The sequence below is a fragment of the Streptomyces griseofuscus genome, from assembly GCF_014673495.1.
In the GTDB taxonomy this organism is placed as follows: domain Bacteria; phylum Actinomycetota; class Actinomycetes; order Streptomycetales; family Streptomycetaceae; genus Streptomyces; species Streptomyces murinus.
Map to the genome: position 1 here is coordinate 3254763 of NZ_CP051006.1, position 115343 is coordinate 3370105.

Here is a 115343-nt window from a genome sequence, read left to right on the forward strand (position 1 = left end):
CAGCTGCTGCCCGTAGTCCACCGTCTCCGAGTCCTTGGGCTCGGTGACGGTGAAGTTCGCGCCCCAGTCGGAGAAGCGGAGCGTGCCCGCGTTGCCCGCGCGGGTGAGGGCGAGGGGGTAGGGGGTGCCCTTGAGGGAGACGTCGAGGGTGCCGCCGGAGCCGTGGTCGCCCGTGATGCGGACGGTCGGGGTACTCGCCAGGGTGTGCCGTCCGTCGGTCGCCAGCGAGCCGTGCAGTGTCAGCAGACCCGAGAGGAGGACGTCCTTGTCCGTGAAGCCGCTGAACTTCTTGTACGCGGGGTCCCCCTGCGGCACCTTCACATACTTCCCGTCGAGCTTGGCCGCCGCCCCGCTCCCGTCACCGCCCTTGCCGTCCGGCTGCGCCCAGAAGGCCGCGTCGGCCTTCAGATACAGCTGGGCGCCGACCCGCAGCAGCTTGAACGTGTCGGCGCCCGAGGTCACCGAGCCGGTCCCGCCATCGTCCTTGAGGCGCATGTCGAGCCGGTACGTACGGCCGCTGGTCACCACGGTGCCGGACAGCCGGACCGCCGAGGCACCCTGCGCCGCGGACCGCGTGCGCGCCTGGATCTTGTCGGCGGACAGCTTGCCGACCCCGTTCGTGCCCGCGTCCGGATCGCCGCCGCCGCATCCGGTCAGCACCGCCGCGCCCGTCACGGCCAGCGCGCACAGCGCGGTCACCGGGCGGGTACGGCCGAGGGGAATCGCAGTCACAGGTGAGGTCGCCTTTCCGACGGTTCCTTCAGCGGCGTACCGCAGCGTACCGGTGCCCGGGGCGCCCGGCGGAGCCAGTCCGTCCGGACCCCCCACCAGGGCGTATCCGAGCGGTACGGGCTAGCCTGAAGCGCAACCGTGCGGGCAAATCCGAGCAATTCACCGACAAAAGCAATCCCGGCCGCAAACCACTTCGCGCAGACCCTCGATGTAAACCTCGTACGCACGTTCCCTGACAAGGAAGCAGAACCATGGCAGCCGGCGCCCCCCGGATCTTCGTCTCGCACCTCGCCGGGGTCCCCGTCTTCGATCCGAACGGCGACCAGGTGGGGCGGGTACGCGATCTCGTCGTGATGCTGCGGGTGGGCAAGCGGCCCCCGCGGGTGCTCGGCCTCGTGGTCGAACTGTCCACCCGGCGCCGCATCTTCCTGCCCATGACCCGGATCAGCGGTATCGAGTCCGGCCAGGTCATCAGCACCGGTGTGATGAACGTGCGCCGCTTCGAGCAGCGGCCCACCGAGCGGCTGGTCTTCGGCGAACTGCTGGACCGGCGGGTCACCCTGGTGGAGACCGGCGAGGAGGCCACCGTCCTCGACATGTCCGTGCAGCAGCTGCCCGCGCGCCGGGACTGGGAGATCGACCGCGTCTTCGTCCGCAAGGGCCGCAAGGGCAGCGCGTTCCGCAGGGTCAAGGGCGAGACGATGACCGTGGATTGGTCCGGCGTCTCCGGGTTCTCCCTGGAGGAGCACGGACAGGGCGCCGAGAACCTGCTCGCCACCTTCGAACAGCTGCGCCCCGCCGACCTCGCCAATGTGCTGCACCACCTCTCCCCCAAGCGGCGCGCCGAGGTCGCCGCCGCCCTGGACGACGACCGGCTCGCCGACGTCCTGGAGGAGCTGCCGGAGGACGACCAGATCGAGATCCTCGGCAAGCTCCAGGAGGAGCGCGCCGCCGACGTCCTGGAGGCCATGGACCCGGACGACGCGGCCGACCTGCTCTCCGAGCTGCCCGAGGAGGACAAGGAGCGGCTGCTGAGCCTGATGCAGCCCGGCGACGCGGCCGACATGCGGCGCCTGATGTCGTACGAGGAGCACACGGCCGGCGGTCTGATGACCACCGAGCCGATCGTGCTGCGTCCGGACGCCACCGTCGCCGACGCGCTCGCCCGCGTCCGCAACCCCGACCTCTCCCCCGCGCTCGCCGCCCAGGTCTACGTCTGCCGTCCGCCGGACGAGACCCCGACCGGCAAGTACCTGGGCACGGCCCACTTCCAGCGGCTGCTGCGCGACCCCCCGTACACCCTGGTCAGCTCACTCCTGGACGACGATCTCCAGCCGCTGTCCCCGGACGCCTCGCTGCCGGTGATCGCCGGGTTCTTCGCCACCTACGACATGGTGGCCGCGCCCGTGGTGGACGAGGCCGGGTCGCTGCTGGGCGCGGTGACCGTCGACGACGTACTGGACCACATGCTGCCCGACGACTGGCGTGAGACCGAGTTCCATCTGGAGGAGAGCCCCGAGGGCGAGAAGGGGGCCGGCCATGCCTCCTGAGCGCGAACGGGACCGCACGCCCGCCGGTGCCACGGCCGCCGGCCGCCCGCGCACGCCCCGGCTCGACCAACCGCGCACGCCCCGGCGCCGGTTCCTGCCCGAGTGGGACCCGGAGGCCTTCGGGCGGCTGTCGGAGCGGATCGCCCGGTTCCTCGGCACGGGACGCTTCATCGTCTGGATGACGATCGTCATCATCCTCTGGGTGCTGTGGAACGTGGTCGTGCCCCGGCATCTGCGGTTCGACGAGTACCCGTTCATCTTCCTGACCCTGGCGCTGTCCCTCCAGGCGTCCTACGCCGCCCCGCTGATCCTGCTCGCGCAGAACCGGCAGGACGACCGGGACCGGGTCAACCTGGAGCAGGACCGCAAGCAGAACGAGCGGTCGATCGCCGACACCGAGTACCTGACCCGGGAGATCGCCGCGCTGCGCATCGGTCTCGGCGAAGTCGCCACCCGCGACTGGATCCGGGCCGAGCTCCAGGACATGCTCAAGGAGATGGAGGAGCGGCGCGGTCACGGCGGCCCGGTCGTATTCCCGGCGGAACGGACGGAACGCCCGCCGGGACGTGACGCAGAAGACCGCTGAGGGGCTACCCGGAGGGCCCTCGGCGCGCCGTACCATCGTCCTTATGGCTACGGAAGACGCGGTGCGCGAGGCACTGGCGACGGTGAACGACCCCGAGATCAACCGCCCCATCACCGAACTGGGGATGGTCAAATCGGTGGAGATCGGGGAGGACGGCGCGGTCGCGGTCACCGTGTACCTGACGGTCTCCGGCTGCCCCATGCGCGACACCATCACCCAGCGGGTCACCGAGGCGGTCTCCCGCGTCGAGGGCGTCACCGGTGTGGACGTCACGCTCGATGTGATGAGCGACGAGCAGCGCAAGGAGCTGGCGGCGGCCCTGCGCGGCGGCCAGGCCGAGCGCGAGGTCCCGTTCGCCAAGCCGGGCAACCTCACCCGGGTCTACGCGGTCGCCTCCGGCAAGGGCGGCGTCGGCAAGTCCTCGGTCACGGTGAACCTCGCGGCGGCGATGGCGGCCGACGGCCTCAAGGTGGGCGTCGTGGACGCCGACATCTACGGCCACTCGGTGCCGCGCATGCTGGGCGCGGAGGGGCGGCCCACCCAGGTCGAGAACATGATCATGCCGCCGTCGGCGAACGGCGTGAAGGTCATCTCCATCGGCATGTTCACGCCGGGCAACGCGCCGGTGGTCTGGCGCGGCCCGATGCTGCACCGCGCCCTTCAGCAGTTCCTGGCCGATGTGTACTGGGGCGACCTGGACGTCCTGCTGCTCGACCTGCCGCCGGGCACCGGCGACATCGCGATCTCCGTGGCCCAGCTGGTCCCGAACGCCGAGATCCTGGTCGTCACGACCCCGCAGCAGGCGGCCGCCGAGGTGGCCGAGCGCGCGGGTTCCATCGCGGTGCAGACCCACCAGAAGATCGTCGGCGTGGTCGAGAACATGTCCGGCCTGCCCTGCCCGCACTGCGGTGAGATGGTCGACGTCTTCGGCACCGGCGGCGGTCAGCTGGTCGCCGACGGGCTCACCCGTACGACGGGCACGAGCGTCCCGGTCCTCGGCTCCATCCCCATCGACGTCCGGCTGCGCGAGGGCGGCGACGAGGGCAGGCCGGTCGTCCTGACCGACCCCGACTCCCCGGCCGGCAACGCCCTGCGCTCCATCGCGGGCAAGCTGGGCGGCCGCCAGCGCGGCCTGTCGGGCATGTCGTTGGGGCTGACTCCGAAGAACAAGTTCTGAGCCGTACGGCACTGGAAGGGGGCGCCGACAGCACCCGGCGCCCCTGGGGTCACACGTACGCGGAGATGTCCTTCACCGCGGCGAACCCGAGCCCGTACGCGCTCATCCCCCGCCCGTACGCGCCGAGATGCACCCCCGCCTCCGTGGACCCGGCCAGCACCCAGCCGAACTCCGATTCCCGGTAGCGGAAGGACGAGGCCACCCCGTCCACCGGCAGCGAGAGCCTGGACCACTCCGGCCCGTCGAGATCGTCGGCCAGTTCCCAGGCCGCCTCGGTCTGCTGCTCCAGCCACTCGTCGCGCAGGGCGTGATCCATCTGCCCGGGCCAGGTGAAGGACAGCAGCCCCACGCCCGCGAGCCATGCCGCCGACGACACGGACGTCGCCTCCAGCAGCCCCGAACCGTCGGCCACCCGCCGGGACGGATGCGCCGCGACGGTCACCACGGCCGCGAACTTCTCCCGGGGCTCCGCGGAGACACCCTCGTGCAGCACGGACGGCGTGTCACCGTGCCCGATCGATCCGTGCTCCACGGCGCCGTCGGACGCCATGCCGACCTGCATCAGCCAACGCGGCCCCGTGAACGCCTCGTCGAGCCCGTACCAGGGGAAGGGCGCCCGCAGGTAACCGTCGACCGTGCCGCGATCGGCGGCGAGGCCCTGTCCGCCCTCCGTGGCCGGCGCCGTCGCGCCCACCCGACTCGTCGTCTCCATCTGCCCGGACGCCTCCTCGCGCTCGTCGGACCGAAGCGACGGCCCGCCCCCCTTCGGGCGTACTCGTCCGGTCCGCACAACAACTCGGCAGCATATCCACACCGCTGAGAGCCGCCGGGCAGGCACCTGTCACCGGGGTCCCCCGAACGACCTGTTCAGGCCGTTCGGGACGGGCGCGCGCCATGACGTGCGTCACGTGCGCGTGTCGACAGGTCAGGCGGGGCGGGTGCGGCTCAGGTGGCGTCGAAGTCGAACGGCGGCCGGTCGTCCTTCTCGGACTCCTCGGGCTTCTTCGTCATGTCGATCTTCCCGCCGGTGGACGGCGTGGCCGCGGCGGAGCCGGAGGAGGACGACGAGGAGGCCGAGGACGAGGACCCGGTGTCACGGCCGTTCACCGCGTCGGTGAGTTCGGCCATCTCCTTCTTCAGGTCGAAGCCGTTGCGGATCTCCTGGAGCCCCAGCTCGTCATTGCCGAGCTGCTTGCGCAGAAGCGTCTTGGGGTTCAGGTCCTCGAAGTCGAAGTCCTTGAACTCGGGCCCCAGCTCACTGCGGATGTCCTGCTTCGCGCTCTCCGAGAACTCGCGGATCTTCCGGATCGTCCGGGTGATGTCCTGGATGACCTTGGGGAGCTTGTCCGGACCGAACACGAGCACCGCGATGACGATGATCGTCAGTAGCTCCATTGGCCCTATGTCATTGAACACCTGACGCTCCTTGCGATGTCCTCGGTCGCTCAACGGTACCCGGCGTTCTGGTCCGACCGGTACCGTCCCGAGGTGAGACTTGTGTCAGTTCTGGCCCGCGGTGCCCAGGACGACTGAGACCTCCCGCTCGGTCCCGCCGCGTTCGACCGTCAGCCGCAGCCGGTCACCGGGTTCGCGCGCGCGGATCCTGACGATCAGCTCCACCCCGGTGTGCACCGGCTCACCGTCCACCTCGGTGATCAGATCACCCGCTCTGAGTCCGGCCCGCTCGGCCGGTCCGCCCTTGACGACGGCGGGGCCGCCGTCCGGGGCCCGGCTGTCGACGCGGGCGCCGTCGCCGGAGTAGCCCATGTCGAGATCGACGCCGATGACCGGGTGGGTGGCACGGCCGTCGTCGATCAGTTCCTCGGCGACGCGCTTGGCCTGGTTGACCGGTATGGCGAAGCCGAGTCCGATGGATCCTGCCTGGCCGCTCTCGGTCTCCGAGCCGCTGTCGGCGGAGCGGATGGCGGAGTTGATGCCGATGACATGGGCCCGGGAGTCCAGCAGCGGTCCGCCGGAGTTGCCCGGGTTGATCGGCGCGTCGGTCTGGAGGGCGTCCACGTACGACACATCGCTGCCGTCGCTCTTCTCGCCGCCCGCGGTGATGGGCCGCTCCTTGGCGCTGATGATGCCGGCGGTGACGGTGTTGGCCAGGTCGAAGGGAGCGCCGATGGCGACGACGGGGTCGCCGACCCGGACGTCGTCGGAGTCGCCGAGGGTCAGCGGGGTGAGCCCGTGCACGCCGCTGACCTGGACCACGGCGAGGTCGTAGCCGCTGTCCCGGCCGACGACGGTGGCCTTGACGGAGGTCCCGTCGCTGAACGTCGCGGATATCTTGCCGCCGGACGCGGCGGGCGCGACGACATGGTTGTTGGTGAGGATGTGGCCGCGGTCGTCCAGTACGAAGCCGGTGCCGGTGCCCTCCTCGTCGGTGCCGGCGACATGCAGGGTGACGACGCTGGGCAGAGCGCGGGCGGCGATCCCGGCCACGCTGTCCGGGGCGCGCCCGGCGGGCACGCCCTTGGCCTGCGGCAGGGTCACCTCGCCCTCGATCCCTTCGCGCTCGACATAGCCGCCGACGAGTCCGCCGATCCCGGCCGCGACCAGGACGAGGGCGAGCGTCCAGCCGAGCGCGGCACGCCGTCGCCGGGGCCGCCGTCCCCCGTGCACCGCAACGGCCCCGGGCTGCTGGAGCGGCGCCGCGGCCCAGGGGTCGTAGCGCCCCCAGGGGCCGGCCTGGGGCTGCCGGGCGGGCAGGGGCGCGGGCGCCGGGGGTGCGGCGGGCATGGTGGGCGGGGTGGCTGCGGTGAGCGGCGCCGGTGCGGCGGGTGCCGGTGCGGGCGCCGGGGGTACGGCGGCGCCCGCCACCGGCGGGGTCATGACCGTGCCCTGCGCCGGTGTGGCCACCGGGTGCTGGACCGGTGGGGCGGGGGCCCAGGGGCCCGGTTCGCCGTAGGGCGGGGTGCTGTAGGGATCCGGTTCGTGCAGCGGGCTGGGGCGCTCCGGCCTGGCCAGTTCGAAGTCGCCGTCCGGTATCGGTCCGGCCCCCGCCGCTCCCGCCGGCTCCACCCCCTGCGGAACGCCGTTCCCCTCGTCCATGCTCTCCCCAAGCTGACCCGCGGCCCCGCGCTTTCGCGGCGGCCCGGAACCTCGACTGCCTGCCCGGATTCAACCAGGTCGCGGGCCCCGGCGCAGGGCCCGTCACGGCACCGGGGTCAGGGCGTTCGGCGGGGCGTCGCCGGAGCCGCCAGGGGCGACGCCGACGGGGTGGAGGACGCCGAGGAGCGGATGGGGTTGTGCGGGGCCGGATCGGGGCCGCTGTCGGACAGCATGCCCGGCACCATGGGCGCCGTGGACCACTTGCCCAGCTGAAGGTCCAGGGCCTTGTCCAGCGGGCGTATCAGGGGGGTCACGGCATTCACGCCCGTCATCAGCGGTCCCGTGGTCCGGCCTCCGGTGTCCTGGGACTGCCCGGCCGCGATGTCCGACGCGCCCGGCACCAGGGGCGCGGTCACGGCGGCCGTCGGCGGTGCCGTACGCCCCAGTGGTGCCCCGCCGCCCAGGGCCGCGAGCGGGCCCTGCCGACGGCGCTGGGCATCGGCGGAAGTGGTGGCGCCGGTGCCGGTGCCCGTGGTGCGGGCCGGGATCACATTGCTGCCGGAGCCCCGGGCGTCCGCGGCCGGGTAGCCGGGGATGGCGGTGGTCACGCCGCCGAGGGCGACCGCGGCCAGCGACACCGCGCCGGCGGCGGCGAAGGCGAAGCGCAGCCCGCGGGAGGCGGAGCGGCCGTCCTCCGGGCGGCCGACGGGATGCACGCGGAAGCCGCCCTCGCCGAACGGGCCGCCGAAGCCGGTCTCCTCGTGGAAACCGGTCCGCTCGGGGCCGGAACCCTGCGGGCGGGCCGGGACATAGCCGAAGGAGAAGCCGCGGCGCAGGCCGAAGGTGCCCGGGTCGCCGGGGGCCCGGGTCTCGGGGTCATGGCCGAACAGACCGCCGGGCGGGGTGTCGGCGTCGCCGTCACCGCCCCCGGGGAGGCCCTGGAGGCGGGCCAGCAGGCTCGCTGAGGGCGGGGGTGGGGCCGCGGTCGCGAACACGCTCTTCAGCGCGCGCTGGGCGTCCGCCTCCGCCTTGCAGCGGGCGCAGGTGGCCAGGTGGGCGAGGACGCGTTCCCGCGTGTCATGACCGAGCTCTCCGTCCACCAGGGCGGAGAGCCGGTCTCCCAGATGCTGCTCGGCGAGGTACGCCTCGACCGGTTTCTGCCGTGATCCGCTCACGCCGTCGCGCCCCCTCCCCCCAGTGCGGGGACCCGGGTCATGAAGGAGCGTCGCTCGGCCGCGCGGGCCTCCGGGGAACGGTGCGCGAGCGCCTTGCGGAGCTGGGAGCGGCCGCGGTGGATACGGGAGCGGACGGTGCCGAGCTTCACGCCGAGGGTCGCGGCGATCTCCTCGTACGACAGCCCCTCGATGTCGCACAGGACGACGGCGGCGCGGAACTCGGGCGCCAGGGTGTCCAGGGCCTGCTGGACGTCGGCGTCGAAGTGCGCGTCGTTGAAGAGCTGCTGCGGGGTGGGTTCGCGGCTGGCCAGGCGCTCGGCCGCGTCCTCGCCGAGGGCGTCGAAGCGGATGCGCTGCTTGCGCCGGACCATGTCCAGGAACAGGTTCGTGGTGATGCGGTGCAGCCAGCCCTCGAAGGTGCCCGGCGAGTACGTCGACAGGGAGCGGAAGACGCGGACGAAGACTTCCTGGGTGAGATCCTCGGCGTCGTGCTGGTTGCCGGTGAGGCGGTAGGCCAGGCGGTAGACGCGGGCACTGTGGGTGCTGACGATCTCGTCCCAGGTGGGCGGAGTCCACGCCTGCCCGTCCGCGTCACTGGTGAAGGTCGCGGTCTGGGTTTCGCGCCCGGCGGTTCCGGGTGCGTGGCTGTCAGCAGCGGTGTCGGTCACGGATTTCGGCCTACCCGCCGATCCGAGGAAGCGCCGTAGCACTCCACCCCGGTCCTCGGGCGCGGCCGCACCTCCCCTGTCGGCTCTGGTGGTGTCCAGTGGAGCCCCTACCATAGCCACCTCGCCCGTTAGCTCCGGATAAGCGTTTTTACGAGAATTTGATACTTGCTGGTGCGGCTCGTGCCGCTGCGTCAGCAGTTGTGCGGTGCCCTGCTCCACCTCTCGCCCCCCCGAAGCGTCCCCCACCACTGTCTCTTCCCTATAAACGCCCGGTCCCATCTGCGGGTTCCCGACGCCAACGGATACAGTCACGCCGAGGCATCCATGGGGACGACAGGAGAGGGTCATTACCGGCAACCGGCAGACGAGCTCGGCTTTCGCCGACGCCTTTGCCGCCGAGGACGAAGCACTGCTGTGGGCCCGCGACCGCGCCCTCGACGCAGGACTGCGCTCGGTGTCGCCCGGCACGGGTTCCGCGCTGCGCCTGCTCGCCGCCTCCGTGGACGCGAAGGCGGTCGCGGAGATCGGCACGGGCTGTGGGGTGTCCGGAATCCATCTGCTGCACGGCATGCGCCCGGACGGCGTGCTGACCACGGTCGATCCGGAGCCGGAGCACCAGCAGTTCGCCCGGCAGGCGTTCCGTGCCTGCGGCTTCGCCAGCAACCGGGCCCGCTTCATCCCCGGCCGTGCCCTGGAGGTGCTGCCCCGGCTCGCGGACGCGGGCTACGACCTGGTGTTCTGCGACGGGGACCGGCAGGAGTACCCGGACTATCTCGCCGAGTCGCTGCGGCTGCTGCGGGCCGGCGGCCTGGTGGTCTTCGAGGGCGTCTTCGCGAGCGGCCGCACCGTCGACTCGGGACCGCAGCCCTCGGAGGTGCTGCGGCTGCGGGAGCTGCTGCGCACGGTGCGCGAGAGCCAGGAGCTGGTCCCCTCGCTGCTGCCGGTCGGCGACGGACTGCTGTGCGCCGTCAAGCGGTGACGGCGGTGCGGGGCGGCGCCCCGGCGGGCGCGCGCTGCCCGGGAACGCGGCTGCCCCGGCACCGCGTACGATGCCGGGGCAGCCGCAAGGACTGACTCGTGCGCGCGTCAGACGACGACCTTCTTGAGCGCGTCGCCGAGCGCCTCGGCCTCGTCAGGGGTCAGCTCGACGACGAGTCGACCGCCGCCTTCGAGCGGAACGCGCATGACGATGCCCCGCCCCTCCTTGGTCACCTCGAGCGGACCATCGCCCGTCCGCGGCTTCATGGCCGCCATGCTCGTTCCCCTTCCTGAAACCAGCTCATCGTCTACCGATGGCACCCGGCGGGCACCCGCGGGACCGAACCGGACACGCGACACCGGCATCGAACAGATTGCTTCTAAGCCATTATCCCGCATCTCAGGACCCGATGACCAACATCGGTCGGCATCGCTTGGGCAACGCGCGCGAGCAAAACCACTCAATTCGGGGATGTGGCTGCGATACTGCGCCACCGCACGGACGGCCTTCGGCCACCCGGGGCCCGGTTTTCTTTGACGCAGCTCACACCCGCCGTCGGGCCCTTGGCCGGTGATCTCCGCCATGCTGTGATCGGACAGGGGCGTACCGAGCGGTACGTCACCACCGCGAACCGGAGGGGATGCGCCATGGCCGACACCGTGCTCTACGAGGTGAGCGACGGGCTCGCGACGATCACGCTGAACCGCCCCGAGGCGATGAACGCGCTGAACGTGGCGACCAAGGTCGCGCTGCGGGAGGCGGCCGAGGAAGCGGCCCGTGACACGGCCGTACGGGCGATCCTGCTGACCGCCGCCGGGGATCGGGCGTTCTGTGTGGGCCAGGACCTCAAGGAGCACATCGGGCTGCTGGCGCAGGACCGGGAGACCGGGTCCGCGCAGACGATGCGCACGGTCGGCGAGCATTACAACCCGATCGTGCGGGCGCTGGCGGGGGCGGCCAAGCCGGTGGTCGCCGCGGTGAACGGCGTCGCGGCGGGGGCGGGCTTCGGGTTCGCGCTCGCGGCGGACTACCGGATCGTCGCCGACACCGCGTCCTTCAACAGCTCCTTCGTGGGTGTCGCGCTGACCGGGGACTCCGGGATCTCCTGGACCCTGCCGCGGGTGGTCGGGCCGAGCCGCGCGCAGGACCTGCTGCTGTTCCCGCGCAGCGTCGGCGCGCAGGACGCGCTGGAGCTGGGGATCGCCAACCGGGTGGTGCCCGCGGCCGAGCTGCGCGCCGAGGCCGAGAAGGTGGCGCGCAAGCTCGCCTCGGGGCCGACGGTCGCCTACGCGGCGATCAAGGAGGCGGTGGCCTTCGGGCTGACGCACTCCCTGGAGGAGACGCTCCGAAAGGAGGACGAACTCCAGACGCGGGCCGGGCAGTCCGAGGACCACCTGATCGCGGTGCAGGCGTTCGTGAACAAGGAGAAGCCCAAGTACCTGGGGCGGTGACGCGCCCCTGGTCGCTGGTCGTCAGCCGCCGGTCCTCAGCCGCTGTTCCTCGCCACGCACGTCTCCAGGTGGTCGTTCACCAGACCGCACGCCTGCATCAGGGCGTACGCCGTGGTCGGGCCGACGAACTTCAGGCCCCGCTTCTTCAACTCCTTGGACAGGGCGGTGGATTGCGGGGTCACCGCCGGTACGTCCGCCAGCGTCTTGGGGGCCGGGCGGCCGGCCGGGTCGGGGGCGTGGGACCAGATCAGCTCGTCCAGGTCGCCGGCCGCCCAGCCGGCGAGGACACGGGCGTTGGCGAGGGTGGCGTCGATCTTGGCGCGGTTGCGGATGATGCCCGGGTCGGCCAGCAGGCGCTCGCGGTCCTCGTCGGTGAAGGCGGCCACCTTCTCGATGCGGAAGCCCGCGAAGGCGGTGCGGAAGCCCGGCCGGCGGCGCAGGATGGTGATCCAGGACAGGCCGGACTGGAACGCCTCCAGGCAGAGTCGCTCGAAGAGGGCGTCGTCGCCGTGGACCGGGCGGCCCCACTCCTCGTCGTGGTACGCCACGTAGTCGTCGGTGGACAGGGCCCAGGGGCAGCGCGGCGCGCCGTCGGGGCCCACGATGGCGGCGGTCACTGCTGGTCCTCCGGGTGCCGGGACTTGTCCAGGGTGGGGCGGGTGGCGGCGGCGCGGGCGCCGGCCAGTGCGGACTCCAGGCCCGCGATCCGGGCGTCGCGCTCGGCGAGTTCGGCGCCGAGGCGACCGAGGGCGTCGTCGACGTCGGACATGCGGTAGCCGCGCACGGCGAGCGGGAAGCGCAGGCTCTCCACGTCCTCGCGGCCCACCGGCCGGTCGGCGGGCAGCGGGTCCTGGAGCCGCTCCGGAGCGGCCTCGGGCAGCGGGCCGCTCTCATTGCCGCCGCCCACCACGGCGAGGGTCACCGCGGCGACCACGACGGCCAGTGCGATGACCAGGAACAGGAACATCACCATCGTCTGGAGGCCCCCAGCTCGGGTGCCGGCACGGTGCCGGACGTGGAATCTGTCAGCTCCGATCGTGCCATGCGCGTGTGACAGTTAGGGTCACTGGCGGTCGCAGTGCCGGACGTACGAGGAAGAGGTCACAGCGGATGCTCAGGCTGGGCAGGCGGGAATTCGGACCGCACGATCGAGTGATCATGGCGATCGTGAACCGGACCCCCGACTCCTTCTACGACAGCGGGGCGACGTTCCGCGACGAGCCGGCCCTGGCGCGGGTCGAACAGGCGGTGGCCGAGGGCGCCGCGATCATCGACATCGGCGGGGTGAAGGCGGGCCCCGGCGAGGAGGTCTCCGCAGAGGAGGAGGCGCGGCGCACGGTCGGATTCGTGGCCGAGGTGCGGCGCCGGTTCCCGGACGTGGTGATCAGCGTGGACACCTGGCGGGCCGAGGTCGGCGAGGCGGTGTGCGCGGCGGGCGCCGATCTGCTGAACGACGCGTGGGGCGGCGCGGACCCGGGCCTCGCGGAGGTCGCGGCGCGCCACCGGGTGGGGCTGGTGTGCACCCACGCGGGCGGCGCCAAGCCGCGCACCCGCCCGCACCGGGTGACGTACGACGACGTCATGGCGGACGTCCTGGAGGTGACCGTGGGCCTCGCGGAGCGCGCGGTGGCGCTCGGGGTGCCCCGGGAGTCGGTGCTGATCGATCCCGGGCACGACTTCGGCAAGAACACCCGGCACAGCCTGGAGGCGACGCGGCGCCTGGACGAGATGGTCGCGGCGGGCTGGCCGGTGCTGGTGTCGCTGTCCAACAAGGACTTCGTCGGGGAGACGCTGGACCGGCCGGTCAAGGAGCGGCTGATCGGCACACTGGCGACGACGGCGGTGTCCTCCTGGCTCGGGGCGATGGTCTACCGGGTCCATGAGGTCGCCGAGACCCGCCAGGTGCTCGACATGGTCTCCGCCATCGCGGGCCACCGCCCCCCTGCGGTGGCCCGGCGCGGTCTGGCCTGAGGGAACCGGTTACCCCCTAGGGCCTCTCGTTTGGGTCATGCCGGGCTGATCCAAACGAAAGACCCTAGCGGGCGGCCTCCTTGGAGACCAGGGCCACCGCCTCGTCCACGTCGTCCGTGACGTGGAAGAGCAGGAGGTCCTTCTCCGTGGCCTTGCCGGTGGCCACCAGGGTGTTCTTGAGCCAGTCGACCAGGCCGCCCCAGTACTCGCTGCCGAAGAGGACGATCGGGAAGCGGGTGACCTTCTGGGTCTGCACCAGGGTCAGCGCCTCGAAGAGCTCGTCCAGGGTGCCGAGGCCGCCGGGCAGCACCACGAACCCTTGGGCATACTTCACAAACATCATTTTCCGGACAAAGAAGTACCGGAAGTTCAGCCCGATGTCGACGTAGGGGTTCAGCCCCTGCTCGAAGGGCAGCTCGATGCCGAGCCCGACCGAGACGCCGCCCGCCTCGCACGCGCCCTTGTTGGCGGCCTCCATCGCGCCGGGACCGCCGCCGGTGATCACCGCCCAGCCGGCCCCCGCGAGACCGCGCCCGAGCCGTACCCCGGCGTCGTACTCCGGCGAGTCCACAGGGGTGCGGGCCGAGCCGAACACGCTGATCGCGGGCGGGAGTTCGGCGAGTGTGCCGAAGCCCTCGATGAACTCCGACTGGATGCGCAGCACCCGCCAGGGATCGGTGTGCACCCAGTCGGAGGGGCCGCCCGCGTCCAGCAGCCGCTGGTCGGTGGTGCTCGGCGTCACCTGGTCCCGCCGCCGCAGGACCGGACCGAGCCGCTGCTCGTCCGGCGGCTGCTTCTTACCCTCGGGGTTCCCGGTAGGCATATGCGCTCCCTCCGCTTGCCGGTGGTTCGCCATCAGCCTAGATCTACACGGGTTAAGCAGGGGGGACATATGCGTGTCCGCCAGGCGTGCGCCACCCGCGACCGGGTCACGCGGTGAGCCAGTTCACCAGCCGCTCCTCGGCCTTGAGGATCTTGGCCGTCTCCACCCGTTCGTCGCGCTTGTGCGCCAGGTGCGGGTTGCCGGGGCCGTAGTTGACCGCGGGGATGCCGAGCGCGGCGAAGCGGGAGACGTCCGTCCAGCCGTACTTGGGGCGCGGGATGCCGCCGACCGCCTCGATGAAGGCCGCCGCGGCCGGGTGGGAGAGGCCGGGCAGCGCGCCGCCGCTGTGGTCGTCGACCACGAACTCGGCCACCCCGCAGTCCGCGAACACCTCGCGGACGTGCGCGATCGCCTCCTCCTCGGTGCGGTCGGGGGCGTAGCGGAAGTTGACGGTGACCACGCACTCGTCGGGGATGACATTGCCCGCGACCCCGCCGCCGATGCGCACGGCGTTCAGGCCCTCGCGGTACTCCAGGCCGTCGATCACCGGGTAGCGGGGCTCGTAGGCCGCCAGGCGGGCCAGGATCGGCGCGGCCGCGTGGATGGCGTTGGCGCCCATCCAGGAGCGCGCGGAGTGCGCCCGCTCGCCCTCGGTGCGCAGCAGCATCCGCAGGGTGCCCTGGCAGCCGCCCTCGACCTCGCCGTCGGAGGGCTCCAGGAGCACCGCGAAGTCGCCCGCCAGCCACTCCGGACGGGCCTCGGCGACATGGCGCAGGCCGTTGAGGTGGGCCGCGACCTCCTCGTTGTCGTAGAACACGAAGGTCAGATCGCGGTTGGGGGCCGGGACGGTGGCCGCGATGCGCAGCTGGACCGCCACGCCCGACTTCATGTCGCAGGTGCCGCAGCCCCACAGCACGCCGTCCTCGTCCAGTCGCGAGGGCACGTTGTCCGCGATCGGCACGGTGTCGATGTGCCCGGCCAGGACGACCCGCTCGGCGCGGCCCAGGTTCGTACGGGCGATCACGTTGTTGCCGTAGCGGTCCACCGTCAGGTGCGGCAGGGCGCGCAGCGCGGTCTCGATGGCGTCCGCGAGCGGCTTCTCGGTGCCGCTCTCGGAGGCGAAGTCCACGAGCCGCGCGGTCAGCGTGGCGGCGTCCAGCGTGAGGTCAAGCGAGGTGTCGGCCATGGCTTTGACCCTAGCGCGCCACCCCGGGACACCCCGTTCGCGCGCGCGGTGACGGACCGCTGCCGAGCGGTGGCGGTCGCTCCGCTACCTTGTACGCGTGTCACAGCCGTCCCCCACCCGTCGCAAGCGCCGCGGCCGCCTTCTCCGGTTCTCCGCGGCCCTGTTGGTCCTGTGCGGTGTCGCCGCCTACCTCGTGGTGCAGTACGTCACCGGAGGCGGTGGTTCACACGGCTGCAAGGTGGTCTCGGCCACCGGCGCCGGGACGTCGTACGAGTTCACGCCCGAGCAGGCGGCGAACGCGGCGACGATCGCCGCGGTCGGCACCGGCCGGAACATGCCCGAGCGGGCCGTGACGATCGCGCTCGCCACCGCGCTCCAGGAGTCGGGGCTGCGCAACATCGAGCACGGCGACCGGGATTCGCTCGGCCTGTTCCAGCAGCGGCCCTCGCAGGGCTGGGGCAGTGCGCAGCAGATCATGGACCCCACGTACGCGGCCGGGATCTTCTACGCCCATCTGGCGAAGGTGCCCGACTACTCGGATCTGCCGCTCACCGTGGCCGCGCAGAAGGTGCAGCGCAGCGGCTACCCGGAGGCGTACGCCAAGCACGAGCCGGACGCCGAGCTGCTGTCGGCCGCGCTGACCGGGCAGGCGGCGGCCACGCTGACCTGTGACGGGCGCTTCGACCCGGCGGCCCAGGCGATCGGCCCGGACGCGGTACGGGCCGCGCTGGTACGGGACTTCGGACGGGACGCGCTCCAGGAGACCGGTGCGGAGGTGGGCGGGGCCCCGGTGCCCTCGCCGTCCCCCTCGCCGAGCGTGACGGCGACGGCGAGCGGGCGGACGGTGACCGTGCCGGTGCCGCTCGGCACGCGGACGGACGCGAGCGGGCGCGACGAGCGGGAGCGGGGGTGGCAGCTCGCGCACTGGGCGGTCGCCAACTCCTCGGCGCTGCACATCCAGCGGGTGACGTACGCGGGGCGGGTGTGGACCGCCGGGAGCGACGGCGGCGCGTGGCAGCAGGTGCGCTCGCAGGGCGCCGCGGGGGCGGAGAAGTCCGTGGGCGTTGTCCGGATCGTGACCGGACAGTAGTACGGGTCATCGCGCCGAGGGGTGGCGTCGGCGTTTCACACGCGGCCAAACGGGCGAGTCGAGAAACTCGCCCGGGAGCCCTTGCGGCTCAAGGGGCGGAAGGATTCTGCTGGGCGTTCTCGCGGACGCCCTTTGCCCGTTTTTATCCACACCTGATAATGCGATGCGTTATCGGTTCTTTACCTGGGGCGTCCGCAACCTTCGGGGGCTTCGAGCGGTAGTCATGGCGTCCGGGCCCGGTGCCGGGTCCGGACGACAGAGATCGTTCTTCTCCCGTCGAATGGAGCATCATGTCCCTCCCCCTGACCCGCCGGATCGCCCGTGCCGCGCTGCTTGTCGCAGCGGGAGCGGCCGCCGGGGTCGGTGCGGCCGGCTCCGCCGGTGCGGCCACGAACCTGCCGGCCACCGCGAACCTGAGCGGTCTGACCGCGCTGGACGCGGCGCACGTCGGCGACACCGCCGACGGTGCCGCGGAGCACGTCACCTCGCTGGCGGGCGACGCGGGCGGCAACGCCGTGAAGACGGCCGTGCCGGCCGCGGGCAAGACGGCCGGCGGTGCCGTGAAGAAGACCGCCCCGGCGGCCCAGCAGGCCGCGGGCGGCGTCGCCGGCGCCGCGGGCAACGCCCTGGGCGACGCGGCCGCCGGCGCCACGAAGGGCGGCCTGCCGACCGCCAACCTGCCGATGCAGGGCCTGCCCCTCACCTGAGCCGGGACCGACCGGTGAACGGGGTCCAGGGGACATTCCCCTGGACCCCGTTCGGCGTTCTCGGGGGCGGCGCGGGGCGGAACCTACAGCCGCGCGACCGCCGCCGCGATCCGTTCGTCCGTCGCGGTCAGGGCCACGCGGACGAAGGTGTCGCCCGCCGGGCCGTAGAAGTCGCCGGGGGCGACCAGGACGCCCAGGTCGGCCAGGTGGGCGACGGTGGTCCAGCAGGGCTCGTCGCGGGTGGCCCACAGGTAGAGGCTGGCCTCGCTGTGCTCGATGCGGAAGCCGTGGGACAACAGGGCCGAGCGCAGCGCCTCGCGGCGGGCGGCGTAGCGGGCCCGCTGCTCATGGACATGGGCGTCGTCGCCCAGCGCGGCCACCACGGCGGCCTGGGTCGGCGCGGAGGTCATCATGCCGCCGTGCTTGCGGATCTCCAGGAGCGGGCCCAGGACGGCCGGGTCGCCCGCGATGAAGGCGGCGCGGTAGCCGGCCAGGTTGGAGCGCTTGGAGAGCGAGTGGACGGCCACGATGCCGTCGTAGGAGCCGCCGTTGACGTCCGGGTGCAGCACCGAGACCGGGTCGGCCTCCCAGCCCAGCTCCAGGTAGCACTCGTCGGAGACGACCAGGACGCCGTGGGCGCGGGCCCAGGCGACGATCTCCGTCAGCTCGTCCTTGCCCAGCACCTGGCCCGTCGGGTTGGACGGGGAGTTCAGCCAGAGCAGCTTCAGACCGGCCGGGTCGAGGTCGCGCGGGTCGTCGTACGTCTCGTACCCGGCGCGGGCGAGCCGCGCGCCGACCTCGTACGTCGGGTAGGCGAGGCGCGGGTAGGCCACCCGGTCGCCGGGGCCGAGGCCCAGCTGGGTCGGCAGCCAGGCCACCAGCTCCTTGGAGCCGACGACCGGCAGCACATGCCGGTGGGTGACCTCGCGGGCGCCCAGCCGACGCTCCAGCCAGCCGCAGATCGCGTCCCGCAGCGCGGGCGTGCCCCAGACGGTCGGATAGCCCGGTGAGTCGGCTGCGTCGATCAGGGCCTTCTGGACCAGCTCGGGGACCGGGTCGACCGGGGTGCCGACGGAGAGGTCGACGATGCCGTCCGGATGGGCCGCGGCCGTCTTCTTGTACGGCTCCAGCTTGTCCCAGGGAAAAGTGGGAAGCCGGTCGGAGACTGCGGACACGATCAGTGGCTCACTTTCGTCTGGTGCGGCAAACGCCTCGGTCCCGTGCGGCGGTGATCAGGGCGATCGGGGCCGTACGGGACCGAGGCGGCGCGTTCGCGGGCCGCTTGGGCGCTAAACGGTCACTCGCCCTGCGGCGGCAGCGCGGCGACGAAGGGGTGGTCGCGCTCGATCAGCCCCAGCTTGCTGGCGCCGCCGGGCGAGCCCAGCTCGTCGAAGAACTCGACGTTCGCCTTGTAGTAGTCCTTCCACTCCTCGGGAGTGTCGTCCTCGTAGAAGATCGCCTCGACCGGGCAGACCGGCTCACAGGCACCACAGTCGACGCATTCGTCCGGGTGGATGTACAAGGACCGCTGGCCCTCGTAGATGCAGTCGACCGGGCACTCCTCGATGCACGCCTTGTCCTTGACGTCGACACAAGGCTGCGCGATGACGTAGGTCACGCTGTCGTTCCTCCTCGATAGGGCGCTGGCGGGCCTCCTCAGGCTCCGCCGCCTGGCGCGCGGGAGCGCGGCGTCGTCGATGCCCGCCCCTAGTATCTCCGTTCCGGAGCATGATCCGAACAGGAGGGGTGAACTGACCGGTGGAAATCTCGGCACAAGGGCGCCTGGAAGTCCGAATCACCCCCGCCGACGTGGGGAAACGCGTCTCCGTGCGGCGGTTGAGCGAACCCGGTGCGGCGCGGGAGAAGTTCACCGACACGGTGGGCGTTCTCACATCTTGGGATCATGGCGTGCTCATGATCACACAGCGGGACGGGGCGAGTGTCCGGTTTCCGGAAAGCTCGCTCGTCGCGGGAAAGATCGTACCGGCCGCCCCGGCGCGCCGCAGGGGTCCGGCGGCGGGCTACGAGGAGCTGGCGCGGGTCACCTCGCGCGGCTGGCGCCCGGTGGAGAGCGAGCGGCTCGGCGAGTGGGAGCTGAGGGCGGCTGGGGGATACACACGGCGCGCCAACAGCGTGCTGCCGCTGGGTGATCCCGGGTGTCCGCTCGACGCGGCGCTGGCGGCCGTACGACGCTGGTACGGCGAGCGCGGGCTGCCCGCCTATGTGCAGACCGCGACGGGCGCCGAGGGCACGCAGGAGCTGCTCGGCGCGGAGCTGGAGCGGCGCGGCTGGGTGCGGGAGGTGAGCGCCGAGGTGTGGATCGGTGCGCTGGCCCCGCTCGCGGACCGGCCCGCGGGCGCGGACGTGGTCCTCGCCCGGGAGGCGGACGAGGCGTGGCTCGCGCGATACCAGCGCAAGGGGGTGAGCGAGGTGGCCCTGCGAGTGCTCTCGGCAGGTCCCTCGGTGTGGTTCGCCACCGTGCCGGGCGAGCCGGGCGGGGCCCCGGCGGCGATCGGCCGGTGTGTCGTGGACGGGCGCTGGGCCGGTTTCGCCGCCGTCGAGGTGGACCCCGGCAGGCGGCGGCAGGGCCTGGCCACCGACGTGATGGCCGCGCTGGCCCGCCGGGCGCTGGCCGAGGGCGCCTCGGCCGGCTGGCTCCAGGTGGAGAGCGACAACGCGCCCGCACGGGCCCTGTACACGGGCCTGGGCTTCTCCCGGCACCACGCCTACCACCACTTCCGGGAGCCGCGGGAACAGCCCGCACACGGCCCGTCGTAGACATTCCCCCGGCTCCCGGAAGGGCGAGAATCCACCATGTCCCACCCGTATCTGCCGCCCCCGTACCCGCCCCCGCCCGAGCGGTCCGCCGAGGTGCGGGCGCGGTTCGCCGAGGAGGCCCGGTCACCGCGGCCGGACCTGGCGGCGCTGTGCCTGCTGATCGGCGCGGAGACGGACGGCTCGCTGGACGAGGCCGGGATCGACTCCGCGCAGGCGGAGCTGGACCGGCTCGCGGGCGAGCTGCCCTACCGGCCCGGCGGTCCGCGCGCCTGGGCCGAGGCGGTACGGCGGCTGCTCGGCGGCCGCTACGAGTTCCACGGCACGCCCGGCGACTACCAGCGCCTGGAGTCCTCGCTGCTGCACGAGGTGCTGCGGCGCCGGCGCGGGCTGCCGATCCTGCTGTCGGTGGTGTGGCTCGAGGTGGCCCGGCGGGCCGGGGCCCCGGTGTACGGGGTCGCGCTGCCGGGGCACTTCGTGGTCGGGTTCGGGGCGCCCGGGGAGCAGGTGCTGGCCGACCCGTTCGAGGGCGGGCGGGTGCTCACCGGGCCGGACGCCGAGCTGCTGGTGGCCGGCGCGACCGGGGGCCCGCTCGACCCCGGGATGCTGGAGCCGGCGCCCCCGCTGGAGGTCGTCCAGCGCATCCTGAACAACATCCGCGCGTGGGCCGCGGCCCGCCCCGAGCGCTCGGACGTGGCGCTGCGCGCGGTGGAGCTGTCGCTGCTGATCCCGGCCCACCCGGCGCGGCTGCGCTACGAGCGCGGGCAACTGCTGGTGCAGCGCGGCCAGTTCACGGCCGGTGCGGACGAACTGGACGCGTACGCCGAGCTGATCGAGGTGGTCGACGAACCGGCCGCCGAACGGGTGCGGCACCAGGCCCGGACCGCCCGGTCCAAGCTCAACTGAACTGCCGTACCGGCGGCTTCCGGCCCCTCGTACCGGCTGCTTCTACAGCCAGCCCTTCTCCCGCGCGGCGCGCACCGCCTCCGCCCGGTTGCGGACGGCGAGCTTCTGGATGGCGGTGGAGAGGTAGTTGCGGACCGTGCCCTGGGACAGGTGCAGGGCCTTGGCCAGTTCGGCGTTGGTGGAGCCGTCGGCCGCGGCGCGCAGCACCTCCCGCTCGCGTTCGGTGAGCGGGTTCGCGCCCTCGGCGAGCGCGGCGGCGGCCAGCGTGGGGTCGATGACCCGCTCCCCGGCGAGCACCTTGCGTACGGCGGCGGCGAGCTGGGCGGCGGGCGCGTCCTTGACGAGGAAGGCGTCGGCGCCCGCCTCCATGGCGCTGCGCAGATAGCCGGGCCGCCCGAAGGTGGTCAGCACCACCAACTTGACCCGGGGGAAGTCCCGGTGGACCCGGGCCGCGGCCTCGATGCCGGTGCAGCCCGGCATCTCGATGTCCAGCAGCGCCACGTCCACGTCGTGCGCCGCGACCGCGCCGAGCACCTCGTCCCCGCGCGCGACCTGCGCGACGACCTCGATGTCGTCCTCCAGTCCGAGCAGCGCGGCCAGCGCCTCGCGGACCATGGACTGGTCCTCGGCCAGCAGGACCCTGATGGTGCTCGTCATGCCCCGGATCCTACGTCGCCCACGGGGGCCAGGGGCACGCGGGCGACCAGCCGGAAGCCGTGCTTGACCCGGCCCGCCTCCAGCGTTCCGCCGGCCTTCTCCAGGCGTTCGGTCAGCCCGGTCAGACCGTTGCCGAAGCCGCCGTTGCCGGTGCCCGATCCGTCGTCCTCGACGGCGAGTTCGAGCATCGGGCCGTCCAGCGTCTGGCGGTGGGTGAGCCGTACGGCGCACCGGTCGGCGCCGCTGTGCCGCACCACGTTGGTGACCGCCTCGCGCAGTGCCCAGGCGAGCGCCGACTCGGCCTCCTCGGGCACCCCGGCGAGGTCGGGTTCGGGCGGCAGTTCGGCGATGACGCCCGCGGCCGTGAGGGCCACCTGGGTGCCGGCCAGCTCGACGGCGAGCCGGGGGCGCCGGTAGCCGGTGACGGCCTCCCGGACGTCCACCAGGGCCTGGCGGCTGACCTGTTCGATGTCGCTGACCTGCTGGGCCGCCTTGTCGGGGTGCTCGGGCAGCATCCGCCCGGCCAGCTCGCTCTTGAGCGTGATCAGGGAGAGCGAGTGGCCCAGCAGATCGTGCAGGTCGCGGGCGAGGCGCAGTCGCTCCTCGTTGGCGGCGAGCTGGGCGACGGTGGCCCGGGCCTTGCGCAACTCGATCGTGGTGCGCACCAGTTGGCCCACGCCGACCATCGCGAACCCGATGAGCACGACCGTCAGCATGTTGTCGTCGACCGAGTAGACGCCCCAGCGCAGTCCGACCAGGTACATCACGATCGCGGAGCCGGGGATCGCCCAGTACGCCAGGCGCAGCGGCAGGGTCGCCCCGCAGGCCACCGAGAGGTAGACGAACAGTCCGCTCCACTGGGTGCCCAGGCCGTAGGTCAGGGCGGGCGCGAGCACCAGGAGGGTGCCGAGCAGCAGGGCCACGGTCCGCGGCGCGAAGGGCTTGCCCATCTGCCGGAAGACCAGGGTGAGATAGGCGCACACGAAGACGGTGAGGCCGATCGTCCCCGCCACGGTGCCGGCCGTGGTGTGCCGGCCGCCGGTCAGGTCCTGGATGGGAGAGCTGAGGAAGACCAGCCAGACGGCGATCCACAGCGCCTTCACCAGCAGCTCGCGCCGCCCCTGTACGCCCTGTCCGATCCGGACCTGTGTCTCCGGCCGGCCCCCGGCCGCCTTCGGGCCTTCCGTCATGGTGCTCACGCCTTCAGCGTGTCCTTCCGGTACAGCCAGGCCGCGCCGCCCGCGAAGAGGACGAAGTACACGGCGAGGACGGCGATGTCCGTGGTGTGCGGGGCCCGGCTCTCCTCGATGGCCCGGCCCAGCGCGGCGTACGCGTGGGTGGGCAGCCACTTGGCGATGTCCTGGAGGAACCGCGGGAACGTGGTCGTGGGCATCCACAGACCGCCGAGGATCGACAGACCGAAGTACACGATCATGGTGATGGGGCGGACCGCGTCACCGGAGGCGAGGTAGCCGATGGCCACGCCGAGCGCGGCGAAGACCAGGCTGCCGGCCCAGATGATCCCGGTGAGCGCGAGCCACTGCCAGGCGTCCAGCCGTACGTCCTTGACCGCCGCGGCGACCAGGAAGACCACCACGATGGACGGCAGGCTCACCACGGCGGCGCTGGCGGTCTTGGCGAGGACGTAGCCGCGCCCGGGCAGCGGGGTCAGCCGCAGCTGCCGTACCCAGCCGCTCTCGCGCTCCTTGGCGATGCGCTCGCTGTTGCCCATCAGCACGGCGGTCAGCGCGCCGAAGGAGGCCATGGACACCATCATGTACGTGGCCACGGTCAGCCCGGTGCCGTCGATCTTGGCGTTGCCGGCGTTGCCCGCGATGATCAGGAAGAGGACCGCCGGGTAGAGCACCGAGAAGAACAGGAACTTCTTGTTGCGCAGGGCGCGGGTCAGTTCCAGCTTGATCAGAGCCCGCGTACCAAATGTATTCAGCATGACTGCTTGGCCTCCTCGGCCTCCGTGATGGCGACGAACGCCTGCTCCAGGCCGAGGCCGGCGACCTCGAGGTTGCGGGGGTAGAGGCCGAGGCCGTACAGGGCGTGCACGGTGGCGTCGGCGTCGGAGGACTGGATGCGCACGGTCTGCCCGGACACGTCGATGCCGGTCAGGAAGGGCAGGGCGCGCAGGGCGGCCGCGTCGACGGCGCCCTCCAGGTCGAAGGCGATCCGGCGGGCGCCGGCGCGGGCCTTGATCTCGGCGGCGGTGCCGTCGGCGAGGAGGCGGCCGCGGTGCAGCACCAGGACCCGGTCGGCGATGGCGTCGGCCTCTTCGAGGTAGTGCGTGGCGAACAGGACGGTGCGGCCCTGGTCGGCCTGCTCGCGCATGGTGGCCCAGAAGGCCTGGCGGGCGGAGACGTCCATGCCGGTGGTCGGCTCGTCCAGGATGATCAGATCGCTGTCGCCGGCGGTGGCGAGCGCGAAGCGGACGCGCTGGGCCTGGCCGCCGGAGAGCTTGTTGACCTTGCGGTCGGCGATCTGCGCGATGCCGGCGCGGGCCATCACATCGGCGGCCTTGTAGGGCCGCGGGTGCAGGGAGCAGGACAGCTTGACCAGCTCGGCCACCGTGACGTCGTCCATCAGGCCGCCGCTCTGCAACATGGCCCCGACCCGCCCGGCCACGATCGCCTCGCGCGGGCCGGTGCCGAACACGGACACCGTGCCGGCGTCGGGCTGCTTGAGGCCGAGGAGCAGATCGAGGGTGGTGGACTTGCCCGCGCCGTTCGGGCCGAGCAGGGCCACGGTCTCCCCCGGGTGCAGCCGGAGCGAGAGCCCGTCGACGGCCCGTACCGTCCCGTACGTCTTGGTCACCTGGTCGAACCCGACCACCTCGGTGGTGGAGGCGGCCGGTACCGCTGTCGTTGTCATGTCGTCCATGGTGCCGGTGCGGGGCGGGTGCCCGGCAGTGTCGGGGGTCCTGGGTGGCGGATGACAGATGTCATACCCCGCAGGACCCTCAAGGGGCGCCCGGCAGACCTGCCGGGCGCCCCTCAAGAGCCGTGTCGGCGCCCCTCAGTTGGGGTGCGTGCTGATCACCGCGACCCGGTTGGTCGTGCTGGTCAGCGCCTGGCGCATGGCCAGATAGACGTCCTGGGGGGTGACCGGCGTCTTCTTGCCGTTGCCCCGGGTGATCAGGACGCCGTCGAAGGTCTGCCCGTAGAGCTCCTTCAGGGCCGGGTAGTTCGGCTTGTCGGTCAGCTTGCCGTTGACCGCGGCCACGCCGAGGAACTTCCACAGCGACTTCTGCGGGCTGAACATGACCGTCTGCCCCGTGTCGGCGCGCACGGTCACCGGCGCCGACATGGCCGGCTCCGCGAACTCCTTCATCTCGCGGCTGACCTCGGCGTCGGAGACCGCGGGCTGCCGGTTGGCGGTGGGCACGGTGATCACCGAGGAGTCACCGGTCTCCACCTCCGCGCGGTACGCCTGCTCGATCGCCTGGGTCGAGCGGGCCGCGTCGATGGCCGTACCCGCCTTGCCGTGCACGGCGACGGCCTTGCCGGCCTGGAAGGTGATGCCGCCGTCGACCACCGCGCCCGAGCCGGAGCCGCCGCCCGCCTGCTGGAGCGCCGCCTGGAGCTTCTCCTCGTCCACCGGCATGACCGGGTCGACCACGCGGTGCTGCCCGAAGAGCGTGCCGACCACGGAGACCGGGTTGTAGTCGCTCTTGGCGGCCGCGCTCGCGGTGGCCTGGAAGTCGAACTGGAGACCGGCGTTGGCCGGGGTGAGCATGACCGTACGGCCGCCCACGGAGAGCTTCAGCGGCTTGGCGACCCGGTTGCCGAACACGTCGTCCAGCTTCTTGACCGCGTCGTCACGGGTGCCGCCGCCGATGTCGACGCCGAGCACGGTGGTGCCCTTGGGCACATCGGTGTGGTTCATCAGCAGCCCGGCGCCGTAGACACCGCCCGCGATCGCGACCAGGCCGACGCAGAGCAGGACCAGCTTGCTGCGGCCCTTCTTCTTCGGCTTGGCCGCCGCCTTGGGCGCCGCCGCGGCCGGCTCGGGCTTCGGCGCCACCGCAGCGGCCGGGCCACCGGGACCACCGGCCGGAGCCCCGAGGCCGCCGGGACCACCGGTGCCGAACGGACCGCCGTTGCCGCCCGGGACCACCGGGATACCGCTGGTGACGGTGTGTCCGGAGACGTTGTCCGGGGCCCGGTAGCCGGGCGTGCCCGGTTCGGGGGCCGGCTTCTGCGGGGTGAGGATCGCGGTGTCGTCGCTGAGCCCGCCCCCGGGGCCGAGCCCGGCGCCCGGCACCCCGGCCGGTCCTTCGAGGTCGGCGATGTCCGTGAGGGCGCTGCGCCCGGCACCCTGATGCCCGTAGGGGCCCTCGGCGCCCGGCCGCAGCGGGCTGTCGCCGGTGACCGGACCGCCGGTCGGCCCTGCGGGCCCCTGCGGGCCGCCCCGGCCGCCCTGGCCGCCGGCGCCGTTCGCGCCGCCCGCGCCCGCGGTGCCGAAGGGGTCCTGGCCGCCCGCCGGGCCGTTCTCCGAGAAGTACGGCAGCTCGTCGCGGCGCGGCTCGCCGCCGCCCGCGTCGGAGGACCGGGAGCCGCCGCCCAGCGGGCCCGCGGCCAGCGCCTCGGTGACGTCGAAGGAGCCGGTGCCGCCGCCGTGCCCGGGGGCCACGGGGCCGCCGGTGGCGCCGGGCAGGCCCGCGCCGTTCGTCTTGCCCGAGGTGCGGCCGGGCACGCTCATGGAGCCGACCACGCCACCGGGGCGGGCGCCGGAGCCACCGGCCGCGCCTCCGGTGCCCTGGGCGCCCGGGCGGCCGCCCGGCGCGCCCGCGGGGGCGCCGGAACCGCCGGAGTTCTTGGCCCCGTTGGCACCCGCGCCGCCCTTGGCGGGCGCGCCCGCCTTGCGGGGCGCGAACCAGTCGCTGGTCTTCTCCTCGGCCGGGGCCGCGGGCTCCGCGGGGGCCTCGGGGGCGGGCGCGGCCGCGGCCGGGGTGCGCACCTCGGCGGCGGGCCTGTCGTCCCCGGCGGCCTCGCCGTCGTCCACGGGCTTGCGCACGACGACCGGCGGGATGGGCCGGGACCCGGGGATGTTGATCCGGATCCGGGTCGTCAGCGTGGTCTCGGTCTTGCGTTCCTCGGACCGCGCGCCCGAACGGCCCGCGTCCGCACCGTCGTCGGAAGCCATGGGGGTCCCGTACGGCGGGGTGCCGGACGGGTATGCGGCTCCGCCGCGCCCGTTGGGCCCGGAGGACGGAGTGTCAGTTTCACGACTCAAGGCAGGTTCTCCCAGTTGGCTCCGCCGCCCGACACTGACCTCACTGCTTCGGCGGTCCCCCCAACTCGAACGAGGTCGAGAGCGCGGGGGAGGCTCGGCGGCGCGCACCACCATACTGGCCGCCCCTGGCGTACATCCCCTGACCGCTGAGGAAACCCACACCCAACTCGCACGTGGGCCGCACCGGAAAGCGGTACGTCACTTCCCAAGTCGGGCGGAGCCGAGGCGTGGTTGCCTCCCGGCGCCGAGGGTGGCACAGATCACAGCGAGGGCCATGCCACCGAACAGGAAGAGATAGGAGCCGCCGCCCGCGCCGAAGAGGAAGTCGCCCTCGGGACGGGAGGTGGTGAGCAGGATGACGGTGACGATCCAGCCCGCCGCGGGCGCCATCGCGCCGCCCCGGGACCGGGTGGCGTACGCGCCGCCGAGGAACACCCCGACGGCGCCCGCGAGGGCGAGCAGCAGCCCGCCGGGGAACCAGGCGGCCTGCACCAGGGACCCGGCGACCGCGACGACGGCGCCGAGCAGGAACAGGCCGATGTGGGCCAGGGCCCGGCCGGGCGTCGGCGGGCGCAGCGGCTGGGCGAGCATCGGGCCCGGGGTGCCGGTGCCCCCCTGGGTGCCGCTCACGGCGCCTCCCCGACGGCGATCCCGGCGAACAGGTCGGTCTCCCCGGGGACGGCGGTGCCGCGCACCAACTCGTAGTATTCGGTGGTGAACAGCGGCTGGGCCAGCCCGTTCGAGAGCGCGAACCAGGGCTCGGCGACCTCGACCTGGGTGGCGTGAGCACGCATCGCGGCGGCCTTCGCGGCGGCGTGGGCGGTGCCGTCGACGGCGGTGGTGACCCGGGCGTCGTCCACCACGCCCGGTACGTCGTCCAGGGCCGCGCTCTTCTCGAAGGGCAGGGCCGGCAGCTCGTCCTGGAGCCGGGCGAAGGCGTCCTCGGCGACGGAGCGCGGGGTGCGGATCCAGTAGACCTTGTCGATGGTGTGCCCGCGGCCGGCCGCGAGATCGGCGGCGCGCATGGCGACGCGGTGGGCCTGGATGTGGTCCGGGTGCCCGTAGCCGCCGTTGTCGTCGTAGGTGACGAGGACCTGGGGGCGGGTCTGGAGGATCACCTCGACGAGGTGTTCCGCGGCCTCGTCCACATCGGCCTGCCAGAAGCAGCCGGGGTCCTCGTTGTCGGCGATGCCCATCATCCCGGAGTCGCCGTAGCGGCCGGCGCCGCCGAGCAACCGGGCGTCGGTGACGCCCAGCTCGCCGAGGGCGGCGGCCAGCTCACCGCGCCGGTACGCGCCGAGCGCGGCGCCGGTCAGGTGCCGCAGCCCGGGCGGGATGGACTCGCCCCGCTCCCCCAGGGTGCAGGTGACCAGGGTCACCTGGGCACCCTCGGCCACGTACTTGGCCATGGTGGCGCCGTTGTTGATCGACTCGTCGTCCGGGTGTGCGTGCACCAGCAACAGCCGCCGGGCGGCGCGCGGGCCGAAGGAGGGCAGTTCCGTCATGCCACCACCCTACGCAGACCCGGGGCCGCCCGCCCGGCCGTCAGAACTTGATGCTGCCGATCATGCTCGCCACGTTCGTGGTGAGCTGGCTGATCGTGGGCGCGATGGTGGAGGAGGCGAGGTAGAAGCCGAGCAGCATGCAGACGACCGCGTGGCCGCCCTTCAGTCCCGACTTCTTCATCAGCAGGAAGACGATGATCGCCAGCAGCACCACCGCCGAAATCGAGAGTGCCACGGCGGCTCACCTCCAAAGATCCCAGGGACACGGCTGTTCGGAAAGATCGGTAGAGCAAGTCCATGCGGACACCGGCAGGTTCATACCCACACAGCGGTAGTGATCATAACTATCCGTGCTCGCGCATCGCTCGGCGCACGGCCGCACAAGGGGGCGCATGGCCAATATGGTCGGGGTATGACGACCGAGTCCGACTCCTTCCCCCGCAGACACGCCAGGACCCAGCGATTCACCCTCGGCGCGCCGCGCGGGTTCACCGTGGCGCCCGAGGGCGCGCGGGTCGCGTTCCTGCGTTCGAGCTCCGGTTCCGACCGGGCCAACTCCCTGTGGGTGCTTGACCTTCCGGAAGGCACCGAGCGCCTCGCCGCAGACCCGGGCGCCCTCCTGAACGGCGCCTCCGAACAGCTCTCGGCCGAGGAGCGGGCCCGCCGGGAGCGCAGCAGGGAGGGCGGGGCCGGCATCGTCGGCTACGCCACCGACGCTGCCGTGGAAACGGCGTCTTTCGCCTTGTCAGGGCGGCTTTTCACGGCGAGCCTGACGACCGGCGGGACCCGTGAACTGCCCGTGCCCGGACCGGTGATCGACCCGCGCCCGGCACCCGACGGCCGGCACATCGCCTATGTCTCCCAGGGCGCCCTGCGGGTGGTGGGCGCCGACGGCGAGGGCGACCGCGCGCTCGCCGAGCCGGAGTCCGAGCAGGTCACCTACGGGCTCGCGGAGTTCATCGCGGCCGAGGAGATGAGCCGTACCCGCGGCTTCTGGTGGGCACCGGGCGCCGACCGGCTGCTGGTGGCCCGCGCGGACGACACGCCGGTGACCAGGTGGTGGATCTCCGACCCGGCCCATCCGGACCGTGAGCCAAATAACGTCGCGTACCCCGCGGCGGGCACCCCTAACGCGGACGTACGGCTGTTCGTGCTGGGCCTCGACGGGGAGCGCACGGAGGTGCTCTGGGACCGCGACCGCTACCCCTACCTCGCCCGAGTGCACTGGTCAGAGGCGGGTGCGCCGCTGGTCCTCGTACAGTCCCGGGACCAGCGCGGCCTGCTGTATCTGGCGGTGGACCCGGACACCGGGACGACCCGGATGGTGCACGCCGACGAGGACCCGATTTGGCTGGAACTGTTCGCCGGGGCGCCGTGCTGGAACCCCTCCGGGCAGCTGGTCCGGATCGCGGACGAGGGCGGTGCCCGCGTCCTCGCCGTGGGCGAACGTCCGCTGACCAGCGGCCAGTTGCACATCCGTGCGGTTCTGGACGTGGGTGCGGACGACACGCTCGTCTCCGCCTCCGCGGGAGCCGAAGCGGAGGATCCCGAGATCGGCGAGATCCATGTGTACCGGGTGAACGAACTGGGCGTGGAGCGCGTGTCCCGGGAGCCCGGTGTGCACTCGGCGGTGCGCGCCGGCGGCGTGACGGTGCTGGTGTCCGCGACGCCGGACCGGCCGGGCACGCGGGTCCAGGTGCTGACTGACGGGAAACCGACGGCCACTGTCCGGTCGTACGCCGAAGACCCCGGTTTGTCCCCCAGGGTGACGCTCACCGAGGGGGGCGCACGCCGAATTCCGTGCGCCGTGCTTATGCCACGGGACTACCACGGTGACACTCCCCTGCCGGTTTTGCTGGACCCCTACGGTGGTCCGCACGGTCAGCGGGTGGTCGCCGCGCACAACGCCCATCTCACCTCCCAGTGGTTCGCCGACCAGGGCTTCGCCGTGGTGGTCGCCGACGGCCGGGGCACCCCGGGCCGCTCGCCCGCCTGGGAGAAGGAGATCAAGGACGACCTCGCCGAGATCGTCCTCCAGGACCAGGTGGACGCGCTCCGGTCGCTCGCCGAGCGGTTCCCCCTGGACCTCTCCCGGGTGGCGATCCGGGGCTGGTCCTTCGGCGGCTATCTCTCCGCCCTCGCGGTGCTGCGCCGCCCGGACGTCTTCCACGCGGCGGTGGTCGGCGCCCCGGTCACCGATCTGCGGCTCTACGACACCCACTACCAGGAGCGCTACCTGGGCGACCCGAACGAGCAGCCGGACGTCTACCGCCGCAACTCGCTGATCGACGACACCGGTCTGGTCGACGCGGCCGAGCCGCACCGCCCGATGATGGTCATCCACGGCCTGGCGGACGACAACGTGGTGGTCGCGCACTCGCTGCGGCTGTCCTCCGCGCTGCTGGCCGCGGGCCGCCCGCACGAGGTGCTGCCGCTGTCCGGGGTGACCCATATGACCCCGCAGGAGACGGTCGCGGAGAACCTGCTCAACCTCCAGCTGGACTTCCTGCGGCGGGCCCTCGGCTGAGCCGGACGGCGGCCGTCAACCGCGTTAACACACGGGCAACTTGACGGAAGCAGTTCCGATATACGGACACGCCAGGCTGAAGAACGTACGGCCGTGCGGGTGCCGTGGACGGGCCGGGGTGCACGACGTCACCCCGGCCCGTTGCCGTTCGCCTGGGTGGACTCCGGCGGCACCACCCGCTTCTCCTCCGCGAAGTGGCACGCCGAGTCATGGGCGGCCGGACCTTCCTCGAAAGAGGCCGGCACCGCGAGCAGCGGCACCTCCACCGCGCACCGCTCCCGCGCCTTCCAGCACCGGGTGCGAAAGCGGCACCCGGAGGGGATGTCCGTAGGGGAGGGCACGTCCCCGCTGAGGATGATCCGCTCGCGGTCCTGCCGCGCGTCGGGGTCCGGTACGGGTACCGCGGACAGCAGCGCCTGCGTGTACGGATGCGTCGGATGCTCGTAGATCTCCGCGTCCCGTCCGATCTCCACGATCCGGCCGAGGTACATGACCCCGACCCGGTCCGAGATGTGCCGCACGATCGACAGGTCGTGCGCGATGAACACGTAGGAGAGCTCGAACTCCGTCTGGAGCCGGTCCAGCAGGTTGATCACCTGCGCCTGCACCGACACGTCGAGCGCGGACACCGGCTCGTCGGCGACGATGACCTCCGGGCGCAGCGCGAGCCCCCGCGCGATGCCGATGCGCTGGCGCTGGCCGCCGGAGAACTGGTGCGGATAGCGGTTGACGAAGTCCGGGTCGAGCCCCACCACGTCCAGCAGGTCCCGGACCCGGCGCCGCCGGTCGCCCTTGGGGGCCGCCTCGGGGTGGATCTCGTACGGCTCCCCCACGATGTCCCCCACGGTCATCCGGGGGTTGAGGGAGCTGTAGGGGTCCTGGAAGACCATCTGGATGTTGCGGCGCACCGCCTTCAGGGCGCGCCCGGACAGCCGGGTGATGTCCTCGCCCTTGAACCGGATGGAGCCGGCGGTCGGCCGCTCCAGGTTGCACAGCAGCTTGGCGACCGTCGACTTGCCGCAGCCCGACTCGCCGACGATGCCCAGGGTCTCGCCCCGGCCGAGGGTGAAGTCGACGCCGTCGACCGCCCGCACCGCGCCGATCTGCTTCTTGAACAGGACGCCCCGGGTCAGCGGGTAGTGCTTGACGAGCCCGCTGACCTCCAGGACGGGTTCACCGCTCGTCGCCATCCAGGCACTCCCTCCAGAAGTGGCAGGCGCTGCCGCGGTCTTCGGACACCTCGTACAGCGGCGGCACCTCGGCGCGGCAGACGTCCCGGGCCATCGGGCAGCGCGGATGGAAGGAGCAGCCCGCAGGGACGCGCGTCAGGTTCGGCGGCAGGCCCTTGATGGCGTACAGCTCCTGTCCCTTGAGGTCCAGGCGCGGGATGGAGTCGAGCAGGCCCCGGGTGTAGGGGTGGGCGGGCGCCTTGTAGATGTCGTGCACCGGCGCCGACTCCACGATCCGCCCGGCGTACATCACGGCGATCCGGTCGGCCACGTCCGCCACCACCCCGAGGTCATGGGTGATGAGGACGAGCCCCATCCGGTACTCGCGCTGCAACTCGGCGAGCAGGTCCATGACTTGCGCCTGCACGGTGACGTCCAGGGCGGTGGTGGGCTCGTCGGCGATGACCAGGGCCGGTTCCAGGGCCAGCGCCATGGCGATCATGATCCGCTGGCGCATCCCGCCGGAGAACTGATGGGGGTAGTCGCGCACCCGCTGGGCGGCGCCCGGGATGCGCACCCGGTCCATCAGCTCGACGGCCCTGGCCCGCGCGGCCTTTCGCGACATCCCCCGGTGCACCGTGAACAGTTCGCCGAGCTGCTCGCCCACGGAGAGCACCGGGTTGAGCGCCGACAGCGCGTCCTGGAAGATCATCGCCATCCGGGCGCCGCGCAGCTCCCGCCGTTCCTCCTCCTTCATCCGCAGCAGATCGCGGCCCTGGAAGAGGATCTCGCCGCCGGTGATCCGCCCCGGCGGCATGTCGAGGATGCCCATCACGGCCTGCGCGGTGACCGACTTGCCCGACCCTGACTCGCCGAGCACGGCCAGCGTCTCCCCCTCGTCGACGGCGTACGACACCCCGTTCACGGCCCGGGCGATCCCGTCCCGTGCCCTGAACTCCACGTGCAGATCGCGCACTTCGAGCAGCATGGCGCCGTCACCTCAGCTTGGGGTCGAGGGCGTCGCGCACCGCGTCGCCGAGCATGATGAAGGCCAGGACGGTGACGGCGAGGGCGCCGGAGGGCCACAGCAGGGCGTGCGGGGCGTTGCGGATGTAGGGGGAGGCGGCGGAGATGTCGATGCCCCAGGAGACGCTGGGCGGCTTGAGGCCCACTCCCAGGTAGGACAGGGTCGCCTCCAGGGAGATGTAGGTGCCGAGCGCGATGGTCGCCACCACGATCACCGGGGCGACGGCGTTCGGCGCGATGTGCCGCAGCAGGATGCGGGAGTCGGAGGCGCCCAGCGCGCGGGCCGCCTGGACGTAGTCGTGCTGGCGGGCGGTGATGACCGAGCCGCGCGCGATGCGGGAGATCTGCGGCCAGCCGAGCAGCACCATGAAGCCGATCACCGGCCAGACCGTGTTGCTGGTGACCACGGACAGCAGCACGAGGCCGCCGAGGACGACGGGGATGGCGAAGAAGATGTCGGTGGTGCGGGACAGCAGCGCGTCCCACCATCCGCCGAAATAGCCCGCCAGACCGCCCAGGACGGACCCGAGGACCGCGACCCCCAGGGTGGCCAGGACGCCGACCGTGACGGACGTACGGGCCCCGTAGACGGTGCGTGTGTAGACGTTGCAGCCCTGCCCGTCGTACCCGAAGGGCGCGCCGGGCCCCGGGCCGTCCTGGGACTTGGCCAGGTCGCAGCTCAGCGGACTGCCGGGGGCGATCGCCGAGGGCCACAGGGAGATGAACACCAGGAAGAGGATGACCAGGGCGGACAGCAGGAACACCGGGTTGCGGCGCAGGTCCCGCCAGGCGTCCGACCACAGCGAGCGGGGCCGGCCCGCGGGTGCGCCGCCCGGCGGTGCGCCGGGGCCCTTCTCCAGGGTGGTGGCCTCGCTCGCGCCGAGGTCCATGGCGCCGCCCATGCCGGTCCCGGCGATGACGCCCTCGGGCTCGTAGGGCTGTTCAGGCATAGCGGATCCTCGGGTCGAGTACGGCGTACAGGAGGTCGACGAGGAGGTTGGCGAACAGGAAGACCAGCACCAGGACGGTCACGAAGCCGACGACCGTCTGGGTGTTCTGGCGCAGGATGCCCTGGTAGAGCTGGTAGCCGACGCCGTGGATGTTGAAGATCCGCTCGGTGACGATCGCGCCGCCCATCAGCGCCCCGATGTCGGTGCCGATGAAGGTGACCACCGGGATCAGCGAGTTGCGCAGCAGATGCCGGGTGACGACACGGCGCCGGGGCAGGCCCTTGGCGGTCGCGGTGCGCACGTAGTCGGCGCGCTTGTTCTCGGCGATGGTGGTGCGGGTGAGCCGGGTGACGTAGGCGAGGGAGACGGAGGCGAGGACGAGTCCGGGCACGATCAGCTCGCCGAAGGTGGCGGCCGGTGAGACGGACGGTTTGATCCAGCCCCAGGCGACGCCGAGCAGCAGTTGCAGCAGCAGGCCGGTGACGAAGGTGGGCACGGAGATGACGACCAGGGTCGCCAGCAGCACGCCCGTGTCGACGGGGTGGCCGCGCCGCAGGCCGGTGACGACGCCGAGCGCGATGCCGATGACGATCTCGAAGGCGATGGCCACGATCGTGAGCCGGATGGTGACCGGGAAAGCCGCCGCCATCAGCTCGGTGACGGGCTGCCCGTTGAAGGCGGTGCCGAAGTTGCCCGTGAAGACGTTCCCCATATAGGTGACGTACTGGCGCCACAGCGGCTGGTCGAGGCCGAACTCCCGTTTCAGCTGGGCGGCGGTCGCCGGGTCGCAGGCGCGCTCGCCGCACAGGCCGGCGATCGGATCGCCCATCACGTTGACCATGAGGAAGATCAGCAGGGTGGCCCCGATGAAGACGGGGATCATCTGGAGCAGTCGCCTCGCGACATAGCGGCCCATGCGGCTCAGCCGACCTTGATCTCGTTGTAGACCGGGACGCTGAACGGATTGAGCGTCACATGGGAGAGCCGGGCGGTGTAGCCGGCGCTGCCGTTCTGGTACCAGAGCGGGATGGCCGCCATGTTGTCGCGGACGACCTTCTCGGCCTCCTGGAACAGCCGTACGGAGGCCGCCCGGTCGGTCTCGGCGTTGGCCCGGTCCACGAGCCGGTCGAACTGCGGGTTGGACCACTTGCCGTCGTTGGAGGAGGCGTCGGTGTAGTACAGCGGCTGGAGGAAGTTCTGGATCAGCGGGTAGTCCATCTGCCAGCCGGCCCGGAAGGGTCCGCTCATCCGGTGCTGTCCGATCTGGTTGCGGAAGTCGGCGAAGGTGCCGACCGGGTTGCCGACGCACGCCTTGTCGTTTCCGAGGGCGTTGTTGATGGAGTTGCACACGGCGTCCACCCACTGCTTGTGCGAGCCGGTGTCCGCGTTGTACGTGATCTTCAGCCGGCCGCCGGGGATCCCGCCGCCCTCCCTGACGAGCCTGCGGGCGCCCGCCGGGTCGTAGTCGCAGGCGTGTCCGCACAGCCCGTCCTGGAAGCCGCCGGCCGTGCCGAGCACCGGGGAGGTCCAGTCGGTGGCCGGGGTGCGGGTGCGGCGGAAGATGGTCTCGGTGATCTGCGCCCGGTTGATCGCCATGGACAGCCCGGTGCGGACCTTGCGCGCCCCCGCGGTGTTCCACTTCGGGTCGTAGTAGGGGAAGGCCAGGGTCTGGAGGATGCCGGCCGGGGTGTTGATGTACCGGCCGTCCAGATCGGTGCGGACGTTCTTGAGCTGGGTGGCGGGCACGTCGTCGACGAGGTCCAGGTTGCCGGCCAGCACATCGGTGTACGCGGTGTTGCTGTCCGTGTAGACGAGCAGGGTCACGCCCTCGTTGCGGGCCGGGTCGGGGCCCGGGTACCCGTTCCACTTCTTCAGGGTCATCGCGGAGCCCTTGGTGTACGAGGCGATCCGGTACGGCCCGTTGCCGACCGGCTTGCGCAGCCAGCCGGCGTGGTCGGTGAAGAAGGCGCGCGGCAGGGGCGCGTAGGCGGCGTACCCGAGGGTGTCGGGGAAGCCGGCGAACTTCTGGTTCAGACGGACGGTGAAGGTCCGCGGCCCGGTGACCCGGAGCCCGGACAGGGTGTCGGCGCTCTGCCGCCCGCTGTCGGGGTGGACCTTGTCGTAGCCGTCGATGTAGCCGAAGAAGTAGGCGTTCTTCTGGTTGTTCCTGAGGCTCGCGCCGTAGTTCCAGGCGTCCACGAAGGACCGGGCGGTGACCGGCTCCCCGTCGCTGAACCGCCAGCCGTCCTTGACGGTGATGGTGAAGGTGCGCGAGTCGGGGGTGCTGATGCGCTCGGCGAGCATGTTCACGGCCCGGCCGGTGCGGGGGTCGTACTTCTTCAGGCCCCGGAAGACCATGTCCAGCACCTTGCCGCCCTGGACCTCGTTGGTGTTGGCCGGCTCCAGCGGGTTCTGCGGATCGCCCCAGGACGAGGTGAGCACCCCGGCCCCGCCGAAGCCTCCGCCACCACTGCATCCAGCCATCATCAGCGCGGCTGCGATAGCACAGGCGGCCCGTCGGACGCGCTTGGGTCCCCGCATGGGCGCCTCCTCATGGTGATCACCGGATTTATTACCCGGTTCATATCGGCTCATACGACACAAACCGCATGCGCATTACCGGATTGAGGGATCTTTAGAGGGACACGTCGGCCGAATGCAGGCACCCCGCCCCGGAGGCACGTTGATCTTGTGCGGCGCACGCAACGGATCTCCGCGTAACGTTGCCGAAACGTTGGATTTGGATCAGCCGATGTACGTATTTCGACACTCGACCGTCCGCATAACGAACTTCTTGCCCGATTAGTCCAATTGGTCCGATGTGAAGCACGGATTGATTACAGCGCGCTACCCGCGTAGCTACAGTTTCCCCAAGTAGAGGCAAAGAAGGTAAAGACAAGCCCAAGTCGGCCGAGAATTTATTGACCTTGAATGAATTGCGTTGAAAAAGTCCGGCGTAGCCCGTAGGGGAGTGCCCTGCGGAGTCATCAGACCCTCCCTTGGGCCAGGAGCACCATGACCTCCCCAACTCCATCCGCGGCCACCCCGCTTGAGGTGACCGACGAGACCGTCGCGAAGTCGACCACTTCGACCGGTCCGAAGGGCAGTGAGAGCCGTTCCCCGGGCCGGCTCGCCTGGAAGCGCTTCAAGCGCGACAAGACAGGCGTCATATCCGCCTATGTCGTGATCTTCTTCTTCGTGATCGCGATAGCGGCGCCGTTGATCGCCAAGCTCTACGGCAAGAACCCGTACACGACGTACGCCAGCCAGGACCCGAGCCTGCTGGACGCGTTCTCCTACCCGGCCGGTCCGAACGGCGGCATGAGCTCGCAGTTCTGGTTCGGCATCGAGCCGCAGCTCGGCCGCGACGTCTTCACGTTCCTGCTGTACGGCATCCGGACATCGCTGGGCATCGCCCTGGCCGCCACGATCCTCACCGTGGTCGTCGGCGTCGTGGTCGGCATCACCGCCGGCTACCTGGGCGGCAAGACCGACTACATCGTCAGCCGGGTCATCGACATCCTGCTGTCGTTCCCGTCCACCCTGTTCTTCATCGCGTTCATGCCGGTCGTCTACGGCATCTTCGTCGCCCCCGACGACAACATCCCGACGTGGCTGCGCGCGCTCGCCCTGATCACGGTGCTGACCGCGTTCGGCTGGGCCACCATCGCGCGTCTGCTGCGCGGCCAGGTCCTCGGCCTGCGTGAGCGCGAGTTCGTGGAGGCGGCGAAGGTCACGGGCGCGTCTCCGATGCGCATCGTGTTCAAGGAGCTGCTGCCCAACCTGTGGACACCGATCATCATCCAGGGCACGCTGCTGCTCCCGACGCTCGTGACCGCGGAGGCAGGCCTGTCCTTCCTCGGCGTCGGCATCATCGACCCGACCCCGGACTGGGGCGTGATGATCGCTCGAGGGTCCACGTTCTACTCGCAGGACCTCACGTTCATGCTCTTCCCGGGCGTCTCGATGGTTCTCTTCGTGGTCGCCTTCAACCTGCTCGGTGACTCCGTGCGCGACGCGCTCGACCCCAAGTCCAAGCGGTAGCACTTCCTTCCACCCGGTCCGGCTCGATGACGTCCGGCTGGTCACGACCGCCCGAATCGACCCCTATAGGCAGGCTCAGCATGTCTTTTTCACGTAGAAACTTCCTGATCGCCACCGGTGTGGCCGCGGCCTCCACGACTGTGCTGAGCGCGTGCAGCAGCAGCGACAAGGGCTCGACGGACAAGAACATCCCGTCGATGAGCAACGCCAAGACCATGAACATCCCGGTCGGCACCAAGGCCGACTCGGTGGGTCCGGCCCCCGAGGTCCCGGGCGCGGTCAAGGGCGGGACGATCTACTCGCTCGACCAGTTCGACATGGACCACCTGGACCCGGCGCAGATCTACGTCTCGACCGAGATCGCCATCACCCGCCCGATCCTGCGCGGCCTGACCGGCTACAAGCTCGACAACAAGGGCGGCGCCACGCTCGTCGGTGACGTCGCCACGGACGCCGGCACCATGAAGGACGGCGGCAAGACCTGGTCGTTCACCATCAAGGACGGCATCAAGTGGGAGGACGGCTCCGACCTCTCCATGGACGACGTCCGCCACACCTTCGAGCGCCTCTTCGCGTCCTTCGTGACCGAGGGTCCGCGCTACGTGCAGCAGTGGATGGTCGGCGGCGACAAGTACAAGGGCCCCTACGACGGCAAGAAGCTCGACTCGCTGGAGATCTCCGGCAACACGGTCACCTTCCACCTGACCGAGCCCCGGACGGACTTCAACTTCACGCTGGCCGAGGCGGGTTACGGCCTCGTCAACAAGAAGAAGGACACCAAGGAAAAGTACGACAAGCAGCCGTTCGCGCTCGGCCCGTACCGGATCGGCAACCGTGACATCGGCAAGTCGCTGACCTACGTGCGCAACGAGCACTGGGACCCGAAGACGGACGCGATCCGCAACGCGTACCCGGACAAGTACGTCTTCCAGTTCGGCTTCGAGCTCGTCGCCTCCACCGACCGCTACATCGCGGACAAGGGCAACGACCAGTACGCGATGTCGATCTTCAACGAGGTCGCGCCCGAGCGCATCGCGCAGGTCCTGACCAACGCCACGCTGAAGAAGCGCGTGCTGACCCAGGTCGACACGGTCACCTACTACTGGCCGATCAACATGACCCGGATCAAGGACCTCAAGGTCCGCCAGGCCATCAACTACGCGTGGCCGCACCAGCAGCTCCAGACGATCCGCGGTGGCGCGTCCACCAGCGAGCTCGCCACCACGATCCTCAGCCCGGTCACCCCCGGCTACGAGAAGTTCGACCTCTACGGCACGGACAAGAAGCCCGGTGGCGACCCGGTCAAGGCGAAGGCCCTGCTGAAGGAGGCCGGCAAGGTCGGCCAGAAGCTGGTCATCGCGTACCAGTCCTCGGATGCCTCGGTGAAGAGCGCCGTGGCCATCAAGAACGCGCTGGAGGCGGCCGGCTTCCAGGTCGTCAACAAGCAGGTCGACAAGTCGACCTTCTACACCCAGATCGGCAAGATCGACAACACGTTCGACCTGTTCGCCGCCGGCTGGAGCCCGGACTGGCCGGGCGGTTACTCGGTGTTCTACCCCTGCTGGGACGGCAAGAACATCGGCGACGGTCGCAGCAACTACGCTCAGCTCAACGACCCGAGCGTCAACAAGGCGATCGACGCCGCTTCGAAGATCGTCGACGTCAACGAGGCCAACAAGGCTTGGGGCGCCATCGACCGTCAGATCATGGAGCTGGCCGCGGTCGTCCCGGACTACCACTCCATCCGTAACTGGATGTACGGATCCAAGGTCGGCAACGTCGTGTTCGACGCGGGCAACACCTGCGTCGCGCTGACCAAGCTCTACGCGAAGAAGTAACCGTGTAACACCCACCAGGGGGCGGCCACGATCTGGCCGCCCCCTTACGGCCCACCCCCCTATCCCGGCGACGGCGCCCCGTCCGGAAAGTCACGCCCCATGCTCCGCTTCCTTGTTCGCCGAATCCTCGGCGCGCTGGTCATCCTGCTGGTCATCAGCGCCGTCACCTTCTGGCTCTTCTACGCCATTCCGCGTGACCCCGCCATGATGTCGTGCGGCAAGAACTGCACGCCCGACATGCTCAAGCAGGTCCGGCACAACCTGGGCATCGACCACCCGGTCCCGGTCCAGTACTGGTACTGGCTGAAGGGCATCTTCGTCGGCCGCAGCTACGGCGACTTCGGCAACTGCCCGGCGCCCTGCCTCGGTTACTCGTTCGCCAACCGCCAGCCCGTCCTCGGCACCATCCTGGACCGGCTGCCGCTGACGCTGTCGCTCGCCTTCGGCTCCGCCGTCGTCTTCATCATCTTCGGTGTCGGCGCGGGCATGATCGCCGCCGTCAAGCAGGGCAAGTGGCAGGACAAGGTCGCCAGCTCCGGCTCGCTGATCGCCTCCTCGTTGCAGATCTACTTCGTCGGTTACCTCGCGATGTACCTCCTCGTCGCGCAGCTCGGCATCCTCGACAACCCGTCGTACACCCCGATCACCGACAACCCCGCCGAGTGGGCCTCCGGCCTGCTGCTGCCGTGGCTGGTGCTGGCGCTGATCTGGACCGCCAACTACACGCGTATGTCGCGCTCCCAGCTGGTCGAGACCCTGACCGAGGACTACGTGCGCACGGCGCGCGCCAAGGGCCTGTCCCGCCGCAAGGTCTTCTTCCGCTTCGCCTGGCGCGGCGCGATGGGTCCGATCGTCACCATCTTCGGCATCGACCTCGCCACCCTCATCGGCGGCGCGATCATCACCGAGTCCGTCTTCAGCCTCCAGGGTGTGGGCCGGCTGGCGCTGGACGCCGTCAACAAGAGCGACCTGCCCATGGTCCTGGGTGTGACCCTGCTGTCGGCCGGTGCGATCGTGATCTTCAACATCATCGTGGACGCCGTCTACGCCCTCATCGACCCGCGGATCCGGCTCGCCTGACCTCCGCCCCATTCCCGACCCCTCGCATCACCCCCAGGAGCGTCCCCGTGACGAGCACCGATCAGCAGCCGTTTCTCTCGATCAAGGACCTAAAGGTCCACTTCTCGACCGAGGACGGCGTCGTCAAGGCCGTCGACGGTCTCAGCTTCGACCTGGCCAAGGGTCAGACGCTCGGCATCGTGGGCGAGTCGGGCTCCGGTAAGTCGGTCACCAACCTGACCATCCTCGGCCTGCACGACCCGGCCCGTACGTCGATCGAGGGCGAGATCCTCCTCGACGGCCAGGACCTGCTCACCGCCTCCGAGCGTGAGATGGAGCGGCTGCGCGGCAACAAGATGTCCATGATCTTCCAGGACGCGCTGGCCTCGCTGTCGCCGTACCACACGGTCGGCATCCAGATCGCCGAGACCTACCGCAAGCACACGGGCTGTAGCAAGTCCGAGGCCCGCAAGCGCGCCATCGAGATGCTGCGCCGGGTCGGGATCCCGCAGCCGGACATGCGGGTGGACGACTACCCGCACCAGTTCTCCGGCGGTATGCGCCAGCGCGCGATGATCGCCATGGCGCTGGTCTGCGACCCCGAGCTGCTGATCGCCGACGAGCCGACCACGGCCCTCGACGTGACCGTGCAGGCCCAGATCATGGACCTGCTCAAGGATCTCCAGCAGGAGTTCGGCACCGCGATCATCTTCATCACCCACGACCTGGGTGTGATCGCCGACATCGCCGACGACGTGCTGGTGATGTACGGCGGCCGGTGCGTGGAGCGCGGTACCAAGAGGGAGGTCCTGCGGGACCCGCAGCACCCCTACACGCTGGGCCTGATGAACTCGATGCCGAGTCTGAACGGCCCGGTCGACGTGCCGCTGACGCCGATCCCGGGTGCGCCGCCGTCGCTGCTCAACCCGCCGTCCGGCTGCCGCTTCCACCCGCGCTGCGCCTTCACCGAGAAGGTCTCGGGCGGCAAGTGCTCAAGCGAGCGCCCTCTGCTGGAGATCGTGGAGGGCCGGGGTTCGGCCTGCCACCTCACCGCCGAGCAGAAGCAGGAACTCTTCGCCGACTTCGCCGCGACCCGGCAACACTGACGGACGCAGACGGGACTTCACGATCATGAGCAACACGAACCCCCTCCTGGACGTCTCCGGGCTGACGAAGCACTTCCCCATCAAGGGCGGCTTCCCGATCCGGCGGACCGTCGGTGCGGTGCAGGCCGTGGACGGGCTGGACTTCCAGGTCTCCGCGGGCGAGAGCCTGGGCCTCGTCGGCGAGTCGGGCTGCGGCAAGTCGACCACGGGCCGGCTGATCACCCGGCTCATGGAGCCGACCGCGGGCACGATCAAGTACCAGGGCCAGGACATCACGCACGCGGGCCGCAAGCAGCTGGCGCCGATCCGGTCCGAGATCCAGATGATCTTCCAGGACCCGTACGCCTCGCTGAACCCGCGGCAGACGGTCGGCAAGATCATCGCGGGCCCCATGGAGATCAACGACATCAACCCGGCGGGCGGGCGCGAGAAGCGCGTGCGCGAGCTGCTGGAGATCGTCGGTCTGAACCCCGAGCACTTCAACCGCTTCCCGCACGAGTTCTCCGGCGGTCAGCGCCAGCGCATCGGGGTCGCCCGCGCGCTGGCCCTGGAGCCGAAGCTGATCGTGGCCGACGAGCCGGTCTCCGCGCTGGACGTCTCCATCCAGGCGCAGGTCGTCAACCTGCTCCAGAAGGTCCAGCAGGAGCTGGGCATCGCGTTCGTCTTCATCGCCCACGACCTCGCGATCGTGCGGCACTTCTCGCAGCGCGTCGCGGTGATGTACCTCGGCAAGATCATGGAGATCGCCGACCGCGAGGACCTGTACGACAACCCGCGTCACCCCTACACCCGGGCGCTGCTGTCCGCGGTGCCGGAGGCGACGGTGGACGAGGAGCCGCGCGAGCGCATCCGCCTGGTCGGCGACGTGCCCTCGCCGATCAACCCGCCGTCCGGCTGCCGCTTCCGCACCCGCTGCTGGAAGGCGACGGAGAAGTGTGCGTCGGAGGCCCCGCCGCTGGTCCAGGTCGAAGGCAACAAGCCCGGTCACCTCACGGCCTGCCACTACCCCGAGACGCCGGAGACCATCCCGGCCCCGCGTCTCTCCAAGGACCCCGAGGCAGCGGCCTGACACACCCCTTTTCCGTCGGCCGCTCCCTTGCCGGAACGGACTTCACCGGCCCATTGACCCGAGCCACCTGAACGTCCGCTCCACGGGAAATGAAGGCCCGCGTCTCCCCAGACGCGGGCCTTCGCCGTACCCGGGGCCGCCCGGGCTCAGCCGGCGACAACCTCCACCTCGAAGCCGTCCGCGTCCTCCAGATAGACGGCGTAGTGCCCGGGGCCACCGGCGTAGGGATACCGCTCGGGAAACAGCGGCCGCCAGCCGTGCGCGGCCGCCTCCTCGGCGAGGGCGTCCACGGCCTCCCTCCCCCGGGCCCGGAAAGCCAGATGGTTGAGCCCCGGCCGCATCCGGTCGTGCCCGGCACCGGACCGCAGCGCGGGCGACCGCTCGACCACGACATAGGTCTCCCCCAGCCGCCAGCTCCGCCCCGCGGCCCACTCCTGGTACGGCTCCCAGCCGAGGGAGCCCAGCAGCCACCCCCAGGAGGCGACCGCCCGGTCCAGGTCCGGCACCCACAGCTCGATGTGATGCAGCACGCCCCGACTCCCCTTCCCCGCACGGCACATCGGCACCGGCCACCGACGTGTGCCGTTCGGAAACGTATGGCACACTGCCGCGGTGGTGGATCACTCGTTCGCTGATCTCTCGCTCGCCGCGCTGTACGACAGCCTCAACCCCTGGGGCCCGGGCGACGATTTCTATCTGGGGCTGGTGCGGCGGGCTGGCGATGTGCTCGATGTCGGGTGCGGGACCGGGCAGTTGCTGCGCAGGGCCCGGTCCGAGGGGCATCGAGGGCGGCTGATGGGGCTGGATCCGGCCGCGGCCATGCTCGTACAGGCCCGCGCGGCCCGGCCGGACGTCGAGTGGGTGCTCGGGGACACCCGGGTGCGCCGCTGGGAGGCGGAGTTCGACCTCGTCGTGATGACCGGGCACGCCTTCCAGGCGCTGGTCGGGGACGAGGAGATCCGGGGCTGTCTGCGGGCCGTGCGCGAGGCCCTGCGCCCCGGCGGGCGGTTCGTGTTCGAGGTCAGGAACCCCGCCGCACGCGCATGGGAGCGCTGGACGCCCGACCGGGCGTACGAGACCGTGGCCGCCGACGGAACGCCCGTACGGGTCACCCACGAGGTGCTGGACGGCGGCCCCCGCGACGGCCGGGTGCGGTTCACGGAGACCTACGACAGCGACCGCTGGCCCGCCCCCCGCGTCAGCCGCGGCGTCCTGCGCTTCCTGGACCCCGGCTCCCTCGCCGGCTTTCTCGCGGCGGCGGGGCTCGCCGTCGTGGAGCAGTACGGCGACTGGGACGGCCGGCCGCCGGCGCCCGCCGCCCCCGAGATCATCACCGTGGCGACGCCCGCGGCCTGAGCGCGAGGATCAGGCGGCGGGCCCGCCCGCGGCCGCTACGGCTGCCCCTGCCCCTCGTCGGACGCCGCCTCCTCCAGCGCCGCCAGCGCCGGGTCCAGCACGATGTCCTCCTCCCGCCCCTCGGTCGTCGGCTCCTCCGGGAAGTGGCACGCCGTCAGATGTCCCTCGTGGTTGCCGGAGATCCGCACCAGCGGCGGCTCCTCCGCCGCGCACTTGTCCTGCGCCTTCCAGCAGCGGGTGCGGAAGCGGCAGCCGGACGGCGGGGAGATGGGCGAGGGCACGTCACCGGCGAGCCGGATGCGCTCGCGCCCGCCGGTGTCCTCGTCCGTGAGGTTGACCTCCGGGACCGCGGACAGCAGAGCGTGGGTATAGGGGTGGCGGGGCCGGGTGTAGATGGAGTCGCGGTCGCCCACCTCGATGATCTTGCCGAGGTACATCACCGCGACCCGCTGCGAGAAGTGCCGCACGATCGCGAGGTCATGGGCGATGAAGAGGAACGCGATGCCCAGGTCGTTCTGCACCTGCTGGAGCAGATTGACGACCTGCGCCTGGATGGAGACGTCCAGCGCGGAGACCGGCTCGTCGGCCACGATCAGCTTCGGCTCCAGGGCCAGCGCCCGGGCCACGCCGATGCGCTGGCGCTGACCGCCGGAGAACTCGTGCGGGAAGCGGTTGTAGTGCTCGGGGTTCAGACCGACGATCTCCAGCAGCTCGCGCACGCGCTTCTCACGGCCGCCCTGCGGGTTGATGCCGTTGATCTCCATCGGCCCGGAGATGATGGTGCCGACCGTCTGCCGCGGGTTCAGCGACGAGTACGGGTCCTGGAAGATCATCTGGATCTCGGAGCGGATCGGCGCCAGCTGCTTGCGCGAGGCGTGGCTGATGTCCCGGCCGCGATAGGCGACGGTGCCGGCGGTCGGCTCCATGAGCCGGGTGATCAGCCGGCCGGTGGTCGACTTGCCGCAGCCCGACTCGCCGACGAGCCCGAAGCTCTCGCCGGTGTGCACGGTCAGGTCGATGCCGTCCACGGCCTGCACCTGCCCGATGGTGCGGCGGATCGGGAAGCCGCCCTTGACCGGGAAGTGCTTGGTCAGTCCGGTGACCTCAAGCAGCCGCTCCCCGTCCGTACCGGGGCCCTGCGCGCGCTGGGCCGGGAGGACCAGGTCCTCTTTCATGACAGTGTCCTCCTAGCCCAGGCGGGGCTTGATCTCCTCGATGAAGATGGTCCGCTTCTGGTCCGCGGTCAGATGGCAGGCGGACGCCCGGTCGGTGGCGAGCGGTGGGCGTTCGGTCGTACAGCGGCCCGCTCCCGCCACCCGGCCCTGGAAGGCGCAGCGTGGATGGAAACGGCAGCCGGACGGTGGGTTGAGCAGGGAGGGCGGAGTGCCCGGGATCGGGGAAAGCCGCGCGCCGGTGTCGGAGTCCAGGCGCGGCATGGAGTTCAGCAGGCCCCAGGTGTACGGGTGTTGGGGCGAGCGCAGCACCTGTTCGGTGGTGCCCCGCTCGACCGCGCTGCCCGCGTACATCACCATGATGTCGTCGGCCATGTCGGCGATCACCCCCAAGTCGTGGGTGATGAAGATGATGCCCGATCCGAACTCCTGTTGCAGGTCCTTCAACAGGTCGAGAATCTGCGCCTGTACGGTCACATCGAGCGCGGTGGTCGGTTCGTCCGCGATGAGCAGGTCGGGATCGCAGATCAGTGCCATGGCGATCATGGCGCGCTGGCGCATGCCGCCGGAGAACTGGTGCGGGTAGTCCTTGGCCCGCTGGCCGGGGTTGGGGATGCCGACCTTGCCGAGCATCTCGACGGTGCGTTCCCAGGCCTCCTTCTTGGAGGCGCCGTTGTGCTTCATGTACGGCTCGGCGATCTGCCGGCCGACGGTGTAGTAGGGGGAGAGCGCGGTGAGCGGGTCCTGGAAGATCATGGCGACCTTGTTGCCGCGCAGCTTCTCCAGTTCCGGCTCGGGGGCGGTGGTGAGTTCCTGCCCGTCCAGCAGGATCTCGCCCTCGACGGTGGTGAACATCGGGTTGTGCAGGCCGAGGACGGTCAGGTTCGTCACCGACTTGCCCGAGCCGGACTCGCCCACGATGCCGAGCGTCCTGCCCCGCTCCAGATCGAAGGAGAGCCGGTCCACGGCCCGGACGACGCCGTCCTCGGTCTTGAAGCTGACATGCAGGTCCCGCACGGACAGGAGAGGGGTGCTCATGGGTGTCTCTCCTTAGGACAGCCGCACGCGCGGGTCGATGAAGGCGTATGTGGCGTCGACGACGATGTTGAAGACCAGGATCATGGTGGCGGCGAACAGCATCACCCCGAGCAGCAGCGGCAGGTCGCTGAAGAACACGGACTGCACGGCGAGTTGGCCGAGGCCCGGCAGGCCGAAGGTGTACTCGGTGATGATGGCGCCGCCGAGCAGCGAGCCGAGGTCGATGCCGAAGATGGTGACGATCGGGATCAGCGAGCCGCGCCAGGCGTAGCGGAAGAAGACATAGCGCCGGGACATGCCCTTGGCGCGGGCGGTGCGGACATGTTCCTCCTGGAGCTGCTCGATCATCGCGGAGCGCGCCATACGGGTGTACTGCGCGGCGAAGATCGTGGACAGCACCACCCAGGGGATGATCAGCCCGGTGAACCAGCTCAGCGGGTCGCCGGTGAAGTCGTTGTAGGCGGGTTTGTCGAACCAGTGGGTCTGGTAGACGAGGATCGCGAGGGCGAGCGGGCCGAGGAAGTAGATCTGGAGCGCGCTGATCACCATGGCGCCGCCGGTGGCCGTCTTGTCGACCAGCGTGCCGCGCCGCCAGGCCGCGAGCAGTCCGGTGCCGAGGCCGACGATCAGGAAGCAGACGGCCGCGCCCAGGGTGAGCGAGACGGTGGTGGGCAGCCGGTCCATCAGGGTCGACCAGACCGGGTCGTTGGTGTGGTACGAGTACCCGAAACAGGGTGCCGGACACGGCCCTTGGGCGAACTGGTTGCTGCCCATGACGAGGTTGTGCAGGAAGATCCAGTACTGCTCGGTGAGGGGCTTGTCCAGGCCGAGCACATGGTGGATGTTCGCGATGCTGTCCGGGTTGCAGGTCTTGCCGCACATCAGCAGCGCCGGGTCCCGGGGCACCCCGAAGAACAGCACGAACGTGACGATGCTCAGCAGGAACAGAATGACGACGGCACCGATGATCCGGCGGACGAGGAAGCGCAGCATGAGGGGGCAGCTCTCAGACGTCGGCGGTCCGGGCGGTACCCGGCGCGCCCTTGGCCGGGGCGCGCCGGGTACCGGCGGATGACGGTTACTTGATGTAGAGGCGACGCGGGTCGACGCCGCCGATCACGTCGTCGTAGACGAGGCCGCCGACCTTGGAGCCGGCGATCTGGGTCGACTTGTAGTACGCGGTCGGGACCTCGTTGACCACCTTGGTCAGCAGGTACTTGTCGAGCTTCTCCCACTCGGCCGCGGACTTGACCGGGTCGGTGATCGTGTTGATGCGGTCGATCTCGCTGTTCACGTGCGGGTCGTTGACCTGCGAGTAGTTCGACGCGCCGTTGGCGATCTGCCGGCCGTCGTACAGCGGGGGCATCACCGTGGAGGCGGACGGCCAGTCGGCGCCCCAGGAGGTGTGGAAGATGTCGTAGGGGTTGTTCAGCTTGGAGACCTGGTCGTAGAACGTCTCGGAGGGAATCTCCTGGCGCTGCACGTCGAAGCCGGCCTTCTTCAGGCCCGCCGCCATGGCGGTGGAGTACTGCTGGCCCTCCTGGGTGTTGATGTAGCCGAAGGTCAGCTTCATGTTGAGCTTGCCGGCCGCCTTGAGCAGGGCGTGAGCCTTGGCGGGGTCGCCCGCGGGCTTCTTCAGCTTGCCGTAGGGGTCGAACGAGGGGTCGTAGCCGCTGACGGTCGGGCCGATGAGGCCGCCGGCGACCTGCATGGCGTCGGTGCCGCCGTAGGCGCGGACGAAGGGGGTGACCGGCAGTGCGTAGGCGATGGCCTGGCGGACCCGGATGTCCTTCATCTCGGGCTTGCTCATGTTGATGTTCATCTGGCCCACGTACGGCTGGTAGCCGGAGACCACCCGGGACTTGAGCTTCGGGTCCCTCAGCACCTGGGACAGGTTGCCCGCGTCCACCGAGTTACTGAAGCTGATGCCTGCCTGGTCGGCGCCGCTGTCGGCGAGCAGGGCCTTGGTGGAGGCCTCGAACTGCTGGTTGAAGGTGATGTTGAACCGGTCCACGTACTGGTGGCGGATCGTGTCCGTCTTCGCGTCCCAGTTGGGGTTCTTGACCAGCACCATCGACTTGCCGGACTTGAAGGACTGGATCTTGTACGGGCCGGTGGTGACCGGATGCTTGTCGTACTTTTCCTTGGTGTCACCCTTGGCGGAGACGATGGAGTAGCCCGCCATGGCCAGTGTGTACGGAAGGTCGGGGTGGGGCGTCTTGAAGTGGAAGACGATGGTCTTGTCGTCCGGCGTGGACAGGACGCTGTCCGGCAGGTGCTTGCCCTTGTAGGGGCCGTCGGGCAGCAGCTTGCGGTAGCCGGTGCCGCTGGTGTTCGCGAGCCACTGCTGGAGGTAGGTCGGGCCCTGGTTGATGAAGGGCGCGAAGAGCCGCTCGACGGTCTGCCGGACGTCCTTGGACGTGATCGGCGTGCCGTCGGCGAACTTGATGCCGTCCTTGAGCGTGTACTTCCAGGTCTTGCCGCCGTCGGTGGTGGTGCCGGAGTCGGTGGCGAGGTCGCCGACCACCTCGTGCTGCTTGCCGTCGTTGCTGGTCGCCTTGTAGCCGGTGAGACCGCGATCGAGCAACTGGGCGACCGTCATCTCGGTGAAGACATAGACCTGGCCCGGGTCCAGGTGCGCGTAGCTGTCGCGTTCGAGCACCTCCATGCTGCCGCCGTTCTTGGCGCCGGGCACGGCCGCCGCGGGCCCGGTGGAGTCGGCCGCGTCGCCGAACTTGATGGAGGCCTGCTGGCGTTGCGCGTTCTGCTCGTCCTGCTTCTTGTTGTCGCCCGCGTCGCTGCCGCCCTTGCTGCAACCGGTGAGCACAAGAGCTCCGGCCGCGAGCACGGAGAGTGCGCCGTATGCGTGGCGTCCGCCCCTACTCATCACGAGGATTCCCACCCATCTGTGTGTCACCAGTGCGTTCTATGTCTCACCGGTACGAAAAGGACTCTGGTGCGGTACGAGGAGTACTGAAGTGCCTTGCGGTGCGGAGGAGTTGCCGACCGGACCCGTCTTCCCGTCGGCGGCTTCGGCGGTGGGTCAGCGCGCGGTCTTGGGGTCGAACGCGTCGCGGACCGAGTCGCCGAGCAGATTGAAGGCGACGACGAAGACGATCATCGAGATGCCCGGGAAGAACATGTAGGTGATGTCGTTCTGCATCACCAGTTCGGTGGACGCCTTGGAGAACATCTGGCCCCAGTCCGGCGTGGGTTCGACTATGCCCACGCCCAGGTACGACAGACCCGCCTCGGCGGTCACGAAGTTGGGCAGCAGATACGTCGACTGCACCAGCAGCGGGGTGACGATGTTCGGCAGGATCTCCTTGCGGATGATCCGCCAGGGCGAGGCCCCGCTGACCTTGGCCGCCTCGATGAACTCCCGCTCGCGCAGGGCGAGTGCGGTGCCGCGCAGGATGCGGCCGAGGCCCATCCAGCCCAGGAACCACTGGACGATGATCAGCGCGAGCACCCGGACGTACGTCGGCGTCTCGTCGCGCGGGCTGACGAACAGGGAGACCACGACCGGCATGCTCGCGATGAAGAACAGCTGCGCGGGGAAGGCGAGCAGGAAGTCGATGACCCGGCCGATGAAGTAGTCGGTCTTTCCGCCGAGATAGCCGGCCGCGACTCCGAGCAGGATGCCGGTGACGACGACCGCGACGGTGACGGCGACCGAGATCATCAGCGAGGTGCGGATGCCGTAGATGAGCTTGGTGAAGACGTCGTAGCCGTTGCCGGGTTCGAGCCCGAACCAGAACTGGCCGCTGATCCCGCCGTTGGGATGCACCGGCACACCGGCGCTGTCGAAGAGGTCCGGGCGCTCGTCCGCGTAGACCGTGTACGGGTTCTTGCCGTACACCTTCGAGATCAGCGGCGCGAGCAGGCCGATCAGGAAGAAGAAGCCCACCACGTAGGCCGATATCACTCCGGTGCGGTCACGCTTGAAGCGCGTCCACATCAGCTGGCCGGGGGACCGGCCCGTCAGCGCGGCCTCGCCCGTCGCCTTCGGCCCTGGTTCGCCGGAGACGACCGCGGTTCCGCCGCCCCCCATGTCGATAGGACTTGTCACGGTTCGTCCGTTTCACAGATATGGGTGTGAATGGTGCCCGGGTACTCCGAGAACGCGCGAACCCACAGGCGGACGCGCGTAGTTCAAAGACCTGGTCACACGACGGGAAGCGAAGAACCGATCCGCCTGCTGCTTACGACACCGCACATGGGTGTTCCTCCTCACGACTGCACGCGTTCACCTACGAAAGGGGTTTCCGGCCTAGCCTCCGACACCCCTGACGGAGGCTCAGGCACCCCTTGGTGCTCGTGAGTCGACGCAACTGTCCCCACAGCGCGTGACCCATTGACCCGAGCGCTACGCGGCTAACTATCTGCCATGGGCGGAACGGCCGACCACTGCCCGTAGATCTCGATTCAGTCACGGCTGCCGCCCAGATCTTTCAAAATCTGGACAAAGCGTCTGCCCGAAGAAGGCGCGAAACGGACTTGTTACATGGGTATCGGGCAGCGATCTCCGCATGTCGGACATGCACCACTGAAAAACGGGTTGCAAAAAACCCGGGTCCCCCCACCATGGGGGGACCCGGGTTCAAGTGGCCCTGGATCAACCGTTCTTGGCACGGCTCGCGGCGCGGGCGCGCTCACGCTGGTCGAGGTTCACCTTGCGGATGCGAACGGCCTCCGGGGTCACCTCGACGCACTCGTCGTCGCGGCAGAACTCCAGCGACTGCTCCAGCGACAGCTTGCGCGGCGGAACGATCGCCTCGAACGAGTCGGCCGACGAGGACCGCATGTTCGTGAGCTTCTTCTCCTTGGTGATGTTCACGTCCATGTCATCGGCGCGCGAGTTCTCACCGACGATCATGCCCTCGTACACCTCGGTGCCCGGGTCCACGAAGAGCACGCCGCGCTCCTGGAGGTTCGTCATCGCGAACGCGGTGACGGAACCGGCGCGGTCGGCCACCAGCGAACCGTTGTTACGGGTCGTCAGGGTGCCGAACCAGGGCTCGTGGCCCTCGTGGATGGAGTGGCCGATGCCGGTGCCGCGGGTCTGAGTCAGGAACTCGGTACGGAAACCGATCAGACCGCGCGAGGGGACCACGAACTCCATGCGCACCCAGCCGGAGCCGTGGTTCGACATGTTGTCCATGCGGCCCTTGCGGACGCCCATGAGCTGGGTGACGGCACCCATGTGCTCCTCGGGCACGTCGATCGTCATGCGCTCGACCGGCTCGTGCACCTTGCCGTCGATCTCCCGGGTGACGACCTGGGGCTTGCCGACGGTCAGCTCGTAGCCCTCGCGGCGCATCTGCTCGACCAGGATGGCCAGCGCCAGCTCACCGCGGCCCTGCACCTCCCAGGCGTCGGGGCGCTCGGTGTCCAGGACGCGCAGCGAGACGTTACCGATCAGCTCGCGGTCCAGGCGGTCCTTGACCTGGCGGGCGGTGACCTTGCGGTCCTTGACGGCCGCCTTCGCGTCCGCGCCCTTGCCGGTGCCACCACGGCCGACCAGCGGCGAGGTGTTGGTGCCGATGACCATGGAGATCGCCGGCTCGTCCACCGTGATCAGCGGCAGCGCGATCGGGTTCTCCGGGTCGGCCAGGGTCTCGCCGATCATGATGTCCGGGATACCGGCGACGGCGCAGATGTCACCGGGGCCGGCCACCTCGGCGGGCTTGCGGGTGAGGGCCTCGGTCATCATCAGCTCGGTGATGCGCACATTGCTGATGGTGCCGTCGCGCTTGATCCAGGCCACGGTCTGGCCCTTGCGCAGCTCGCCCTGCTCGACACGGAGCAGCGCGATACGGCCGAGGAAGTTGTCGGCGTCGAGGTTGGTGACGTGGGCCTGGAGCGGCGCGTCGTCCTCGTACGTCGGGGCCGGGATGTGCTCCAGGATGGTGGAGAAGAACGGCTCCAGGCTGTCGCTGTCGGCCGGGACGGTGCCGTCCTCGGGCTTGGTCAGCGAGGCGACGCCGTCACGGCCGCAGGCGTAGACGATCGGGAACTCGATCTGCTCCTCGTCCGCGTCCAGGTCGAGGAAGAGGTCGTACGTCTCGTTGACGACCTCGTCGATGCGGGCGTCGGGGCGGTCCGTCTTGTTGATGCACAGGATGACGGGCAGCCGCTGCTGGAGCGCCTTGCGCAGCACGAACCGGGTCTGCGGCAGCGGACCCTCGGAGGCGTCCACCAGCAGCACCACGCCGTCGACCATCGACAGACCGCGCTCGACCTCACCACCGAAGTCGGCGTGGCCGGGGGTGTCGATGATGTTGATGGTGATGACCTCCCCGCCGTCCTTGGGGTGGTACTTCACCGCCGTGTTCTTGGCGAGGATCGTGATGCCCTTCTCACGCTCCAGGTCGTTCGAGTCCATGACTCGGTCGTCGACCTGGTCGAGCTGGTGAGCGGCGAACGCGCCGGCCTGCTTCAGCATGCCGTCGACGATGGTGGTCTTGCCATGGTCGACGTGAGCGACGATGGCAACGTTGCGGATGTCGTGGCGCGTGGCCATAGTGCGGCGTACTCCCGAAGTGGTGAGAAGGCCCTGCTGCGTACGTCCGTGTGACGCGGGCCTGCCGGGCTTGACACGCCACGGCCTCACCCCATGGTACGTGGCCCTGGGCGGGTCGGCCTCCGCAGGGCCTCCGGGCCCCTCAGCCCTGGGACGGGCTCGCCGAGACCCTGGCCCCCTTCTTCAGGAATCCCATGTCCTCGTACACCGGTGTCTGGAAGCCGAAGGCCCCCGCGTTGACCAGGTCCTTCCGCGCCCCCACCAGCTGCGGGCGCTGGTAGAGCGGGATCGAGCCGGCGGCGGCCCAGATACGGCTGTCGGCCTGCCTGATCAGGGACTTCGCCTCGTCCTCGTCCAGCGTCGTCGCCGCCTGTTCGAAGAGCTGGTCGACCTGGTCGGTGCCGACCCGGGTGTAGTTCTGCTCGACGTTCACCGAGCCGTCCGCGCCGGGCAGCGGCTTGGCGTAGATCGGCCGGGCGTCGGTCGCGGGGAAGGCGGAGGACGGCCAGGAGTACAGCGCGAGATCGAAGTCACCCGCGGCGATGTGGTCCTTGAAGTAGCTCTCGTCGGACACCTTGGTGATCGTCGTGACGATCCCGAGCCGGTCCAGCATCGCGGAGATCCTGGTGGCGACGGTGTTGAGCGTGTCCGAGCCCGGCCCGGACGGCAGCACGAAGCGCAGGGTGAGCGCCTTGCCGTTCTTGGCGAGCGGACCGGCCTTGGCCCCGGCGGGCGCCGCCGTGCCCTTGGGGGCGTAGGCGCCCGCCGCTCCCCCGTGCCGGCCCTCCTCCGCGAGGTGCTTGCCGCCGGCGTCGCCCTTGTTGTCCTCGCCGACGATGTACTCGCCGTCGTGGCCGCCGTCCGACTGCTCCTCCTGCTTCTCCTCCTGTTTCTCCTCCCGGCCCCTCTCGGGCCCGGCCGCCTTCTGCCCCTTCTGCTCCTTGACCGGTCCGCCGGCCACCCAGCCGGCGTCCGCGAGCAGCGCCTGCGCCGCCTTGGTGTCCTGCGCGCCGAGCGCCCCGCTGTCGTCGGCGTACGCGGGCTGCCCGGACAGCGCGAGATGGCTGCCGACGGGTACGGCGGGCAGGCCCAGCGGGGTGAGCACCAGGCGGGCGATCTCCTTGCGGTCCAGGGCGCGCGCGACAGCCCGGCGGACCCGCTCGTCGGTCAGCGGCCCGGAGGCGCCGTTGAGGGCGAGCTGGGTGTAGGCGGGCTCCAGGGACTTGCGGACGCCGTAGGCCTTCAGGGCCGTCTGCTGGGCGAGGTAGTCGCTGATGGCCTTGGCCAGCTCGGTGCGGCCCGCCTTGACGTCGGCGGAGTCGAGGCCGTGGGCGCGCGCCCAGGAGCGCAGGGTCGAGAGGGACGTCCGGCCGCCGCCCTGGAGCGGGGAGGAGCCGCCCTTGCCGCTGGCGGCGATCCCGATCCGCTCGGCGTCGGCCGGGTCGAGGTCGGCGAGGTCCGCGGTGCCGTCGGCGAGCGCGCCGACCCGCTTGTCGTGGGGCACGGTGTGCAGCACGATCTGGTTCAGCTTGGCCGGCCTGCCCCACCAGCGGGGGTTGCGGGTGAGGACGATGTCCTGGGCGATGGTGTCGACCTTGTCCACCTTGAAGGGGCCCGCGCTGATGGCCAGCTTGCGGCGGGCGCCGTCGTTGAAGGCGTCCGGGGTGCCCATGACGTCCTTCGGGTACAGCGGCGAGAACAGCGACTTCCAGTCGGCGTAGGGGCGGGAGAAGGTGACCCGGACCTGGAGGTCGTTGGCGCCGCGCTCGATCTTCTCGATGCGGTCGTAACCGGCGTTGCGCGCGGTCCAGTAGGCGCTGTCCTTGCCGGACAGGGCCCGCCACTGGGCGACGAAGTCGGCGGCGCCGATCTCCCGGCCGTCGCTCCACACGGCCTGCTGGTTCAGCTTGTACAGCACCACCTGGCGCGGCTCGGTCTCGATGACCTTGGCGGACTCCAGGTAGGCGGGGTTGACGACCGGGCGGCCGGTGGCGTCCATCCGGAACATGGCGGGCAGCGTGGCCTGGGCGACGCGGGTGGTCCCGGTGTCGGCGTCGGCCTGGTAGGTGTTCAGCGTCTCCGGGAGGTCGTCCACGGCCCATTTCAGGGTGCCGCCGTCGGCCACCTGGCTGCGGGCGACCAGATCGATGTCCTGTGCGGCGAGAGGCTTGGCCACGTCGTCGTCCGAGCCGCAACCCGTGAGCAGCGCTGCCGCGAGGGCGCCCGTGGTGAGGAAGGCGGCCGAGCGCAGGACCGCGCGCAGGCCGACGCCGTGGTGGGACATCTCTGCTACCTCCGGGAAGCCGCGAGCGATATGATCACGTTTGGCGGTATTTGGAGCTGATCAGATCTATGCGGCTACTGAAGAGGAAAGGATCCACCGATCACGAGCGACACGGCGGCCACGGCCGGCAAGCCCACCCGTGCGGCGCAAACACACCGGACGAGCGCCCGTACACCCGTCCAATCGATGCAGATCCCTTCACAGCACCAGGTGTGACGCGCGACACTCTCAGGCGCATGAGCAATGCCGCCCGGGACCCGCAGCATCCGCGGAAGTGAGGGCACATCATGTCCGTGCACGACGACCTGACCATCGTCCAGCGCAGCCTCGACGACCTGCGGCGATCGCTGGGCCGGCTGGAGCGGCAGCTCGGCGGCGGCCTGGAGATGCGCCGGGCCCGGCTGGACGCCGACCATCTGCGCGAGAGCGTGGCGCTGCTGCGCGAGGCGGCCGCCACAAAGGGCTCGGCCACCCCGCCCGACCTCGTCACCATCTCCGACACGCCGTACGACATCAGCCTGTGGACGGACTCGGACGACGAGGGCCTGGGCGCCCGTGACCGGCACGCCCCCTGATACGCCCCTGTTCCCCGAGCCGAGCGGAGTGCTGTCTTGGCCACTGGTACGGAGCACCGACCCGAAGGCGGCGGCGTGCGTGCCCCCGGGCGCGCCGCGATCACCGTCGCCCACTTACGGACCGACCGCTGGTGGCTGGCGCCCGCCGGTACGGCGGCCGGTCTGCTGGCCTTCGTCGTCTACTCGACCTGGCGGGCCTTCGCGAACGCCGACTACTACGCGTCGCCGTACGTCTCGCCGTTCTACTCCCCCTGCCTGGCGCACAACTGCCAGTCCATGCGCGGCGGTCCCAACGCGGACCTCTTCGGGAGCTGGTGGGGCATCTCCCCCGCCATCATCATCCTGGTCTTCCCGCTGGGCTTCCGGCTGACCTGCTACTACTACCGCAAGGCGTACTACCGCGGCTTCTGGGCCTCCCCGCCCGCCTGCGCGGTCGCCGAGCCGCACCGGAAGTACTCCGGCGAGACCCGCTTCCCGCTGATCCTCCAGAACCTCCACCGCTACTTCTTCTACGCCGCCCTGCTCGTCGCGGGCGTGCTGACCTACGACACCGCCCTGACCTTCCGCGACGCGCACCACGCGTGGGGCCATATGGGCCTCGGCACCCTGGTGTTCCTGGCCAACATCGCGCTGATCTGGGCGTACACCCTCTCCTGCCACTCCTGCCGGCACATCGTCGGCGGCCACCTCAAGCACTTCTCCCGGCACCCGGTGCGCTACCGGGCCTGGCGCCTCGTGGGGCGGCTCAACGCCCGGCACATGCAGCTGGCGTGGGCCTCGCTGCTCGGCGTGGCGCTCGCCGACCTCTACGTCTTTCTGCTCGCGTCCGGTGTCTTCGACGATCCGAGGTTCTTCTGATGCCCGTGGTGGACCGCCAGGAGTGGGACGTCGTCGTGGTCGGGGCCGGAGGCGCCGGGCTGCGGGCCGCGATCGAGGCGCGTGAGCGGGGCGCCCGTACGGCGGTGATCTGCAAGTCCCTGTTCGGCAAGGCGCACACGGTGATGGCCGAGGGCGGCATCGCGGCGGCGATGGCCAACGCCAACGAGCACGACACCTGGCAGACGCACTTCCGCGACACCCTGCGCGGCGGCAAGTTCCTCAACCAGTGGCGGATGGCCGAGCTGCACGCCCAGGAGGCACCGCAGCGGGTGTGGGAACTGGAGACCTGGGGCGCGCTGTTCGACCGTACGAAGGACGGCCGGATCTCCCAGCGCAACTTCGGCGGCCACGAGTACCCGCGCCTCGCCCATGTCGGCGACCGCACCGGCCTCGAACTGATCCGCACCCTCCAGCAGCGGATCGTCGCGTTGCAGCAGGAGGACCACGCCCGGACCGGGGACCACGAGTGCGAACTGAAGATCTTTCAGGAATGCACCGTAACCCGGGTGTTGAAGGACGGCTCACGGGTCTCGGGGGTCTTCGCGTACGACCGCGAGACCGGCCGCTTCTTCGTCCTGCGGGCCCCCGCCGTGGTCCTCGCGACCGGCGGCATCGGCAAGTCCTTCAAGGTGACGTCCAACTCCTGGGAGTACACCGGCGACGGCCACGCGCTGGCGCTGCTCGCCGGAGCGCCGCTGCTGAACATGGAGTTCGTGCAGTTCCATCCGACAGGAATGGTCTGGCCGCCGTCGGTCAAGGGCATCCTCGTCACCGAGTCGGTGCGTGGCGACGGCGGGGTGCTGCGCAACTCCGAGGGCCGGCGGTTCATGTTCGACTACGTGCCGGACGTGTTCAAGGAGAAGTACGCCGAGTCGGAGCAGGAGGCCGACGGCTGGTACGACGATCCCGAGCACCATCGCCGCCCGCCCGAACTGCTCCCCCGCGACGAGGTCGCCCGCGCCATCAACGCCGAGGTGAAGGCGGGCCGCGGCTCCCCGCACGGCGGTGTCTTCCTGGACGTCTCCACCCGGATGCCGGCGGAGGTGATCCGGCGCCGGCTGCCGTCCATGTACCACCAGTTCAAGGAGCTGGCGGACGTCGACATCACGGCCGAGCCGATGGAGGTCGGGCCGACCTGCCACTACGTGATGGGCGGTATCGCCGTGGACTCTGAGACGGCGGCGGCCCGCGGGGTGCCGGGGCTGTACGCGGCCGGTGAGGTGGCGGGCGGCATGCACGGCTCCAACCGGCTCGGCGGCAACTCTCTCTCCGACCTCCTGGTGTTCGGGCGGCGCGCGGGATGGCACGCGGCCGAGTACGCGCGCTCCCTCGCCCGGGAGCGGCCACGCGTGGACGACGAGCAGATCGGCGCGGCCTCGGCGGAGGCGCTGCGCCCGTTCGCCCTCGGGGCGGAAGGCGGGGTGGCCGGGGCGACCGGGACCGCCGGGGCTGCGGAGGCGGCCGGGGCTGTCGAGGCGGCCGGTGGCGGCGCGGAGAACCCGTACACCCTGCACCAGGAACTCCAGCAGACCATGAACGACCTGGTCGGCATCATCCGCCGGGCGGGCGAGATGGAGCAGGCCCTGAGCAGGCTCGCAAAGCTGCGCGAGCGCGCGGGCCGGGTGGGCGTCGAGGGGCACCGGCAGTTCAATCCCGGCTGGCATCTCGCCCTGGACCTGCGGAACATGCTGCTGGTCAGCGAGTGCGTGGCACGGGCGGCGCGGGAGCGCACGGAGTCGCGCGGCGGCCATACGCGGGAGGACTTCCCGGCGATGGAGCGGGAGTGGCGCAACGTCAACCTGCTCTGTGCGCTGGCCGATCCGGCCGTCGGACGGATCCGGCTGACCCGTGAGACCACTCCCCCGATCCGCCCCGATCTGCTCGACCTGTTCGACAAGGAGGAGTTGGCCAAGTACCTCACCGACGAGGAACTGGAAGGGGGGCTGTCCCGATGAGCGGCTACGAGGCCCGCTTCAGGGTGTGGCGGGGCGATGAACAGGGCGGCGGGCTGCGGGACTTCACGGTCGAGGTCAACGAGGGCGAGGTGGTCCTCGACATCGTCCACCGGCTCCAGGCGACCCAGGCACCGGATCTCGCGGTGCGCTGGAACTGCAAGGCGGGCAAGTGCGGTTCGTGCTCGGCGGAGATCAACGGCCGCCCCCGGCTGATGTGCATGACCCGGATGTCGGTCTTCGACCGCGCGGAGACCGTCACGATCACCCCGCTGCGCGCCTTCCCGGTGATCCGCGACCTGGTGACGGACGTGAGCTTCAACTACGAGAAGGCGCGCGGGATCCCGGCGTTCGTACCGCCCGCGGAGCTGGCGCCCGGCGAGTACCGGATGTTCCAGGAGGACGTGGACCGCTCGCAGGAGTTCCGCAAGTGCATCGAGTGCTTCCTGTGCCAGGACACCTGCCATGTGGTCCGCGACCACGAGGAGAACAAGCGGGCGTTCGCGGGCCCGCGCTTCCTGATGCGGGTCGCGGAACTGGACATGCACCCGCTGGACGCGGCCGAGCGGTCCGGCCTCGACCGCAAACGCACCGCGCAGGAGGAACACGGGCTCGGCTACTGCAACATCACCAAGTGCTGCACCGAGGTCTGCCCGGAGGGCATCAGGATCACGGACAACGCCCTGATCCCGCTGAAGGAACGGGCCGTCGACCGCAAGTACGACCCGCTGGTCTGGCTGGGCTCGAAGATCAGAAGGCGCCCCTCCTGACCGTCGCCCGTCATTCCACCCAGCCCTCGCGGTAGGCCCGCCAGTCCGCGTCCGTCGCGGCGAAGTCCACGTACAGGGCGACGCCGAAGCGGGCGCGGCGGGCGTCGGTACGGGACAGTCCGAGGCGTACGCCCCGTACCGCGGCCGGGACGGTCTCCGCGCGGGCCCGGTGCCCGATCCGGTTCTCGTGGTAGAAGGGCAGACCCATCAGGAGCTGGGTGGACCCGGGGGTCACCTCCAGGGCGAGGCTGGTCTGCTGGGCCACATAGCCGCCGTACAGGCTCGGCTGCGGCTGCATGGTGTCGTACGACATCACGGCGATCTGGTCCACCCGGTGGGCCACCTGCCCGAAGTACGCCTGCGACCACCACTTGGGGTGCCCGGTGGTCGTGCCCCAGAAGGAGTGGAAGCCCGGCAGGGGGTCGATCTGGTGGGCGGCGACGGAGAGCAGCGCGTGGTGGGCGCGGGTGAGGGTGTGCAGGTCGTCGAGGAGGGTCAGGTAGCCGCGGTCGCCGGAGTGCAGGGGCTCCAGGTCGAAGTGGGCGCCCTGGAAGCCGGCGGCGAGGATCCGCCGGGTGGAGTCGAGGATCGCGGACCGGGTCGCCGGGCGCTCCAGGTGCAGCCCCTCGGGTCCCTCGCTCGCGACCACGTCCCCCAGCCATGCCTGCACGCGGACGTCGGGCAGCTCCCGGTGCAGGGCGCCGATCAGCCAACCCGCCTTGGGGTAGTCCGCGTCGGGCAACGTCCCGTCGTCCTCCAGCGGCCCGGAGTGCACATACAGATCCCTGACCCCGGTCCCCCGCAACCGGCCCGCCAGTTCCCTGACATCCGCCTCGCCCTTCCGCCCGTCCACCCAGGCGTGCCCGAGCCAGAGCGCGTCCTGGCCACGGGTGCGGGTGCCGGGCGCGGGCTCACCGGAGTAGTTGACGCGGAGGGCGCCTTCGGCGGTGAGGAGGGCGAGAACGAGGAGGAGAAGGACCAGGGAGAGGACGGTGAGGGTACGGCGGAGGGGGCGACGGGGGTGGTGGGAGGGGGTGCCGGGCTGGGGGGCGGGGGTGGGTGTCGGGTCGGTCTCGGGGGAGGTCTCCGCTGTCGGAGCCGGTTCGGCACCCAAGGGCTCCGCCCCCTTACCCGGCCCGGTTTCCGCGTCCATTCCGTCCCCCTGTCCGCCTGGTCCCCCACCCGTATCCGCCCCGCTCGCGGTGCGGTCCACTCCCCCATACGCTCCGAAATGTGACGTCCTCCCTGTTCCGGGGCCGCTCCCGGCGTGCCAAGGCGCACATACGGGTGCGGGTGACGCATGCCGTGCTGGGTGCCCTGGTGGGGGCCGGGTGGCTGATGTTGCCGTTGATGACGGTGGCCACGCGCCGTCCGGTTCCCGCCACCGCCCCCGGAACGCTGGCCGACGCGGCGGCGCCGGGGCAGGGCGGCACCTCCGCGGCGGACTACGTGCTCCCGCTCATCGCCGTGGCCGCGGCGTCGGTACTGGCGGCCTACGGCTACCTGCGCCGCGTCCGCCGCACCCGCACTCGTACGACACCGGGGACGACCCTGCGGGGAGGTACGGCACCTCCCACGATCGCCGACGCCGAACGCCAGGCCCGGATCGCACTGGTGCTGGCCGACGACTGCGTACGGACGAGCCGCGAGGAACTGGGCTTCGTGCGGGAGAGATTCGGGGTGGGGAAGGCCGGGGGGTGGGCCCGGGAAGGGTGGGGAGAGAAGGCCGAGGCAGGACCGCCGACGGCAGACGGCATGCGGACCGGAGCGATACCGGCGACGGGGGCGGCGGCCGACACGGGCGCCGGGTCCGGAGCGGGGGCGGCGCACGGGGGGTTCGAGGCGGAGACGGGCGCGGCCGGAGCGGGGGCGGCCGGGGCACGGTTCAAGGCAAGGACCGACGCCGACCGGCGGACGCGGCAGGAGACCGTGGCGGAGGCGGGCACGCAGGTAGCGGCGCGAGCGCGGGCGGCCAAGGCACAGTTCGCGGCGGGGACCGACCCCGACCGACGGACTCGGCAGGAGATCGAGGCGGAGCCGAGCAAGCAGGTAACGGCGCGAGCAAGGGCGGCCCAGGCACAGTTCGAGACCGGGACCGACCCCGACCGACCGACTCCGCAGGAGACCGAGGCGGAGCCAGGCACGCAGGTAGCGGCGCGAGCAGGGGCGGCCAAGGCACAGTTCGAGACCGGGACCGACGAGACCGAGGCGGAGCCGAGCGCGGGGAGGGAGGTCAGAGCGGGGGCCGCCGAGGCACAGTTCGCGGCGGGGGCCGACGCCGGCCGGCGGACGCCGCAAGAAACCGGGGCGGAGGGGGGCGCGCGGGCGGGGGCGGTACCCGGAGCTGCGTCGGTCGGCGGCGCCCTCGGGGACCCCCCGTCGGAGACGGAAACGCAGCACCGGGCCACCGCCGAGGTCGAGGCGGAGACGGCGACCGCGGCCTTCGTCCATGCCCTGCGCGGTGCCGAAACCGAGTTGGTGGCGGCGTTCGCGATGTGGCGCAGGTACGAGCGGGGGTTGCCCGGCGAAGCGGGGGCGCGGCGGCAGGCGCTGGTCGGGGTTGTCGGGCGGTGCGCGGAGGCGGGGCGGCGGCTGGACGCGGAGGCCGCGGCACTGGACCAGGTACGGGGGCTGGAGGGACCGGGGGCCGGCATGGCACTGGACGTGGCGGAGGGCAGGTTCCGGGCGCTGGCGGCGCGGACGGTGGCCGCCCACGCGACCCTGGCGGCGTTGCGGGAGCGCTACGCGCCCTCGGCCACGGACCCCGTCACCGGCTCGGTCGAACAGGCCAAGGACCGGCTGCTGTTCGCCACCGCCCACCTCAACGCGACGCGCCGGTCGATCGACGCCGCCGACGGCGACGGCACGGCCCGGAACCTGCGCGCCGCCGAGGGCGCCGTGGCCCAGGCCGAGATACTGGTGACCGGCGTGGAACGGCTCGCCGCCCGGCTACGGGAGGCCGCGGCACTGGTACCGGCCGCCCTGACCGGCGCGGAGGCCGAGCTGACCGCGGCCCGGCACGGGCGGTCCCGTGCCTCCCTGGCCACCGGCGAGCTGAACGCCCGGCTGGCCCACGCGGACAGCGTACTGGCCGCCGTACGGGAGGAGTTGACCGGCGCCCTCCCGTACGACCCGCTGGACGCCCTGCGCCGGATCACCCGGGCCGTCGACCGCCTGGACGTGGGCCGCTCGGGCGTCCTGGACACGGCGGCGCTCCTCGTCGCCCGCACCTCGCTGGAATCGGCCGACGACTTCGTCACGGTGCACCGCGGCGCCGTCGGCCCGGAGGCCCGCGCCCTGCTGTCGGAGGCGGCCCGGACGCCGGCCGCCGGCACCCGTACCGCCTTCGAGACCGACACCGCCGCCCGTGCCGCCCGCGGCCTCGCCGAACGCGATGTCCGCGCCCACGGCACCCCCTACCCCGACACCACCACGATCGGCCTCCCCGGCGCGGTGCTCGGCGGCATCCTTCTCGCCGAAGACCCGGACGGCGGGCCCCCGGCCACGTTCGGGGGGCCGGCGACGCGGGGGCGAAGACATGTGCGGGCGCCCGGGTAGCGCAAGGTGGCTCAGCTTCTTGGCTCCGGGTGGGGGGAGGGGGCGGTGCCTCTCCGGCCGACCGAGGCGGGTGGGTGGTGGGCAGGTGAGTAGGCGAAGAGGCCGTCAGAACAGGCTGAGCAGGGCCTCCGCCGGGTCGGTGAGGACCGCCTCCGCCCCCGGCAGCGGCAACTCGAACCACACCGTCTTCCCCCGGGGCGTCCGCCGTGACCCCCATGCCGCGCTGAGCAACTGCACCAGCTGGAGCCCCCGCCCGCCCTCGTCCGTGTCCCGGGCCCGCCGACGCCGGGGCTGCACGAGCCCGCCGTCCCACACCTCGCACACCAGCGTCCGGTCCAGCAGCAGCCGTAGCCTGATCTCCCCCTCGCCGTACCGCAGCGCGTTCGTCACCAGCTCGCTGACCAGCAACTCCGTCGTGTCGACCAGCGCCTCAAGCCCCCACTCCAGCAACTGCGCACGAGCGTGCTCCCGCGCCCGCCCCACGCTCCGCGGCTCCCGCGGCAGCGTCCAGTCGCCGACCGAGTCCGCCGGCAGCCCCTGCACCCGGGCCATCAGCAGCGCGATGTCGTCCTCACCGTGGTGCGTGTCGAGGGTGTTGAGCACGTGGTCGCAGACATCCTCCAGCGGCCGCGCCGGATCGGTGAGCGCGCCCACGAACGCGTGCAGCCCCTCGTCCAGCGGATGATCCCGGGACTCCACCAGACCGTCGGTGTACAGCGCGAGCAACGCGCCCTCGGGCAGCTCGACCTCCACCTCCTCGAAGGGCTCGCCCCCCACCCCGAGCGGCATCCCGGGCGGCACGTCCAGCATCAGCGCGGGCTCGCCCGGTTCCACCAGCACCGGCGGCAGATGGCCCGCGTTGGCGAACGTACATCGCCGGGTCACCGAGTCGTACACGGCGTACACACAGGTCGCGAGGTACACCTCCGACAGATCCGCGTCCCTGGGCTGCCGCGCCGTACGCGTCGCCTGCTGCACACCCCCCGGCGTGCCGAGCCCGCGCGCGATCTCGTCCAACGCGGAGAGCACCTCGGCCGGTTCGAGGTCGAGCAGCGCCAACGTCCGTACGGCCGTCCGCAGTTCGCCCATCGCCACCGCCGCCCGCAGCCCGCGCCCCATCACATCGCCCACCACCAACGCCGTACGGTGACCGGGCAGTTCGATGACGTCGAACCAGTCGCCGCCGACCTCGGTCGCCGCGTTGCCGGGCAGATAGCGGCAGGCGATGTCCAGCCCGGATGCCTCCGGGTCGCCGGGCGGCAGCAGCGAGCGCTGGAGGATCAACGCCCGCTCGTGCTCCCGGCGGTACAGCCGCGCGTTGTCCATGCAGACCGCGGCGCGCGCGGCCAGTTCCACCGCGAGGTCCCGGTCCCGCTCCCCGAACGGCTCGCTGCCCTTGGTCCGCGCGAACCGTACGAGCCCCACCACCGTGTCGTGCGCGACCATCGGCACCGCGAGCGTGGACTGCACCAGGCTCCCCTCCTCGGCCGGCACCGACCGCGGCCGCGCGGTGCGCAGGGCGTCCGCGCAGGGGGAGTTGAAGGGGAAGTGGTGTACGGCGCCGACCTTCACGGTCTCGGCGACCCGGCCCACGGGGGCGTCCGCGACCGCGCTGGCGATGGCGACCCGACGCAACTCCGCACTGCCGTCGGCCATCCCGGGCGGGGTCTCGTCGCCGGTCAGCAGCCCCTGGTAGAGGTCGACGGTGGCGAGGTCGCAGAAGCCGGGGACGACGACGTCGAGCAGTTCACGCGCCGTGGTCTCCAGGTCGAGCGAGTTGCCGATCCGCGCCCCCGCCTCGTTGAGCAGCGCCAGATTGCGCCGGGCCGCGGCGGCCTCGCGGGCGGCGGCGCGGCGGGAGGTGACATCGGTGGCGAGCCAGGCCACGCCGATGGGCCGGCCGCTGCCGCTGTGCACGCGGTAGAGGTTGACCGACCAGTGCCGGCGTTCCTCGGATCCCGGGACATGACCGGTGACATGCATGTCGGTGATGGGATCGCCGCTCTCCAGCACCCGCCGCAGCGTCGCCGAGACCCGCTCGGCCTCGCCGCGCGGCAGATAGTCGAACACGCCCTTGCCCCGGTGGTCGTCGGGGCTGCCGCCGAAGACATTGGCGAACCGCTGGTTGACGCGCCGTACCCGCAGGTCGAAGTCGAGCAGCAGGAAACCGAAGGGGGATTGTCCGAATATCGCCTGGGACGCGGCGAGATCGGTCTCGATCCTGCGCAGGGTGCGGACGTCCACGACGATGCAGACGGCGGCCTTCTCGCCCTCCGCGGTCCGGGTCGGCATCACATAGACCTCGGCCAGGCCGTCGGCACCACGCCCGCCCTCCGGCGGATCCGGCATCCGGAAGGGCACGACCCCGGTCCACTCGCGCCCGTCGAGGATCTCCGCCATCTTGCGCTGGCCCTGTTCCCGCAGGTCGGGGTCGATGAACGCCTCGATGGGATCCATACCGACGGCGCGCGCGGCCGGAATGCCGAACAGCTGCTCGGCACGCAGGCTCCACTGGTCCACCAGGCCGCCGGGACCGATGGAGAAGGAGGCCACCTTTATGTAGTCGTACATGGAGCCGGGCGGACTGCTCTGCCACAGGGCGCCACCGGTCGCCGCCGCACTCGCGGCGGTCTGGTCCCTCGCGCCGTCCGACGGGTCCTCGGACTCCGTGGCCTTCGCTGGTATCTCGCTCACGCGAACCGTCCCCTCCAGCTCACCGCGCCCGGCACCGGTCACCGGGGGCGGCTGCCCGCAGTATCCAGCACTACGGCGCCGCGCGACACGGTGTTCACGATCACAGCTCGGTCCAGACGTTTTTCGGACCGCTCCGCGACAACACTTCCACTCTTCTAACCAGGGAACACGGCCTCGAACCCCACACTCCGCACCCGTCCGCGAGCCGGGGTCACACGGTGGACCGTACGGCGGTCGATGTACACCCTCTCCGCCCCCTCGGGCGCCCCTGCCTCACCCCGGGCACCCCCGCGCCACCCCGATGCGCCCCCGGACCGTCATCCCGGTACGGCCAGCTCGAACCAGACGGTCTTTCCGCTCGCGCCGGGCCGGGTGCCCCAGCGGCGCGAGGACCCCGCGAGCAGCTGGAGTCCGCGCCCGCTCTCGTCCTCGGGTCGGGCGACCCGCTCGCGCGGCGGATCGGGGAGCGGGTCGGACACCTCCACCAACAGGGAGTCGTCGGCGCCGACCGGCCGTACGAGCCGCACGCCGATGGGTCCGGTGGCGTAGCGCAGCGAGTTGGTGACCAGTTCGCTCACCAGCAGCGCGGCGAGGTCGGCGACACAGTCGAGGTCCCAGCCGTGCAACTGGCCGCGGACCGCGGTCCGGGCGCTGCGCACGGCGCCCGGTTCCGCGGGAAAGGTCCACTCGGCGCAGTCGCCATCGGTGTCGATCACGCCGATCACTTCCCAGGCCGCGAGCCGTCCGGTTTCGTGGGGTTAATGGGCCCATACCCGATAAGTGATGGCCAATACCGCCCGGATTGTCGGGGTGTGGGTCGAACGGCCTACCCGGGCCGTGACGGGGGAGCCGGACAGCGGCATCGGGCGACGACATCGGGCGACGACACCGGACGGGCCGCGCACGGGGTCAGGCGCCGTACGACTGCCGGGCGCGCGACGACCGACCGTGCGCTCGCCGACCGTACGACAGGCGACCGCGCCCGTCTCAGCGCGCTTCCGCCCCCATCCGCTCCCCGACCTCCCGTACCGCCGGCACATCCTGCTCCAGCCATGGCACGTCCCACAGTTGCGCCGGGGTCAGCCAGCGCAACTCGTCATGGTCCTGGAGGGCGCGGGGCGCGGGTGAGCCGGGGCGCAGCCGGACGGTCCACACCCACAGGACGTACGGCTCCCGCAGGGGCCACTCGCCGGGTACCCGCTCCACGGTCTCGGCGTCGACGCCGAGTTCCTCGCGCAGTTCGCGCACCAGGGCGTCCTCGGGCCGCTCCCCCTGCTCGACCTTGCCGCCGGGGAGCTCCCAGCGTCCGGCCAGATCGGCGGGCGCGCTGCGGCGCGCGGCGAGCAGGCGGCCGCCGTCGAGCAGGGCGGCGCCGACCACCACGGTCCGTCCCGTCATGGGCGTCATGGGTGTCGTGGGCGTCATGGAGCGGAGCCTACGGGAGGCTCCGGGGCGCACGGCGCCGTCGGTCGGCCGTGCGGATACCGTCCGCGCCGGTCGGCCATGCCGGCTGTCCGCCCCGGCCGCCGCCCCGTACGAACGCGGCCGGTCAGCCGCGGCCGCCGTCCCCGTTCTGCCCGAGACGCTCGACCACGTAGAGCCGCTTGTTCCCCGGATCCTCGAAGCTGTCGGCGATCTTCTGCGCCTCGGCCTCGGTCGCGTACCGGCCGACGCGGTACTGATTGCCGTTGTCGTCCTGCCGTATGACGATCCAGGGCAAGGAAGCCGTGCCCTCACTCATGGTCCGCTCCGCCCCCATCGCGCCCTTCACCCTTTCCGGCATCACGGGACCCCCATCCCGTCCCGGGCCCTTGCCGGGCCCCGCCTAAGGAAACCGCAATACGCATATGCCCGAGCGTACGCCCAACCTTCACTCAGCGAATACGCCTTTTCACAAAGAGGTACGCACCCCGCCAGACCGGCGGGGGCGCACAAGACCGAATGCGCCCTGGGCGAGACAACCGGACGCATTCCACAGGAACCGCCGTCCACCTGCGAAAACACCCGACTCACGGCATCGGTCGCGCAACCCGGGGACCCCCGCCACCGGCGCATCCGCCTCCCACGCGAGCCCGCAATGTGCGCTAGGTCACTCCGCGGCCTACGGGTGGTGTACGACCCTCACCGCACCGGCAGGTGATACGCCACCCGGTACCGGTCCGCCGGAATGACCACGTCCGCGGTCTCCACGGGGCGCCCGGAGGCGTAGTACGTGCGCTGGACGACCAGGACGACATGACCGGGGACGCCGCCGAGGAGATGCAGTTCCTCGGCGAGGCCGGGGCGCGCGCCGACCTCCTCGGTGACGTTGTCCACGATCACGTCGATGGCCCGCATGCGCTCGACCACGCCCATCCCGCCGAGCGGCCCCTCCTCGGGCAGCATCACCGGGGTGCGGCCGGTGACGGCGAGGGGCTCCCAGGAGGTGGAGAGCATCATCGGCTCACCGGCCTCGCGGAACAGGTACTTGGTGTGCATGACCCGCTCGCCGATCTCGATCCCGAGCCGCTCGGCGATCGCGGCACCGGCCTCCGCCTGCCGGCTGTTGGACTCCCAGGTGCCGCGCACCGCGGCGTCGGCCTGCTCCTGCCGGAAGGGGGTGGCGCCACCGCTGGGGCGGTAGCCGGAGCGGGACACCCGGCGCGGCACGGGCCGTTCGCGCACATACGTCCCCGAGCCGGAGCGGCCCTCCACCAGACCCTCGGCCATCAGGACCTTGCGGGCCTCCAGGGCGACGGTGTCCGAGACGCCGTACTCCTCGCGGATGCGGGCCTGCGAGGGGAGCCGGGTGTGGGGCGGCAGTGAACCGTCGACGATCTTCTTGCGGAGATCACCCGCGACGCGCAGGTACGCCGGCTGCTCACCGAAAGTCACTGGCCGCTCCCATCAGATTGTACAGACAGCAACAGCGTGGCAACCGTGGGTTGAGCCGTGCAAGCAAAGGCCAGAGAATCACTCGAAGTGATGACGTCGGGCCGGGCAGGCCCCCACCCAGCACCTTCTCCCCCGCTCGCGCCCCCCTTCACACCTGCCGAGCGCCCCGGACAACTCCGGCCGCCCGAACGGCAGTCCAGGAACACCGGTACCGTTCCTCTTACGACTTGTCGCAGGTAAGCGGGACACAGGGGGCGGAATTGAAGGTGGAGAACCGGGTCGACGGCGCCGTCGTACGCACGGTGAACGGACTCACCGCGCGATGGGGCGCCACCGCGCGGGGCGGCACGGTGTTCTCCGCCGCCGGGGTCTGGCCGTTGCTGGCCCTCCTCGCGGACGGCGCGGCGGGCCCCGCCCGGCAGGAACTCGCCGACGCGCTGGGCGTGCCCGCGGATCAAGCGGCCGCCACCGCACGGGAGTTGCTCGCGTCCCTGGGCTCGGTGTCGGGCCTGGACGCGGCGCTCGGCCTGTGGACGCAGGAGGAACTGCTGCTGCGCGAGGAGTGGTTGGCCAAGCTGCCGACAGCCACGCACGGCTCGTTCGGGGACGATCTCGTCACCGCGCAGGAGCGCCTCGACCGTTGGGCCGCCGAGCGCACGGGCGGGCTGGTCGAGCGGATGCCGGTGCAGCTGAACCGGCAGACACGGCTGGTGCTGGCGGGCGCGCTCGCCCTGCACACCACCTGGCGCCAGCCCTTCACCGAGCAGCCGCTCACCCCGGCGGCGGGCCCCTGGCAGGGCCGCACCCTGCGCGGACTGCACCGGCGGAGCGTGCGCCCGGACCGGGTCGGCGTGGCCGGCACCCCGGACGGCTTCGTCACCGCGCTGACGGTCCCCGGGGACAACGGCATCGACGTCCATCTCGTCCTCGGCGAGGAGCGCATGACGCCGGGCCAGGTCATCGCCGCGGGCGTGGCCGCGGTGGAACGCGCGCTCCCGCTCACGCCGGGCGGCGCCCTGCCGTACGGCGAGGTCGGGCCCGGACTGCGGGTGGCACGGGAACAGTCCGTCACCCCGGAGCCGACGTCCCTGGAGGTACGGACGGTGGCCTACGAGGTCCGCGCGGACCACGATCTGCTCGCCCACCCCGACCTCTTCGGCCTGCACTCCGCGACCGACCCCCGCTTCGGCCACTTCCCCGGCATCAGCGCCCACCCCCTGGCCGTCTCGGAGGCCCGCCAGTCGTCCGTGACCCGCTTCGGCGCCCTCGGCTTCCGCGCGGCCACGGTGACGGCGATGGCCGCGGCCCCGGGCGGCGCCCCGCCCCAGCCCCGCTACGAGACCACCGTCATCCACGCCACCTTCGACCGCCCCTTCGCCTTCCTCGCCGCCGACCGCGACTCCCGCCTGACCCTGATGTCCGGCTGGATCACCGACCCCTCCCCCTACCCGGCCCCGGGCTACGCGGGCAGCGCGGGCCGCCCGGGCGTGTGATCACCGATGAACGCATGGCCAGCCCGGCCCCCGGCATCCCGATCGACAACGGAGAACTGCTGGTCTGGGCCATCCATGCGGGGCACCGGTGCACCGGCTACGAGACCTGACCGCGCCGCCGGCCCTGCGTCAGAACATCCACCACGCTGACGACGAAGGGGGTCGGACTCGATAGCGCCCGACCCCTTCGGACCTGCATGTTCGCCACGTCGGCGACGTGGTGTCACTTCATCCGCTCAGACGTTGAACCTGAACTCCACGATGAGGCTTTGACCTGCATAAATGCGCGGGCATCCAGCACCGATCCAGCACCGTCGGAACTTATCCAGCACATCCAGTGCGTCATGCTGCGGACGAGGTCACTCCGAGTCTGCCATGACCGGGCGTAACGGTCCCATGCCTCGGGGATCAGGGGTTGTAGATATCCACGGTCGCCTTGATCGGCTTGCGGCCAAGCCAACGAGAGACCTCGTGGATCAGGACACCGTTTGCCAACGCAGTTGAAGCGAAGAAGTGCCGAACGAGCGCGGTTGCCTTCGCGGACCGCCGGCCAGCCTGGTCATGGGCTCCCGTGATGCTGCCGAACCGAAAGTTCCAAAGCCTAAACCGGCCGGGGCGGTGACTGATTCCGCTCGCCCGGCCCAACTGTCAGAGACATGCGGTAAATCTGGTCCCATGACCTTCGGTTCGTATCAGATGACCGAGGACGAGACGTGCAAGCGGTTCGTCCTTCCGGCACTCGCGGCCTCCGGGTGGGCCACTCGGCAGATCAGATCCCAGTACGGGATCAACAACGGACAGCTCGTGCCAACCAAGAGGCGCCACCGCAAGGGCAGGCCGCTGGTCGCCGACTACGTCCTGGAGTACGTCGCGGACGTGCCGATCGCCGTCGTAGAGGCCAAGCGATACCGGCTCAGCGTGGAGAACGGGGTCGAGCAGGCACGGCGGTACGCGCGCAAGTTGGGGCTGAGATTCGCCTACGCCACCAACGGCCGTGACATCGTGGAGATCGACTTCAGCGACCCGAAGCAGCCGGTGATCCGGGACATCCAGGAGTTCCCCTCCCCGCAGGTGCTCTGGGGGCGGTTCCTTCAGGACCAGGGTGTCAGTGACACACCGCTCGGCGAGCGTCTCCTCTCGACCCCGTACGACTACACGCTGCGCAACTCCGACAGCACATCCCAGCGGCCGCGCTACTACCAGCGGGTGGCCGTGACAAGGGCCTTGGCTGCTCTGGCCCGCGACGAGCGGCGCATCCTACTCGTCCTGGCGACGGGCACGGGCAAGACCATGCTCGCGCTCCAGCTGGTGGCGCGGCTGATGAACGCGCCCGAGGCATTCGGCGGCCGGAAGCCACGCGTGCTGTACCTCGCGGACCGCAACATGCTCGTCGACGATCCCAAAGACCGTTACTTCCAGGAGGTGTTCGGGAAGGACGACGTCTACAAGATCACGGGAGGCGAGGCCAAGCGCGGACGGAAGGTCTACTTCGCCCTGTACCAAACCCTGGAGCAGGGCGCACCGGGGGAGGAGCTCTACCGGGAGTACCCGGAGGACTACTTCGACATCGTCATCGTGGACGAGTGCCACCGGGGGAGCGCCGCCAGTGACGGTCGCTGGCGGAGGATCCTCCAGCACTTCTCACCGGCTGTGCAGATCGGCCTCACGGCCACGCCGGTCGCCGATGACAGGCGAAAGACCGACACCTACGAGTACTTCGGCAACCCCGTCTTCACGTATTCACTCAAGGACGGCATCGAGGACGGGTTCCTCTCTCCGTACCGACTGCGCAGGGTCCGCCTGAACGTGGACGTGGAGGGTTACCGACCGCGGCCGGGTGAGAAGGACATCTACGGCCGGGAGATCCCTGACGATCTCTACGGCCCCAAGGACTACGAACGGGTCATGGTGATCCTCGAGCGGACCGAGTTGGCGGCGCGGTACCTCCTCGATCATCTGCGCGCCACGGCCGAGGAGGGGCGGCTTGGTAAGACCATCGTCTTCTGCGAGAACAACGACCATGCAGCCCGCATGCGGACCGCGTTGTTCAACGCCGCCCCCGCGGAGGTTGCCGCGCTCCCGGACTTCGTGCGGCGCATCGTCGGAGACGACGGTTCGCACGGTGGCGAAGCGCTGGAGGAGTTCCGCAAGGCGGACAGCAACGAGCCGGTCATCGCGGTGACGTCGAAGCTGCTGTCGACGGGAGTGGACATGCCGCCTGTGCGGAATGTGGTGCTGTTCCGGCGCATGGCCTCCATGCCGGAGTTCAAGCAGGTCATCGGCAGGGGCACTCGACTCTGCCCGGAGATCGGCAAGGAGTCGTTCGACATCATCGACTTCGTCGAGGCATCGCGGCTCTTCGACGATCCGACCTTCGACGGACCACCGCTCAAGGTGGTCCGGGACTGGACCGACGATCAGGGTGAGGTGGTGGACTCGGAGGATCTGACCCCTGCGCCTGAGTCCGGGCCGGATGCGGACGCCGAGTCCGCCGCTGAGCCGCAGGCGGAGTACACCCAGCAGGACGGCGGTACTTTCGACGCCGATGGCGACTCCGTGGCTACAGCGCAGGACGGCGACATCACCGACGCCGAGGAGATCGACAGGATCCTCTCCCGTTCCAGGAACCGGTTCACGGTCAAGGATGTCGATGTCTACAAGGTGGGTGAGCTGCGGTACATCCTCAAGGACGACGGAAAACGACTCCAACTGGTGACCGTGCAACAGTGGGTGCACGACCGGGTACTGGAACTCGATCTCGATCCGGCCCAGTTGCGCACTCAGTGGGCGCAGGCGAAGAGCCGTGCCGTTCTGATAGAGGCGCTGAAGTCGGCGCAGATCGACGTGGAGCGTCTGCCAGAGGAGTTGGGCATGCGCGAGGTGGACCCCGTGGACCTGCTGGTGTCCGTGGCCTGGGAGGGGCTCGCCGTCGTGAGCCGGGACGAACGGCTGACGTGGTTCCGCCGGGAGCACGCGGAGTTCCTGGACTCCTTCGGGCCCCAGGCCAGGGAAGTGCTCGAAGCGATGCTCCTGAAGTTCGAGGAGTCGGGGTCGCCGCAACTGAAGGTGGAGACGCTCAGGGTGCCGCCGTTCACCGAGATGGGACGGGTGGCGGAGCTGACCAGCCGGTTCGGAGAGCCAGGCAGGGCACATCAGGCCATCGACGACCTGGCGGCCCGGCTACTCACCGCGGTCTGACCTGCGACGAAGCGTAGAAGTATAAGCTGGCTTTACTTTGATGTTGGCACGATGCAATGAAGTAAAGCCAGCTTTGTGTTTCAGTGCTGCTACGCTGTGGAGGTGCTCAGAGATCGTACGGACACCCGCGCTACGCTCTGGCGGATCGCCGCCGGACAGCGGGGGTATTTCACCGCCTCTCAGGCCCGGATGGCGGGGTACTCGTACCAGGCCCAGCGGTACCACGCGCAGCACGGCAACTGGCTTGCGGTCGACCGGGCCATCTATCGCTTCCGTGAGTTCGCGGACCTGCCGAGCGAAGGCGACGAGCAGTTCGTCCGCTGGTCGCTGTGGAGCAGGGGGCGAGCAGTAATCTCCCACGCCAGCGCTCTGGCGGCCCATGATCTAGGCGTGGCCAACCCCTCCCGCATCCATCTCACCGTGCCGCGCGCCTTCCGACAGACCACGGACGCGGTGATCCTGCACCATGCCGATCTCGCCGACGGAGACAGTGAGGGGCGTGCCGGATACCGGGTGACGACGCCGCTGAGGGCGCTGGCGGAGAGTGCTGCCGTCGGGGAGGACCAGGACGTGCTCGAATCCGCGGTGTCCGAGGCCCTGGAGCGCGGAATGATCACCCGTCGAAAGCTGCTGCACGCGGCCCAGCTCTGTGGACCACGGTCCGAGCTGGGAATCGAGCGCGCGCTCGGAGCTCTGTCGTGACAGGGCGGTACCGGGATGCGGCGGACCTGAGGAGGGCGCTGGAGGCGCGACTCAAGCAGGAGGCCGCCGAGACCGGTGCGGACCTGGCGCGACGCCGGCGGCTGGTCGTCTTCGACCGCCTCGCGGCGCGGCTGGCCGAGGACCGCGCCGGCGGCTGGGTGCTGAAGGGCGGTGCCGTCATGGAGTTCCGCTTCACCGGGCGCGCGCGCACCACCAAGGACCTCGACCTGGCCGTACGGCCTGAGCCGGTCGGCGGAGGTCTTGACGGGGATGCGGTCCACGACCTGCTCATCGAGGCTCTGGACCGCGACCTCGACGCCGACGGATTCCGCTTCCATGTCGCCACGCCGGTGGCCCTGAAGGCGGACGTCGCCGGGCGAGGTGGGTGGCGCTTCTCCGTCGAGGCGCATCTGGCGGGGAAGGTCTTCGCCGGTGTCAGGGTGGACGTGGTCGACCGTGGCGAGGAGATCACACTCACCGAGCGCCTGCCTCTCCCTAACACGCTGGAGTTCGCCGGGGCGCCGGCGCGTACGATCGAGGCGGTCGACCGGCGTCAACACTTCGCGGAGAAACTCCACGCGCTCACCCGCGACTACGGCGATCGGCCCAATACCCGGGTCAAAGACCTGGTGGACCTCGTGCTCCTGATCGAGAGCGGGCTCTCCGGCGACATGGACCTGCTGAAGGCCGTGCGACACGTGTTCGCGGTACGGGCCACGCACGAGGTTCCCCTCGTGCTTCCTGACCCGCCACCGCGGTGGCGGGACGACTATCCGGAGATCGCCGGTGAGTTGGCGACCGGCATTCCACCGACCCTCGACGCCGCGATGGCCTTGATCCGCGAGCTGTGGGCCCGGACGCTTGCCGAGGACGCGGGGAAGGACGACGGAGACACCGCATTTCCGGGACGGAACGAACAGAAGGACCAACTGAACTGACATGGCAGCGACCAGAAGGAAAGCGGCGGAAAAGGCACCCGTCACCACTCAGGCTCGCCTCGCGTCCCTGATCAAGTCCGCGCGCGACACCATGCGCAAGGACGCCGGCATGAACGGCGACCTGGACCGGTTGCCCCAGCTGTCCTGGCTCCTGTTCCTCAAGGCGTTCGAGGAGCGCGTCGAGGAAGAGGGCGAGGCACTGGATCCGGGCGGATACCGCCGGGCGATCGAGAAGCCATACCGTTGGACGGACTGGGCGACGGACGAGGACCTCAGCGGCAACGAGCTGAAGACCTTCGTCAACGACGAGCTGATCCCCTACCTGGCGGGCCTGGACAGGGAGGCCGACCGGGGGGCGGAGGACCCGCGCAACGTCATCTCACTGATCTTCAAGGATGTCGTCAACCGCATGCAGTCGGGAACGCTGCTGCGTGACCTCGTGAACATCGTAAACAAGATTCACTTCATCTCGCACGACGACATCCACACCATGGCGTTCGTCTACGAGTCGATCCTGCGGGAGATGCGCGACGCGGCCGGCGACTCGGGTGAGTTCTACACACCGCGTCCCGTCAACCGCTTCATGGTGCGGCAGTCGTTCCTCGAACTCGGCGAGACGATTCTCGACCCGGCCTGCGGGACCGGCGGATTCCTGGTGCAGGCTTACGAGGAACTGAAGGGGAGGGTGCAGACCGAGACGCAGCAGCGTGAGCTTCACGCGAACCTCAAGGGCATCGAGAAGAAGCCGCTGCCATATCTGCTGGCCTCGATGAACCTGCTCCTCCACGGTGTGCACGCCCCCCGCCTCCGCCGGGAGAACGCACTCCTAACCATGCGAAACTCGCAGGCAGCGGACAAAGTCGACGTGGTCCTCACCAACCCGCCATTCGGCGGGGAGGAGGAGTCGTCGGTCGTGACGGCCTTCCCATCCGCCTTCCAGACGCAGGAGACGGCCTGGCTGTTCCTGTACTCGATCCTGGACCAGCTGAAGCTGGGCGGCCGGTGCGCTATCGTCCTGCCGAACGGTTCGCTCTTTGCCTCCGGCGAGAACTCGATCGGCGCGAAGATCAAGAAGAAGCTGATGAAGGAGTGCAACCTGCACACCGTCGTTCGCCTTCCCCAGGGGGTTTTCGCTCCCTATACGCAGATCCCGTCCAACATCCTTTTCTTCGAGAAAACCGGCCCCACGCGGGACGTCTGGTTCTACGAGATCCCCCTCCCGGAGGGCCGTCGCAGCTACACCAAGACGAAGCCGCAGCGCCTGGAGGAGTACGACGACTGCGTGGCCTGGTGGGGCGGCAAAACGCGCGAAGGCCGCGAGGCGGGAGAGCACGCGTGGTCGGTCCCGGCGGCGGAGATCATCGCCGATGGGTACAACCTAGACCGCACCAACCCGCACATGGGCGACGAGCTGGCACACCGCACCCCTTTGGACCTGGTGAATGAGCTAATGAAGACGGAGGAGGAAATCCTGGCGCTACTGCAGGAGCTTCGGAGGGGGCTGGGGGCAAGTGACTGAGATGACAGAATTCCGTATTGGTGATCTCCTCACCCTGGAGCGGATCCCGATCGAGGTGGACCAGTCCGCGACATACTCGCAAATCGGCATCCGGTCTTTTGGAAATGGGATTTTTCATCGCGAACCTTGCCTCGGGAGCGAGCTCAGCAAGCTCAAGTACTTCGAAGTCCATCCTGGCCGCCTTGTTGTGAGCAACATCATGGCTTGGGAGGGAGCGATTGCAGTCACCACGGAGGCGGAGCGGGGCTTCGTCGGCTCAGCGCGGTTTCTTTCGTACCGCAAAATTGGTGATGTGGATCTCAGGTACTTGAACTACTACTTCCAGAGCCATAGCGGAAAAGTCTTGATCAGATCGGTGTCAACAGGGACGGTTACACGAAATCAGACAGTTTCGCCAAAAAACTTCGAGAAGGCAAAGGTTTTTCTGCCTAGCGTGGCAGAGCAACGCCGTATCGCTGACAAGCTGGACGCGGCATTGGAGAAGTGCAAGGCCGTAGACGCGTTGCGTTTGCATGCCTCATCCGTGCTAGCCAGTCTGCGAGAGGCCATGGTTCACGAGGCCCTAGAACGCTCCACCGAGACTGTCCGCATGGGCGATGTTGTGACCCTGAAGCGCGACGAGGTCGACGTGTTGCCCGAGAAAACTTACCGGCCGATCGGCATGCGCGGGTTCGGTCGTGGGATGATTCGCTACGCTGCGACACCTGGAAGCCAGCTCGGAAAGTTGCGTTTCTATAAATTCCCGAATTCGGCACTGGTTTTGAGTAACATCAAGGCATGGGAAGGTGCGATCGGCGTAACAAGTGAAAATGAAGAAGAATTCGTTGCCTCGAACCGGTTCCTTTTCTACGTGCCGAAGGATAGTCGCGTGAACATCAGCTATCTGCGACACTATCTTCTGGGGCAAAAGGGGCTGAGTCAGATCTCAGCGTGTTCACCAGGTGCTGCGGACAGAAATCGCACCCTCGGCGTAAAGAGGTTCGAAAATATTCGGTTCGATCTACCGTCGCGTGACACGCAGGACCGAGTTGCGAACACCCTCGACGGGCTGAACGAGCGCCTAAGTGCAGCGCACTCTTCACCTACGCTGCAGGCGCTGCCACCTTCGTTGCTCGACGCTGCCTTTTCCGGGCAGCTGTAAACAGGTCAGCTGGGTGGGACCCTCCGCCACCCCTCGTCCGTCACCACCACGTGGTCGAGGAACCGCAGACCGACCGCCTGAGCCCCCGCCGTGAGGCGGGATGTCGTGAGGCGGTCGGCCTCGCTCGGCGTCAGCTGGCCGGTGGGATGGTTGTGGGCGACGCCGAACGCTGCACCCCCGAGGGCGAGAACGCGGGCGAGGGTGTCGCGGACCGGGACGAGAGTGCGATCGGACGCGCCGTCGGTGAGGACAGAGGTACGGAGGACCGCGCCCGCCCCGTCGCAGGTCACCAGAACCGCGCGTTCATGGCGTAAGCCACGGAGGAGAGGGCTCGCGACGGCTGTCAGGTCGGCGGAGCCTGAAATTCGCCGCATGCCGGGAGCCTGCTGGACCGCAACCCGCCGTCCCAACTGGAACGCCGCCGCGACCCGCGCCGCCTTCGCCGGGCCCACACCGGGCAGACCGGCGGCGAGCTCATGGGCAGGGACGCGCGAGAGCGCGTGCAGCCCGCCGTGCCGAGCAATCAACCGACCCGCCAGTTCCACAGCGTCCTGGCCAGCCAGGCCAGCCCCCAGCAACAATGCGAGAAGCTCCCGGTCGGACAGCGCCTCCGCACCTCGGTCGAGCAACCGCTCTCTCGGCCGATCCTGCGCCGGGACCTCTCTCATGCGCATGCCGATCAGGCCCGGCTCAATCGACCGAGTCACGGTCGAACGGCTCCGCGTCATCAGGTACGGGGGCAGGCTCTACGGGCTCCTCAGCGCCCATCGACGTGACGTCCGGCCTCGAGCCGTCGCCGCCCTCGGCCGCCGATCCGATCAGGTCGATCAGACGCGCGTGCAGGGTCCGCGACCGAGCCTTCAGGAAGCCGTCGTAGTCATCGCGCAGCGCGGCCTGGTAGGCGTCCTCCTCGATGAGGCACGTTCGCAGCCGAGCGCGCAGCGTGTCCTCACCGTGCCAGTCGATCAGATCCCGCAGATACACGGAAGGCGGAGAGTCGGAGACGTTGTTATTGGTGATCGCGCTCAACATGATCAGGTTTCCGCACACGTTCGCCCGAGCCGCGCTCACTCCGCGTCGCTTCAAAAAAGCGCGCGGGAAGAAGTGGTGAAACTGCTTGTCGTTCTGGCCGGCCAGCGCCTTGTCAGTGTCGATGGCCTGCCCGGTGTTGAGGTCCACCGGCTTCTCGTACGACATAAGCAGGACGTGCAGCTTGGTCGGCGCGTTGGCGCGGGAGAACTGGGTCCGCTGCCAGAGCACGTCACGCGGCAGCGCCGCCCCCGTCTCGATCTCCGTCGCCTGGCCGTCGGCAAAGGCGCTCACCGCATCGAGGTCCGCCGTCATCTGAGACTCGCGCCAGCCCTTGAAGTACTCGCTGCTCGCCGTCAGCCAGAACCACCGGGCGATCGCCGCGTACTGATCGGCGGACGGCTTCGGGAGCCGTCGGAACAGCTCCACCAGGACCGCGAACTGGTTGTAGTACGGCAGAGCCTCGGCGCGAGGAGTGCGGATCTGGGTGTAGAGGAAGTCGACCGCCCGAGCGGCGGCCTTGCCCGCCTCGCTCACGGCGTCCTGCAACTCCGCACGGTCGAGACGCCGCAGGTCCTGGATGGATTTCGTGGAGAACCCCAGGCCGGCGGCTGCGGAGATGGTGCGGAGCATCGTCTTGGTGTCGACCCGGCCGTACCGCTTCCGGTCGAGGACTCGCAGCAGTTGCTCGATCTCCTCCTTGAGATCGAAGTCCTTCGACCAGGTGCCCGCACGCACCAGGTCAACGATGTCCATCCGTGTGCCAGTGCTGTTGATGCGCTCGAAGATACGGGCGGAGTCCTCTTCCGTGACCTCGAGCATGGTCACCACCGGTACCTGATAACCGCGGAACTGGTCGCTGAGGGCCTGGGCCCGCCCGACGTGTTCCTCCGTCGGCTTGTCTCGCATCACCCAGGCCATCATCGAGCTGGCCGAGTCCAAATCGCGCACGGGAATGACGTGCGCACCGGCCGGGGTCTCCTCCGTGAGGTACAGGAACTCCTCACGGGACAGGTCGAATCCGATGTTCCACCGTTCCCCCTCGCCGTGCATCGCGCCCACGATGCTCGCCAACCGCTGCTGGCCGTCGATGACGTACTGCACCGGAGCCCCGGAAACCGGCGGGGCAGCAGTCAGCCCTGCGATCTCGTGACCGCTGGCCAGCCTCCGGTCGGACGTACGCCACATCAGCAGACTGCCGATGGGATAGTTCCGGCGGACCGAGTCCAGCAGATAGAGCACCTGCTCCGGCTCCCAGACGAATGCCCGCTGGTACTTCGGCAGAACGATCTCACCGGACAGCACGCGGTGCGCGAGCGTCGAGATCGGCACAATCGTCGGTTCGGGCGCTGTGACGCCCCCGGCCCTGTGAGATGACCCCATTCCGCCCCTCCACTGCTGTGCCTGCTCGCCGGTGCAGCTGTCGAGACGATCCTAGAAGGCAGCACTGACAATCCGCCGACCACGTCAGAGGACCAGCACAGGACGCAGCCCACTGCGCGCCAGCATGCCGCACAGGCACCCAGCACGGATCCAGCACGGTACGGATATGAGGGGGTGATGACAGGTGACGACAGCTCAGAAGATCCAGCACCCATCCAGCACGGTAAAGATCAAGGGGTCCAACCCCGAAGAGCCGGACCCCATCTGACCTGGAAGTTTGCCAGATCAGCGAAGTGGTGCTACGTCACCCGCTACACATTGAACCGGAACTCCACCACAAGGCTCTGATCTGCGGAATCCGAAGGACTGCTCCACTACGCCGGTGGCCTGATCGCGCTCCCCAGCCCCCGCGCCTCAGAGCCGCGCCGAAGGCCCTTGCGAACTACGCGGACCAGCTACTCGATGAACTGGCCGCTGCGAACGACGGCTGTCTCATCAAGCCCATCGAATCCGGCCCGCACGCGGTGAATTGGGCGTCTCGGGTCAACGCCGCCCGCAAGTCCGGCAAGATCCCCCACACGCAGGAGCTGTACGGGTACCGCACCCACCGCGGCTACGAGATCAAGCTGGTCGACATCCCTGCCTGGCGCCTCGCGGAACTCACCCCGCTCCCTGTGCCGGCCAGACTCACCAAACCCCATGCCGTCGCGGCTGCCCTCCAAAAGCAGCCGCAGCCCATGGGCCTGACCAAACCCCTCCAGGGCCGAGCCCTGCGCATCATCCAAACCCTCATCACCGCCACCGAAGCCCAAGGCCACAAGGCAGCGCTCGGAACCACACAAGGCGCGCCCCCGCCCCATCGGCGCCGCAAGGCGCCACCGCACTTCACCATCACCGCCCAAGGCGGGGGCGTCGGCTTCCTCGTCCTTCAAGAACAGGAATGCAGCGAACACGTCCCCACGGACAAGGAACTCGCCGACGCCAAGAAGCACTCATGGATGCGCATTTCCCGCTTCGACTGCACCCCCTCCAGCCGCCTGCGTTTCATACTCCGCGGCGGCAGCCCGCACCGCGCCAGCGAATGGGCCGACCTCGCCGACCGGCCTCTGGAAGAACAACTCGCCGAGATCGTGCAGGAGGTCGGACTCCGCGGCGAAGCCGCAAAACGCAAACGCCTTGCAGAGCAGAAAGCCAGAGAGGAAGAGCGGAAGCGCTGGGAAGCCGCCATGCAGGAAGCCCACGCCGCCTACGCCCACGCCTACCGCGTCAAACACCTCGGAGAACAGGCGGACACCTGGTACCAGGCCAGTCTCCTGACCGAATACATCGCAGCAGTAGGCGACCACGCCACATCACTGCCGCCCGGGCAGGAGCGGGCCGAGACCGAGGCGTGGCTCGCGTTCGCGGACGCGCACCTCCAAAACCTCACCGAATCGGTCTCAGCACCGAAACTGCCCACGCCGCCGAAACCCAGCGGCGACGACCTCAAGCCCTTCCTCGGTCACTGGAGCCCCTACGGACCCCGCTCCTACTGAGCCGGACCAGGGGAAATCACACCGCCACGAGCCGGACCCGCTCGCCGCACAGCTTGGCCATGTCGTCAATATCGGAAGTCAGCATGACCACGGGGCGGTGCTGTCGCAGCGCGGCCTCGGCAACGGCCGCATCGATCGCGTACTTGTGTCCGTGCAAGCCGGCATTCATCAGCAACTTCGAGGCAGCTCTCGCTTCCTCGTCACCAACCGGGACGACCCGCAGCCCGGAAAGCACCCAGTTCAGGCGGGACTTGTTCGTACGCGCGTGGACGGCCTCAATGATGGTGAGCGCACTGATCACGACCTCCATGCCGCGCGACCGCGCCTCAGCGATCAGGGCCACCACCTGCTCTTCGTCAGCGAGCAGCTTCGAGAGTCCCTCGCTGTCGAGGACCAGCGTCCCCTCGTGACTCAGCCTGCGGCGGGCCACTCGGCCTCCTCGGCGAACACCTCGTCGAAGACCTGCCGCGCCCGTTGACGAGCCGACTCGGAGACCGGCCCCTTGCGGCTCTCGTAGTCCGCCAGGTACTCGTCCAGGACCTGCCCCCGCAGCTCACGCTCGACCGCGTCGGCGATGAACGCGGAGAACTCCCGCTTCCCCACCCTCGCCCGGATCGCCTCCGCGGTCCCCTCCGGCAGCGACAGGCTCACCCGCGTCGCCGGCCCTTCCCCGATGCTGTACGTCGTCTCAGCCATGCCTCCGATTGTGTCAAACGAGTAGGAAAAGTGCTACGGCCGGAATCCACACGCCCCCAGGGGCGTGAAGAAGACGTGTGGGTGAAGCCCCTCCCACCCACCCTCAGATCGGGCAGATCGCTGCCCGAATCCCAGCACGAGAAAGACCAAGGGCCCGACCCCGAAGAGCCGGACCCTCTCTGACCTGCATGTTTGCCAGATCAGCGACGTGGTGAGATGTCAGCCACTACACATTGAACCGGAACTCCACCACATCCCCGTCCTGCATCACATAGTCCTTCCCCTCCATGCGCGCCTTGCCCTTGGCGCGGGCCTCGGCCACGGAGCCGGTGGCGAGGAGGTCGGTGAAGGAGATGACCTCGGCCTTGATGAAGCCCTTCTGGAAGTCGGTGTGGATGACACCGGCGGCCTCGGGGGCGGTGGCGCCCTTCTTGATGGTCCAGGCGCGGGATTCCTTGGGGCCGGCCGTGAGGTAGGTCTGGAGGCCGAGGGTGTTGAAGCCGACGCGGGCCAGGGTGGCGAGGCCGGGCTCTTCCTGGCCGACGGACTGGAGGAGTTCGAGGGCCTCGTCCTCGTCCAGCTCGGCGAGGTCGGCCTCCAGCTTGGCGTTCAGGAAGATCGCCTCGGCGGGGGCCACCAGCGCGCGCTGCTCGTTCTTGAAGTCCTCGTCCGTCAGCTCGTCCTCGTCCACGTTGAAGACGTACAGGAACGGCTTGGCGGTCAGCAGGTGCAGGTCGTGCAGCAGCTCGGCCCGCTCGGTGCCCTGGAGGATGCCGTGCGCGAAGAGCGTGTCGCCCTTCTCCAGGATCTCCTTGGCCTCCTCGACCGCCTTCACCTTCGGAGCGACGTCCTTCTTGATCCGGGACTCCTTCTGGAGCCGCGGCAGGACCTTCTCGATGGTCTGGAGGTCGGCGAGGATCAGCTCGGTGTTGATCGTCTCGATGTCATCCTTGGGTGAGACCTTGCCGTCGACATGGACGACGTTCTCGTCCTTGAAGGCGCGGATGACCTGGCAGATCGCGTCCGACTCGCGAATGTTCGCGAGGAACTTGTTGCCCAGGCCCTCGCCCTCGGACGCGCCGCGCACGATGCCGGCGATGTCCACGAAGTCGACCGTGGCCGGAAGGATGCGCTCCGAGGCGAAGATCGAGGCCAGCTGGGCCAGCCGGCCGTCGGGAACCCCGACCACGCCGACGTTGGGCTCGATCGTGGCGAACGGGTAGTTGGCCGCCAGCACGTCGTTCTTGGTCAGGGCGTTGAACAGGGTCGACTTGCCGACGTTGGGCAGGCCGACGATTCCGATCGTGAGCGACACGTTGCGACTTCCCGTGGATGAGAGGGCCAGGAGCTGGGGCTGCCAGGCCCTCGGAGGACACTGGCCGATCCACCAGTCTACGGCGTTCCGCGCGCCCTCCTCCCGGGAGCGCCGTCCACCCGGCCAAGGTCCGCCCATCGGCGTGTCTGGGAGCCGATTGGGCACATAAGCAGACCTAAGTTGGTCCAATGGAGCAGCACAGAACGCGACCCCCGAACGACGGACGGCGACGCGGCCACCCGCCGCACGCCCATCTGCCGCCGCAGGCCCGGCGCCGCCCGCCCGGCCCGGAGGCGGGGCGCGGCGCGGGGCAGTCACGGCCGGTACCGGGTCCCCGGCTCACCGGGCTCGGGGGCGGGCTGTTCTGCATCGCCGCGATGTTCCTCCTGGGCTGCCTCGACGAGTTGCTCTTCGACGGCTCGCTGCCGGTGTACGGCGTGCTCTTCCTGCCCGTGTGCGTGCTGACCGCGCTGTGGGTGCGTCCCGGGGATGTGCTGACCGCGCCGGTCGCCGTGCCCATCGCCTTCGCGACCGGGCTGTTCGTGGTCGCCGACGGGCGCGAGGGGATGCTCAGTCGTCTGATGGGCCTGGTGACCGGGCTGGCCACCCAGGCCGGCTGGCTGTACGGGGGGACGCTGGCCGCCGGGGTGATCGTGCTCGTACGACGGGTGCGGTGGGTGCGGTCGCGACGGCGCCCGCACTGAGCGACCGGGGGAGAGAAGGGGGGCTGTTCCTCGCGCGCCGTCGGCCACGACCATCAGCGGCCCCCTACCGGCCCGCGCCGCCCCCGGCTCCCGCGCCTACGACCGCTGCGCCGCCCTCATCGCCGCCCCCACGATCCCCGCGTTGTTCTGGAGCTGCGCGGGGACGATGTCGGCCTTGATGCCCTCGATGTGGTGCAGGAACTTGTCGGCCTTGCGGCTGACGCCGCCGCCGATGATGAACAGCTCGGGCGAGAACAGCATCTCCACATGCGCCAGGTACTTCTGGACGCGGCGGGCCCACTGCTCCCAGCTCAGGTCGTGGTCCTCCTTGGCCTTGCTGGACGCCTTGTGCTCGGCGTCATGGCCGCCGAGTTCCAGGTGGCCCAGTTCGGTGTTGGGGACCAGGACGCCGTCCGCGAAGAGGGCGCTGCCGATGCCGGTGCCGAAGGTGAGCAGGATGACGGTGCCCCCGCGGCCCCGGCCCGCGCCGAACTGCATCTCGGCGACGCCCGCCGCGTCCGCGTCATTGACCACCGTCACCGGCAGGCCGCCCAGTCGGTCGCCGAACAGGGCGCGCGCGTCGGTGTCGATCCAGCTCTTGTCGACATTGGCCGCCGTACGGACCGTCGCCCCGTCGGTGACCACGCCGGGGAAAGTCAGGCCCACCGGGCCGGTCCAGCCGAAGTGGTCGATCACCTGCTTCACCCCGTCGGCCACGCCGTCGGGCGTCGCCGGGTGGGGGGTGAGCACCTTGCAGCGCTCCTGGGCGAGGTCGCCCCTGTCGAGGTCCACAGGGGCGCCCTTGATCCCGGATCCGCCGATGTCCACGCCGAAGATCTGCATGGCTCCACGTTACGACGGACCACTGACAGTCACGCCCAGGCGGTCGTGATCACTCCCCGGAAGCGCCCGATCCGCCGCGCTCGGCCACCAGGTTCGCCGCCTCTTCGCGCAGGTCGCGGCGGAGCTCCTTGGGCAGCGAGAAGGTGATGGACTCCTCGGCGGTCTTGACGATCTCCACGTCTCCGTAACCGCGCTCGGCGAGCCACTCCAGGACCTGCTCGACCAGGATGTCCGGGACGGAGGCGCCGGAGGTGACGCCGACGGTGCTCACGCCCTCCAGCCAGGCCTCGTCGATCTCGTCGGCGAAGTCCACCAGGTACGCCTCGCGGGCACCGGCGAGCTTGGCGACCTCGACCAGGCGCTTGGAGTTGGAGGAGTTGCGGGAGCCGACGACGATCACCAGGTCGGAGTCGGCGCCCATCTGCTTCACGGCGACCTGGCGGTTCTGCGTGGCGTAGCAGATGTCGTCGCTGGGCGGGGAGACCAGGCCGGGGAACTTGGTCTTCAGGGCGTCGACGGTCTCCATGGTCTCGTCCACGGAGAGGGTGGTCTGCGACAGCCAGACGACCTTCGACGGGTCGCGGACCTCGACATTGGCGACGTCCTCGGGGCCGTCGACCAGCTGGATGTGGTCGGGGGCCTCACCGGAGGTGCCGATGACCTCCTCGTGGCCCTCGTGGCCGATCAGCAGGATGTCGTAGTCCTCGTTCGCGTACCGGACGGCTTCCTTGTGGACCTTGGTGACCAGGGGGCAGGTCGCGTCGATGGTGGCGAGGCGGCCGCGCTCGGCCTCCTCGTGGACGACGGGGGCCACGCCGTGCGCCGAGAACATGACGATGTTGCCCTCGGGCACCTCCTCCGTGCGCTCGACGAAGACGGCGCCCTTCTTCTCCAGGGTCTGCACGACGTACTTGTTGTGGACGATCTCGTGCCGGACGTAGATCGGGGCGCCGTACTGCTCCAGGGCCTTCTCGACGGCGATCACGGCGCGGTCCACACCGGCGCAGTAGCCTCGGGGGGCGGCGAGCAGGACACGGCGGCGAGGCGAAGCGGTCATGGGTCCATCGTAGGGGGCGTACGGGCGCGCCGGGATCAGCTGTCCGCGCCCGGCCGGACCTCCTTGTCGGTGGCGGCCATTACGCTCGGCGCATGGCTTTGAAGACGACCCCTGAGGCGCCCCTGCCGGTCGGTGAGGTCTCCCGGTTGATCGGGGGCTGGATCGACCGGCTGGGCGCGGTGTGGGTCGAGGGGCAGATCACCCAGCTGTCGCGGCGGCCGGGCGCCGGCGTCGTGTTCCTGACGCTGCGCGACCCGTCGTACGACATCTCGGTCAGCGTGACCTGCTTCCGGCAGGTGTTCGACGAGGTGGCGGACATCGTCGGCGAGGGCGCCCGCGTCCTCGTGCTGGCCAAGCCGGAGTGGTACGCGCCGAGGGGTCAACTCTCCTTGCGCGCGACCGAGATAAGGCCGGTCGGGGTCGGTGAGCTGCTGGCCCGGCTCGAACAGCTGAAGAAGTCGCTCGCGGCGGAGGGGCTGTTCGCGGCGGCGCGCAAGAAGCCGCTGCCGTTCCTGCCGCAGTTGATCGGCCTGGTCTGCGGCCGGGCCTCCGCGGCCGAGCGTGATGTGCTGGAGAACGCCCGGCATCGCTGGCCCGCCGTGCGCTTCGAGGTGCGCAACGTCCCCGTGCAGGGGGTGCACGCCGTCCCGCAGGTCGTGCGGGCGATCGAGGAGCTGGACGCGATCGAGGACGTGGACGTCATCATCGTGGCCCGCGGCGGCGGCAGCGTGGAGGATCTGCTGCCGTTCTCCGACGAGCAGCTGGTGCGGACGGTGGCGGGCTGCCGTACCCCGGTGGTGTCCGCGATCGGGCACGAGCCCGACAGTCCGCTGCTCGACCTGGTCGCCGATCTGCGCGCCTCCACCCCGACCGACGCGGCCAAGAAGGTCGTACCGGACGTGGGCGAGGAGCTGGAGCGGGTGCGGATGCTCCAGGGGCGCGCCCGGCGCTGTGCGCACGCGCTGATCGAGCGCGAGGAGCGGGGGCTGGCGCATGCGCTGGCCCGGCCCGCGATGGAGGATCCGCACCGGATGCTCGACGAGCGCGCGGACCATGTGGCGTCCCTGGTCGCGCGGAGCCGGCGCACTCTCGGCCATCTGCTGGACCGCGCGGACTCGGAGCTGACGCACACGCACGCGCGTGTGGTGGCCCTCTCCCCCGCGGCCACGCTGAAACGCGGCTATGCGGTGCTCCAGCGTTCCGACGGGCACGTGGTGCGCGATCCGGGCGAGGTGAGTGAGGGCGAGGCGCTGCGAGCGCGCGTCGCCGACGGCGAATTCACGGTGAAGGTGGGCGAATGACCGGCAAGACGGAGACCGGCGGTACGGAGGCGACGCTCTCGTACGAGCAGGCGCGGGACGAGCTGATCGAGGTCGTACGGCGGCTGGAGGCGGGCGGCACCTCGCTGGAGGACTCCCTGGCGCTGTGGGAACGCGGGGAGGAGCTGGCCAAGGTGTGCCGGCGCTGGCTGGAGGGGGCGCGCGCCCGCCTGGACGCGGCGCTCGCGGAGGAGGAAGAGAGCGGAGAGGGTGCCGAGTAGGGGCCTGCCCTGCGCGGGGCTGTGGGGTGGGTCACCTCCCGGCAGGTTTTGTTGAAAGTTAAAACTCAATGGGCGTAGGGTCATGCGGTCAGCCGCGGTCCGGAGCGGACCGTTCGCATCACCGAGGAAGTCACGATGTCTCTCGTTCTTGACCCCGCCGCCCAGGACCTGCTGTTCCGCGAGGCCCACACCGCGAACACCTTCACCGACGAGCCGGTGACCGAGGAGCAGGTCCGGGCGATCTACGACCTGGTCAAGTACGGCCCCACCGCCTTCAACCAGACCCCGCTGCGCGTCACCCTGGTCCGCTCCCCCGAGGCCCGTGAGCGCCTCGTGCGGCACATGGCCGAGGGCAACCGGCCCAAGACCGCCACCGCCCCGCTGGTCGCGATCCTCTCCGCGGACAACGAGTTCCACGAGGAGCTGCCGGCCCTGTTCCCGGCCTTCCCGGCCGCCAAGGACGCCTTCTTCGCCGAGCGCCCGGTCCGTGAGCGCTCCGCCGCGCTGAACTCCGCGCTCCAGGCCGCCTACTTCATCGTCGGCGTGCGCGCCGCCGGCCTCGCCGCGGGCCCGATGACCGGGTTCGACTTCGAGGGCGTGCGCAAGGAGTTCCTGGACGACGACCACACCCCGCTGATGGTCGTCAACATCGGCCGCCCGGGCCCGGACGCGTCGTACCCGCGCTCCCCGCGGCTCGCGTACGAGGACGTCATCACGACCGTCTGAGCCACCCCGCACAGCGGAAAGGGGCCCCCGGCGTCGCCGGGGGCCCCTTTCCGATGCCCGACGGATCACGACTGCCCGACGGATCACGACTGCCCGACGGGATACGACTGCTCGACGGGTTACGACGCGGAGGTCTTCTCCATCCGGAGCGCGGCCGCCATCTTCGTCAGGTCGGTGAAGGAGGCCGTGCCGGCGACCACGGTGGTCGAGCCGGGCGTGCCCTCCAGGACGAGGGCGTCGTAGCGGCCGCCGGTGTAGTGGGTCCAGGTGCGGCCGCCGATCCGCTCGGTGGTCTTGGTGGCCTTCGCGCCCTGGGTGGCCTGGTCGATGAAGTCGGCCCGCTTCTGCGCCGACTGCTCGATCTGGACATACTGGGCATCGGGGGTCTGGAAGCCCAGGTGCCAGTAGTCGCCGTTGGCGCCGTCGTAGCTCACGGAGGTGGCCTTCCAGGTGCCGGACAGGCCCTCGGGCCCCGCCACCGGGTAGCTCGCCGCCCTGCGGGCCGTGATCAGCTCGACCCGGTAGTCGACCCGCTTGAGGTCGGGAGCGTGATTGTCGTGCGGGATGGCGAAGAGGTAGACGACCGCCGCCGCGATGCCGATCAGGGCCAGGGAGAGAATCATGTCCCGGGCCGTCTTCTGCTTGCCTTTCGAACCTGCCACGTCCCTATCGTCGCAGGTGCCTCAGGCGCTCAAACGTGGGGTCCCCTGCTCATTTTGTCTGCCTAACGATAGAGTCATGGCCAAGACCCTCATCCGGCCGTCGCCGTATCAGAAAGGTGCGCCCCGATGACCGAAAATCATCACCTGCCCTCCGAACTCGATGTTCCCGCCGAGGCTCCCGACCGCAACCTCGCCCTGGAACTCGTCCGGGTGACCGAAGCCGCGGCGATGGCCGCCGGCCGCTGGGTCGGGCGCGGTGACAAGAACGGCGCCGACGGCGCCGCGGTGCGCGCCATGCGGTCCCTCGTCTCCACCGTCTCGATGAACGGCGTCGTCGTCATCGGCGAGGGCGAGAAGGACGAAGCCCCGATGCTCTTCAACGGGGAGCACGTCGGGGACGGCACCGGCCCCGAGGTGGACATCGCCGTCGACCCGATCGACGGCACCACGCTCACCGCCAAGGGCATGCCGAACGCGATCGCGGTGCTGGCCGCCGCCGAGCGCGGCGCCATGTTCGACCCGTCCGCCGTGTTCTACATGGACAAGCTGGTCACCGGCCCCGAGGCCGCGGACTTCGTGGACATCGACGCGCCCGTCGCCGTGAACATCCGGCGGATCGCCAAGGCGAAGAAGGCGACCCCGGAGGACGTCACCGTCGTCATCCTGGACCGGCCCCGGCACGAGGGCCTGATCAAGGAGGTCCGGGAGGCCGGCGCGCGCATCAAGCTGATCTCCGACGGCGATGTCGCCGGATCCGTCTACGCGCTGCGCGAGGGCACGGGCGTCGACCTGCTGCTCGGCATCGGCGGTACGCCCGAGGGCATCATCTCGGCCTGTGCCGTGAAGTGCCTGGGCGGCACGATCCAGGGCAAGCTGTGGCCCAAGGACGACGAGGAGCGGCAGCGCGCGATCGACGCCGGGCACGATCTCGACCGGGTGCTCACGACCGACGACCTGGTGTCCGGGGAGAACGTGTTCTTCGTGGCCACCGGCATCACCGACGGTGAGCTGCTGCGCGGTGTGCGCTACCGGTCGGAGACCGCGCTCACCGAGTCGATCGTGATGCGCTCGAAGTCGGGCACGGTGCGCCGGATCGACTCCGAGCACCGCCTCAGCAAGCTGCGGGCCTACAGCGCGATCGATTTCGAGCGGGCCAAGTAAGCCACTTCGCAAGCCGTTCGGCGCCCTCTGTGCGGAGAGGGCGCCGTTCGCTTTTCCGGGCGACGACGGGAATTGTCAGACAGGCCCTAGCCGGCTATGCGGTCCGTCGTCACGCGGGCCGACTTCTTCAGGTCCAGGTCGCGGCGGCGGCGACGCGCCAGGACCACTCGGCGCTCGGCCGCCGTGAGGCCGCCCCAGACGCCGTAGGGCTCGGGCTGGAGGAGGGCGTGTTCGCGGCACTCGACCATGACCGGGCAGCGGGCGCAGACGCGCTTGGCCGCCTCCTCGCGGGACAGCCGGGCGGCGGTCGGCTCCTTGGACGGGGCGAAGAACAGTCCCGCCTCGTCGCGCCGGCACACGGCCTCGGTGTGCCAGGGCGCCTCCTGGTCCCGCTCCCGCGCTGGCACCCGCTGGGCCGGTACGGCAGCTACCTGCAGGGATGAATGCGGCGGTTGCAGCACGGGTCTACTCCTGACGACGGCTTCGCGAGCGAGCGACGATGCAGCAAGGCCTACCCGCTGTACGCGCGCCTATGCACTGCGTTCCCGACGGCAGGTGATTGCCGGGGAGTTCGCGACCGTCAACGGTCCAGGTGTTTGCGCAGCTTCCGCTCGACCTTGTCCTGGACCCGCTCCAGGATGTCCGAGACGAGCTTGCCGCGCTTGGGCCGGGCCTCCACATTGCCGAGGACGGCCCAGCCGTCGATGTAGACGACCGGCGCGTCCGTCTCGGTCGAGTCCAGCGTGGCCACGTCGAAGTTGCCGAGGACGCCGCCGCCGGTGCCGCGCAGCGACACGTTCTCCGGGACGCGGATCTGGATGTCGCCGAAGACCGAGACGGCCTTGATCACGACCTGCTGGTACTCGAAGATCGCCTCGCTGAGGTCGATCTCGACGCTGCCGAAGATCGAGTACGCGTGCATCCGGCGTCCGGCGCGCCAGCGGCCGCGGCGGACCGCGCTGCTGAAGACGGCCACCACGTTCGCGTCGGACTCGCCGGGTATGTCGTCCGTGGGGCGCGGCGGGGCGGGGGTGTAGGCGGCGCGGGAGGCGTGCTGGTGGGCGGCGGGCAGGTCCTGGATGAAGACCTCCAGCTCGCCGACCGTCTTCGCGTTGAGCACGCCGTCCACGCGCTCGGCGTGTTCGTCGGCGGTGAGCCGGCCCTCGGCGAGGGCCTCGCGGAGGATGTCGGCGACCCGGTCGCGGTCGGCGTCCGAGGCGCGCAGGGCGGAGACGCTCGGGGTGGCGTCCTGGGTACGGGCGGGCTTCTGAAGGTCCACGGCAGCAGCGTACCGAAACGCGATAGATCGCGACTAGGGGTGTGGACAACCCCGGTGTGTCGGACCTCCGGCCCGGCCGAAACGCGGGCTCACGGCCACTGAGCCCTACCTCACAAGTTCACTGTCGGCGGCAGGTTCTACGCTGGACGGGCCCGCCAGCGTCGGCGGGCGCCGTCCGTCAGAGTGAGGAATGGGCTGAGATGCCTGAGTTCGCGTACACCGATCTGCTCCCCCAGGGAGAGGACACCACCCCTTACCGGCTGGTCACGTCCGAGGGCGTGTCCACCGTCGAGGGCCCGGACGGACGGACGTTCCTCAAGGTGGAGCCCGAGGCACTGCGGGCGCTGGCCGCGGAGGCCATCCATGACATCCAGCACTATCTGCGCCCGGCCCACCTCGCCCAGCTGCGCCGCATCATCGACGACCCCGAGGCGTCCGCGAACGACAAGTTCGTCGCCCTGGACCTGCTGAAGAACGCGAACATCGCGGCGGCCGGCGTGCTGCCGATGTGCCAGGACACCGGCACGGCGATCGTCATGGGCAAGCGCGGCCAGAACGTGCTCACCGAGGGCACGGACGAGAAGCACCTCTCGCACGGCATCTACGACGCCTACACCAAGCTGAACCTGCGCTACTCGCAGATGGCTCCGCTCACCATGTGGGAGGAGAAGAACACCGGCTCCAACCTGCCCGCGCAGATCGAGCTGTACGCGACGGACGGCGGCGCCTACAAGTTCCTGTTCATGGCGAAGGGCGGCGGCTCGGCCAACAAGTCCTTCCTGTACCAGGAGACCAAGGCCGTCCTGAACGAGGCCTCCATGATGAAGTTCCTGGAGGAGAAGATCCGTTCGCTCGGTACGGCCGCGTGCCCGCCGTACCACCTGGCGATCGTCGTCGGCGGCACCAGCGCCGAGTACGCGCTCAAGACCGCGAAGTACGCCTCCGCGCACTACCTGGACAACGCGCCCACCGAGGGCTCGCCGCTCGGCCACGGCTTCCGGGACGTGGAGCTGGAGGAGAAGGTCTTCGAGCTGACCCAGAAGATCGGCATCGGCGCGCAGTTCGGCGGCAAGTACTTCTGCCACGACGTCCGCGTGGTCCGGCTGCCCCGGCACGGCGCGTCCTGCCCGGTCGCCATCGCCGTGTCCTGCTCGGCCGACCGCCAGGCCGTCGCGAAGATCACCGCCGAGGGCGTCTTCCTGGAGCAGCTGGAGCGGGACCCGGCCCGGTTCCTGCCGGAGACGACGGACGAGCACCTGGAGTCCGAGGGCGACGTCGTCGAGATCGACCTGAACCAGCCGATGGACACGATCCTCGCCGAGCTGACCAAGTACCCGGTCAAGACCCGGCTGTCGCTGACCGGTCCGCTGGTCGTGGCCCGTGACATCGCGCACGCCAAGATCAAGGAGCGCCTGGACGCCGGCGAGGAGATGCCGCAGTACCTGAAGGACCACCCGGTGTACTACGCCGGTCCCGCCAAGACACCCGAGGGTTACGCGTCCGGCTCCTTCGGTCCGACCACGGCCGGCCGGATGGACTCCTACGTGGCGCAGTTCCAGGCGGCCGGCGGCTCCAAGGTGATGCTCGCCAAGGGCAACCGCAGCAAGCAGGTCACCGACGCGTGCGACGCCCACGGCGGCTTCTACCTGGGCTCCATCGGCGGCCCCGCGGCCCGTCTCGCCCAGGACTGCATCAAGAAGGTCGAGGTCCTGGAGTACGAGGAGCTCGGCATGGAGGCCGTCTGGAAGATCGAGGTCGAGGACTTCCCGGCGTTCATCGTCGTGGACGACAAGGGCAACGACTTCTTCCAGGACCCGGCCCCCGCCCCCACCTTCACCTCGATCCCGGTGCGCGGCCCCGGCCTGGCGTAGCACCCTCGGCACTCGGCGGGGGCGTGCGCCTCCACACGGTGCCCGCTGGGCACGCGGTGGGGGCCGGACCCCGCCCCCACCGCCCCCGATTCCCCGAGCCCGCCCCAGCCCCGCCCGGCCCGAACGACTCGGCCCGCAAACACCGGACGGGCTGCGGGGCGCCGTCAGTCGAACAAACCGGACGACTTCCACCAGGACCCGACCCCCAGCCGCCGCTCACCTCCACCTGTTGCGCGGCCCGGCCCGGCGCAGCCCCTCGGCACACGGCCGGGGCGAGCGCCTCGACACGGTGCGCGGCCCCGCCCAGGCGTGACGCCGTCGGCATGCGGCCGGCGAAGACACGGGCCGCCCCTCGCCGTCTCCCCCGCAGGGCCCCAGTCCGGAAGAGCACCCCCCTACCAACGCCGCACGGACCGAGAGACACCGTCGGACGAACAAGGCGGACGCCCCGGAACCCGGCTCCGCAGCCGCCGTTCGCCGTCCTCCCCGTGCGCGGCCGGGTCCGGGGTGACCCGTACGGGGGTCGGGGCGGGGCCGATGGACCAGCCCGCGGAACAACACCGGGTCCCCGCCCGCTGTACCCGGTATGAGCGAATACCGCATCGAGCACGACTCCATGGGCGAGGTCCGGGTACCGGCGGGTGCCAAGTGGCGGGCGCAGACGCAGCGGGCCGTGGAGAACTTCCCCGTGTCCGGGCAGCGGATCGAGCGGGCGCACATCGAGGCGCTCGCGCGGATCAAGGCGGCCGCGGCGAAGGTGAACGCGGAACTCGGGGTGCTGGACAAGGACGTCGCGGGGGCGATCCAGGAGGCGGCCGGGGAGGTCGCCCGGGGCGACTGGGACGAGCACTTCCCCGTCGACGTCTTCCAGACCGGGTCCGGCACCTCGTCCAACATGAACACCAACGAGGTCCTCGCGACCCTGGCGAGCGAGCGGCTCGGGCGCCCGGTGCATCCGAACGACCACGTCAACGCCTCGCAGTCGTCCAACGACGTCTTCCCCTCCTCGATCCACATCGCCGCCACCGCCGCCGTCACCCATGACCTGATCCCGGCCCTCGACCACCTCGCCGCCGCGCTGGAGCGCAAGAGCGCCGAGTTCGCCGACGTGGTGAAGTCGGGCCGCACGCATCTGATGGACGCGACGCCCGTGACGCTGGGCCAGGAGTTCGGCGGCTACGCGGCGCAGGTCCGCCACGGCGTCGAGCGGCTGCGCGCCTCGCTGCCCCGGCTGGCCGAGCTGCCGCTGGGCGGCACCGCGGTGGGCACCGGCATCAACACCCCGCCCGGGTTCTCCGCCGCCGTCATCGAGGAGGTGGCCCGCGCGACCGGGCTGCCGCTGACCGAGGCCCGCGACCACTTCGAGGCGCAGGGCGCCCGGGACGGCATCGTGGAGACCAGCGGGCAGCTGCGGACCATCGCGGTCGGGCTGACGAAGATCGCCAACGATCTGCGCTGGATGGCCTCGGGCCCGCGCACCGGGCTCGCCGAGATCCGGCTGCCCGACCTCCAGCCGGGCTCCTCGATCATGCCGGGCAAGGTCAACCCGGTGGTGCCGGAGGCCGTGTTGATGGTCGCCGCCCAGGTCGTCGGCAACGACGCCACCATCGCCACCGCGGGCGCCGCCGGCAACTTCGAGCTGAACGTGATGCTTCCGGTCATCGCCAAGAACGTCCTGGAATCGATCCGGCTGCTGGCCAATGTGACCCGGCTGCTGGCGGACCGCACGGTCGACGGCATCACCGCCGACCGCGAACGCGCCCGCGAGTACGCCGAGTCGTCGCCGTCCGTCGTCACCCCGCTGAACAAGTACATCGGCTACGAGGAGGCCGCGAAGGTCGCCAAGAATGCGCTCGCCGAACGCAGGACGATCCGTCAGGTGGTGCTGGAGGGCGGGTACGTGGAGCGCGGCGAGCTGACCGCGGAGCAGCTCGACGAGGCCCTGGACGTGCTGCGGATGACCCGTCCGTAACCGCCGAGCGAACTTTTTCGGCCACGCCCACGCGCACGGGGGAACCGTGACCTTCGCCGCAGCGCCCGCCCCGCCCGGCACCTAATATCTGCCCATGACGGACGACGGAACGATGCGGCAAGCGGCGGCGGGACCTGCGGCGTACTGGGCGCCGGGGACACCGATCCTGTGGCGTTACCGGGAGAACGGCGGCGCGAAGTTCCACATCGTGCGGCCCGTCACCGTCGTACGCGACGACGCCGATCTGCTCGCCGTCTGGCTGGCCCCCGGCACCGAGTGCGTGAAGCCGGCCCTGGCCGACGGCACGCCGGTGCACCGCGAGCCGCTGGAGTCCCGCTACACCAAGCCGCGCACGGTACGGCGGGACCGCTGGCTCGGTACCGGCGTGCTCAAGCTCGCCCAGCCCGGCGTGCCCTGGTCGGTGTGGCTGTTCTGGGAGCCGGGCTGGCGGTTCAAGAACTGGTACGTCAACCTGGAGGAACCGCTGGTCCGTTGGGCGGGCGGGGTCGATTCCGAGGACCACTTCCTGGACATCGACGTCCGTCCGGACCGCAGCTGGCACTGGCGCGACGAGGACGAGTTCGCACAGGCCCAGCGGGACGGCCTGATGCCCCCCGAGACCGCCGAACGGGTCCGCGCGGCCGGCAGAGCGGCCCTGGAGTCGATCGCGGCCTGGGGGCCGCCGTTCTCGGAAGGCTGGCCGGCATGGCGCCCGGACGAGTCCTGGGCGGTACCGTCACTCCCCGAGGGCTGGGACCGTACGCCCGCGCACGTGTCCTCATGAGACTCTTGATGCGCCCCCGGGCAGGAAACGTAGGATCGTCCTCCGCAAGGGCGCTTCGGAGCGACAACTTCCGCGGCTTGCGCCGGGCTTGACCGATCGTCACCGAGGGGCGGCAGGGACGTGAACGAGGGGTATCAGGGGAGCACCGCCGGGCGCGCAGGCCACGCCGGTGGCACGGGAACTTCCTTTGGGCACGCGGAAAATCCGTTCCCGGGACACGTATTGCGGGTATCGGGACTTCTGCGGGACCGACTGCGCGCCCGGCGCGCAGCCCCGGACGGATGGATGCGACACGCGTGACGGAGCAGCCCACCTCCTTCGAGCGCCCCGAGGCGGGCGCCGACCCCGCGGACGGCCGCGGGGCGCTGACACATGCCCCGGAACCGGTCGGCACCCCCGTCTTACCCGTGCAGGCACGGGCGGACGGGACGCCGTCGGGGCCCGGGACGGCCACCTCGTGTGGCCAGCCAATGGACGGCAAGGGGAAGGAGCCCCCAGTCAACGGCCCGGAGCACTCCCAGCCCGCCACCGCGGACGCCGGCGCGGCCCATCGCCCGCGTCCCGCGGAGGCCATTCCGCCGCAGCCAGGCGCCGACCAGGAGCGGACGCCGGGCGGTCCGGAGCGCCGTACCGGACGGGGTCTGCCGCCGGGGCGGCCGATGCCCATGCGGCGTGACGGCGACCGGCTCAGGTTCGTCGGCGCGGCCACCCGGCGGATCGCCCGCGGCCTCGACCTGGACGAGATCGTGATGGGTCTGTGCCGGGCCACGGTGCCGACGTTCTCGGACGCGATCCTCGTCTATCTGCGCGACCCGCTGCCGGTCGGCGACGAACGGCCCACCGGCCCGGTCGTCCTGCGGCTGCGCCGCACCGACCGCATACCGGAGGAGCGGGACACCGACGGCGTCCTGCTGCCCGGCGCGTTCGAGCCGGAGCCCGAGCCGGTCGCGCTCGCGGAACTGTCCTCGCTGACCACCGAGCTGTGCGAGGTGCGCCCCGGCGGCGCCCTGAACGAAGTCCTGCGCGGGGTGCGCCCGGTGTTCGCGGACGCGCCGGCCGCCCGGGCCGCGCTGCCCGAGCTGCTCGGCGACGGCGCGGAGGCACTCGTACCCTCCGGGCAGCACGCGATCCTCGCGCCGCTGCGCGGCCGGCGCCGGGTGATCGGCGCGGCCCTGTTCCTGCGCCGCCCTGAGCGCCTCGCGTTCGAGACGGACGATCTGCTGGTGGCCGCCCAACTGGCCACGCACAGCGCGCTCGGCATCGACAAGGCGGTGCTCTACGGCCGCGAGGCTTACATCGCCGACGAGTTGCAGCGCACCATGCTGCCCGAGACCCTGCCCCGCCCGACCGGGGTGCGGCTCGCCTCCCGGTATCTGCCGGCCGCGGAGACCGCGCGGGTGGGCGGCGACTGGTACGACGCGATCCCGCTGCCCGGCAGCCGGGTGGCGCTGGTGGTCGGCGATGTCATGGGCCACTCCATGACCTCGGCGGCGATCATGGGACAGCTGCGCACCACCGCGCAGACCCTGGCCGGGCTCGATCTGCCGCCGCAGGAGGTGCTGCACCACCTGGACGAGCAGGCCCAGCGGCTCGGCACCGACCGCATGGCGACCTGTCTGTACGCCGTCTACGACCCGGTCACGCATCGCATCACCATCGCCAACGCCGGTCATCCGCCGCCCGTGCTGCTGCATCTGGGCGGGCGGGCCGAGGTGCTGCGGGTGCCGCCGGGCGCGCCGATCGGCGTCGGCGGGGTGGACTTCGAGGCGGTCGAGCTGGACGCGCCCGCCGGGGCCACGCTGCTGTTGTACACCGACGGCCTGGTGGAGTCCCGGCTGCGGGACGTGTGGACGGGCATAGAGCAGCTGCGCGAGCGGCTCGCCGCCACCGCGCAGCTGACCGGACCGGACCATCCGCCGCCGCTGGAAGCCCTGTGCGACGAGGTCCTCGACATGCTCGGGCCCGGCGACCGGGACGACGACATCGCGCTGCTCGCGGCCCGCTTCGACGGGATCGCGCCGAGCGATGTGGCGTACTGGACGCTGGAGCCGGAGGACTCGGCCCCCGGCCAGGCCCGCCGACTGGCCCGGCGCGCGCTCGCCCGCTGGGACATGGAGGACCTCACCGACTCGGTGGAGCTGCTGGTCAGCGAGGTCGTGACGAACGCCGTACGGTACGCGTCCCGGCCGGTGACACTACGGCTGCTGCGCACGCATGTGCTGCGCTGCGAGGTCGGCGACGACGTTCCACAGCTGCCGCGGCTGCGCCAGGCGCGGGCCACGGACGAGGGCGGGCGGGGCCTGTACCTCGTCAACAAGCTGGCCCGGCGCTGGGGCGCGACCCGGCTGAGCACCGGCAAGGTGGTGTGGTTCGAGCTGCACCGCGGCTGACGCGGTACACATGAGGGAGGGCGCCCGGTGAAGTACCGGGCGCCCTCCCTCATGTCCGGCTACGGCTGTTTCTGCTGCTGTCCCAGCTGCCCCCGCTGTCCCCCGAACTGGTCGAGCGGGTTGTCCTTGGTGGGGTCGCCCGTAGGCGGCTCGCTGGTCGGCGGGGCCGTCGGGGTCTGCGTCGGCGACTGGGTCGGGCTCTGCGTCGGCGACTGGGTGGGCGACTGGGTCGGGGAGTGGGACGACGACGGTGTGCCCGACGGCGACTGCGAGGGCGACTGCGTCGGGCTCTTGGTCACGCTGTTCGACGGCGTCGGCGTCTCGACGGCGGCGCCCTGGGAGGTGTCCAGGTCGAACTTGCTGACGCCGCCCATCGCGCCGAAGGTGTAGGCGGCCCAGATCTGCGCAGGGTAGGTACCGCCGTTGACCCGGCCGGTGCCGGGGAGCAGGCCGGTGGCGCCCGTCATCGGAACCTGCGCGTGGGTCTTGGCGCTCTCGCCGAACAGGCCGACCGAGGTGACCAGGCCGGGCGTGTAGCCGGTGAACCAGGCCGACTTGTTGTTGTCGGACGTACCCGTCTTGCCGGCCACCTGCTGCCCGTCACGCGCCGGGTTGGCCGCCACCGACACCCTGGCCGTACCGTCGTCGACCACGCCGGTGAGCACCGAGGTGACCGTGTCGGCCGCCGTCCTGCTGATCACCTGGTCGCCGATCGGGTTGGGGAGCGTGACATCGCGGTCCTTGTGCTCGACCGACTTGATGATGGCCGGGGTGACCTTCTTGCCGTGGTTGTCGAGGGTCGCGTAGATACCGGCCATCTCCAGCGGGCTCGCGCCCATGGAGCCCAGCGTCTGCGCGGGCACCGCCTGCATGCCGGTGGTGTCCATGCCGAGCGCCTTGGCGGTGTTCATCACCTTGTCCATGCCGACGTCGACGCCCATCTGCGCGAAGACGGAGTTGACGGAGTCGTCCATGGCCTTCTGGACGGTGATGTTCCCGTAGTTGGCGTCGTCCTCGTTGGGCGGCCCGAAGCCGACCTTGGCGCCGTGGTCGACCACCTGGCGGCCGCTGGTGCCGTCGTACACCGTGTCGGCGTTGATCGGCTTGCCGTCCTGGGTGACGGAGCCCTGCTGGAGCGCCGCGGCGAGGATCACCGGCTTGAAGGTGGAGGCGGGCTGGTAGTCGGCGCGGGTCGCGTTGTTCCTGAAGTGCTTGAAGTAGTCCGCGCCGCCGTACATGGCGAGGACCTTGCCGGTCTTCGGGTCCACGGACACGGCACCGGGCTGGACATCGCCGTCGACGGAGCGCTTCTTCGGGTCCAGCTTGCTGGTCAGCTGCTGTGTGACGGCCTGCTCCAGCTGGTGCTGCTTGCCCTTGTCGATGTTGAGGGTGATGGTCCAGCCACCCTTTTTCACCAGCGCCTCGGCGTCGCCGATGGTGGCGGCGCTGCCCTGGGCGACCAGTTGCCGCTCCAGGGAGGCGTTGGCCGCGTCCACCAGATAGCCGGTCTGGCCCTTCATGCCGGGCGCCGCCTTGGGCGCCTTCGGCGTCTCGAACTTCATGGCCTGGCGCTTGCCGGCGTCCAGCCAGTGCTGCTTGACCATGTTGTCCAGGACGTAGTTCCAGCGCGCCTGGGCCAGCCGCTTGCCGGTGGGGCTCGCCAGCGCCCAGTCGTACTCGTTGGGCGCCTGGAGCAGGGCCGCGAGGTAGGCGCCCTCCTCGACCGTGAGGTTCTTGGCGTCCTTGTGGTAGTACGCCTGCGCCGCGGCCTGGATGCCGTAGGCGCCGCGGCCGTAGTAGCTGGTGTTGATGTAGCCCGCGAGGATGTACTCCTTGGACTTCTGACGGTCCAGCTTCAGCGAGATGACCAGTTCCTTCAGCTTGCGCGAGACGGTCTGGTTCTGGTCGAGGTAGTAGTTCTTGACGTACTGCTGGGTGATCGTCGATCCGCCCTGCGTACCGCGTCCCATGACGGTGTTGAGCACACCGCGGGCGGTGCCCCGCAGGTCGACGCCGGAGTCGTGGTAGAAGCTCTTGTTCTCGGCCGCGACAAAGGTGAGCTGGACGTCCTTGGGGACCTCGGAGAGGTCGACGCTCTCCCGGTTGAGCTGCCCGGTGCGGGCGAGCATGGTGCCGTCGCTGTACTTGTAGATGTTGCTCTGCAACTGGGCGTCGGCGTTGCCCGCCGGGATGTCCACCAGCATGTAGGCGGCCGCGAAGCCGCCTATGCACAGCAGGCACAGTCCGAAGACCGTGCCGAGGATCTTCTTCCACGTGAACATCCGGCGCAGGAAACTCTTGCGGGGTTTGCCCCCGGGCGCGAGACCCGCCGATCCGTTGCCGGTCTCGGGTATCGAGCGGCGGCGCTGGGGCGCCGCGCGGTGGCCGCCGCGCTGTCGCGCTCGTCTCTCTTCCGCTCGTCCCATGGGTCCTTCGCTCCGCTTCCGTCTCGGTGGTCAGCTCCGAAAGCTAACACCCGCCTATATGACAAAGGGCAGCTGATCCGCTCTTTTACGGACGTGAGAATCAGCACCCGCTCCAAGGGAACCGACGGTTACCAGGGGCCGAAGGTTGCTCCGCGTCCGGAAGTCATGGGGCTACACCCGGTGTGTATACATATTGCGTATACACGGTGTGTAGAGTGCGGGGCATGTCCATCGGTCACACCCTCCTAGGACTCCTGGAGTCCGGCCCGCGCCACGGTTACGACCTCAAGCGGGCCTTCGACGAGAAGTTCGGTCAGGACCGGCCCCTGCACTACGGCCAGGTCTACTCGACGATGTCCCGGCTGCTGAAGCACGGCCTCGTGGAGGTCGACGGCATAGAGACCGGCGGCGGCCCCGAGCGCAAGCGGTACGCCATCACCGACGCCGGCATCACCGACGTGCAGCGCTGGCTCGCCACCCCGGAGAAGCCGGAGGAGTACCTCCAGTCGACCCTGTACACCAAGGTCGTCCTCGCCCTCCTCACCCACCGCGACGCCGCCGGCGTCCTCGACGTCCAGCGCTCCGAGCATCTGCGCAGCATGCGCATCCTGACCGACCGCAAGCGCAAGGGCGACCTCGCCGACCAGCTGATCTGCGACCACGCCCTGTTCCATCTGGAAGCCGATCTGCGCTGGCTGGAACTGACCACCGCCCGTCTGGACAAGCTGCGCGCGGAGGTCGCCGCATGACTCCTCCCCCCGGTTCCCTGCTCACCGCCCGGGACCTGCGCAAGGCGTACGGCCCGACGGTCGCGCTGGACGGCGCCGAGTTCTCCATCCACCCCGGCGAGGTCGTCGCCATCATGGGCCCCTCGGGCTCCGGCAAGTCGACGCTGCTGCACTGCCTGGCCGGCATCGTGCCGCCCGACTCCGGATCGATCATGTACGACGGCCGGGAGCTGTCCGGCATGAGCGACGCGGAGCGCAGCGCGCTGCGGCGCAGCGAGTTCGGGTTCGTCTTCCAGTTCGGCCAGCTGGTCCCGGAGCTGACCTGTGTGGAGAACGTGGCGCTGCCGCTGCGGCTCAACGGCACCCCGCGCAAGCAGGCCGAGCGGGCCGCGCTGACCTGGCTGGAGCGGCTGGAGGTGGACGACCTGGGCGGCAAGCGGCCCGGCGAGGTCTCCGGCGGCCAGGGCCAGCGGGTCGCGGTGGCGCGGGCCCTGGTCACCGCGCCCCGGATGGTGTTCGCGGACGAGCCGACCGGCGCCCTCGACTCCCTCAACGGCGAGCGCGTGATGGAGCTGCTCACCGACGCGGCCCGCTCCACCAACGCGGCCGTCGTACTGGTCACGCACGAGGCCCGGGTCGCCGCCTACTCCGACCGGGAGATCGTCGTACGCGACGGCAAGTCCCGGGACATGGAGCGCGCCGTATGAGCACCCGCCAGTGGGGCAGAGACCTCGGCCTGGGCTTCCGGTTCGCCTTCACCGGGGGGCGCGAGGGCTGGATCCGGGTACTGCTGACGGCGGTCGGGGTCGGCCTCGGCGTGGCGCTGCTGCTGCTCACCACCGCGATACCGAACGCGCTCTCGGTCCGGCACACCCGGGACAACGACCGCGCGGACCACACCTATGGCCCGGTACGGCCGAAGGCCGCGAACACCCTGGTGATCTCGGACACCGACACCGAGTTCCACGGCCATGACGTACGCGGCCGGCTGGTCGAGCCGGAGGGGCCCAAGGCGCCCGTCCCGCCGGGCCTGACCGCGTACCCGGCGGCCGGCGACATGGTCGTCTCCCCCGCCCTGAAGGAACTGCTCGGCTCCAGCGAGGGCGAGCTGCTGCGGGCCCGGCTGCCGTACCGGATCACCGGCACGATCACCGAGGACGGGCTGGTGGGCTCGCGTGAACTCGCCTACTACGCCGGGGCGAAGAACCTGGCCCCGAAGATCGACGGCTCCCGGACCGCCCGGATCAACATGTACGGGGCGACGGAGGCGACTCCGCCGGACCGCATGGACCCGATCCTGATCCTGCTGGTGCTGGTGGTCTTCGTGGTGCTGCTGATGCCGGTGGCGGTGTTCATCGCCACCGCCGTGCGCTTCGGCGGCGAGCGGCGCGACCGCAGACTGGCCGCACTGCGCCTGGTGGGCTCCGACAGCCGGATGACCCGGCGGATCGCGGCCGGTGAGGCGCTGGCCGGAGCGCTGGTCGGACTGGTCTTCGGCACCGTCTTCTTCCTGCTGGGCCGGCAGTTCGCGGGCTCGGTGGAGGTCGTGGGCGTCAGCGCGTTCCCCGACTACCTCGATCCCTCGCCCGCACTGGTCACGCTGGTCGTCCTCGCCGTGCCCGCGGCGGCGGTGCTGGTCACGCTGTTCGCGCTGCGCGGGGTGGTCATCGAACCGCTGGGCGTGGTGCGTACGGCCAAGCCGCCGCGCCGCCGGCTGTGGTGGCGGCTGCTGCTGCCGCTGGGCGGGATCGCGCTGCTCGCGCCGATGATCGGCCAGGGCGGCTCGGACGGCCAGTTCAACCAGTACCTGGTGACCGGCGGCGTGCTGCTGCTGCTCGTCGGCGTCACCGCGCTGCTGCCCTGGGCCGTGGAGGCGGTGGTGGCCCGGCTGCACCGCGGCCCGGTGGCCTGGCAACTGGCGGTACGACGGCTCCAGTTGAGCAGCGGTTCGGCGGCCCGCATGGTGAACGGCATCGCCGTCGCGGTGGCCGGCGCGGTCGCCCTCCAGATGCTGTTCGCCGGGGTCCAGGGCGACTACACCAAGGACACCGGCCGGGACATCACCCGGGCGCAGATGCAGATCAACCTGTCGGACGGCACTCCGTTCCGCACGGCCGCGGACCGGTTCCGCACCACCGAGGGGGTGCGCAAGGCGGTCTCGCTCGGCAGCGCCTCCCTGGGCGAGAAGGACTGGAAGAGCGGGCCCGGGGACACGACCGTGCTGATCTCCGGCACCTGCGCCTCGCTGCGCGAGACGGCCCAGCTGCCGTCCTGCCGCGACGGGGACGCCTTCGTGGCCACGGGTGGGGACGACGACGCCGCCGTCACCAAGCTCGCCCGGCCGGGCCGGGTGCTCCATCTCGACGCCGACCACGGCGCGGCGACGGGACCGGACGTGCGCTGGACCGTGCCGGCGGGCCTGAAGCCGGCCCATGCGATCACCAGCCCCAACGGCACCAAGAGCAGCGCCATCCTGCTGACCCCGGCGGCGGTGCCGGACCGGGTGGACCGGCTGCTGGACGGCACGGTGTACGTCATGTTCGACAAGAGCGTGCCCGATGTGTCCGAGTACACCCGCAACACGGCGGCAAAGGTCGATCCGTTCGCCGATGTGATGGTGTGGTCGTCCACCGAGCAGTCCAAGAAGTTCACCTCCATCCGCACCGGTCTGTACGTCGGCGCCCTGTGCGTGCTGGCGCTGATCGGCACCAGCCTGCTGGTGACCCAGCTGGAACAGCTGCGCGAGCGGCGGAAGCTGCTGTCCTCGCTGATGGCCTTCGGCACCCGGCGGCGCACCCTGAGCCTGTCGGTGTTCTGGCAGACCGCGATCCCGGTCGCGCTCGGCCTGCTGCTGGCCACGGTCGTCGGGCTGACGCTGGGCTCGGTGCTGCTGAAGATGGTGGGCTCGTCGCTGGGCGTGGACTGGCGAAGCGTGCTGTCGATGACCGGCGCCGGCGCGGCGGTGGTCCTCGTGGTCACCGCGCTGAGCCTGCCGCCGCTGCTGCGGCTGATGCGCCCGGAGGGTCTGCGGACCGAGTAAGTCCCTTACGGATCAGGGCTCTTCCCGGACACGGGAGGGGCCCTGATCCGAACGATGGTCAGCCGGGCTCGACGACCCGTACCGGCAGCATCCGCATCGCCTCCCGCAGCGCTCCCGCCAGCTCCTCGTACTCGGCACCGCGTGCCGCGCCCGCCCGCATCGCGAGGGCGACCCGGCGGCTCGGGGCCGGATCGGCGAAGTAGCCGGTGAGCAACTGGCTGCTGCGGGTGGTCTCCAGCTTGAGCGCGGTGCGCGGCAGCAGGGTGCAGCCGAGGCCGCCCGCGACCAGCTGGACCAGCGTGGACAGCCCGGCGGCCGTGGTGGTCACCGGGGCGTCCGCGCGACCGGCCTCGCGGCAGATGTCCAGGGCCTGGTCGCGCAGGCAGTGCCCCTCGTCCAGCAGCAGCAGGTTCAGCTCCTTCAGCGCCTCGCGCGGGATGCCCTCGCGGCCGCCGAGCCAGTGGTCGAGCGGGGTGACCAGCACGAAGTCCTCGTCGAACAGCGGGAGTTCGGCTATGCCGGGAACGCCGAGCGGGACGGCGAGCAGCAGCAGGTCCAGGCGGCCGGTGGCCAGCCCCTCGATCAGGCTGGAGGTCTGCTCCTCGTGCACCTGGAGGTCGAGATCCGGGTAGCGCTCATGGACGAGCCGCAACACGGTCGGCAGCAGATACGGCGCCACGGTGGGGATCACCCCGAGGCGCAGCGCCCCGGTGAACGGCGCGCGGACCGCCTCCGCCTCCTCCAGCAGCTCGCCGACCGCGTCCAGCACCGCCTTGGCCCGCACCGCGAGCCGCTCCCCCGCGGGCGAGAGCAGTACCTTGCGCGTCGTACGCTCAAGGAGGGTCACTCCGAGTGTCTCCTCCAGCGCGGAGACCGCGCCGGACAGGGCGGGCTGGCTCATGCCGATGGCCGCCGCCGCGTCCCTGAAGTGCAGGTGCTCGGCCACGGCGGCGAAGGCACGCAGCTGCGCGAGGCTCGGCTGCCTCCGCTTGCCGTTACTGATAGCCACTGATAGTTACCTCCGATCAACACGACCGAGTGTAGCTATTTCCCTAATCAATGCACCCTGTGCCAACATCGACAACGTCCAACCCATGGGAATCATCCTCAAAAGGGATGGTTCTTCGCTGCAAGGAGAGCCTGTGCTCACTGTCGGTGACAAGTTCCCCGAGTTCGATCTGACCGCTTGCGTCTCGCTGGAGAAGGGCAAGGAGTTCGAGCAGCTCAACCACAAGTCCTACGAGGGCAAGTGGCTGGTCGTGTTCGCCTGGCCGAAGGACTTCACCTTCGTCTGCCCGACCGAGATCGCCGCGTTCGGCAAGCTGAACGACGAGTTCGCCGACCGCGACGCCCAGATCCTCGGCTTCTCCGGTGACTCCGAGTTCGTGCACCACGCCTGGCGCAAGGACCACCCGGACCTGACCGAGCTGCCCTTCCCGATGATGGCCGACTCCAAGCACGAGCTCATGCGCGACCTGGGCATCGAGGGCGAGGACGGCTTCGCGCAGCGCGCCGTGTTCATCGTGGACCCGAACCACGAGATCCAGTTCACGATGGTGACCGCCGGTTCCGTGGGCCGCAACCCCAAGGAGGTCCTGCGGGTCCTGGACGCCCTCCAGACCGACGAGCTGTGCCCGTGCAACTGGAGCAAGGGCGACGAGACCCTCGACCCGGTCGCGCTGCTGGCTGGTGAGTGACCCATGTCGCTCGACTCGCTGAAGTCCCGGGTCCCGGACTACGCCAAGGACCTCAAGCTCAACCTGGGCTCGGTCATCGGCAACTCCGACCTGCCGGCCCAGCAGCTGTGGGGCACGGTGCTCGCGACCGCGATCGCCTCCCGCTCCCCGATCGTGCTGCGTGAGCTGGAGCCGGAGGCGAAGGCGAACCTCTCGCCGGAGGCGTACACCGCGGCCAAGGCCGCGGCCGCCGTCATGGCGATGAACAACGTCTTCTACCGCACCCGGCACCTGCTGTCCGACCACGAGTACGGCACCCTGCGCGCCGGCCTGCGGATGAACGTCATCGGCAACCCGGGCGTGGAGAAGGTCGACTTCGAGCTGTGGTCGTTCGCGGTCTCCGCGATCAACGGCTGCGGCCTGTGCCTGGACTCGCACGAGCAGGTGCTGCGCAAGGCCGGTATGGAGCGCGACACCATCCAGGAGGCCTTCAAGATCGCTGCCGTTGTGCAGGCGGTCGGCGCCACCCTGGAGGCCGAGGCCGTGCTGGCCGAGTAAGGCCGACGCCGCTTCAGCCGAGGACCCCGCTCACTCCTGGTGAGCGGGGTCTTCCGCGTTCGCCGCCGCCGTCTCCTCCAGGGCCGGGGCAGCGGCGGCCGGCTGGTGCAACTCCTCGGAGTACTGCCGCAGATAGCCCACCACCGTGTTCGCCACCGCCACCAGCGGTACGGCGACCACCGCACCGCCGATCCCGGCCACCATGCCGCCGGCCGCCACGGTCAGCACCACCGCGAGGGGGTGCACCCGCACCGCGCGGCCCAGGATGAAGGGCTGGAGCACATGCCCCTCGATCTGCTGCACGGCGAGGACCACGACCAGGGTCATCACCGCGGTGAACACGCCCTGGGTCACCAGGGCCACGATCACCGCGAGCGCCCCGGAGGCCACCGCGCCGACCAGCGGGATGAAGGAGAACAGGAAGATGAAGACGGCCAGCGGGACCGCCATCGGCACATCGAGGAAGTAGATCCCGATGCCGATGAAGGTCGCGTCGATCAGGGCGACCAGCACGGTGCCGCGGACGTAGGCGGTCAGGGTGCGCCAGGCGCGCGGGCCGGCGCCGGCCACGCCCTCCCGGGCGGCGGCGGGCACCAGCTTCAGGACCCAGCTCCAGATGCGCTTTCCGTCGTAGAGCAGGAAGAGCGTGGAGAAGAACACCAGCAGGATGCTGGTCAGGGCCTCCACTATGACCTGAACGCCCTCCAGGCCCGCCGACGTTATCTGGTCGGCGTTGGCTCCGATGGCCTCGCGCAGGTTCTTGGCGATCTGGTTGATCTGCTTGTCGGTGACATGGAAGGGGCTCTTCAGGAGCCAGTTGCGCAGATCGTCGATGCCGGACTGTATCTGGGTGGAGAGCGTGTCGATGTTCTCCATGACCTGCCAGGTCACGAACCAGCCCATCAGACCGATCACCACGAAGCCGCTGATCGCCGTGAGCGCCGTGGCCGGTCCGCGCGGCACCCCGCGGCGGGTCAGCCGGGCGACCGTCGGCTGGAGCAGCGCGGTGATCAGCAGGGCGATGACGAAGGCGAACACCACCAGCTGGACGGCGCTGATGACCCGCATCAGCACCCAGACGGTGCCCGCGAGCACCAGCAGCCGCCAGCCGGCCTCGGCCGCGACCCGCACACCCCAGGGCACGGCCTGGGCGGGATCGGGGCGCGGGACGGGCGGGGCCGAGGCGGGGGGCCGGCGGGCGTGCGGCACGGCGTCGGCGACGGTGTCGGACGCGGTGGCGGACACGCCATCGGGCGCGGCCGAGGACACGGCCTCGGCCATGACCGGCGCCCGGCGTGCCGGTTCGGGCGCGGTGTCCTCCTCGGACACCTCCGCCTGGCGGGCGTCCAGCCGTTCACTCATCTCGGTGAGACTCGCGCCCAGCTTGCCGAGCCACCCTGGCACTCGCGACATCATCCGTCCTCTTCCCCCGCGTGGAGTCGTGCGCCTACGACCGTACAGTGCGAAAGCCCCTTCCCAGAGGACGGGAAGGGGCTGCGCGGGGTTGAGCGTGGCGTGGCCGGAACTAGTAGTTGCCGTTGGCCTGCCAGTAGGTCCAGGCGTCACAGGGGCTGCCGTAACGCTGGTTCATGTAGTTGAGGCCCCACTTGATCTGCGTGGCCGGGTTGGTCTGCCAGTCGGCACCCGCGGAGGCCATCTTGCCGCCGGGCAGGGCCTGGACGAGGCCGTAGGCACCCGAGGAGGCGTTGACCGCACGGTAGTTCCAGCTGGACTCGTGGTTCACGATGTTGCTGAAACACTGGTACTGGCCGGACGGCACGATCTGCCGCGCCATCGCCTGGATCTGGGCAACCGTGTACGAGGTCTGCACGGGGAAGCTGGCATTGGCGTCGCCACGGCTGGCGGCGGCCTTGGTCTCCGCGCGCTGCTTGGCCTCCTCGGCCGCCTTCTGGGCGGCCTCCTTCTTCGCGATCGCGGTCTCGGCGGCGGCCTTGCGGGCTGCTGCCTCGGCGTCCTTCTTGGCGCTCGCGTCCGCGGCGATGGCCTGGGAGTCGGCCTGCTGCGTCAGGGTCGCGGACTGGACCTGGGCCTGCTGACCCGTCGGTATGTCCGCGAGGAGCGTGGTGTCGGCGGCGGCCGTCGGCTCGGCGTCGTTGTTCTGCGCGACGCTGCCCGAGGCAACTCCGACGACGCTTCCGACGGCGGTGACCGCGGTGGCCGAGGCCACTGCGAATCCCCGGACCGAAATCCGGCTCACACGGTTTCCTTCCAGCATCGCCCGCTTCGGTGACCCTGGCGGACGCAATCGTGCCCCTGAACACTGGCCTCCCAACTGCGGGGTCACGGGAGGCACGGGCCCGGTGGGCAACTCCCCCTGCGGGAAGCGCCGCGTGGTGCGCGGGCGGCATACGACGAACGCTATGGAGTTGGTGCTTTTCCTGATGTTCCGCACCTCCCCCACAGCCTTGAAGGTGTGGGAGGTGCCCCCAGGTGGTGCAGCTGGGTCGTATGCGGGGCCTGACAGGACTGAGACTCTGCCGTAACCGGACGCCGGGAGGCAATTCCGAGTTGAGTGTGAAAGCTCACATCCCGTTTGGCCCAAGGGATTTCCGGAATCACCCACACACGAAGGCGCCGCCCGGCTAGGCTCTGATGCCTTTGCCGGACGGCGCCAACTGGGCTGGATCGGCTCAGATATGGCCGTCTTCGAGCATTTCGGTCACAAGGGCGGCGATCTGGGACCTCTCGGACCTGGTCAGGGTGACATGCGCGAACAGCGGATGCCCCTTCAGCTTCTCCACCACGGCGACCACACCGTCGTACCGACCGACGCGCAGATTGTCCCGCTGTGCCACGTCATGGGTCAGTACCACCCGGGAGTTGGCGCCGATCCGGGACAGCACCGTCAGCAGCACATTGCGCTCCAGCGACTGCGCCTCGTCCACGATGACGAACGCGTCGTGCAGCGAGCGGCCGCGGATATGGGTGAGAGGCAGGACCTCCAGCATGCCGCGCGCGGTGACCTCCTCGATGACCTCCCGGCTGGTGACCGCCGACAGCGTGTCGAACACGGCCTGCGCCCAGGGGCTCATCTTCTCGGCCTCGGAGCCCGGCAGATAGCCCAACTCCTGCCCGCCGACCGCGTACAGCGGCCGGAACACCATGACCTTCTGGTGCTGGCGGCGCTCCAGGACCGCCTCCAGGCCCGCGCAGAGCGCCAGCGCCGACTTGCCGGTGCCGGCCCGGCCGCCCATCGAGACGATCCCGACGTCCGGGTCGAGCAGCAGATCGAGGGCGATGCGCTGCTCGGCGCTGCGGCCCTTGATGCCGAACGCCTCCCGGTCGCCGCGCACCAGCCGGACATTGCCCTCCGCGGTGACCCGCCCGAGCGCCTTGCCGCGCTCCGACTGGATGGTCAGACCGGTGTGCACCGGGAGTTCGGACGCCTCCGGCACATAGAGGTGTCCGGCCTCGAAGAGGACGTCCACCTGCTCGCCGGGGAGCGTCAGTTCGGTCATCCCGGTCCAGCCGGAGTTCTCCGTGATGGCCAGCTCCGCCCGGTACTCCTCGGCGAGGAGCCCGACGGACGAGGCCTTGATGCGCAGCGGCAGGTCCTTCGACACGACGGTGACGTCGAACCCCTCGGCCTGAAGGTTCCGGGCCACCGCGAGGATGCGGGAGTCGTTGTCCCCCAGGCGGTAGCCGGTGGGCAGCACGCTGGGGTCCGAGTGGTTGAGCTCGACACGCACGGTCCCGCCCAGTTCCCCGATCGGGATGGGGGAGTCGAGACGGCCGTACCGGACCCGGTAGTCGTCCAGCAGGCGTAGGGCCTGGCGGGCGAAGTACCCCAGTTCGGGATGGTGCCGCTTGGCCTCCAGTTCCGTGACCACCACGATGGGGAGCACTACCTCGTGCTCCTCGAAGCGGGTCAGGGCGTTCGGGTCGGCCAGCAGGACGCTGGTGTCGAGAACATAGGTGCGCCGGTCGGGCTTGTGGCGCTTTGTGCTGGTCACCACGGAAGGACGTACCCCCTCGGATGAGGTCGGGGAGCGACGAAGTGGAAGCCGGGCCGGGAGGGCGGGACGGACCGGGCCGGCCGGCGGCCCCTGCACACGGCGGGCCGGGGGCCGGACCTCCGCGGCGCTGTCGCACGGTCGTGCTGGTGCAAAGGACCTCCCGGGCGGACGGCCCCTGCCGCCCGCTGAGATCCGACGCCCGGGGTTCGGGCGTCGACCTGCTTGCCTTATGCCCTCGAACGAGCGCCGCCATGCAAAAGCGGCCATCGCAGCGGCGGTGAACTCCTGGTGACGACAATTCGAACGGGGATGCGCGAGGGCCCCGCCGGTGATTCCACCGACGGGGCCCTCGGGCGTGTCTCAGCCGCCGAACCGCCGATGACGTGCGGCGTAGTCGCGCAGCGCGCGCAGGAAGTCGACCTTGCGGAAGGCCGGCCAGTAGACGTCGCAGAAGTAGTACTCGGAGTGGGCGGTCTGCCACAGCATGAATCCGGACAGCCGCTGCTCACCGCTGGTACGGATGACGAGGTCCGGGTCGGGCTGGTGGCTGGTGTAGAGGTGACGGCCGATCATGTCGATGTCGACGGACTCGGCGAGGTCCGTCATCGCGACGCCCTTGTCCTGGGCCTCGTACAGCATGGAGCGCACGGCGTCGGCGATCTCCTGCCGGCCGCCGTACCCGATGGCCACGTTGACCACTATCCCCTTGGTGTGGGCGGTGGTTTCCTCGGCCTCCTTGAGGGTGGCCTGCATGCCCGCGGGGAGCAGGTCCATGGCGCCCACATGGTGCACCCGCCAGCGGCCGTCGGCGGCGAGGGTGCGGACGACGTCCTCGATGATGCCGAGCAGGGGGCCGAGTTCGTCCTGCGGACGGTCGAAGTTGTCCGTGGACAGCAGCCACAGGGTGACGACCTCGACATCGGTCTCGGAGCACCAGCCGAGGAATTCCTCGATCTTCTCCGCGCCGGCCCGGTGACCGTGGACGGTGGTGGAGCCCGACGCCTTCGCCCAGCGGCGGTTGCCGTCCATGATGACGCCGATGTGCTTGGGCACCTGGGCGTGGTCGAGGTGGCCCTCCACCCGGCGTGCGTAGAGCCTGACCAGCAGGCCGCGCAGTTTGTCGCGCAGATTCACGTGGCCCTCCGGGGGTTTGGCGCGGGGTACGTTGCCGGGCCCGTCGAGCCTACCGCTGCCCGGGCCCTGGTCCGGCCCTGCTACGGCGGGGGCGAGGGGGGCGGGGCGGGATCGGGACTCCGGTCCTCGCTGTAGGGACGCGCGCCGGGTGGTGAGCGGTTCCCGGTCGGGACCTCTCGCGTGGCCAAGAAAAAACGGGCCGGTCCGTGGGGGGGGAGACGGACCGGCCCGAGGGGGGGTTTCCACCATAACCCTTCGTAAGGGCGGATGGGGGCATCGGCGTGCCACAACTACTCTCCGAAGTCGCCCGGGAACGCCCTGATGGATGCGGAACGATGGATTCAGGGGGCCTTTCCGGTCGATTCACCGAGCAATCACAGGCAAACCTGGTCGGAAGCGGTGAATTCCGAAGGAATTCGGAGACTTGCCGCCATCCGGGGTCGCGTCGGCGTGTTGCCCCCGAATCCCCCCGACGGACTACCCGCACGGCGAACGGTGACGCGCCGGCCGCCGCGCGCCCCCACGGGGCGATCTCCCCGTTTCACGGCACCGCGCAGCCCCCTCCACCGCGCGGTACCACCCACGCTGCTTTGCTGGCGCGAATTGCGTTGGTCTGAACTTACGTGACGGGTGGGGCTGGTGTGAACCGTGTCCGGTAACGATGTGGACACCGCGGGCCCCCCGAGGGGTCAGACAGGCCCTAGCGGGGCTTGCGGGCGTCGAAGAGATGCCGCGAGCTGTGGGCGACGAACGGCCCCTCCCGCTCGATCCGCTCGTGCAGCGCCCTGAGTTGGGGCTCGTACGCCTCGACGGTGAATCCGGGCACCATCCAGACGACCTTGCGCAGGAAGTGGACAACGGCGGCGATGTCATGGAACTCCATCCGCAGCCGCTCCGCGGGCAGCGCGACGATCTCCAGGCCCGCCGCCTCGGCCGCGGCCCGCTCCCGCAGCGGATCCCGCGCGCGCCGCCCCGCCTCCGGCTGCGGCCCGAGGAAGTACTCGACCAGCTCGAAGACGCTGGCGGGCCCGACATGCTGGGCGAAGTAGGTGCCGCCCGGCCGCAGCACCCGCGCGATCTCGTCCCAGTGCGGCACCACCGGGTGCCGGCTGAGCACCAGGTCGAAGGCCCCGTCGGCGAACGGCAGCGGCGCGTCGTCCGGGGCGGCGACGACCACCACGCCGTGCGGCCGCAGCAGCTCGGTGGCCCTGGCCGTGTTCGGCGCCCAGCCCTCGGTGGCGGCGATCAGCCGGGGGCGGGCCGGGGCAGCCGCGCCGAGGCTGAAGGCCAGCACCTCTCCGCCCCCGGTCTGGATGTCCAGCGCGGCCTCGGCACCGGCCAGCCGCTCCCCCGCCGAGCGCGCGTACCCCCAGGAGGGCCGCGCCTCGGTGGCCCGCCCCTCGAACCAGGAGAAGTCCCACCCCTCGGTGGGCACGGCGGCACCCTCGGCGACGAGTTCGGCGAAGGTCCGGCGGGCTGGAGTCATGCCCTCCATGATGACGAGTGCCGACGCCCCCGTCCTCCCCTTTTTCATCTGCCGCCGGGCTCTTGCCGCCGGACCAGCGCACGAACCCCTCCGGGTCGGGCTCGCCGGACGCCGGTTGCAGTAGTACGACGGTGTCGGCGCCGGCCGGTCGCCGTACGGCCCTCCTCGATGAGCCGGCTGGCCTCGCGTACGCCGTCCGGGGAGGTGGCGCTGGTGAGCAGCGTGCCTCGACACCGGACAGGCGCAGGGTACGGCGCGGGCAGCAGTCCGATGCCGACCCGCAGCCGCTCGGGAGGGAGCCGGGGCCGGAACACGACGCCGAGTGGAGTCATGGGGGCCTTCCTGGCGGGGGATGGGGAAGGGGACAAACGCTTTACGGGGCGGGCCCGTTGACGGTGGAGGCACGATGGCGCGACGACGGTGGCGGGACGGGCCGGGAGTGCTGCGGATCCCCGGGGAGCCCGAAGCGGTGGAGGTCCCCCTGGAGATCGCGGCCTCCTACCGGGCCCGCACCCGGGGGCTGCTCGGCCGCACCGGTGTCGACGGCGCGCTGCTGCTGTCCCCGGCCAACAGCATCCACACCTTCGGAATGCGCATGCCCATCGACGTGGCGTACCTGGACCGGCGGCTGACGGTCCGCGCCGTCCGCACCATGCGGCCGGGCCGTCTGGGCCTGCCCCGCCCGCGGGCCCGGCATGTGCTGGAGGCGGAGGCGGGGGCGATGGCGGGGTGGGGGCTGCGGGCCGGTGTGCGGGTGGAGGTGGAGGGGGGCGGGAGCGAGGGCGGGTGAGGCTCCCCGCCGTCAGTCCGCGGTGCGCGGGAAGGACACCTCCACGCGGCGGTTCTTCTTGCGGCCCTCCTCCGTGGAGTTGTCGGCGATGGGGTACTGCTCGCCGTAGCCGCGGACCTCGAAGGTGATGTCGGGGCTGTCGAGGTCCTGGCCGAGGACCGCCTGGACGGCGTTGGCGCGCTGCCGGGACAGAAGGACGCCGTGACTGGAGGAGCCGAGGTCGTCGGTGAAGCCGAAGACGCGGACCTGGGTGGCGCGCTGCTTCCTGATCTCGGCGGCGATCGCGGCGATACGGGCCTTGGCGTCGGCACCGAGCTTCGCGCTGTCCTTGCCGAAGAGGACCTCGGCCTGGAGGGCGAAGGTGACGTCCGCGTTGGTGTCCTCGCGGCGCTCGTCCCCGCTCTGGTCCTCCACGACCGACTTGATGTCCAGCACCTTGGGCTGGGCGAGCGTGGCGCCCTCGGGCAGCTTGAGGTCCGGGTCCCTGGGGTCGATCCGCACGGGCGCGGCGGCGGACGGCGCGGTGTCGGGGGGCTCGGCGGGGCCGGTGCCGTCGGCGTGCGCGCTGGTGAGCGTCGCGGCCAGCAGGAACGCGGCGGAGGTGAGGGTGAGGGCAAGACGGGGTCGGGTGGTCACGGGTGCCTCAGCCGGAGATGGGGAGGGTGGCGGAGGAGAAGGTGGGCAGCTGGAACTCCACCTGGTTCGCGGGCGGCGCCGGGAACTGCATGAAGACCGCGAGGGTGTCACCGGCCCGCAGGGTCGAGAAGCCCGTCGTGGTCAGCGGCCGGCCCTCGGTGTCCCGCAGCACGTAGTACCGCTTCTTGCCCTTCGGGTCGACCAGCGTGGCCCCGCCCAGGGACCTGCCGTTCTTGATGATCTCGGTCT

At 70.4% G+C, this 115343-nt stretch carries 103 protein-coding genes (2 of these 103 cut by a window edge); 44 read left to right on the forward strand and 59 right to left on the reverse strand.

Features of this window, described 5'->3' with window-relative positions; genetic code table 11:
- Window positions 1-732 carry the 5' portion of a hypothetical protein gene (locus HEP81_RS14250; RefSeq protein WP_182789021.1) on the reverse strand. The gene continues 12 nt to the left of window position 1, outside the view, so only the first 732 of its 744 coding nucleotides appear in the window; the start codon lies at window positions 730-732; its stop codon lies beyond the left edge, outside the window.
- Between the two features lie 251 nt (window positions 733-983).
- Between HEP81_RS14250 and HEP81_RS14255 the strand changes: the two genes are divergently transcribed.
- The 3 genes from HEP81_RS14255 to HEP81_RS14265 are packed head-to-tail and all read left to right on the forward strand — an operon-like array spanning window position 984 to window position 4045.
- The gene (locus HEP81_RS14255) at window positions 984-2282 is read left to right on the forward strand and encodes a magnesium transporter MgtE N-terminal domain-containing protein (protein ID WP_037660016.1); all 1299 of its coding nucleotides are present in this window, start codon (window positions 984-986) and stop codon (window positions 2280-2282) included.
- Window positions 2272-2868 carry a DUF1003 domain-containing protein gene (locus tag HEP81_RS14260; protein ID WP_037660014.1) on the forward strand — a complete coding sequence of 199 codons (597 nt, stop codon included), beginning with the start codon at window positions 2272-2274 and terminating at the stop codon, window positions 2866-2868. Before HEP81_RS14255 ends, HEP81_RS14260 begins: the two co-directional genes overlap by 11 nt.
- A 43-nt stretch (window positions 2869-2911) precedes the next feature.
- The gene (locus HEP81_RS14265) at window positions 2912-4045 is read left to right on the forward strand and encodes an Mrp/NBP35 family ATP-binding protein (RefSeq protein WP_037660011.1); all 1134 of its coding nucleotides are present in this window, start codon (window positions 2912-2914) and stop codon (window positions 4043-4045) included.
- Window positions 4046-4094: 49 nt separating this feature from the next.
- On the opposite strand, the gene HEP81_RS14270 is transcribed toward HEP81_RS14265, so the two are convergent.
- From HEP81_RS14270 to sigE, 5 genes are all read right to left on the reverse strand, one after another.
- Window positions 4095-4757: a hypothetical protein gene (locus HEP81_RS14270; protein WP_037660008.1), complete on the reverse strand. Its 663-nt coding sequence runs from the start codon at window positions 4755-4757 to the stop codon at window positions 4095-4097.
- Between the two features lie 233 nt (window positions 4758-4990).
- Window positions 4991-5461, reverse strand: coding sequence for a sec-independent translocase (locus tag HEP81_RS14275; RefSeq protein ID WP_037660005.1), 471 nt, complete (start codon window positions 5459-5461; stop codon window positions 4991-4993).
- Window positions 5462-5545: 84 nt separating this feature from the next.
- Complete coding sequence (locus HEP81_RS14280) at window positions 5546-7102, reverse strand: S1C family serine protease (RefSeq protein ID WP_037660002.1); 1557 nt, start codon at window positions 7100-7102, stop codon at window positions 5546-5548.
- A gap of 116 nt (window positions 7103-7218) precedes the next feature.
- Window positions 7219-8277 carry a zf-HC2 domain-containing protein gene (locus HEP81_RS14285; protein WP_078967561.1) on the reverse strand — a complete coding sequence of 353 codons (1059 nt, stop codon included), beginning with the start codon at window positions 8275-8277 and terminating at the stop codon, window positions 7219-7221.
- A complete protein-coding gene (gene sigE / locus HEP81_RS14290) occupies window positions 8274-8987 on the reverse strand; it encodes an RNA polymerase sigma factor SigE (protein ID WP_078967560.1) in 714 nt (237 codons plus the stop codon). The genes HEP81_RS14285 and sigE overlap by 4 nt, the downstream gene beginning before the upstream one ends.
- Window positions 8988-9222: 235 nt before the next feature.
- Between sigE and HEP81_RS14295 the strand changes: the two genes are divergently transcribed.
- Complete coding sequence (locus HEP81_RS14295; RefSeq protein ID WP_233534548.1) at window positions 9223-9924, forward strand: O-methyltransferase; 702 nt, start codon at window positions 9223-9225, stop codon at window positions 9922-9924.
- 107 nt (window positions 9925-10031) lie between these two features.
- On the opposite strand, the gene HEP81_RS14300 is transcribed toward HEP81_RS14295, so the two are convergent.
- Window positions 10032-10199 (reverse strand): DUF3117 domain-containing protein, encoded by a 168-nt coding sequence (locus HEP81_RS14300; protein ID WP_018544333.1) that lies wholly within the window; start codon window positions 10197-10199, stop codon window positions 10032-10034.
- Window positions 10200-10571: 372 nt separating this feature from the next.
- Here HEP81_RS14300 and chcB point away from each other — a divergent pair, with 372 nt between their 5' ends.
- Window positions 10572-11375: a 2-cyclohexenylcarbonyl CoA isomerase gene (gene chcB, locus HEP81_RS14305; RefSeq protein WP_037659996.1), complete on the forward strand. Its 804-nt coding sequence runs from the start codon at window positions 10572-10574 to the stop codon at window positions 11373-11375.
- A 35-nt stretch (window positions 11376-11410) separates the two neighbouring features.
- Here chcB and HEP81_RS14310 read toward each other — a convergent pair whose 3' ends face one another.
- Together HEP81_RS14310 and HEP81_RS14315 are read right to left on the reverse strand one after the other, a co-directional pair.
- A complete protein-coding gene (locus tag HEP81_RS14310; RefSeq protein WP_037659992.1) occupies window positions 11411-11992 on the reverse strand; it encodes a DNA-3-methyladenine glycosylase I in 582 nt (193 codons plus the stop codon).
- Window positions 11989-12348, reverse strand: a complete 360-nt coding sequence (locus HEP81_RS14315) for a DivIVA domain-containing protein (RefSeq protein ID WP_037659991.1) — start codon at window positions 12346-12348, stop codon at window positions 11989-11991. Before HEP81_RS14315 ends, HEP81_RS14310 begins: the two co-directional genes overlap by 4 nt.
- A gap of 137 nt (window positions 12349-12485) precedes the next feature.
- Between HEP81_RS14315 and folP the strand changes: the two genes are divergently transcribed.
- On the forward strand, window positions 12486-13346 hold the full coding sequence (gene folP, locus HEP81_RS14320) for a dihydropteroate synthase (RefSeq protein WP_037659990.1): 861 nt from the start codon (window positions 12486-12488) through the stop codon (window positions 13344-13346).
- Between the two features lie 64 nt (window positions 13347-13410).
- On the opposite strand, the gene HEP81_RS14325 is transcribed toward folP, so the two are convergent.
- Window positions 13411-14169: an LOG family protein gene (locus HEP81_RS14325; RefSeq protein ID WP_037659989.1), complete on the reverse strand. Its 759-nt coding sequence runs from the start codon at window positions 14167-14169 to the stop codon at window positions 13411-13413.
- 106 nt (window positions 14170-14275) lie between these two features.
- Entirely contained in the window at window positions 14276-15355 is a 1080-nt protein-coding gene (gene dapE, locus HEP81_RS14330; RefSeq protein ID WP_037659986.1) for a succinyl-diaminopimelate desuccinylase, read from the reverse strand.
- Between the two features lie 97 nt (window positions 15356-15452).
- Here dapE and HEP81_RS14335 point away from each other — a divergent pair, with 97 nt between their 5' ends.
- Together HEP81_RS14335 and HEP81_RS14340 are read left to right on the forward strand one after the other, a co-directional pair.
- Window positions 15453-16445, forward strand: a complete 993-nt coding sequence (locus tag HEP81_RS14335; RefSeq protein WP_182789011.1) for a VldE C-terminal domain-containing protein — start codon at window positions 15453-15455, stop codon at window positions 16443-16445.
- 290 nt (window positions 16446-16735) lie between these two features.
- Window positions 16736-17152: a hypothetical protein gene (locus HEP81_RS14340; protein WP_037659985.1), complete on the forward strand. Its 417-nt coding sequence runs from the start codon at window positions 16736-16738 to the stop codon at window positions 17150-17152.
- Between the two features lie 83 nt (window positions 17153-17235).
- Here HEP81_RS14340 and HEP81_RS14345 read toward each other — a convergent pair whose 3' ends face one another.
- Both HEP81_RS14345 and fdxA read right to left on the reverse strand, forming a co-directional pair.
- A complete protein-coding gene (locus HEP81_RS14345; protein WP_037659983.1) occupies window positions 17236-18327 on the reverse strand; it encodes a bifunctional succinyldiaminopimelate transaminase/glutamate-prephenate aminotransferase in 1092 nt (363 codons plus the stop codon).
- A gap of 122 nt (window positions 18328-18449) precedes the next feature.
- The gene (gene fdxA, locus HEP81_RS14350; RefSeq protein WP_030746389.1) at window positions 18450-18770 is read right to left on the reverse strand and encodes a ferredoxin; all 321 of its coding nucleotides are present in this window, start codon (window positions 18768-18770) and stop codon (window positions 18450-18452) included.
- Between the two features lie 140 nt (window positions 18771-18910).
- On the opposite strand from fdxA, the gene HEP81_RS14355 reads away from it, so the two are divergent.
- Window positions 18911-19930 carry a GNAT family N-acetyltransferase gene (locus HEP81_RS14355; RefSeq protein ID WP_051850441.1) on the forward strand — a complete coding sequence of 340 codons (1020 nt, stop codon included), beginning with the start codon at window positions 18911-18913 and terminating at the stop codon, window positions 19928-19930.
- Window positions 19931-19966: 36 nt separating this feature from the next.
- On the forward strand, window positions 19967-20833 hold the full coding sequence (locus tag HEP81_RS14360) for a SirB1 family protein (protein WP_037659980.1): 867 nt from the start codon (window positions 19967-19969) through the stop codon (window positions 20831-20833).
- Between the two features lie 42 nt (window positions 20834-20875).
- Here the strand turns inward: HEP81_RS14360 and HEP81_RS14365 are convergent, their stop codons facing one another.
- The 8 genes from HEP81_RS14365 to HEP81_RS14400 all read right to left on the reverse strand — a co-directional run bounded on the left by HEP81_RS14365 (window position 20876) and on the right by HEP81_RS14400 (window position 28474).
- Entirely contained in the window at window positions 20876-21490 is a 615-nt protein-coding gene (locus tag HEP81_RS14365; protein WP_037659978.1) for a response regulator transcription factor, read from the reverse strand.
- Entirely contained in the window at window positions 21487-22680 is a 1194-nt protein-coding gene (locus HEP81_RS14370; RefSeq protein WP_037660135.1) for a sensor histidine kinase, read from the reverse strand. The genes HEP81_RS14365 and HEP81_RS14370 overlap by 4 nt, the downstream gene beginning before the upstream one ends.
- Window positions 22681-22685: 5 nt before the next feature.
- Complete coding sequence (locus HEP81_RS14375; protein ID WP_037659974.1) at window positions 22686-23441, reverse strand: ABC transporter permease; 756 nt, start codon at window positions 23439-23441, stop codon at window positions 22686-22688.
- On the reverse strand, window positions 23435-24370 hold the full coding sequence (locus HEP81_RS14380; protein WP_182789007.1) for an ABC transporter ATP-binding protein: 936 nt from the start codon (window positions 24368-24370) through the stop codon (window positions 23435-23437). The genes HEP81_RS14375 and HEP81_RS14380 overlap by 7 nt, the downstream gene beginning before the upstream one ends.
- A gap of 144 nt (window positions 24371-24514) precedes the next feature.
- The gene (locus HEP81_RS14385) at window positions 24515-26734 is read right to left on the reverse strand and encodes a hypothetical protein (RefSeq protein WP_037659970.1); all 2220 of its coding nucleotides are present in this window, start codon (window positions 26732-26734) and stop codon (window positions 24515-24517) included.
- Between the two features lie 198 nt (window positions 26735-26932).
- Entirely contained in the window at window positions 26933-27325 is a 393-nt protein-coding gene (locus HEP81_RS14390) for a DUF6113 family protein (RefSeq protein WP_051850448.1), read from the reverse strand.
- Between the two features lie 35 nt (window positions 27326-27360).
- The gene (mshB, locus tag HEP81_RS14395) at window positions 27361-28239 is read right to left on the reverse strand and encodes an N-acetyl-1-D-myo-inositol-2-amino-2-deoxy-alpha-D-glucopyranoside deacetylase (protein WP_037659967.1); all 879 of its coding nucleotides are present in this window, start codon (window positions 28237-28239) and stop codon (window positions 27361-27363) included.
- Between the two features lie 40 nt (window positions 28240-28279).
- Window positions 28280-28474 (reverse strand): hypothetical protein, encoded by a 195-nt coding sequence (locus tag HEP81_RS14400; protein WP_037659963.1) that lies wholly within the window; start codon window positions 28472-28474, stop codon window positions 28280-28282.
- Between the two features lie 177 nt (window positions 28475-28651).
- Here HEP81_RS14400 and HEP81_RS14405 point away from each other — a divergent pair, with 177 nt between their 5' ends.
- On the forward strand, window positions 28652-30766 hold the full coding sequence (locus HEP81_RS14405; protein ID WP_037659960.1) for a S9 family peptidase: 2115 nt from the start codon (window positions 28652-28654) through the stop codon (window positions 30764-30766).
- A 128-nt stretch (window positions 30767-30894) separates the two neighbouring features.
- Here HEP81_RS14405 and HEP81_RS14410 read toward each other — a convergent pair whose 3' ends face one another.
- The 5 genes from HEP81_RS14410 to HEP81_RS14430 are packed head-to-tail and all read right to left on the reverse strand — an operon-like array spanning window position 30895 to window position 36452.
- Window positions 30895-31956: an ABC transporter ATP-binding protein gene (locus HEP81_RS14410; RefSeq protein WP_037659957.1), complete on the reverse strand. Its 1062-nt coding sequence runs from the start codon at window positions 31954-31956 to the stop codon at window positions 30895-30897.
- Window positions 31940-32923 carry an ABC transporter ATP-binding protein gene (locus HEP81_RS14415; RefSeq protein WP_037659955.1) on the reverse strand — a complete coding sequence of 328 codons (984 nt, stop codon included), beginning with the start codon at window positions 32921-32923 and terminating at the stop codon, window positions 31940-31942. The genes HEP81_RS14410 and HEP81_RS14415 overlap by 17 nt, the downstream gene beginning before the upstream one ends.
- 7 nt (window positions 32924-32930) lie before the next feature.
- The gene (locus HEP81_RS14420; RefSeq protein WP_037659952.1) at window positions 32931-33911 is read right to left on the reverse strand and encodes an ABC transporter permease; all 981 of its coding nucleotides are present in this window, start codon (window positions 33909-33911) and stop codon (window positions 32931-32933) included.
- Window positions 33904-34827 (reverse strand): ABC transporter permease, encoded by a 924-nt coding sequence (locus HEP81_RS14425; protein WP_037659950.1) that lies wholly within the window; start codon window positions 34825-34827, stop codon window positions 33904-33906. Before HEP81_RS14425 ends, HEP81_RS14420 begins: the two co-directional genes overlap by 8 nt.
- 5 nt (window positions 34828-34832) lie before the next feature.
- Complete coding sequence (locus HEP81_RS14430; protein ID WP_037659948.1) at window positions 34833-36452, reverse strand: peptide ABC transporter substrate-binding protein; 1620 nt, start codon at window positions 36450-36452, stop codon at window positions 34833-34835.
- 474 nt (window positions 36453-36926) lie between these two features.
- On the opposite strand from HEP81_RS14430, the gene HEP81_RS14435 reads away from it, so the two are divergent.
- The 5 genes from HEP81_RS14435 (at window position 36927) to HEP81_RS14455 (ending at window position 43027) form a co-directional block, all read left to right on the forward strand.
- Window positions 36927-37955 carry an ABC transporter permease gene (locus HEP81_RS14435; RefSeq protein WP_172624625.1) on the forward strand — a complete coding sequence of 343 codons (1029 nt, stop codon included), beginning with the start codon at window positions 36927-36929 and terminating at the stop codon, window positions 37953-37955.
- Window positions 37956-38035: 80 nt separating this feature from the next.
- Window positions 38036-39793, forward strand: a complete 1758-nt coding sequence (locus tag HEP81_RS14440; RefSeq protein WP_037659943.1) for an ABC transporter substrate-binding protein — start codon at window positions 38036-38038, stop codon at window positions 39791-39793.
- Between the two features lie 99 nt (window positions 39794-39892).
- Entirely contained in the window at window positions 39893-40873 is a 981-nt protein-coding gene (locus HEP81_RS14445; RefSeq protein WP_037659940.1) for an ABC transporter permease, read from the forward strand.
- A gap of 47 nt (window positions 40874-40920) precedes the next feature.
- Complete coding sequence (locus HEP81_RS14450) at window positions 40921-41958, forward strand: ABC transporter ATP-binding protein (RefSeq protein ID WP_037659938.1); 1038 nt, start codon at window positions 40921-40923, stop codon at window positions 41956-41958.
- Window positions 41959-41983: 25 nt separating this feature from the next.
- On the forward strand, window positions 41984-43027 hold the full coding sequence (locus HEP81_RS14455) for an ABC transporter ATP-binding protein (RefSeq protein ID WP_037659934.1): 1044 nt from the start codon (window positions 41984-41986) through the stop codon (window positions 43025-43027).
- Window positions 43028-43173: 146 nt separating this feature from the next.
- Here HEP81_RS14455 and HEP81_RS14460 read toward each other — a convergent pair whose 3' ends face one another.
- A complete protein-coding gene (locus HEP81_RS14460) occupies window positions 43174-43557 on the reverse strand; it encodes a VOC family protein (RefSeq protein WP_078967558.1) in 384 nt (127 codons plus the stop codon).
- A gap of 82 nt (window positions 43558-43639) precedes the next feature.
- On the opposite strand from HEP81_RS14460, the gene HEP81_RS14465 reads away from it, so the two are divergent.
- Window positions 43640-44383 (forward strand): class I SAM-dependent methyltransferase, encoded by a 744-nt coding sequence (locus HEP81_RS14465; protein WP_037659929.1) that lies wholly within the window; start codon window positions 43640-43642, stop codon window positions 44381-44383.
- A 35-nt stretch (window positions 44384-44418) separates the two neighbouring features.
- On the opposite strand, the gene HEP81_RS14470 is transcribed toward HEP81_RS14465, so the two are convergent.
- The 7 genes from HEP81_RS14470 to HEP81_RS14500 all read right to left on the reverse strand — a co-directional run bounded on the left by HEP81_RS14470 (window position 44419) and on the right by HEP81_RS14500 (window position 55403).
- Complete coding sequence (locus HEP81_RS14470) at window positions 44419-45558, reverse strand: ABC transporter ATP-binding protein (protein ID WP_037659927.1); 1140 nt, start codon at window positions 45556-45558, stop codon at window positions 44419-44421.
- 12 nt (window positions 45559-45570) lie between these two features.
- Window positions 45571-46593: an ABC transporter ATP-binding protein gene (locus HEP81_RS14475; RefSeq protein WP_051850440.1), complete on the reverse strand. Its 1023-nt coding sequence runs from the start codon at window positions 46591-46593 to the stop codon at window positions 45571-45573.
- 12 nt (window positions 46594-46605) lie between these two features.
- Window positions 46606-47586 (reverse strand): ABC transporter permease, encoded by a 981-nt coding sequence (locus tag HEP81_RS14480; protein WP_037659925.1) that lies wholly within the window; start codon window positions 47584-47586, stop codon window positions 46606-46608.
- Between the two features lie 85 nt (window positions 47587-47671).
- Window positions 47672-49480, reverse strand: coding sequence for an ABC transporter substrate-binding protein (locus HEP81_RS14485; RefSeq protein ID WP_037659922.1), 1809 nt, complete (start codon window positions 49478-49480; stop codon window positions 47672-47674).
- A 156-nt stretch (window positions 49481-49636) separates the two neighbouring features.
- Window positions 49637-50665 (reverse strand): ABC transporter permease, encoded by a 1029-nt coding sequence (locus HEP81_RS14490; RefSeq protein WP_037659919.1) that lies wholly within the window; start codon window positions 50663-50665, stop codon window positions 49637-49639.
- Between the two features lie 546 nt (window positions 50666-51211).
- A complete protein-coding gene (gene typA / locus HEP81_RS14495; protein ID WP_037659917.1) occupies window positions 51212-53119 on the reverse strand; it encodes a translational GTPase TypA in 1908 nt (635 codons plus the stop codon).
- A gap of 142 nt (window positions 53120-53261) precedes the next feature.
- The gene (locus tag HEP81_RS14500; protein WP_037659914.1) at window positions 53262-55403 is read right to left on the reverse strand and encodes an ABC transporter family substrate-binding protein; all 2142 of its coding nucleotides are present in this window, start codon (window positions 55401-55403) and stop codon (window positions 53262-53264) included.
- Between the two features lie 287 nt (window positions 55404-55690).
- Here HEP81_RS14500 and HEP81_RS14505 point away from each other — a divergent pair, with 287 nt between their 5' ends.
- From HEP81_RS14505 to HEP81_RS14520, 4 genes are read left to right on the forward strand one after another with little or no spacing between them, the layout of a single operon-like run.
- Window positions 55691-55978: a hypothetical protein gene (locus HEP81_RS14505; RefSeq protein ID WP_037659912.1), complete on the forward strand. Its 288-nt coding sequence runs from the start codon at window positions 55691-55693 to the stop codon at window positions 55976-55978.
- Window positions 55979-56014: 36 nt separating this feature from the next.
- On the forward strand, window positions 56015-56836 hold the full coding sequence (locus HEP81_RS14510; RefSeq protein ID WP_037659908.1) for a hypothetical protein: 822 nt from the start codon (window positions 56015-56017) through the stop codon (window positions 56834-56836).
- Complete coding sequence (locus HEP81_RS14515; RefSeq protein ID WP_037659905.1) at window positions 56836-58812, forward strand: fumarate reductase/succinate dehydrogenase flavoprotein subunit; 1977 nt, start codon at window positions 56836-56838, stop codon at window positions 58810-58812. Before HEP81_RS14510 ends, HEP81_RS14515 begins: the two co-directional genes overlap by 1 nt.
- Window positions 58809-59579, forward strand: a complete 771-nt coding sequence (locus tag HEP81_RS14520) for a succinate dehydrogenase/fumarate reductase iron-sulfur subunit (protein ID WP_037659902.1) — start codon at window positions 58809-58811, stop codon at window positions 59577-59579. Before HEP81_RS14515 ends, HEP81_RS14520 begins: the two co-directional genes overlap by 4 nt.
- 10 nt (window positions 59580-59589) lie before the next feature.
- On the opposite strand, the gene HEP81_RS14525 is transcribed toward HEP81_RS14520, so the two are convergent.
- Window positions 59590-60732 carry a glycoside hydrolase family 18 protein gene (locus tag HEP81_RS14525; RefSeq protein ID WP_421673929.1) on the reverse strand — a complete coding sequence of 381 codons (1143 nt, stop codon included), beginning with the start codon at window positions 60730-60732 and terminating at the stop codon, window positions 59590-59592.
- 80 nt (window positions 60733-60812) lie between these two features.
- On the opposite strand from HEP81_RS14525, the gene HEP81_RS14530 reads away from it, so the two are divergent.
- Entirely contained in the window at window positions 60813-63137 is a 2325-nt protein-coding gene (locus HEP81_RS14530; protein ID WP_051850549.1) for a hypothetical protein, read from the forward strand.
- A gap of 105 nt (window positions 63138-63242) precedes the next feature.
- Here HEP81_RS14530 and HEP81_RS14535 read toward each other — a convergent pair whose 3' ends face one another.
- The 5 genes from HEP81_RS14535 to HEP81_RS14555 form a co-directional block, all read right to left on the reverse strand.
- Window positions 63243-65831: a SpoIIE family protein phosphatase gene (locus HEP81_RS14535; RefSeq protein WP_037661695.1), complete on the reverse strand. Its 2589-nt coding sequence runs from the start codon at window positions 65829-65831 to the stop codon at window positions 63243-63245.
- Window positions 65832-66148: 317 nt separating this feature from the next.
- On the reverse strand, window positions 66149-66556 hold the full coding sequence (locus tag HEP81_RS14540) for an ATP-binding protein (protein WP_037661696.1): 408 nt from the start codon (window positions 66554-66556) through the stop codon (window positions 66149-66151).
- Between the two features lie 262 nt (window positions 66557-66818).
- The gene (locus tag HEP81_RS14545; protein ID WP_037661697.1) at window positions 66819-67229 is read right to left on the reverse strand and encodes a (deoxy)nucleoside triphosphate pyrophosphohydrolase; all 411 of its coding nucleotides are present in this window, start codon (window positions 67227-67229) and stop codon (window positions 66819-66821) included.
- Between the two features lie 151 nt (window positions 67230-67380).
- Entirely contained in the window at window positions 67381-67572 is a 192-nt protein-coding gene (locus HEP81_RS14550) for an SPOR domain-containing protein (RefSeq protein WP_172427620.1), read from the reverse strand.
- A gap of 380 nt (window positions 67573-67952) precedes the next feature.
- Window positions 67953-68705, reverse strand: a complete 753-nt coding sequence (locus HEP81_RS14555) for a GntR family transcriptional regulator (protein WP_037661701.1) — start codon at window positions 68703-68705, stop codon at window positions 67953-67955.
- A 260-nt stretch (window positions 68706-68965) separates the two neighbouring features.
- Here HEP81_RS14555 and HEP81_RS14560 point away from each other — a divergent pair, with 260 nt between their 5' ends.
- The 6 genes from HEP81_RS14560 to HEP81_RS14585 all read left to right on the forward strand — a co-directional run bounded on the left by HEP81_RS14560 (window position 68966) and on the right by HEP81_RS14585 (window position 77696).
- Window positions 68966-70198 (forward strand): serpin family protein, encoded by a 1233-nt coding sequence (locus HEP81_RS14560; RefSeq protein WP_037661703.1) that lies wholly within the window; start codon window positions 68966-68968, stop codon window positions 70196-70198.
- A gap of 675 nt (window positions 70199-70873) precedes the next feature.
- Window positions 70874-73396: an EcoAI/FtnUII family type I restriction enzme subunit R gene (gene hsdR, locus HEP81_RS14565; protein WP_051850550.1), complete on the forward strand. Its 2523-nt coding sequence runs from the start codon at window positions 70874-70876 to the stop codon at window positions 73394-73396.
- Between the two features lie 102 nt (window positions 73397-73498).
- A complete protein-coding gene (locus HEP81_RS14570) occupies window positions 73499-74098 on the forward strand; it encodes a type IV toxin-antitoxin system AbiEi family antitoxin domain-containing protein (protein WP_037661776.1) in 600 nt (199 codons plus the stop codon).
- Entirely contained in the window at window positions 74095-75036 is a 942-nt protein-coding gene (locus HEP81_RS14575) for a nucleotidyl transferase AbiEii/AbiGii toxin family protein (protein ID WP_078967648.1), read from the forward strand. The genes HEP81_RS14570 and HEP81_RS14575 overlap by 4 nt, the downstream gene beginning before the upstream one ends.
- A gap of 1 nt (window position 75037) precedes the next feature.
- The gene (locus HEP81_RS14580) at window positions 75038-76555 is read left to right on the forward strand and encodes a class I SAM-dependent DNA methyltransferase (RefSeq protein WP_037661706.1); all 1518 of its coding nucleotides are present in this window, start codon (window positions 75038-75040) and stop codon (window positions 76553-76555) included.
- Between the two features lies 1 nt (window position 76556).
- Window positions 76557-77696, forward strand: a complete 1140-nt coding sequence (locus HEP81_RS14585) for a restriction endonuclease subunit S (protein WP_106980049.1) — start codon at window positions 76557-76559, stop codon at window positions 77694-77696.
- 5 nt (window positions 77697-77701) lie between these two features.
- On the opposite strand, the gene HEP81_RS14590 is transcribed toward HEP81_RS14585, so the two are convergent.
- Both HEP81_RS14590 and HEP81_RS14595 read right to left on the reverse strand, forming a co-directional pair.
- Window positions 77702-78403, reverse strand: a complete 702-nt coding sequence (locus HEP81_RS14590) for a JAB domain-containing protein (protein WP_243279417.1) — start codon at window positions 78401-78403, stop codon at window positions 77702-77704.
- The gene (locus tag HEP81_RS14595) at window positions 78387-80057 is read right to left on the reverse strand and encodes a GmrSD restriction endonuclease domain-containing protein (protein ID WP_157854570.1); all 1671 of its coding nucleotides are present in this window, start codon (window positions 80055-80057) and stop codon (window positions 78387-78389) included. The genes HEP81_RS14590 and HEP81_RS14595 overlap by 17 nt, the downstream gene beginning before the upstream one ends.
- Before the next feature lie 344 nt (window positions 80058-80401).
- Here HEP81_RS14595 and HEP81_RS41495 point away from each other — a divergent pair, with 344 nt between their 5' ends.
- Window positions 80402-81643: a hypothetical protein gene (locus HEP81_RS41495; protein ID WP_243279418.1), complete on the forward strand. Its 1242-nt coding sequence runs from the start codon at window positions 80402-80404 to the stop codon at window positions 81641-81643.
- Window positions 81644-81659: 16 nt separating this feature from the next.
- On the opposite strand, the gene HEP81_RS14605 is transcribed toward HEP81_RS41495, so the two are convergent.
- From HEP81_RS14605 to ychF, 3 genes are all read right to left on the reverse strand, one after another.
- A complete protein-coding gene (locus HEP81_RS14605; RefSeq protein ID WP_037661709.1) occupies window positions 81660-82073 on the reverse strand; it encodes a PIN domain-containing protein in 414 nt (137 codons plus the stop codon).
- Window positions 82055-82339, reverse strand: coding sequence for a hypothetical protein (locus HEP81_RS14610; protein ID WP_037661711.1), 285 nt, complete (start codon window positions 82337-82339; stop codon window positions 82055-82057). Before HEP81_RS14610 ends, HEP81_RS14605 begins: the two co-directional genes overlap by 19 nt.
- Window positions 82340-82565: 226 nt before the next feature.
- Window positions 82566-83654, reverse strand: coding sequence for a redox-regulated ATPase YchF (ychF, locus tag HEP81_RS14615; RefSeq protein WP_037661713.1), 1089 nt, complete (start codon window positions 83652-83654; stop codon window positions 82566-82568).
- Window positions 83655-83842: 188 nt separating this feature from the next.
- Here ychF and HEP81_RS14620 point away from each other — a divergent pair, with 188 nt between their 5' ends.
- Complete coding sequence (locus HEP81_RS14620) at window positions 83843-84358, forward strand: DUF6542 domain-containing protein (protein ID WP_037661716.1); 516 nt, start codon at window positions 83843-83845, stop codon at window positions 84356-84358.
- A 96-nt stretch (window positions 84359-84454) separates the two neighbouring features.
- On the opposite strand, the gene ppgK is transcribed toward HEP81_RS14620, so the two are convergent.
- Together ppgK and HEP81_RS14630 are read right to left on the reverse strand one after the other, a co-directional pair.
- Window positions 84455-85201 carry a polyphosphate--glucose phosphotransferase gene (gene ppgK / locus HEP81_RS14625; RefSeq protein ID WP_037661718.1) on the reverse strand — a complete coding sequence of 249 codons (747 nt, stop codon included), beginning with the start codon at window positions 85199-85201 and terminating at the stop codon, window positions 84455-84457.
- 49 nt (window positions 85202-85250) lie between these two features.
- Window positions 85251-86258: a 4-hydroxy-3-methylbut-2-enyl diphosphate reductase gene (locus HEP81_RS14630; protein WP_037661720.1), complete on the reverse strand. Its 1008-nt coding sequence runs from the start codon at window positions 86256-86258 to the stop codon at window positions 85251-85253.
- Window positions 86259-86350: 92 nt separating this feature from the next.
- Between HEP81_RS14630 and xseA the strand changes: the two genes are divergently transcribed.
- The 3 genes from xseA to HEP81_RS14645 all read left to right on the forward strand — a co-directional run bounded on the left by xseA (window position 86351) and on the right by HEP81_RS14645 (window position 88524).
- The gene (gene xseA, locus HEP81_RS14635) at window positions 86351-87559 is read left to right on the forward strand and encodes an exodeoxyribonuclease VII large subunit (protein WP_037661721.1); all 1209 of its coding nucleotides are present in this window, start codon (window positions 86351-86353) and stop codon (window positions 87557-87559) included.
- Window positions 87556-87798, forward strand: coding sequence for an exodeoxyribonuclease VII small subunit (locus HEP81_RS14640; RefSeq protein WP_037661723.1), 243 nt, complete (start codon window positions 87556-87558; stop codon window positions 87796-87798). The genes xseA and HEP81_RS14640 overlap by 4 nt, the downstream gene beginning before the upstream one ends.
- Window positions 87799-87933: 135 nt before the next feature.
- Window positions 87934-88524, forward strand: coding sequence for a malonic semialdehyde reductase (locus tag HEP81_RS14645; RefSeq protein ID WP_037661725.1), 591 nt, complete (start codon window positions 87934-87936; stop codon window positions 88522-88524).
- Window positions 88525-88643: 119 nt separating this feature from the next.
- Here HEP81_RS14645 and HEP81_RS14650 read toward each other — a convergent pair whose 3' ends face one another.
- Window positions 88644-89186, reverse strand: coding sequence for a DUF4245 domain-containing protein (locus HEP81_RS14650; protein ID WP_037661728.1), 543 nt, complete (start codon window positions 89184-89186; stop codon window positions 88644-88646).
- A 126-nt stretch (window positions 89187-89312) separates the two neighbouring features.
- Here HEP81_RS14650 and glpX point away from each other — a divergent pair, with 126 nt between their 5' ends.
- Window positions 89313-90347, forward strand: a complete 1035-nt coding sequence (gene glpX / locus HEP81_RS14655; protein WP_037661730.1) for a class II fructose-bisphosphatase — start codon at window positions 89313-89315, stop codon at window positions 90345-90347.
- Between the two features lie 86 nt (window positions 90348-90433).
- Here glpX and HEP81_RS14660 read toward each other — a convergent pair whose 3' ends face one another.
- Window positions 90434-90808 (reverse strand): WhiB family transcriptional regulator, encoded by a 375-nt coding sequence (locus HEP81_RS14660; RefSeq protein ID WP_037661732.1) that lies wholly within the window; start codon window positions 90806-90808, stop codon window positions 90434-90436.
- A gap of 119 nt (window positions 90809-90927) precedes the next feature.
- Window positions 90928-91626 (reverse strand): DUF1707 SHOCT-like domain-containing protein, encoded by a 699-nt coding sequence (locus tag HEP81_RS14665; RefSeq protein WP_037661735.1) that lies wholly within the window; start codon window positions 91624-91626, stop codon window positions 90928-90930.
- Between the two features lie 200 nt (window positions 91627-91826).
- Between HEP81_RS14665 and HEP81_RS14670 the strand changes: the two genes are divergently transcribed.
- From HEP81_RS14670 to HEP81_RS14685, 4 genes are all read left to right on the forward strand, one after another.
- Window positions 91827-93497, forward strand: coding sequence for a fumarate hydratase (locus HEP81_RS14670; protein ID WP_037661737.1), 1671 nt, complete (start codon window positions 91827-91829; stop codon window positions 93495-93497).
- A gap of 586 nt (window positions 93498-94083) precedes the next feature.
- Window positions 94084-95469: a class II fumarate hydratase gene (locus HEP81_RS14675; protein ID WP_037661740.1), complete on the forward strand. Its 1386-nt coding sequence runs from the start codon at window positions 94084-94086 to the stop codon at window positions 95467-95469.
- Window positions 95470-95563: 94 nt separating this feature from the next.
- The gene (gene fomD / locus HEP81_RS14680) at window positions 95564-96253 is read left to right on the forward strand and encodes a cytidylyl-2-hydroxypropylphosphonate hydrolase (RefSeq protein ID WP_172636874.1); all 690 of its coding nucleotides are present in this window, start codon (window positions 95564-95566) and stop codon (window positions 96251-96253) included.
- A gap of 296 nt (window positions 96254-96549) precedes the next feature.
- The gene (locus tag HEP81_RS14685) at window positions 96550-98643 is read left to right on the forward strand and encodes an ATP-binding SpoIIE family protein phosphatase (RefSeq protein WP_037661745.1); all 2094 of its coding nucleotides are present in this window, start codon (window positions 96550-96552) and stop codon (window positions 98641-98643) included.
- A gap of 59 nt (window positions 98644-98702) precedes the next feature.
- Here HEP81_RS14685 and HEP81_RS14690 read toward each other — a convergent pair whose 3' ends face one another.
- The gene (locus HEP81_RS14690; protein WP_037661747.1) at window positions 98703-101069 is read right to left on the reverse strand and encodes a transglycosylase domain-containing protein; all 2367 of its coding nucleotides are present in this window, start codon (window positions 101067-101069) and stop codon (window positions 98703-98705) included.
- Window positions 101070-101293: 224 nt separating this feature from the next.
- Here HEP81_RS14690 and HEP81_RS14695 point away from each other — a divergent pair, with 224 nt between their 5' ends.
- From HEP81_RS14695 to HEP81_RS14705, 3 genes are read left to right on the forward strand one after another with little or no spacing between them, the layout of a single operon-like run.
- Window positions 101294-101818, forward strand: coding sequence for a PadR family transcriptional regulator (locus HEP81_RS14695; RefSeq protein WP_037661752.1), 525 nt, complete (start codon window positions 101294-101296; stop codon window positions 101816-101818).
- Window positions 101815-102504, forward strand: a complete 690-nt coding sequence (locus tag HEP81_RS14700) for an ABC transporter ATP-binding protein (RefSeq protein WP_037661755.1) — start codon at window positions 101815-101817, stop codon at window positions 102502-102504. Before HEP81_RS14695 ends, HEP81_RS14700 begins: the two co-directional genes overlap by 4 nt.
- Window positions 102501-104837, forward strand: a complete 2337-nt coding sequence (locus tag HEP81_RS14705; protein ID WP_037661757.1) for an ABC transporter permease — start codon at window positions 102501-102503, stop codon at window positions 104835-104837. The genes HEP81_RS14700 and HEP81_RS14705 overlap by 4 nt, the downstream gene beginning before the upstream one ends.
- Window positions 104838-104895: 58 nt before the next feature.
- Here the strand turns inward: HEP81_RS14705 and HEP81_RS14710 are convergent, their stop codons facing one another.
- Entirely contained in the window at window positions 104896-105840 is a 945-nt protein-coding gene (locus tag HEP81_RS14710; RefSeq protein ID WP_086806130.1) for a LysR substrate-binding domain-containing protein, read from the reverse strand.
- A gap of 139 nt (window positions 105841-105979) precedes the next feature.
- On the opposite strand from HEP81_RS14710, the gene HEP81_RS14715 reads away from it, so the two are divergent.
- Both HEP81_RS14715 and HEP81_RS14720 read left to right on the forward strand, forming a co-directional pair.
- Window positions 105980-106534, forward strand: coding sequence for a peroxiredoxin (locus HEP81_RS14715; protein WP_037661760.1), 555 nt, complete (start codon window positions 105980-105982; stop codon window positions 106532-106534).
- Window positions 106535-106537: 3 nt separating this feature from the next.
- Window positions 106538-107071: an alkyl hydroperoxide reductase gene (locus HEP81_RS14720; RefSeq protein ID WP_037661761.1), complete on the forward strand. Its 534-nt coding sequence runs from the start codon at window positions 106538-106540 to the stop codon at window positions 107069-107071.
- A 30-nt stretch (window positions 107072-107101) separates the two neighbouring features.
- Here the strand turns inward: HEP81_RS14720 and HEP81_RS14725 are convergent, their stop codons facing one another.
- From HEP81_RS14725 to HEP81_RS14745, 5 genes are all read right to left on the reverse strand, one after another.
- Entirely contained in the window at window positions 107102-108484 is a 1383-nt protein-coding gene (locus tag HEP81_RS14725; protein ID WP_037661763.1) for an AI-2E family transporter, read from the reverse strand.
- Between the two features lie 112 nt (window positions 108485-108596).
- Window positions 108597-109289, reverse strand: a complete 693-nt coding sequence (locus tag HEP81_RS14730; RefSeq protein WP_037661765.1) for an aggregation-promoting factor C-terminal-like domain-containing protein — start codon at window positions 109287-109289, stop codon at window positions 108597-108599.
- A 433-nt stretch (window positions 109290-109722) separates the two neighbouring features.
- The gene (locus tag HEP81_RS14735) at window positions 109723-111048 is read right to left on the reverse strand and encodes a PhoH family protein (RefSeq protein ID WP_037661768.1); all 1326 of its coding nucleotides are present in this window, start codon (window positions 111046-111048) and stop codon (window positions 109723-109725) included.
- Window positions 111049-111408: 360 nt separating this feature from the next.
- Entirely contained in the window at window positions 111409-112182 is a 774-nt protein-coding gene (locus HEP81_RS14740; protein ID WP_037661770.1) for an isoprenyl transferase, read from the reverse strand.
- Between the two features lie 700 nt (window positions 112183-112882).
- Window positions 112883-113668 (reverse strand): class I SAM-dependent methyltransferase, encoded by a 786-nt coding sequence (locus tag HEP81_RS14745; protein ID WP_037661787.1) that lies wholly within the window; start codon window positions 113666-113668, stop codon window positions 112883-112885.
- 406 nt (window positions 113669-114074) lie between these two features.
- Between HEP81_RS14745 and HEP81_RS14750 the strand changes: the two genes are divergently transcribed.
- Window positions 114075-114458: a DUF192 domain-containing protein gene (locus HEP81_RS14750; protein WP_190275996.1), complete on the forward strand. Its 384-nt coding sequence runs from the start codon at window positions 114075-114077 to the stop codon at window positions 114456-114458.
- A gap of 12 nt (window positions 114459-114470) precedes the next feature.
- Here HEP81_RS14750 and HEP81_RS14755 read toward each other — a convergent pair whose 3' ends face one another.
- Both HEP81_RS14755 and HEP81_RS14760 read right to left on the reverse strand, forming a co-directional pair.
- Window positions 114471-115094, reverse strand: a complete 624-nt coding sequence (locus HEP81_RS14755) for an OmpA family protein (protein WP_037664607.1) — start codon at window positions 115092-115094, stop codon at window positions 114471-114473.
- Window positions 115095-115101: 7 nt separating this feature from the next.
- On the reverse strand, window positions 115102-115343 hold the 3' end of the coding sequence (locus HEP81_RS14760; protein ID WP_037664604.1) for a hypothetical protein. The gene runs 334 nt beyond the window's last position; the window shows 242 of its 576 coding nt (coding positions 335-576); its start codon lies off the right edge, out of view; its stop codon occupies window positions 115102-115104.

Bases quoted from the DNA above. Each gene is read 5' to 3' on its own strand.
- HEP81_RS14255 (WP_037660016.1), top strand. From the start codon at position 984: ATGGCAGCCGGCGCCCCCCGGATCTTCGTCTCGCACCTCGCCGGGGTC.
- HEP81_RS14260 (WP_037660014.1), top strand. From the start codon at position 2,272: ATGCCTCCTGAGCGCGAACGGGACCGCACGCCCGCCGGTGCCACGGCC.
- HEP81_RS14265 (WP_037660011.1), top strand. From the start codon at position 2,912: ATGGCTACGGAAGACGCGGTGCGCGAGGCACTGGCGACGGTGAACGAC.
- HEP81_RS14270 (WP_037660008.1), bottom strand. From the start codon at position 4,757: ATGGAGACGACGAGTCGGGTGGGCGCGACGGCGCCGGCCACGGAGGGC.
- HEP81_RS14280 (WP_037660002.1), bottom strand. From the start codon at position 7,102: ATGGACGAGGGGAACGGCGTTCCGCAGGGGGTGGAGCCGGCGGGAGCG.
- HEP81_RS14300 (WP_018544333.1), bottom strand. From the start codon at position 10,199: ATGGCGGCCATGAAGCCGCGGACGGGCGATGGTCCGCTCGAGGTGACC.
- chcB (WP_037659996.1), top strand. From the start codon at position 10,572: ATGGCCGACACCGTGCTCTACGAGGTGAGCGACGGGCTCGCGACGATC.
- HEP81_RS14315 (WP_037659991.1), bottom strand. From the start codon at position 12,348: ATGGTGATGTTCCTGTTCCTGGTCATCGCACTGGCCGTCGTGGTCGCC.
- folP (WP_037659990.1), top strand. From the start codon at position 12,486: ATGCTCAGGCTGGGCAGGCGGGAATTCGGACCGCACGATCGAGTGATC.
- HEP81_RS14325 (WP_037659989.1), bottom strand. From the start codon at position 14,169: ATGCCTACCGGGAACCCCGAGGGTAAGAAGCAGCCGCCGGACGAGCAG.
- dapE (WP_037659986.1), bottom strand. From the start codon at position 15,355: ATGGCCGACACCTCGCTTGACCTCACGCTGGACGCCGCCACGCTGACC.
- HEP81_RS14340 (WP_037659985.1), top strand. From the start codon at position 16,736: ATGTCCCTCCCCCTGACCCGCCGGATCGCCCGTGCCGCGCTGCTTGTC.
- HEP81_RS14360 (WP_037659980.1), top strand. From the start codon at position 19,967: ATGTCCCACCCGTATCTGCCGCCCCCGTACCCGCCCCCGCCCGAGCGG.
- HEP81_RS14365 (WP_037659978.1), bottom strand. From the start codon at position 21,490: ATGACGAGCACCATCAGGGTCCTGCTGGCCGAGGACCAGTCCATGGTC.
- HEP81_RS14370 (WP_037660135.1), bottom strand. From the start codon at position 22,680: ATGACGGAAGGCCCGAAGGCGGCCGGGGGCCGGCCGGAGACACAGGTC.
- HEP81_RS14375 (WP_037659974.1), bottom strand. From the start codon at position 23,441: ATGCTGAATACATTTGGTACGCGGGCTCTGATCAAGCTGGAACTGACC.
- HEP81_RS14380 (WP_182789007.1), bottom strand. From the start codon at position 24,370: ATGACAACGACAGCGGTACCGGCCGCCTCCACCACCGAGGTGGTCGGG.
- HEP81_RS14390 (WP_051850448.1), bottom strand. From the start codon at position 27,325: ATGCTCGCCCAGCCGCTGCGCCCGCCGACGCCCGGCCGGGCCCTGGCC.
- mshB (WP_037659967.1), bottom strand. From the start codon at position 28,239: ATGACGGAACTGCCCTCCTTCGGCCCGCGCGCCGCCCGGCGGCTGTTG.
- HEP81_RS14405 (WP_037659960.1), top strand. From the start codon at position 28,652: ATGACGACCGAGTCCGACTCCTTCCCCCGCAGACACGCCAGGACCCAG.
- HEP81_RS14410 (WP_037659957.1), bottom strand. From the start codon at position 31,956: ATGGCGACGAGCGGTGAACCCGTCCTGGAGGTCAGCGGGCTCGTCAAG.
- HEP81_RS14415 (WP_037659955.1), bottom strand. From the start codon at position 32,923: ATGCTGCTCGAAGTGCGCGATCTGCACGTGGAGTTCAGGGCACGGGAC.
- HEP81_RS14420 (WP_037659952.1), bottom strand. From the start codon at position 33,911: ATGCCTGAACAGCCCTACGAGCCCGAGGGCGTCATCGCCGGGACCGGC.
- HEP81_RS14425 (WP_037659950.1), bottom strand. From the start codon at position 34,827: ATGGGCCGCTATGTCGCGAGGCGACTGCTCCAGATGATCCCCGTCTTC.
- HEP81_RS14430 (WP_037659948.1), bottom strand. From the start codon at position 36,452: ATGCGGGGACCCAAGCGCGTCCGACGGGCCGCCTGTGCTATCGCAGCC.
- HEP81_RS14435 (WP_172624625.1), top strand. From the start codon at position 36,927: ATGACCTCCCCAACTCCATCCGCGGCCACCCCGCTTGAGGTGACCGAC.
- HEP81_RS14440 (WP_037659943.1), top strand. From the start codon at position 38,036: ATGTCTTTTTCACGTAGAAACTTCCTGATCGCCACCGGTGTGGCCGCG.
- HEP81_RS14445 (WP_037659940.1), top strand. From the start codon at position 39,893: ATGCTCCGCTTCCTTGTTCGCCGAATCCTCGGCGCGCTGGTCATCCTG.
- HEP81_RS14455 (WP_037659934.1), top strand. From the start codon at position 41,984: ATGAGCAACACGAACCCCCTCCTGGACGTCTCCGGGCTGACGAAGCAC.
- HEP81_RS14470 (WP_037659927.1), bottom strand. From the start codon at position 45,558: ATGAAAGAGGACCTGGTCCTCCCGGCCCAGCGCGCGCAGGGCCCCGGT.
- HEP81_RS14475 (WP_051850440.1), bottom strand. From the start codon at position 46,593: ATGAGCACCCCTCTCCTGTCCGTGCGGGACCTGCATGTCAGCTTCAAG.
- HEP81_RS14480 (WP_037659925.1), bottom strand. From the start codon at position 47,586: ATGCTGCGCTTCCTCGTCCGCCGGATCATCGGTGCCGTCGTCATTCTG.
- HEP81_RS14485 (WP_037659922.1), bottom strand. From the start codon at position 49,480: ATGAGTAGGGGCGGACGCCACGCATACGGCGCACTCTCCGTGCTCGCG.
- typA (WP_037659917.1), bottom strand. From the start codon at position 53,119: ATGGCCACGCGCCACGACATCCGCAACGTTGCCATCGTCGCTCACGTC.
- HEP81_RS14500 (WP_037659914.1), bottom strand. From the start codon at position 55,403: ATGTCCCACCACGGCGTCGGCCTGCGCGCGGTCCTGCGCTCGGCCGCC.
- HEP81_RS14505 (WP_037659912.1), top strand. From the start codon at position 55,691: ATGTCCGTGCACGACGACCTGACCATCGTCCAGCGCAGCCTCGACGAC.
- HEP81_RS14515 (WP_037659905.1), top strand. From the start codon at position 56,836: ATGCCCGTGGTGGACCGCCAGGAGTGGGACGTCGTCGTGGTCGGGGCC.
- HEP81_RS14520 (WP_037659902.1), top strand. From the start codon at position 58,809: ATGAGCGGCTACGAGGCCCGCTTCAGGGTGTGGCGGGGCGATGAACAG.
- HEP81_RS14525 (WP_421673929.1), bottom strand. From the start codon at position 60,732: ATGGACGCGGAAACCGGGCCGGGTAAGGGGGCGGAGCCCTTGGGTGCC.
- HEP81_RS14545 (WP_037661697.1), bottom strand. From the start codon at position 67,229: ATGACGGGACGGACCGTGGTGGTCGGCGCCGCCCTGCTCGACGGCGGC.
- HEP81_RS14550 (WP_172427620.1), bottom strand. From the start codon at position 67,572: ATGAGTGAGGGCACGGCTTCCTTGCCCTGGATCGTCATACGGCAGGAC.
- hsdR (WP_051850550.1), top strand. From the start codon at position 70,874: ATGACCTTCGGTTCGTATCAGATGACCGAGGACGAGACGTGCAAGCGG.
- HEP81_RS14580 (WP_037661706.1), top strand. From the start codon at position 75,038: ATGGCAGCGACCAGAAGGAAAGCGGCGGAAAAGGCACCCGTCACCACT.
- HEP81_RS14585 (WP_106980049.1), top strand. From the start codon at position 76,557: ATGACAGAATTCCGTATTGGTGATCTCCTCACCCTGGAGCGGATCCCG.
- HEP81_RS14610 (WP_037661711.1), bottom strand. From the start codon at position 82,339: ATGGCTGAGACGACGTACAGCATCGGGGAAGGGCCGGCGACGCGGGTG.
- HEP81_RS14620 (WP_037661716.1), top strand. From the start codon at position 83,843: ATGGAGCAGCACAGAACGCGACCCCCGAACGACGGACGGCGACGCGGC.
- ppgK (WP_037661718.1), bottom strand. From the start codon at position 85,201: ATGCAGATCTTCGGCGTGGACATCGGCGGATCCGGGATCAAGGGCGCC.
- HEP81_RS14630 (WP_037661720.1), bottom strand. From the start codon at position 86,258: ATGACCGCTTCGCCTCGCCGCCGTGTCCTGCTCGCCGCCCCCCGAGGC.
- xseA (WP_037661721.1), top strand. From the start codon at position 86,351: ATGGCTTTGAAGACGACCCCTGAGGCGCCCCTGCCGGTCGGTGAGGTC.
- HEP81_RS14640 (WP_037661723.1), top strand. From the start codon at position 87,556: ATGACCGGCAAGACGGAGACCGGCGGTACGGAGGCGACGCTCTCGTAC.
- HEP81_RS14645 (WP_037661725.1), top strand. From the start codon at position 87,934: ATGTCTCTCGTTCTTGACCCCGCCGCCCAGGACCTGCTGTTCCGCGAG.
- glpX (WP_037661730.1), top strand. From the start codon at position 89,313: ATGACCGAAAATCATCACCTGCCCTCCGAACTCGATGTTCCCGCCGAG.
- HEP81_RS14670 (WP_037661737.1), top strand. From the start codon at position 91,827: ATGCCTGAGTTCGCGTACACCGATCTGCTCCCCCAGGGAGAGGACACC.
- HEP81_RS14675 (WP_037661740.1), top strand. From the start codon at position 94,084: ATGAGCGAATACCGCATCGAGCACGACTCCATGGGCGAGGTCCGGGTA.
- fomD (WP_172636874.1), top strand. From the start codon at position 95,564: ATGACGGACGACGGAACGATGCGGCAAGCGGCGGCGGGACCTGCGGCG.
- HEP81_RS14690 (WP_037661747.1), bottom strand. From the start codon at position 101,069: ATGGGACGAGCGGAAGAGAGACGAGCGCGACAGCGCGGCGGCCACCGC.
- HEP81_RS14695 (WP_037661752.1), top strand. From the start codon at position 101,294: ATGTCCATCGGTCACACCCTCCTAGGACTCCTGGAGTCCGGCCCGCGC.
- HEP81_RS14700 (WP_037661755.1), top strand. From the start codon at position 101,815: ATGACTCCTCCCCCCGGTTCCCTGCTCACCGCCCGGGACCTGCGCAAG.
- HEP81_RS14705 (WP_037661757.1), top strand. From the start codon at position 102,501: ATGAGCACCCGCCAGTGGGGCAGAGACCTCGGCCTGGGCTTCCGGTTC.
- HEP81_RS14720 (WP_037661761.1), top strand. From the start codon at position 106,538: ATGTCGCTCGACTCGCTGAAGTCCCGGGTCCCGGACTACGCCAAGGAC.
- HEP81_RS14725 (WP_037661763.1), bottom strand. From the start codon at position 108,484: ATGTCGCGAGTGCCAGGGTGGCTCGGCAAGCTGGGCGCGAGTCTCACC.
- HEP81_RS14745 (WP_037661787.1), bottom strand. From the start codon at position 113,668: ATGACTCCAGCCCGCCGGACCTTCGCCGAACTCGTCGCCGAGGGTGCC.
- HEP81_RS14750 (WP_190275996.1), top strand. From the start codon at position 114,075: ATGGCGCGACGACGGTGGCGGGACGGGCCGGGAGTGCTGCGGATCCCC.